This window comes from Streptomyces sp. NBC_01003, from assembly GCF_045162695.1.
Lineage (GTDB): Bacteria > Actinomycetota > Actinomycetes > Streptomycetales > Streptomycetaceae > Streptomyces.
In genome coordinates, this window is the sequence record NZ_CP108707.1 from 5,350,534 (window position 1) to 5,464,026 (window position 113,493).

General features: G+C 71.1%; 99 protein-coding genes, 13 tRNA genes, 1 other RNA gene and 1 pseudogene. 56 read left to right on the forward strand and 58 right to left on the reverse strand.

The features are described from left to right. Positions 1–134: 134 nt before the first annotated feature. The 7 genes from pheA to OG698_RS24545 form a co-directional block, all read right to left on the reverse strand. Positions 135–1,070 (reverse strand): prephenate dehydratase, encoded by a 936-nt coding sequence (gene pheA / locus OG698_RS24515; protein ID WP_406105440.1) that lies wholly within the window; start codon positions 1,068–1,070, stop codon positions 135–137. 10 nt (positions 1,071–1,080) lie between these two features. After that, positions 1,081–2,334, reverse strand: a complete 1,254-nt coding sequence (gene efeB, locus OG698_RS24520; protein ID WP_406105442.1) for an iron uptake transporter deferrochelatase/peroxidase subunit — start codon at positions 2,332–2,334, stop codon at positions 1,081–1,083. 8 nt (positions 2,335–2,342) lie between these two features. After that, positions 2,343–4,352 carry a copper resistance CopC/CopD family protein gene (locus OG698_RS24525; protein WP_406105444.1) on the reverse strand — a complete coding sequence of 670 codons (2,010 nt, stop codon included), beginning with the start codon at positions 4,350–4,352 and terminating at the stop codon, positions 2,343–2,345. Between the two features lie 14 nt (positions 4,353–4,366). After that, a complete protein-coding gene (locus tag OG698_RS24530; protein WP_406105446.1) occupies positions 4,367–4,954 on the reverse strand; it encodes a copper chaperone PCu(A)C in 588 nt (195 codons plus the stop codon). Then, positions 4,951–5,649 carry an SCO family protein gene (locus OG698_RS24535; protein WP_406105448.1) on the reverse strand — a complete coding sequence of 233 codons (699 nt, stop codon included), beginning with the start codon at positions 5,647–5,649 and terminating at the stop codon, positions 4,951–4,953. The genes OG698_RS24530 and OG698_RS24535 overlap by 4 nt, the downstream gene beginning before the upstream one ends. Positions 5,650–5,753: 104 nt before the next feature. Further along, positions 5,754–6,512, reverse strand: coding sequence for a YcnI family protein (locus OG698_RS24540; RefSeq protein WP_406105449.1), 759 nt, complete (start codon positions 6,510–6,512; stop codon positions 5,754–5,756). 147 nt (positions 6,513–6,659) lie between these two features. Then, the gene (locus tag OG698_RS24545) at positions 6,660–7,466 is read right to left on the reverse strand and encodes a hypothetical protein (protein ID WP_406105451.1); all 807 of its coding nucleotides are present in this window, start codon (positions 7,464–7,466) and stop codon (positions 6,660–6,662) included. 238 nt (positions 7,467–7,704) lie between these two features. Between OG698_RS24545 and OG698_RS24550 the strand changes: the two genes are divergently transcribed. Further along, complete coding sequence (locus OG698_RS24550) at positions 7,705–8,166, forward strand: ATP-binding protein (protein WP_329572283.1); 462 nt, start codon at positions 7,705–7,707, stop codon at positions 8,164–8,166. A 103-nt stretch (positions 8,167–8,269) separates the two neighbouring features. Here OG698_RS24550 and OG698_RS24555 read toward each other — a convergent pair whose 3' ends face one another. Further along, positions 8,270–9,739, reverse strand: coding sequence for an aminopeptidase P family protein (locus OG698_RS24555; protein WP_406105453.1), 1,470 nt, complete (start codon positions 9,737–9,739; stop codon positions 8,270–8,272). A 152-nt stretch (positions 9,740–9,891) separates the two neighbouring features. Next, positions 9,892–11,415 carry a PP2C family protein-serine/threonine phosphatase gene (locus OG698_RS24560; protein ID WP_406105455.1) on the reverse strand — a complete coding sequence of 508 codons (1,524 nt, stop codon included), beginning with the start codon at positions 11,413–11,415 and terminating at the stop codon, positions 9,892–9,894. Positions 11,416–11,873: 458 nt separating this feature from the next. Between OG698_RS24560 and OG698_RS24565 the strand changes: the two genes are divergently transcribed. Beyond that, complete coding sequence (locus OG698_RS24565; RefSeq protein WP_406105457.1) at positions 11,874–12,569, forward strand: bifunctional DNA primase/polymerase; 696 nt, start codon at positions 11,874–11,876, stop codon at positions 12,567–12,569. 55 nt (positions 12,570–12,624) lie between these two features. Further along, positions 12,625–13,308: a hypothetical protein gene (locus OG698_RS24570; RefSeq protein WP_406105459.1), complete on the forward strand. Its 684-nt coding sequence runs from the start codon at positions 12,625–12,627 to the stop codon at positions 13,306–13,308. A 229-nt stretch (positions 13,309–13,537) separates the two neighbouring features. Here the strand turns inward: OG698_RS24570 and OG698_RS24575 are convergent, their stop codons facing one another. From OG698_RS24575 to OG698_RS24585, 3 genes are all read right to left on the reverse strand, one after another. After that, positions 13,538–14,500 (reverse strand): DUF5926 family protein, encoded by a 963-nt coding sequence (locus OG698_RS24575; protein ID WP_406105460.1) that lies wholly within the window; start codon positions 14,498–14,500, stop codon positions 13,538–13,540. Positions 14,501–14,604: 104 nt separating this feature from the next. Next, entirely contained in the window at positions 14,605–15,156 is a 552-nt protein-coding gene (locus OG698_RS24580; protein WP_406105461.1) for an ATP-binding protein, read from the reverse strand. Between the two features lie 149 nt (positions 15,157–15,305). Next, positions 15,306–16,121: a glycerophosphodiester phosphodiesterase gene (locus OG698_RS24585; RefSeq protein WP_406105463.1), complete on the reverse strand. Its 816-nt coding sequence runs from the start codon at positions 16,119–16,121 to the stop codon at positions 15,306–15,308. Positions 16,122–16,311: 190 nt separating this feature from the next. Here OG698_RS24585 and OG698_RS24590 point away from each other — a divergent pair, with 190 nt between their 5' ends. Next, positions 16,312–17,799, forward strand: coding sequence for a S1C family serine protease (locus OG698_RS24590; RefSeq protein ID WP_406105464.1), 1,488 nt, complete (start codon positions 16,312–16,314; stop codon positions 17,797–17,799). 61 nt (positions 17,800–17,860) lie between these two features. After that, positions 17,861–17,945, forward strand: a tRNA-Ser gene (locus OG698_RS24595). Between the two features lie 93 nt (positions 17,946–18,038). Here OG698_RS24595 and OG698_RS24600 read toward each other — a convergent pair. Beyond that, positions 18,039–18,923 carry a bifunctional DNA primase/polymerase gene (locus OG698_RS24600; RefSeq protein WP_406105466.1) on the reverse strand — a complete coding sequence of 295 codons (885 nt, stop codon included), beginning with the start codon at positions 18,921–18,923 and terminating at the stop codon, positions 18,039–18,041. Between the two features lie 331 nt (positions 18,924–19,254). On the opposite strand from OG698_RS24600, the gene OG698_RS24605 reads away from it, so the two are divergent. From OG698_RS24605 to OG698_RS24630, 6 genes are all read left to right on the forward strand, one after another. Next, the gene (locus OG698_RS24605) at positions 19,255–19,566 is read left to right on the forward strand and encodes a hypothetical protein (RefSeq protein WP_406105467.1); all 312 of its coding nucleotides are present in this window, start codon (positions 19,255–19,257) and stop codon (positions 19,564–19,566) included. Positions 19,567–19,812: 246 nt separating this feature from the next. After that, entirely contained in the window at positions 19,813–21,051 is a 1,239-nt protein-coding gene (locus OG698_RS24610; protein WP_406105468.1) for an acyl-CoA dehydrogenase family protein, read from the forward strand. Between the two features lie 8 nt (positions 21,052–21,059). Beyond that, positions 21,060–21,995, forward strand: coding sequence for a bifunctional MaoC family dehydratase N-terminal/OB-fold nucleic acid binding domain-containing protein (locus OG698_RS24615; RefSeq protein WP_406111256.1), 936 nt, complete (start codon positions 21,060–21,062; stop codon positions 21,993–21,995). Between the two features lies 1 nt (position 21,996). After that, a complete protein-coding gene (locus OG698_RS24620; RefSeq protein ID WP_406105469.1) occupies positions 21,997–23,112 on the forward strand; it encodes an acyl-CoA dehydrogenase family protein in 1,116 nt (371 codons plus the stop codon). 17 nt (positions 23,113–23,129) lie between these two features. Further along, a complete protein-coding gene (locus OG698_RS24625) occupies positions 23,130–23,654 on the forward strand; it encodes a MaoC family dehydratase (RefSeq protein ID WP_406111258.1) in 525 nt (174 codons plus the stop codon). After that, positions 23,651–24,817, forward strand: a complete 1,167-nt coding sequence (locus OG698_RS24630) for a lipid-transfer protein (protein WP_406105471.1) — start codon at positions 23,651–23,653, stop codon at positions 24,815–24,817. Before OG698_RS24625 ends, OG698_RS24630 begins: the two co-directional genes overlap by 4 nt. A 50-nt stretch (positions 24,818–24,867) precedes the next feature. Here the strand turns inward: OG698_RS24630 and OG698_RS24635 are convergent, their stop codons facing one another. Continuing rightward, positions 24,868–25,053, reverse strand: a complete 186-nt coding sequence (locus tag OG698_RS24635) for a hypothetical protein (protein ID WP_406105472.1) — start codon at positions 25,051–25,053, stop codon at positions 24,868–24,870. 311 nt (positions 25,054–25,364) lie between these two features. On the opposite strand from OG698_RS24635, the gene OG698_RS24640 reads away from it, so the two are divergent. Both OG698_RS24640 and OG698_RS24645 read left to right on the forward strand, forming a co-directional pair. Continuing rightward, positions 25,365–25,934, forward strand: coding sequence for a SigE family RNA polymerase sigma factor (locus OG698_RS24640; RefSeq protein WP_406105474.1), 570 nt, complete (start codon positions 25,365–25,367; stop codon positions 25,932–25,934). A gap of 109 nt (positions 25,935–26,043) precedes the next feature. Continuing rightward, positions 26,044–27,693 (forward strand): long-chain fatty acid--CoA ligase, encoded by a 1,650-nt coding sequence (locus OG698_RS24645; RefSeq protein ID WP_406105476.1) that lies wholly within the window; start codon positions 26,044–26,046, stop codon positions 27,691–27,693. Between the two features lie 107 nt (positions 27,694–27,800). Here OG698_RS24645 and OG698_RS24650 read toward each other — a convergent pair whose 3' ends face one another. Then, positions 27,801–32,015 carry a PAS domain-containing protein gene (locus tag OG698_RS24650; RefSeq protein ID WP_406105477.1) on the reverse strand — a complete coding sequence of 1,405 codons (4,215 nt, stop codon included), beginning with the start codon at positions 32,013–32,015 and terminating at the stop codon, positions 27,801–27,803. Between the two features lie 287 nt (positions 32,016–32,302). After that, complete coding sequence (locus OG698_RS24655; protein ID WP_406111260.1) at positions 32,303–32,752, reverse strand: SSI family serine proteinase inhibitor; 450 nt, start codon at positions 32,750–32,752, stop codon at positions 32,303–32,305. 242 nt (positions 32,753–32,994) lie between these two features. On the opposite strand from OG698_RS24655, the gene OG698_RS24660 reads away from it, so the two are divergent. Next, positions 32,995–33,085: transfer RNA gene (locus OG698_RS24660), tRNA-Ser, on the forward strand. Between the two features lie 186 nt (positions 33,086–33,271). After that, positions 33,272–33,344: transfer RNA gene (locus tag OG698_RS24665), tRNA-Arg, on the forward strand. 42 nt (positions 33,345–33,386) lie between these two features. On the opposite strand, the gene OG698_RS24670 is transcribed toward OG698_RS24665, so the two are convergent. After that, on the reverse strand, positions 33,387–34,259 hold the full coding sequence (locus OG698_RS24670; protein ID WP_406105479.1) for a GNAT family N-acetyltransferase: 873 nt from the start codon (positions 34,257–34,259) through the stop codon (positions 33,387–33,389). Positions 34,260–34,564: 305 nt separating this feature from the next. On the opposite strand from OG698_RS24670, the gene OG698_RS24675 reads away from it, so the two are divergent. The 7 genes from OG698_RS24675 to OG698_RS24705 all read left to right on the forward strand — a co-directional run bounded on the left by OG698_RS24675 (position 34,565) and on the right by OG698_RS24705 (position 42,940). After that, a complete protein-coding gene (locus OG698_RS24675; RefSeq protein ID WP_406105481.1) occupies positions 34,565–35,542 on the forward strand; it encodes a DUF2797 domain-containing protein in 978 nt (325 codons plus the stop codon). A 199-nt stretch (positions 35,543–35,741) separates the two neighbouring features. Then, on the forward strand, positions 35,742–36,065 hold the full coding sequence (locus OG698_RS24680) for an antibiotic biosynthesis monooxygenase family protein (RefSeq protein ID WP_406105483.1): 324 nt from the start codon (positions 35,742–35,744) through the stop codon (positions 36,063–36,065). 28 nt (positions 36,066–36,093) lie between these two features. After that, a complete protein-coding gene (locus tag OG698_RS24685) occupies positions 36,094–37,008 on the forward strand; it encodes an amidohydrolase family protein (RefSeq protein ID WP_406111262.1) in 915 nt (304 codons plus the stop codon). Positions 37,009–37,126: 118 nt separating this feature from the next. Beyond that, a complete protein-coding gene (locus tag OG698_RS24690) occupies positions 37,127–37,876 on the forward strand; it encodes a response regulator transcription factor (RefSeq protein WP_382623538.1) in 750 nt (249 codons plus the stop codon). Further along, positions 37,873–39,354, forward strand: a complete 1,482-nt coding sequence (locus OG698_RS24695) for a sensor histidine kinase (protein WP_406105485.1) — start codon at positions 37,873–37,875, stop codon at positions 39,352–39,354. The genes OG698_RS24690 and OG698_RS24695 overlap by 4 nt, the downstream gene beginning before the upstream one ends. Positions 39,355–39,380: 26 nt before the next feature. Continuing rightward, positions 39,381–40,721, forward strand: a complete 1,341-nt coding sequence (locus OG698_RS24700) for a bifunctional glycosyltransferase family 2/GtrA family protein (protein WP_116512167.1) — start codon at positions 39,381–39,383, stop codon at positions 40,719–40,721. After that, positions 40,718–42,940: an ArnT family glycosyltransferase gene (locus tag OG698_RS24705; RefSeq protein ID WP_406105487.1), complete on the forward strand. Its 2,223-nt coding sequence runs from the start codon at positions 40,718–40,720 to the stop codon at positions 42,938–42,940. The genes OG698_RS24700 and OG698_RS24705 overlap by 4 nt, the downstream gene beginning before the upstream one ends. A gap of 8 nt (positions 42,941–42,948) precedes the next feature. Here the strand turns inward: OG698_RS24705 and OG698_RS24710 are convergent, their stop codons facing one another. Further along, positions 42,949–43,809 (reverse strand): endonuclease/exonuclease/phosphatase family protein, encoded by an 861-nt coding sequence (locus tag OG698_RS24710; RefSeq protein ID WP_399969285.1) that lies wholly within the window; start codon positions 43,807–43,809, stop codon positions 42,949–42,951. Between the two features lie 138 nt (positions 43,810–43,947). Between OG698_RS24710 and OG698_RS24715 the strand changes: the two genes are divergently transcribed. Beyond that, on the forward strand, positions 43,948–45,495 hold the full coding sequence (locus OG698_RS24715; RefSeq protein WP_406105488.1) for an MFS transporter: 1,548 nt from the start codon (positions 43,948–43,950) through the stop codon (positions 45,493–45,495). 87 nt (positions 45,496–45,582) lie between these two features. Further along, complete coding sequence (locus tag OG698_RS24720) at positions 45,583–46,368, forward strand: TetR/AcrR family transcriptional regulator (protein ID WP_399969288.1); 786 nt, start codon at positions 45,583–45,585, stop codon at positions 46,366–46,368. 4 nt (positions 46,369–46,372) lie between these two features. On the opposite strand, the pseudogene OG698_RS24725 reads toward OG698_RS24720, so the two are convergent. The 5 genes and pseudogenes from OG698_RS24725 to OG698_RS24745 all read right to left on the reverse strand — a co-directional run. Then, positions 46,373–46,471: pseudogene (locus OG698_RS24725) on the reverse strand (PPOX class F420-dependent oxidoreductase); the annotation flags it as partial. Positions 46,472–46,544: 73 nt separating this feature from the next. After that, a complete protein-coding gene (locus OG698_RS24730) occupies positions 46,545–47,015 on the reverse strand; it encodes a PPOX class F420-dependent oxidoreductase (protein WP_406105489.1) in 471 nt (156 codons plus the stop codon). 37 nt (positions 47,016–47,052) lie between these two features. Further along, positions 47,053–47,871, reverse strand: a complete 819-nt coding sequence (locus OG698_RS24735) for a YceI family protein (protein WP_399969292.1) — start codon at positions 47,869–47,871, stop codon at positions 47,053–47,055. A gap of 234 nt (positions 47,872–48,105) precedes the next feature. Further along, positions 48,106–50,643 carry an MFS transporter gene (locus tag OG698_RS24740; RefSeq protein ID WP_406105492.1) on the reverse strand — a complete coding sequence of 846 codons (2,538 nt, stop codon included), beginning with the start codon at positions 50,641–50,643 and terminating at the stop codon, positions 48,106–48,108. A 13-nt stretch (positions 50,644–50,656) separates the two neighbouring features. Beyond that, the gene (locus OG698_RS24745; RefSeq protein ID WP_366120696.1) at positions 50,657–51,151 is read right to left on the reverse strand and encodes a MarR family transcriptional regulator; all 495 of its coding nucleotides are present in this window, start codon (positions 51,149–51,151) and stop codon (positions 50,657–50,659) included. 174 nt (positions 51,152–51,325) lie between these two features. On the opposite strand from OG698_RS24745, the gene OG698_RS24750 reads away from it, so the two are divergent. Beyond that, positions 51,326–51,535: a hypothetical protein gene (locus OG698_RS24750; protein WP_100599127.1), complete on the forward strand. Its 210-nt coding sequence runs from the start codon at positions 51,326–51,328 to the stop codon at positions 51,533–51,535. 28 nt (positions 51,536–51,563) lie between these two features. On the opposite strand, the gene OG698_RS24755 is transcribed toward OG698_RS24750, so the two are convergent. The 8 genes from OG698_RS24755 to OG698_RS24790 form a co-directional block, all read right to left on the reverse strand. Then, on the reverse strand, positions 51,564–52,367 hold the full coding sequence (locus OG698_RS24755) for a hypothetical protein (RefSeq protein ID WP_406105493.1): 804 nt from the start codon (positions 52,365–52,367) through the stop codon (positions 51,564–51,566). Between the two features lie 69 nt (positions 52,368–52,436). Beyond that, entirely contained in the window at positions 52,437–53,297 is an 861-nt protein-coding gene (locus tag OG698_RS24760; RefSeq protein ID WP_100599125.1) for an RNA polymerase sigma factor SigF, read from the reverse strand. Between the two features lie 246 nt (positions 53,298–53,543). Then, complete coding sequence (locus OG698_RS24765; RefSeq protein WP_356277391.1) at positions 53,544–54,359, reverse strand: RNA polymerase sigma factor SigF; 816 nt, start codon at positions 54,357–54,359, stop codon at positions 53,544–53,546. A gap of 176 nt (positions 54,360–54,535) precedes the next feature. Further along, positions 54,536–54,829 carry a Dabb family protein gene (locus OG698_RS24770; protein WP_406105495.1) on the reverse strand — a complete coding sequence of 98 codons (294 nt, stop codon included), beginning with the start codon at positions 54,827–54,829 and terminating at the stop codon, positions 54,536–54,538. A 31-nt stretch (positions 54,830–54,860) separates the two neighbouring features. Further along, positions 54,861–55,037: a hypothetical protein gene (locus OG698_RS24775; protein WP_100599122.1), complete on the reverse strand. Its 177-nt coding sequence runs from the start codon at positions 55,035–55,037 to the stop codon at positions 54,861–54,863. Positions 55,038–55,248: 211 nt separating this feature from the next. Further along, a tRNA-Ser gene (locus OG698_RS24780) sits at positions 55,249–55,333 on the reverse strand. A gap of 83 nt (positions 55,334–55,416) precedes the next feature. Then, the gene (gene tadA, locus OG698_RS24785; RefSeq protein WP_406105496.1) at positions 55,417–55,938 is read right to left on the reverse strand and encodes a tRNA adenosine(34) deaminase TadA; all 522 of its coding nucleotides are present in this window, start codon (positions 55,936–55,938) and stop codon (positions 55,417–55,419) included. A 38-nt stretch (positions 55,939–55,976) separates the two neighbouring features. Then, positions 55,977–56,528 (reverse strand): hypothetical protein, encoded by a 552-nt coding sequence (locus tag OG698_RS24790; RefSeq protein ID WP_100599120.1) that lies wholly within the window; start codon positions 56,526–56,528, stop codon positions 55,977–55,979. Between the two features lie 444 nt (positions 56,529–56,972). On the opposite strand from OG698_RS24790, the gene upp reads away from it, so the two are divergent. After that, positions 56,973–57,608: a uracil phosphoribosyltransferase gene (gene upp / locus OG698_RS24795; protein ID WP_100599118.1), complete on the forward strand. Its 636-nt coding sequence runs from the start codon at positions 56,973–56,975 to the stop codon at positions 57,606–57,608. Positions 57,609–57,643: 35 nt separating this feature from the next. Here upp and OG698_RS24800 read toward each other — a convergent pair whose 3' ends face one another. Both OG698_RS24800 and OG698_RS24805 read right to left on the reverse strand, forming a co-directional pair. Then, positions 57,644–58,288, reverse strand: coding sequence for a LytR C-terminal domain-containing protein (locus OG698_RS24800; protein ID WP_406105498.1), 645 nt, complete (start codon positions 58,286–58,288; stop codon positions 57,644–57,646). A gap of 101 nt (positions 58,289–58,389) precedes the next feature. Next, positions 58,390–58,686: a type II toxin-antitoxin system VapB family antitoxin gene (locus OG698_RS24805; RefSeq protein ID WP_003955420.1), complete on the reverse strand. Its 297-nt coding sequence runs from the start codon at positions 58,684–58,686 to the stop codon at positions 58,390–58,392. Positions 58,687–58,807: 121 nt separating this feature from the next. On the opposite strand from OG698_RS24805, the gene OG698_RS24810 reads away from it, so the two are divergent. Further along, complete coding sequence (locus tag OG698_RS24810; RefSeq protein ID WP_406105500.1) at positions 58,808–60,553, forward strand: helicase HerA-like domain-containing protein; 1,746 nt, start codon at positions 58,808–58,810, stop codon at positions 60,551–60,553. Between the two features lie 62 nt (positions 60,554–60,615). Here the strand turns inward: OG698_RS24810 and OG698_RS24815 are convergent, their stop codons facing one another. From OG698_RS24815 to OG698_RS24825, 3 genes are all read right to left on the reverse strand, one after another. After that, a complete protein-coding gene (locus tag OG698_RS24815) occupies positions 60,616–60,768 on the reverse strand; it encodes a hypothetical protein (RefSeq protein WP_383088789.1) in 153 nt (50 codons plus the stop codon). A gap of 69 nt (positions 60,769–60,837) precedes the next feature. Further along, positions 60,838–61,194, reverse strand: a complete 357-nt coding sequence (locus tag OG698_RS24820) for a hypothetical protein (protein WP_406105502.1) — start codon at positions 61,192–61,194, stop codon at positions 60,838–60,840. A 101-nt stretch (positions 61,195–61,295) separates the two neighbouring features. Next, positions 61,296–61,901 (reverse strand): HhH-GPD-type base excision DNA repair protein, encoded by a 606-nt coding sequence (locus OG698_RS24825; RefSeq protein ID WP_406105503.1) that lies wholly within the window; start codon positions 61,899–61,901, stop codon positions 61,296–61,298. A 99-nt stretch (positions 61,902–62,000) separates the two neighbouring features. On the opposite strand from OG698_RS24825, the gene OG698_RS24830 reads away from it, so the two are divergent. Continuing rightward, positions 62,001–64,625: a GNAT family N-acetyltransferase gene (locus OG698_RS24830; protein ID WP_406105505.1), complete on the forward strand. Its 2,625-nt coding sequence runs from the start codon at positions 62,001–62,003 to the stop codon at positions 64,623–64,625. A 12-nt stretch (positions 64,626–64,637) separates the two neighbouring features. Here the strand turns inward: OG698_RS24830 and OG698_RS24835 are convergent, their stop codons facing one another. After that, complete coding sequence (locus OG698_RS24835; protein WP_406105507.1) at positions 64,638–65,399, reverse strand: sulfite exporter TauE/SafE family protein; 762 nt, start codon at positions 65,397–65,399, stop codon at positions 64,638–64,640. 102 nt (positions 65,400–65,501) lie between these two features. Here OG698_RS24835 and OG698_RS24840 point away from each other — a divergent pair, with 102 nt between their 5' ends. The 6 genes from OG698_RS24840 (at position 65,502) to OG698_RS24865 (ending at position 69,733) form a co-directional block, all read left to right on the forward strand. Next, positions 65,502–66,398 carry a LysR family transcriptional regulator gene (locus OG698_RS24840; protein WP_406105509.1) on the forward strand — a complete coding sequence of 299 codons (897 nt, stop codon included), beginning with the start codon at positions 65,502–65,504 and terminating at the stop codon, positions 66,396–66,398. Positions 66,399–66,484: 86 nt separating this feature from the next. Then, positions 66,485–66,811: a cupin gene (locus tag OG698_RS24845; RefSeq protein WP_406105511.1), complete on the forward strand. Its 327-nt coding sequence runs from the start codon at positions 66,485–66,487 to the stop codon at positions 66,809–66,811. 65 nt (positions 66,812–66,876) lie between these two features. Then, complete coding sequence (locus tag OG698_RS24850; RefSeq protein ID WP_406105513.1) at positions 66,877–67,032, forward strand: hypothetical protein; 156 nt, start codon at positions 66,877–66,879, stop codon at positions 67,030–67,032. After that, the gene (locus OG698_RS24855; protein WP_406105515.1) at positions 67,029–67,853 is read left to right on the forward strand and encodes an isocitrate lyase/phosphoenolpyruvate mutase family protein; all 825 of its coding nucleotides are present in this window, start codon (positions 67,029–67,031) and stop codon (positions 67,851–67,853) included. Before OG698_RS24850 ends, OG698_RS24855 begins: the two co-directional genes overlap by 4 nt. Positions 67,854–67,886: 33 nt before the next feature. Then, a complete protein-coding gene (locus OG698_RS24860; RefSeq protein ID WP_406105516.1) occupies positions 67,887–68,720 on the forward strand; it encodes a PP2C family protein-serine/threonine phosphatase in 834 nt (277 codons plus the stop codon). 62 nt (positions 68,721–68,782) lie between these two features. Continuing rightward, positions 68,783–69,733, forward strand: a complete 951-nt coding sequence (locus OG698_RS24865; RefSeq protein WP_406105518.1) for an MASE1 domain-containing protein — start codon at positions 68,783–68,785, stop codon at positions 69,731–69,733. A 19-nt stretch (positions 69,734–69,752) separates the two neighbouring features. On the opposite strand, the gene OG698_RS24870 is transcribed toward OG698_RS24865, so the two are convergent. Further along, entirely contained in the window at positions 69,753–69,953 is a 201-nt protein-coding gene (locus tag OG698_RS24870; protein ID WP_406105520.1) for a hypothetical protein, read from the reverse strand. Positions 69,954–70,149: 196 nt separating this feature from the next. Here OG698_RS24870 and OG698_RS24875 point away from each other — a divergent pair, with 196 nt between their 5' ends. Further along, the gene (locus tag OG698_RS24875) at positions 70,150–70,623 is read left to right on the forward strand and encodes a DUF5994 family protein (RefSeq protein WP_406105521.1); all 474 of its coding nucleotides are present in this window, start codon (positions 70,150–70,152) and stop codon (positions 70,621–70,623) included. 26 nt (positions 70,624–70,649) lie between these two features. Here the strand turns inward: OG698_RS24875 and OG698_RS24880 are convergent, their stop codons facing one another. Next, on the reverse strand, positions 70,650–71,036 hold the full coding sequence (locus OG698_RS24880; RefSeq protein ID WP_406105522.1) for a VOC family protein: 387 nt from the start codon (positions 71,034–71,036) through the stop codon (positions 70,650–70,652). 102 nt (positions 71,037–71,138) lie between these two features. Then, a tRNA-Ser gene (locus OG698_RS24885) sits at positions 71,139–71,226 on the reverse strand. A 109-nt stretch (positions 71,227–71,335) separates the two neighbouring features. On the opposite strand from OG698_RS24885, the gene ffs reads away from it, so the two are divergent. From ffs to OG698_RS24915, 6 genes are all read left to right on the forward strand, one after another. Continuing rightward, an RNA gene (ffs, locus tag OG698_RS24890) (signal recognition particle sRNA small type) lies at positions 71,336–71,430 on the forward strand. 120 nt (positions 71,431–71,550) lie between these two features. Next, positions 71,551–73,821 (forward strand): DNA polymerase III subunit gamma and tau, encoded by a 2,271-nt coding sequence (locus OG698_RS24895; RefSeq protein ID WP_406105524.1) that lies wholly within the window; start codon positions 71,551–71,553, stop codon positions 73,819–73,821. 194 nt (positions 73,822–74,015) lie between these two features. Continuing rightward, entirely contained in the window at positions 74,016–75,269 is a 1,254-nt protein-coding gene (gene purD / locus OG698_RS24900; protein WP_329572401.1) for a phosphoribosylamine--glycine ligase, read from the forward strand. Between the two features lie 274 nt (positions 75,270–75,543). Beyond that, the gene (locus OG698_RS24905; RefSeq protein WP_406111264.1) at positions 75,544–77,418 is read left to right on the forward strand and encodes a hypothetical protein; all 1,875 of its coding nucleotides are present in this window, start codon (positions 75,544–75,546) and stop codon (positions 77,416–77,418) included. A gap of 202 nt (positions 77,419–77,620) precedes the next feature. After that, positions 77,621–79,162, forward strand: coding sequence for a N,N-dimethylformamidase beta subunit family domain-containing protein (locus OG698_RS24910; RefSeq protein ID WP_406105525.1), 1,542 nt, complete (start codon positions 77,621–77,623; stop codon positions 79,160–79,162). A gap of 113 nt (positions 79,163–79,275) precedes the next feature. Beyond that, positions 79,276–80,172, forward strand: a complete 897-nt coding sequence (locus OG698_RS24915; protein ID WP_406105527.1) for a phosphoribosylaminoimidazolesuccinocarboxamide synthase — start codon at positions 79,276–79,278, stop codon at positions 80,170–80,172. Positions 80,173–80,229: 57 nt separating this feature from the next. Here OG698_RS24915 and OG698_RS24920 read toward each other — a convergent pair. The 8 genes from OG698_RS24920 to OG698_RS24955 all read right to left on the reverse strand — a co-directional run bounded on the left by OG698_RS24920 (position 80,230) and on the right by OG698_RS24955 (position 84,823). Then, positions 80,230–80,305, reverse strand: a tRNA-Gly gene (locus OG698_RS24920). A gap of 23 nt (positions 80,306–80,328) precedes the next feature. Beyond that, positions 80,329–80,937 (reverse strand): response regulator, encoded by a 609-nt coding sequence (locus tag OG698_RS24925; RefSeq protein ID WP_406105528.1) that lies wholly within the window; start codon positions 80,935–80,937, stop codon positions 80,329–80,331. Continuing rightward, a complete protein-coding gene (locus OG698_RS24930; protein WP_406105529.1) occupies positions 80,934–82,193 on the reverse strand; it encodes a sensor histidine kinase in 1,260 nt (419 codons plus the stop codon). Before OG698_RS24930 ends, OG698_RS24925 begins: the two co-directional genes overlap by 4 nt. 17 nt (positions 82,194–82,210) lie before the next feature. Further along, positions 82,211–83,020, reverse strand: a complete 810-nt coding sequence (locus tag OG698_RS24935; RefSeq protein WP_406105531.1) for an ABC transporter permease — start codon at positions 83,018–83,020, stop codon at positions 82,211–82,213. After that, the gene (locus OG698_RS24940) at positions 83,017–83,988 is read right to left on the reverse strand and encodes an ABC transporter ATP-binding protein (RefSeq protein WP_329572411.1); all 972 of its coding nucleotides are present in this window, start codon (positions 83,986–83,988) and stop codon (positions 83,017–83,019) included. Before OG698_RS24940 ends, OG698_RS24935 begins: the two co-directional genes overlap by 4 nt. A 155-nt stretch (positions 83,989–84,143) precedes the next feature. Further along, positions 84,144–84,219 (reverse strand) — tRNA-Gly (locus tag OG698_RS24945). Between the two features lie 79 nt (positions 84,220–84,298). Continuing rightward, positions 84,299–84,370: transfer RNA gene (locus OG698_RS24950), tRNA-Gly, on the reverse strand. A gap of 111 nt (positions 84,371–84,481) precedes the next feature. After that, positions 84,482–84,823, reverse strand: a complete 342-nt coding sequence (locus OG698_RS24955) for an Lsr2 family protein (RefSeq protein WP_326775047.1) — start codon at positions 84,821–84,823, stop codon at positions 84,482–84,484. Between the two features lie 328 nt (positions 84,824–85,151). Here OG698_RS24955 and purS point away from each other — a divergent pair, with 328 nt between their 5' ends. From purS to purM, 7 genes are all read left to right on the forward strand, one after another. Further along, entirely contained in the window at positions 85,152–85,418 is a 267-nt protein-coding gene (gene purS, locus OG698_RS24960) for a phosphoribosylformylglycinamidine synthase subunit PurS (RefSeq protein WP_100598945.1), read from the forward strand. Further along, positions 85,415–86,098: a phosphoribosylformylglycinamidine synthase subunit PurQ gene (gene purQ / locus OG698_RS24965; RefSeq protein ID WP_116512202.1), complete on the forward strand. Its 684-nt coding sequence runs from the start codon at positions 85,415–85,417 to the stop codon at positions 86,096–86,098. The genes purS and purQ overlap by 4 nt, the downstream gene beginning before the upstream one ends. Continuing rightward, entirely contained in the window at positions 86,095–88,344 is a 2,250-nt protein-coding gene (gene purL, locus OG698_RS24970; RefSeq protein ID WP_406105533.1) for a phosphoribosylformylglycinamidine synthase subunit PurL, read from the forward strand. Before purQ ends, purL begins: the two co-directional genes overlap by 4 nt. Positions 88,345–88,747: 403 nt before the next feature. Beyond that, positions 88,748–89,542 (forward strand): sterol carrier family protein, encoded by a 795-nt coding sequence (locus OG698_RS24975; protein WP_406105534.1) that lies wholly within the window; start codon positions 88,748–88,750, stop codon positions 89,540–89,542. A 53-nt stretch (positions 89,543–89,595) separates the two neighbouring features. Then, a complete protein-coding gene (locus OG698_RS24980) occupies positions 89,596–90,396 on the forward strand; it encodes an META domain-containing protein (RefSeq protein WP_406105535.1) in 801 nt (266 codons plus the stop codon). A gap of 340 nt (positions 90,397–90,736) precedes the next feature. After that, positions 90,737–92,263, forward strand: coding sequence for an amidophosphoribosyltransferase (gene purF / locus OG698_RS24985; RefSeq protein ID WP_406105536.1), 1,527 nt, complete (start codon positions 90,737–90,739; stop codon positions 92,261–92,263). Positions 92,264–92,297: 34 nt separating this feature from the next. Beyond that, complete coding sequence (gene purM / locus OG698_RS24990) at positions 92,298–93,371, forward strand: phosphoribosylformylglycinamidine cyclo-ligase (RefSeq protein ID WP_326775053.1); 1,074 nt, start codon at positions 92,298–92,300, stop codon at positions 93,369–93,371. Positions 93,372–93,497: 126 nt separating this feature from the next. Here the strand turns inward: purM and OG698_RS24995 are convergent, their stop codons facing one another. Together OG698_RS24995 and OG698_RS25000 are read right to left on the reverse strand one after the other, a co-directional pair. Then, on the reverse strand, positions 93,498–93,755 hold the full coding sequence (locus OG698_RS24995) for a DUF3073 domain-containing protein (RefSeq protein ID WP_116512208.1): 258 nt from the start codon (positions 93,753–93,755) through the stop codon (positions 93,498–93,500). Positions 93,756–94,044: 289 nt separating this feature from the next. Then, the gene (locus OG698_RS25000) at positions 94,045–95,136 is read right to left on the reverse strand and encodes a Leu/Phe/Val dehydrogenase (protein WP_399969343.1); all 1,092 of its coding nucleotides are present in this window, start codon (positions 95,134–95,136) and stop codon (positions 94,045–94,047) included. A 220-nt stretch (positions 95,137–95,356) separates the two neighbouring features. Here OG698_RS25000 and OG698_RS25005 point away from each other — a divergent pair, with 220 nt between their 5' ends. Together OG698_RS25005 and bldC are read left to right on the forward strand one after the other, a co-directional pair. Continuing rightward, on the forward strand, positions 95,357–96,202 hold the full coding sequence (locus OG698_RS25005; RefSeq protein ID WP_406105539.1) for a hypothetical protein: 846 nt from the start codon (positions 95,357–95,359) through the stop codon (positions 96,200–96,202). Between the two features lie 468 nt (positions 96,203–96,670). Next, positions 96,671–96,877, forward strand: coding sequence for a developmental transcriptional regulator BldC (gene bldC / locus OG698_RS25010; RefSeq protein WP_003949541.1), 207 nt, complete (start codon positions 96,671–96,673; stop codon positions 96,875–96,877). Between the two features lie 557 nt (positions 96,878–97,434). Here the strand turns inward: bldC and OG698_RS25015 are convergent. The 3 genes from OG698_RS25015 to hrpA all read right to left on the reverse strand — a co-directional run bounded on the left by OG698_RS25015 (position 97,435) and on the right by hrpA (position 101,963). Beyond that, complete coding sequence (locus tag OG698_RS25015; protein ID WP_406105540.1) at positions 97,435–97,635, reverse strand: DUF6274 family protein; 201 nt, start codon at positions 97,633–97,635, stop codon at positions 97,435–97,437. A 175-nt stretch (positions 97,636–97,810) separates the two neighbouring features. Then, positions 97,811–97,885, reverse strand: a tRNA-Asp gene (locus OG698_RS25020). 94 nt (positions 97,886–97,979) lie between these two features. Then, positions 97,980–101,963, reverse strand: coding sequence for an ATP-dependent RNA helicase HrpA (gene hrpA / locus OG698_RS25025; RefSeq protein ID WP_406105542.1), 3,984 nt, complete (start codon positions 101,961–101,963; stop codon positions 97,980–97,982). Between the two features lie 121 nt (positions 101,964–102,084). Here hrpA and OG698_RS25030 point away from each other — a divergent pair, with 121 nt between their 5' ends. Continuing rightward, entirely contained in the window at positions 102,085–103,185 is a 1,101-nt protein-coding gene (locus OG698_RS25030) for an ABC transporter permease (protein WP_406105544.1), read from the forward strand. Positions 103,186–103,314: 129 nt separating this feature from the next. On the opposite strand, the gene OG698_RS25035 is transcribed toward OG698_RS25030, so the two are convergent. The 4 genes from OG698_RS25035 to OG698_RS25050 all read right to left on the reverse strand — a co-directional run bounded on the left by OG698_RS25035 (position 103,315) and on the right by OG698_RS25050 (position 105,354). Further along, a tRNA-Phe gene (locus OG698_RS25035) sits at positions 103,315–103,388 on the reverse strand. A 24-nt stretch (positions 103,389–103,412) separates the two neighbouring features. After that, positions 103,413–103,487 (reverse strand) — tRNA-Asp (locus tag OG698_RS25040). A 39-nt stretch (positions 103,488–103,526) separates the two neighbouring features. Further along, positions 103,527–103,599 (reverse strand) — tRNA-Glu (locus OG698_RS25045). A gap of 177 nt (positions 103,600–103,776) precedes the next feature. Beyond that, positions 103,777–105,354 (reverse strand): metallophosphoesterase, encoded by a 1,578-nt coding sequence (locus OG698_RS25050; protein WP_406105545.1) that lies wholly within the window; start codon positions 105,352–105,354, stop codon positions 103,777–103,779. A gap of 81 nt (positions 105,355–105,435) precedes the next feature. Between OG698_RS25050 and OG698_RS25055 the strand changes: the two genes are divergently transcribed. The 5 genes from OG698_RS25055 to OG698_RS25075 all read left to right on the forward strand — a co-directional run bounded on the left by OG698_RS25055 (position 105,436) and on the right by OG698_RS25075 (position 110,844). Continuing rightward, positions 105,436–105,786, forward strand: coding sequence for a metallopeptidase family protein (locus OG698_RS25055; protein WP_406105547.1), 351 nt, complete (start codon positions 105,436–105,438; stop codon positions 105,784–105,786). A 126-nt stretch (positions 105,787–105,912) separates the two neighbouring features. Further along, positions 105,913–106,431: a hypothetical protein gene (locus OG698_RS25060; protein WP_406105549.1), complete on the forward strand. Its 519-nt coding sequence runs from the start codon at positions 105,913–105,915 to the stop codon at positions 106,429–106,431. Between the two features lie 233 nt (positions 106,432–106,664). Next, positions 106,665–108,935: a DEAD/DEAH box helicase gene (locus tag OG698_RS25065; protein ID WP_406105550.1), complete on the forward strand. Its 2,271-nt coding sequence runs from the start codon at positions 106,665–106,667 to the stop codon at positions 108,933–108,935. Positions 108,936–109,105: 170 nt separating this feature from the next. Further along, on the forward strand, positions 109,106–110,650 hold the full coding sequence (locus OG698_RS25070) for an amino acid permease (protein ID WP_406105551.1): 1,545 nt from the start codon (positions 109,106–109,108) through the stop codon (positions 110,648–110,650). Between the two features lie 121 nt (positions 110,651–110,771). Next, positions 110,772–110,844: transfer RNA gene (locus OG698_RS25075), tRNA-Lys, on the forward strand. Positions 110,845–110,916: 72 nt separating this feature from the next. Here OG698_RS25075 and mgtA read toward each other — a convergent pair. Beyond that, the gene (mgtA, locus tag OG698_RS25080; RefSeq protein WP_406105553.1) at positions 110,917–113,475 is read right to left on the reverse strand and encodes a magnesium-translocating P-type ATPase; all 2,559 of its coding nucleotides are present in this window, start codon (positions 113,473–113,475) and stop codon (positions 110,917–110,919) included. Between the last annotated feature and the right edge of the window lie 18 nt (positions 113,476–113,493).

Genomic DNA, 113,493 nt, shown 5'->3' on the forward strand with positions numbered 1-113,493 from the left:
AAAATCTGCAGGTAGGACTGGTTCTGAGGACGTCGAAATCCGGCGCTCGAAGACGCCGGAAACCCGTCACCCGTATGCCCGAAGGCGCCGGAATCCGTATCTCCGAAGGCGCCGCCGACTGGAACGCAAAGGCGTCAGAAACGGCCGTCCTGGCAGCGCGCGAGCCAGTCGGACGCCGCCATGAAGTCGCTGTCGGACGTTCCCGTCCGCGGAGTGCGGACGTCCGCCACGGTGACCCCGGCCCTCGGATACGAGCCCAGGAAGCGCACCTGCGGGCAGACCCGCTTGAGCCCCATCAGCGCCTCGCCCACGCGGCGGTCCGAGATATGGCCCTCCGCGTCGATGGCGAAGCAGTAGTTCCCGATGCCCTCACCGGTCGGCCGGGACTGCAGCAGCATCAGGTTGACCCCGCGCACCGCGAACTCCTGGAGCAGTTCGAGCAGCGCGCCCGGGTGGTCGTCGCGCTGCCAGATGACCACGGAGGTCTTGTCCGCGCCGGTGGGCGCGGCGGGGCGGGCCGGCTTGCCGACGAGGACGAAGCGCGTCTGCGCGTTCTCCGCGTCATGGATCTCGGTGACCAGTGGCACCAGGCCGTAGCGCTCCGCGGCGAACTCGCCCGCGAACGCCGCGTCGTAGCGACCCTCCTGGACCAGGCGCGCACCGTCCGCGTTCGACGCCGCGGACTCCCACATCACGTCCTCGGCGAGATTCGCTTTCATCCAGTTGCGGACCTGCGGCTGAGCCGCGGGGTGGGCCGTCACCGTCTTGATGTCCGACACCTGCGTACCGGGCCTGACCAGCAGCGCGAAGGTGATGGAGAGCAGCACCTCGCGGTAGATCATCAGCGGCTCGCCGGCCACCAGCTCGTCGAGCGTGGTCGTGATGCCGCCCTCGACGGAGTTCTCGATCGGCACGAACGCGGCCTCGGCCTCACCGTTGCGTACGGCGTCGAGTGCGGCGGGCACGGACACCATCGGAACGAGTTCCCGGGTGGCGGTCTCCGGGAGCGTGCGCAGAGCAACCTCGGTGAAGGTGCCCTGAGGGCCGAGATACGCGTAGCTGGCTGACATATTGGTCACCCTAGTGGGCCTCCAGCAACGCCTGCCCCACGTACTCGCCCTTTGCTGCCCCGCCGGGCACCGCGAACAGCCCGCTCGACTCGTGACGGATGAAGTCCGACAGGGCGTCTCCCCGGTCGAGCTTGCGCTGCACCGGCACGAAGCCGCGCAGAGGGTCCGCCTGCCAGCAGATGAAGAGCAGCCCGGCGTCCGGCACCCCGTCGTGGCCGATGCCGTCGTGGTACGAGAACGGGCGGCGGACCATCGCGGCGCCGCCGTTCTGGTCGGGCCGGGTGATGCGCGCGTGGGCGTTGATGGGTATGACGAGCTTGCCGTCGGCGCCGGTCTTCTCCAGGTCCGGCTTCGTGGTCTCCGTGCCGCCGGTCAGGGGCGCGCCGTCGGACTTCTTGCGCCCGATGACGTCCTCCTGCGCCTTCCCCGACAGCTTCTCCCAGTCGTCGAGGAGCATGCGGATGCGCCGTACGACAGCGTACGAGCCGTCGGCCATCCAGGCGGGGTCGCCCGACGAGGGCACGAAGATCCGCTTGTCGAAGTCGGCGTCGGTCGGCTTCGGGTTGTTGGTTCCGTCGATCTGGCCCATGAGATTGCGGGCGGTCATGGGGTGGGAGGTGGCGCCGGGCGAGCGGTTGAAGCCGTTCATCTGCCAGCGCACCCTGGCCGCTTGCCCCGTGTCCCGCTGGACCGCGCGGAGGGCGTGGAAAGCGACCAGCGCGTCGTTCGCGCCGATCTGCACCCACAGGTCGCCGTTGCTCCGGGCCTTGTCGAGGTGGTCGGAGAAGAAGTCGGGCAGCGGGTCGAGGGCCGCCGGGCGCTGCTTCTCCAGCCCCGTACGGGAGAAGAAGCTGTGGCCGAAGCCGAAGGTGAGCGTCAGCGATGAAGGACCGGCGTCACCGGCAACGTCGGTGTCGGAGTCGTCGACGGCTTCCCCGGCCATCAGACGCTGGGCGGTGGCCGACCAGCGTCGCATCAGGGCAGCAGCTTCCTTGCGTCCGGCGCCCGGTGCGAGATCGAAGGCGATCAGATGCCCGCGGGACTGCGTCGGGGTCGTGATGCCGGGCTGATGTTTCCCGTGAAACATCACGCGGTCCGCGCCGAGGGAGGTCAACGACGCGGCGGCGTCGGGGGAGTTCGACGACGCGGTCGCGTACCCCGCGGCGCCGCCCACGGAGCCCAGGGCGAGGCCCGTCGCGCCCGCGGTGCCGAGCAGCCGCCGTCGGGAGATGCCGGAGTCGGTCCGGTTCTCGGAGTCAGCCATGGTGGGGGTCAGCCGATCTTCGCGTTCTTGTTGACGGTCACTTGGTCGATGTCGGATGTGCGCACGGTGATCGCGATCTTCCAGTCGCCCGCCACGGGGATCTGTACGCCGCTCGCGCTCCAGTGTCCGGTGGTGATGTGGTCGGGAACGACCGGCAGGGGGCCGAGCTTCTTCGCGGCGAGGGTGAAGGAGACCTTCACCTCGGGGACGTCGAACGCCTTGCCGTTGGGGCGCTCCACATAGATGTGCATGTCGTTGCTGCCGGTGCGCCCGGGATCCATGTCCAGGAGAATCGTGCCCTTGCCGTCCTGGCCGCCCGTGTCGAACGGCAGCTTCAGGGAGAGCGGCCCCGACCGCTGGGAGGCCGCCGCGGTGACGGCCTTGGCCTCCTCCTCGGTGCGGCCCGGCTCGGTGGAGGTGAGCACGGTGGTGACGACGAGCAGGACGACGGCGACGCCGGCCTCGGTGAGTACGGAGCGACGCAGTCCGGAGCGGCCCGGGTCGGCGTCCCGTATGCGCTTCTCGCGAGCGGTCGCGAGCGCGGCGCGCTGGCGGGCGAGCTGGGCGGACCGCTCGTCGTCGACATCGGAGCCGGAACCCTTATCGCTACCAGCACCGGAGCCGGTATCGCCACCGGAACCGGAGCCCGTATCGCCACCGGAGCCGGAACCCACTTCGCCACTGCCCCCTTCCCCGGACGACGACCCCTTCGAAGCGCCGCCAGTAGGTACCGTCACCGCCTCCTCAGACCGCGTGCGCTCCTCGATCAGACTTGTTGCGGCGGCCTCCGGGGCGAGGCCCTCCGACAGGCGTCCCGTCCACTTCCGCGAGATCCAGGCGACGCCGACCAGGACGGCGACGAGCCCGATCTTGAGCAGCAGCAGTTGCCCGTAACGGGTGCCGGTGAGCGCCGACCAGGAGCCGACCTGGCGCCACGACTGGTAGAGCCCGGTCGCGGCCAGAGTGGAGACCGCGCAGAACGCCACCCGGGAGAACCGCCGGACGGCGGTGGCCTCGATCGACGGCGCCCGGTACAGGGCGACGAGCAGGGTGGCGAGCCCGCCGAGCCAGGCCGCCACCGCGAGCAGGTGCAGGACGTCGACGGGCATGGCGAGTCCGGCCTGGATGCCGGTGGAGGCGTGCTCGGCCATCGCCCAGGTGGCGGCGAGACCGGCGGCGACGACCGCGCCGCCGATCGCGAGCCCGAAGGTGAGGTCCTTCTTCTCCTTGGGGTCGGTCCGCTTCTCGTACGCGCCGAAGAGCACGGCGATGAAGAGGGCGGCGGCGGCGAGGAGCAGGAGCCGTGACACCAGTGCCGCGCCCGACTTGGTCTGCAGGACCTGCCCGAGGAGGGTCAGGTCGAAGATGTCGCCGACCGCGCCGGACCCTGTGTAGGAGCCGCGCATCAGGAGCATGGCGAGGGTCGCGCCGGTGAGGGTGATCCAGCCGCCCACCACGACCCGCTGCACGGGGCGTACGCCCGCTCCGCGCGGCCAGCAGGCGAGGACGAAGGCCGCGCCGCCGACGGTGAGGATGAACCCCCCGTAGGAGAGGTACCGCGCGATGCCGTAGAGCCCGCCGACGACGCCGCCGCCCGCGGTCTGGTCGGGCAGTGGCGCGGTGGTCTTGGAGGGGGCGCCGATGGAGAAGGTGAACGCCCCGGAGACGGGGTGGCTGTCGGCCGAGACGACCTGGTAGGCGACGGTGAATGTGCCGTCGGGCAGCCCGGAGTGGAGGGGGACGCCGTAAGTCGTGCCGCCGAGGTCGGTCGTCTTGCCGGTGTCGACGCGCTTTCCGGCCGGGTCGAGGACCCGTACGGAGCCGGCGGACATGGCGACCTCCTCGGAGAAGGTCAGGGACACCCGCGTGGGGGCCTGCTCGACCACCGCGCCCTGCTTCGGGTCGCTCCCGGTCAGCGCGGCGTGCGCGGAGACGGGCGCGGCGCCGGCGAGGAGGGCGCCGGTGACGGCGAGGAGCAGCAGCAACAGGTGCCGGAAGCGGGGAGCGATGGTCTTCACGAACGGTCAGCCCCTCAGTGCGACGTGTGCGACGTGTGCGACGTGTGCGACTTGTGCGATGCCATCGACGACATCGACGACATCGACGACATCGACGACACCGACGACCTTGATGACATCGACGAGTGCGCCGACTTGGCCGTCGGGTTGTAGGTGGCGGCCTTCACCGGGAAGGTCACCGTGACGGTGCCGGACTTGGCGAAGTGCAGCTTCACGGACACCTTGTCGCCCTCCTTCGGCGTCTGCTTGAGGTTTTCGAACATGAGGTGGTTGCCACCGCGTTCGAAGTCGAGCTCGCCGTCGGCCGGGACGGGGAAGGACTTCTGCTCCCTCATCACCCCGCCCTTGGTGGAGTGGAGGGTCACCTGCTGGGCGATGGAGCTGGTCACCGAGGTGAGCGTGTCGGCGCCGCCGCTGTTGTGCACGATGAAGAAGCCGGCCGCCATGTCGCCGCCCGCAGGCGCCGGTATGAACGCTCCGCCGACCTTTACCGCGGGCTTGCCGGAGGACGCCGAGGCCGACGAGTCGCCCGAGCCGCAGGCCGTGAGGGCGAGCCCGGCCGCCAACGCCGTGGCGCCGAGGGCGAGCGGTGCACGCCTCACGGCTGCTCCCCCTTGATGATCTTGGGGAGGTCCTTGGTGTAGTCGTCGACGGTGGCGTCCTCGCCGTACAGGACGTACCCGGCGTCGGTCTTCGGCGAGAAGGCGATGACCTGGGTGCCGTGCATCGAGACGAGCTTGCCGTTCTTGTCCGTCTCCGTCGGCTCGATGGAGATGCCGAGGGTGCGGGCGCTGCCCTGGATCGTGGCGAAGTCGCCGGTCAGGCCGATGAAGTCGGGGTCCTGCGCCTTGAGCCACTTGCCGAGGACGGGCGCGGTGTCGCGGTCCGGGTCGGTGGTGACGAAGACGACCTGGAGCTTGTCCTGTTCGGCCTTCGGCAGCGCCTTCTTGGCGACGGCGATGTTGCTCATCGTCAGGGGGCACACGTCGGGGCAGTGGGTGTAGCCGAAGTAGATCAGCGTGGGCTTGCCCTTGGTCTGTTCGCGCAGGTCGAACTTCTTGCCGTGGGTGTCCGTGAGGACGAGGTCCGGCTTCTTGAAGGGCGAGTCGAGAACGGTCGCGGCCTTGTTCGAGCCGGTCTCGGCGGAGACCTCGGCCACGGGGTTGTCGCTGTCGTCGCCACTGCCGCAGGCGGAGAGGGTGAGCGAGGCCGCGGCGATGAGCCCGGCGGCGAGCAGCGTCTTCTTGCGGAGGGCCTGGCGAGGACCTGTGTGCGGGGTCTTACGGGGAGAGCGCATAGAAAAATGTCCCAGATGTGAGGCGGGCCGGTGTGCACCGGGGTCGGCCGGCGGCCACGGGGGGCCGACGTCTGCGCCGGCCCCGGTGCACACCCGCGGCTGGTTCAGCTGTTGGTACGACGGCGTCCCGCGAGCACCCCGAAGGCCACGCCGGCGGCGCCGACGACGATGCCGGCGATGCCGAGGGCGCGTGCGGTGGTGTCGCTGTCGGAGGAGCCGTCGGAGGAGCTGTCCGACGAGGCGGCCGTGGCCGCCTTGTCGTCATCCGACTTGGCGCTGTCGTCGGCCGCGGCGCCGCCGTGGTGGTCCTCGGTCGCGGCCGAGAGCTCCAGGGTGGGCGCCGGGTTCTCCGGCTCCTCCTGGCCCTTGGCCTGCGGCTCGATCCAGCGCACGACATCCTTGTTGTCGTAGGTCTGGATCGCCTTGAAGACGAGCTCGTCCGTGTCCTCGGGCAGCTGCCCGATGGAGAGCGGGAACTTCTGGAAGAAGCCGGGCTGGATGCCCTTGTCCTTGCCCGAGCCCTCGGCGGTCCAGGTGACCTGGGAGACGGCCTGGTCGATCTTCTCGCCGTGCATCTCCAGCGGCTTGTCGAGCTTGGACTTGGTGACCTTGGCGGTCCAGCCGGGGATGGGCTCGGGCATGACCGAGGCCAGCGGGTGGTCGGTCGGGAAGTTGACCTCGACCTTGGTGGTCGCGGCGTCGTCGCGCTCGTTCGGCACCTTGAAGTTCACGACGGCGTAGCCGCCCTTGGCGGCGACGCCCTCAGGCTGCACGCTCACGTGTGCGAAGGCGGGGACGGAGAGCACCAGGACGGCGGACGCGGCGGTGGCACCGACTGCGGCGACGCGGGAAATCTTCTTCATGGCAGAAACCACTCCACTCGGATTCAGCGAGATCAGGCGAACGGTGAGTGCGCGCACCGGGAACGGGGCACGCGCGCGTGCCGCACGACACTCCTCCGCGCTGTGCGGGAGCCCGTGCAGGGCCCCGCGTGGAGTACGTGTGTCGTGTCAGGCAGCGAGACGGAACGCGTCTCCCGCGGGCGGGCCGCGCCTGATCACCGAGTGCTGAAGTGCCGTCGTGCGCAGGGGCAGTGGCGCGAGGAGGTCGATGGGCACCACATGGGGCGCCGCTTCCGTGGCCCCGGGCAGACCGGCCCTGAGGGCGCGTACGAGAGCGAGAGCGGCGCGCAGGGAACGGACGAGCGCCCCCTGGGCGACTCCATGCGCCGAGTTCGCCGAGAGGCGGACGAGCCGGCCGAGCGCGAGGTCTCCATGGCGCAGCAGCCAGCCCGCGACGACTGCGGCGAGCAGGTGCCCGAGCAGCATCGGCAGGGACGGCAGCAGCGGCATGGAGGTGACCGCTCCGGTCGCGGTGTGGTGGTGCATGCCCGTTCCGGAACCGGGTTCGACGCCGGCGTCGGACAGGATCTTCTGCGCCTGCGCGGGGCTGATCGCGGCCATGCCGGAGCCGCACATGAGCCGGGCCGCGCGCTCCACGACCGAGGGTTCCTGTGCGGTCTGCGCCATCGTCATGGTGCCGTGCTGGCCCACTCCGAAGAGGGTGTGCAGACCGGTCTGGCCGACCGCGAGAGCGGCGGCGATGCCCGGCAGCGAGCGCTCGCGCCCGGCGAGCGGCGCCGCCACGGCGAACACCGCGAGGAACCCGACGCCCAACGTCCACAGCGGGACGGTGGCGCACGAGGCGAGCACATGTCCGGCCGCGGACAACGCGACGCAGACCGCGGTGAACACCGCGGCCCTCAGCAGCCGGACATCCGTTCCGGTGCGCGCCTCGCGCTGGTGGGGGGCAGACATGGCGGGCTCATCATCGCACTGGGCTTACCCGCCTCATACGGCAGGTCCACAAGGTCCGGAATCTTCCGCCCCGCCCCCTTGAAGCCGACTCCGGACACCGCTGAAGCCGACTCCGTACACCGCCGCCACCGGTCCGCGCGTCCGCCGTATGGGCGGTATCACGCGAAACGCGCGATTGCACAGGGGTCGTTGCGGCAATACGTATCGGTATGTCGAGCCGCGGCCTGGAGGCTGGAGCATGAGCATCTGGTGGTCTCTGCACTTGCGCCGCGAGGCCGCGAGCGTTCCGCTCGCCCGACGCCTGCTGATCGACACCATGGAGACCGCGGGCGTGGACCCCGACATCTCGTACGACCTGTCCGTCGCGCTCACCGAGGCCTGTGCCAACGCCGTCGAGCACGGCGGCGATCCGGACCCCGACGATCCGGCGGGCGCGTACCGGGTCACGGCCTACCTGGAGGGCGAGACCTGTCGCATCGAGGTCGCCGACTCCGGTCCCGGCTTCCCTGCCCTGCGCGGCCGCGGCACGACGCTGCTCAAGCCCGCCCCCGACCACGCCGAGCACGGCCGCGGACTCTGTCTCATCCAGGAGCTCGCGGACCACGTCCACTTCGTCAACAGACCGGGCAGGGGCGGCGCGGTGGTCAGCTTCGACAAGGTGCTCAAGTGGCGCGAGGACGCGCCCCTGGTCTCGGCCTGACCCGTCCGGGCACGAAAGCCTGACCCGTCCGGGCACGACAGTGGCCGGGCACCGTCACGCCGTGCCCGGCCACTTCGCAAACGCGTCTCTACGCGCGCGTGGTTCAGCCCTTGAGCTGAGCCATCCACGCCTCGACCTCGTCCGAGCGGCGCGGCAGGCCGGCGGAGAGGTTCCGGTTGCCGTCCTCGGTCACGAGGATGTCGTCCTCGATCCGGACGCCGATGCCGCGGTACTCCTGCGGCACGGTCAGGTCGTCGGCCTGGAAGTACAGACCGGGCTCGACGGTCAGGCACATGCCGGGCTCCAGCGTGCCGTCCACGTACGTCTCGGTGCGCGCGACGGCGCAGTCGTGGACGTCGAGTCCGAGCATGTGGCCGGTGCCGTGCAGCGTCCAGCGGCGCTGGAGGCCGAGCTCGAGGACGCGCTCGACCGGGCCCTCGACGAGACCCCACTCGACGAGCTTCTCGGCGAGCACACGCTGCGCGGCGTCGTGGAAGTCGCGGTACTTGGCACCGGGCTTGACGGCCGCGATACCGGCCTCCTGGGCCTCGTACACGGCGTCGTAGATCTTCTTCTGGAGCTCGGTGTAGCGGCCGTTGACCGGCAGCGTGCGCGTCACGTCGGCGGTGTAGAGGCTGTGCGTCTCGACGCCCGCGTCCAGGAGGAGCAGGTCGCCGGAGCGGACCGGGCCGTCGTTGCGGACCCAGTGGAGGGTGCAGGCGTGCGGGCCGGAGGCGCAGATCGAGCCGTAGCCGATGTCGTTGCCCTCGACGCGTGCGCGCAGGAAGAACGTGCCCTCGATGTAGCGCTCGCTGGTGGCCTCGGCCTTGTCGAGGATCTTCACGACGTCCTCGAAGCCGCGGACGGTGGAGTCGACGGCCTTCTGCAGCTCGCCGATCTCGAACGCGTCCTTCACGAGGCGGGCCTCGGAGAGGAAGACGCGCAGCTCGTCGTCGTGCTCGCGGGTGACCTTGTCGGTCAGGGCGGCCTCGATGCCGGCGTCGTGTCCGCGCACCACGCGGACCGGGCCGCTCGCCTCGGCCAGGTGTCCGGCGAGCTCGCGCACGTCGGAGGCGGGGATGCCGTAGACCTGCTCGGCCTCGGCGAGGGAGTGGCGGCGGCCGACCCACAGCTCGCCCTGGCCGTCCAGCCAGAACTCGCCGTTCTCGCGGTCGGAGCGCGGCAGCAGGTAGATCGTCGCGTCGTGCCCGGAGACCGTCGGCTCAAGGACGAGGACGCCGTCCTCCGTCTGGTTGCCGGTCAGGTACGTGTACTCGACGGAGGCGCGGAAGGCGTACTCGGTGTCGTTCGAACGGGTCTTGAGGTTGCCCGCGGGGACGACGATGCGCTCACCGGGGAAGCGCGCGGAGAGGGCGGCACGGCGGGCGGCCGTCTCGGACGCCTGCGCGATCGGCTCGAGGCCGTGCAGCTCCGTGTCGGCCCAGCCGGACTTCATGCTCTCGGCGAGCTCATCGGACACGCCCGGGTACAGGCCGTTCTTGCGCTGCTTGATCGGCTCGTCGCTCTCGGTCTGAGCGATCTCCGGGTTCTCCGGGGTGAGCTCCTCCGACACGTCTTCCTCCTAGATACGGCCCTGGGATCGGCCTGGGTGCGGCCTGGGTACAACGATGGACCCCCTCCATCGTACGGTCGTACGGAAGGGGGCCCAGGGCCGGAAGACCTGTTACATCAAGGGCTACGGGCTGTACCGCCCCGGTCACCGGATCACTCGAAGCGCGCGGCGAGCAGCACGACGTCCTCGTCGCTGTCGGCGGCGTCGAGCCCGTCCGGCAGGACGGTGTGCAGGACGTGGTCGGCGATCGCACCGGGGTCGTCGCGGATCGTGCGCGGCACGCCGGCCGCCGCCGCGTGCAGACGGGCGAAGGCGCGGTCCATCGGGTCACCGGTGCGGTGCAGCAGTCCGTCCGTGTACAGCAGCACGGTCTCGCCGGGCTCCGGGCTGAACTCGACGCTCGGCGCCTCCCAGCAGGCCAGCATCCCGAGCGGCGCGGACAACGACGTCTCCACGAACTCGGTGCGTCTCTCGCCGATGATCAGCGGCGGGCTGTGCCCGGCCCCGGCCATGACGATCTTGCGCAGGGCGGGCTCGCAGTACGCGAAGAGGGCGGTGGCGCTGCGCGCGGGCTCGGTCAGCCGGAGCAGCAGCTCCAGATCGGACAGGACGGCGACGGGGTCCTCGCCCTCCATCACCGCGTACGCCCGCAGGCTGGCCCTGAGCCGGCCCATCGCGGCGACGGCGCTGGCCCCGGAGCCGGTGACGGAGCCGACGGCCAGGCCGAGCGCGCCCTCGGGCAGCGGCAGCGCGTCGTACCAGTCGCCGCCGCCGCGCGGGCCCGTGCGGCGGCGGGCGGCGAGCTGGACGCCCGCGACCCGCGGGAGCCGCGGCGGCAGCAACTCCTCCGCGATGGTGCGGGACTTGGTGCGCGCCCGCTCCAGTTCGAGTAGGCGCGCGAGGTGTTCGGTGGCGTAGCGCGTGTACAGACCGACCAGATGGCGCTGGCGTTCGACGGGCTCGGCGGGCTCGTCGTAGAGCCACACCGCGGCGCCGAGCCGGCCCGCCGCCTCGGTCGCGAGGGGCAGTGCGAAGCTCGCGGCGTAGCCGAGCCGGGCGGCGACCTCGCGGTGGCGCGGGTCGAGCCCGTCCTCGGACAGCAGATCCGCGTGCACCTCGGGCTCGCCGGTCGCGTCCGGGCGGTCGAGGATCCTCCCGTACGAGGTCGCGCCGCGCGGCACCGTCTCGATGTGGCCGAGGTCGGCGCGGGCGAGGCCGAGTCCGAGGGTGGTGTCGGGGCCCAGGCCGTCGGCCGGTTCCAGGACGACGAGTCCGCGGCGCGCGCCGACGAGGGCGGCACCGGCGCGGAGCACCTCGTGCAGGGCGTCGTCCATGACGGCCGTCCTGGCCAGGCGCTCGGTGAGTTCGTGCAGCGTGGTGAGGTCGGAGACCCAGCCGGCGAGCCGGTCCTGGATCAGCGCTCCGGGGGCGCCGGGGGCTCCGGGCGCTCCGGCGGAGGAAGGGGGCGCGGGTGCGGGTGACGCGGGCGCGACAGTGTGTGCCGGTGGGGGAACCGTTGAATCGATTCCAGCCACTTTCGGAAAGTGCGGGGCTGTCATGGCGTCCGGCTTTCCGACCGGTGCGTATTGCTCAATAGCATCGCAAACCCCCATGTGATTCTGCGCCGCCAGCAGTGTCTCCACATCTACACGCACCGATGAGGGGATGTCCAGCATTGTCCTGCTGGGATTCCTGGTGTCCAGGAGGCCCGTGCGGCATTAGTGATCTCTGATCGAACTTGGCTGAAAACTGCCTCGGGTAAGGGCATATTGCGGTCGACTGGCATTGTTCGACAGAGCGTCACAGCGGTCGTGATGGGTACGTACTCGGAGAAGGCCAGGGCAGTTGGGATCGACCCGGAACCTGGCGACGGACCCGGGCGTCCTAACCACCGACGACCGTGCCCCATCCTCCCGTGGCGGAGACGGCGAGTAACACGCGCGACGGCAAACGCCAGGCGCCGCCACCCCACGCCAGGCTTTTCAAGTACGCGGCCGGCGCTCGGACTATAGGGGTTCCCCTGCTCAAGGCTGGGGTGCGGCGCTCCCAGTACGTACGCTCAGTGAAGTGTTCGACACACAGTGCGATGTGGCCCACAGCGTTCTCTTCGGTCTACGGAAAGGAACGAGCGCTCATGCGCGAGATCCTCGGAAGGCGACGCAGGCTCCTGTCCAGGCGAAACAACGGGAAGTCTGATCAGTTCAGCGCGGCCCTGACCTTCGCGACCGCATGGCAGTGGCCCGTGCTCCCGGGCGTGGGGCTCGTGGGGGCGGGGCGCCGTGACGGCGTCAGCTGCGCCTGCCCCGACCCGGAGTGCACGGTGCCCGGCGCGCACCCCTTCGACCCCGGGCTGCTCGCCGCGACCACGGACGAGCGCATGATCCGCTGGTGGTGGACCAACCGTCCGACGGCGCCGATCGTGCTGGCCACGGGGGCCGGTGCGGGCGCGAGCGGCGGCCGCGCACCCTGCGCGGTGAGCCTCCCCTCGGTCGCCGGAGCCCGCGCCCTCAAGGCGCTCGACCGTACGGACATCAGGCTCGGCCCGGTCGTCGCCACCAGGGACCGTTTCTTCATCCTCGTGGCGCCCTACTCCATGGAGCAGCTGGGCGAGCTGCTCTACGCCCAGGACTGGGTGCCGGGGTCCCTGCGCTTTCACGGCGAGGGCGGCTATCTGGCACTGCCTCCGTCCGACACCGGCCTCGGCCAGGTCCGCTGGGAGCGCGCACCGCTGCCCGGCTCCGCGGCGCCCTGGGTACCCGATGTGGAGGCCGTGGTGGACGCGGTGGTGGATGCCCTCACTCGTACGGGTGTGAGCGCGCCCGAGTTGTAGGGGAATTGGGCGCGCGGCGAGGGGTGCGAAGGGGCGGCGCCGATATCTTCGGCGCATGCCCTCCCCCTTCCCCAAGCTCTCGACCGGCCTCGAGCAGGGGAGACCCCATTCGCGCCTTCGTCTGCTCGGTCTTCTCGCGGTCGTGGTCGTGGCCGTTCTCCTCCCGCTGGCGGGCGCGTCCGCGGGCCCCGTCGGCGACACGGCCGCGGAGGACAGCCTCAACTCCGGCGCACTGCCCACGGGTAACGCCGACAGCGCCGACAAGGTCGACGACAAGCCGGGCGCGGGCGAGAGCGACACGGCGGACACCGCGGCGACGGACGCGGCGGGCAAAGCGCGCCGGTCCCACGGGCGGCCGCCGGGTACTTCCCACATCGCCGGTCTCGGCATCACCACGACGGCACGGTGCGGACCTGAACTCGCCTCTCCCGACGGCATCGAGGCGCAGACCTGCGTACTGACCCAGGAGCGGGACACGTGGGCGAGGACCTACTACAGGAACGCGACAGGCGGGCCGCTGAGTTCCGTCCTGACGCTGATGGCTCCGGGGGGCCGCACCGTACAGATGCACTGCGCGGTGGGTGCCCAGGACGAACCGGGGGCGTGTGACACGCCTCGGGAGCGCACTTCGGGTGAGGCGAGCGCCTACTCGGCGGTGGCGGAGTTCGCGGGAGCCGGGGACGCTGGGCCGCTGCTGCTCAGGTCGGGAAGCAACGCGCCGACGCCGGCCGGACGCTGAGCGAACGGGACGATTTCCCGGGCACAGGCCCACGGGTAAGTCCCGGAAAAACAAGGACCCGGTTGCTGGCGACGGGGGATGCACCAGCAACCGGGCTACTCGAACGGTAACAAGAGATCGGCCGTTAGCAAATTCGATCTCGGCTATTCGTATGCGGATTTACCTGCCGCTACGGGGAGTTGTGACCGGAGTCACCCGTTCTGAGGGCTTCCTGTGGCTGACCGGTCGGTCAGCTGAGCGTCACCTGTCGATTGGTGAGGCCGCCGCGTGCCCGGCGCTCTTCGACGGTCAGCGGCGCCTCGGAGGCGAGGGCCGCGGCGAGCCGCTCGGCGAACTCGGCGGCCGGCTTCTCGACATCCTCGGCGCTCACCCCGGTGGGCAGGTCCCAGACCGGAACGGTCAGGCCGTGCGCCCGGAACGAGCCGACCAGGCGCGTGCCCTCGCCGAGCGAGGACGTGCCGGCCGCGTGCAGCCGGGCGAGCGCGTCGAGCAACTGCTCCTCGGGGTGCGGCATGACCCAGCGCAGGTGGTTCTTGTCGGGCGTCTCGCACCAGTAGGCGCCTTCGACACCGGACAGCTTCACGGTCGGGATGGCGGCCGCGTTGGCCCGCTCCAGGGAGGCGGAGACCTCCGGGTTCGCGTTCTCCGAGTCGGGCACCCAGAACTCGAATCCCGTGTGCACGACCGGCTCGAAGGCGGCCTCGGGGTCGAGCAGGTCCTGCAGACGCGGGCCGTCGGCGGGTGCGCGGCGCGCCTGCACCGGCGTACCGGGCTCGGCGGTGAGCGCGCGCTGAAGGGTGTCGGCGAGGTCGCGGCTCAGGTCGCCGGACGAGGTGTCGTTCTGCAGGCCGATCATGACCGAGCCGTCGTCGCGGCGCAGTGCGGGCCACGCCATCGGAAGCACCGTCGCGAGCGTCACGGAGGGAACGCCGTCCGGCAGGCTCTCCTTGAGGGTGAGCGGCACCGTCGCTGCGGGCACCAGCTCGCGCAGCGCGATCCAGTCACCCTCTCCCGCGAGACCGTCGAACGGGCGCTGCACCAGCTCGGTCACCGCGTGCGCGGCGGCGCGGCCGTGGCAGGCCTTGTAGCGGCGGCCACTCCCGCAGGGGCAGGGCTCACGGGCGCCGACGACCGGGATCTCCCCGCTGCTGACGTGCGACTTGCCCTTGGTCTGGGGGCGCTTCTTGGCCATCTTGGGTGTCTCCCGGTTACGGCTCTCGTACGTACGGGCGCGAGCCTAGCCCCTCGTACGGCCGGGGGCGGGGATCAGGCCGGGGCGTCGGGCCGGAGCGGGATTCAGCCCAAGTCGTCGAAGGCGTCCGCGAAATCGAGGTCGGGCATGCTCGCGGGCGTGCGGCTCGCCACGCGCGTAGCGAAAGTGCCCTGCCTCTGTGCTTCGCCTTCGGAGCGCACGTCCTTGTGCACGACCACCCAGACAGTGACTTCACCGGGGGCGTCGTCACGTACGCCCCAGTCGTCGGCGAGGGCCGAGATGATGTTGAGCCCGCGGCCGCCGTGCGCGGTGACCGAGGGCGTGGCCGGAACCGGGCGGGTCGGACCACCACCGTCCGTCACCTCGACGGTGAGACAGCCCCGCGTGTCGACCCTCCAAGCGGCCCGGACGTCGCCGTCCCCGGCCATGTCGTCGCCCAGCGGCCTGCCGTGCCGGCAGGCGTTGCTCAGCAGTTCGGACAGGATCAGTACGGCATCGTCGATGACCGCTTCCGAGACCCCGCCGACGCGCAGCTGATCACGCATCCGGTGTCTTGCTTCGCCCACGCCCGCAGGGCCATGGGGTACGGCCATGCTCGACGACGTGGGCACCTCCTGTGCCACCACCAACGCCACCCCCGAGACCTCCTTTGCCCCACGCCACGGTGTGAATGCCCCAATGGACTGGACCGGAAACCGGCCAATCCACGCTCAGTGACGCACTCGTAACGATCGAATACGGAGCGAACGCGCCGGAGCACTCCCCGTGAGGGAAGTGGCCGGATTTAGCCCCTTCCGAGCTGGCGCAGGACCGCGCGAGGCCGGTTGGTGATGATCGCGTCGACGCCGAGGCCGACACACAGGTCGACATCCTCCGGCTCGTTGACCGTCCACACGTGCACCCGGTGGCCCGCCCGCTTGAGTTTCTCCACGTACCCGGGGTGGCTGCGCACGATCCGGATGCCCGGGCCCGCGATCGATACCCCCTCGGGGAGGCGGCCGTCGCGGTGGCGGGGCGAGACGAACTGCATCAGGTAGACCGTCGGCAGGTGGGGGGACGCGGCCTGGACGCGGTGCAGGGAGCGGGCCGAGAAGCTCATGACGCGCACCGGGGACGGCGCGTCCGGCGCTCCGGTGGGGGCGTCGAGGCCGAACCGCTTGAGGAGCATCAGCAGGCGTTCCTCGACCTGGCCGGCCCAGCGGGTGGGGTGTTTGGTCTCGATGGCGAGCTCCACGCGGCGGCCCGCGTCGGCGACCAGTTCGAGCAGCCGCTCCAGGGTCAGGACGGACGTGTCCTCCCAGTCGGGGCCCTCCGTGCTCGTCCGGCCGGCCTCGCTGTTCTTCCAGGAGCCGAAGTCGAGGGCGGCGAGATCCGCCAGTTCCAGGGCCGATACCGCACCGCGTCCATTCGACGTACGGTTGATGCGGCGGTCGTGCACGCAGACGAGATGGCCGTCCGCGGTGAGCCGTACATCGCACTCGAGGGCGTCGGCACCGTCCTGGATGGCCCTTCTGTACGCGGCCAGCGTGTGCTCGGGAGCGTCGTCGGAGGCTCCGCGGTGGGCGACGACCTGGATCTGCTGCTGTCGTGCGAGGGTCACCGCGTCATGGTGCCATCGCGAGGCGCAGGGCCGCCCAGCGGATGCATCCGTTTCGCCCGGCGTAAAGGATGGCACCGGACACACAGGAACGCCTTATGGTGCCCTGACGTCCCGTGGGAAAAGCTGACCGCATAGAAACAGCAATGCCGATGGAATCAGCTGGTACAGCCGTGGATCGAGGAGAAGAGCTGTGAGCACCGAGAACGAGGGCACTTCGGTACCCCCGGCCCCGTCCGCACCTCCCGTGCCGGTGGAATCTCCCGCTACTCCCGCACCGGCCCCCGCTCCCGCCGGTTCCGCACCACCTCCGGAGCCCGCCGACGCGCCCACTGCGGTGATCCCGCCGGTCGAGGGTGCGGCACCGGGGGCGCACGAGGGTCCCGGCGCGGCCTCGGGGGCTGCACCGGGACCCGGCGGGCAGGACGAGGGCGCACACGCGGCCTCGGGTGGCTGGCCGCCTCCGCCGCCCGCCGTTCCGTCGTACGCGGACGGCGGCGGCGGAGGGCACCACCCCTGGGGCGCCTCCTACCAGGCTCCGGAGCCCACGCCGGGCCGCCGGCGTGGCGGTCTGCTGGCCGCGGTGGTCGCGGCGGCCCTGATCGCGGGCGGTGTCGGCGGTGGCATCGGCTACTGGGCGGCCGAGCGCAACGACGACGGTGGCGCGGGTTCGACGACGGTCTCCGCCTCGGACAACCCGGCGGACTTCAAGCGTGACCCGACCTCGGTCGCCGGCCTTGCGGCGAACGCGCTGCCGAGCACCGTCACCATCGAGGCCGAGGGCAGCGACGGCGAGGGCGGCACCGGCAGCGGCTTCGTCTACGACACGCAGGGCCACATACTCACCAACAACCACGTGGTGGCCTCCGCCGCCGACGGAGGAAAGCTTTCGGCCACGTTCTCGAACGGCAAGAAGTACGACGCCGAGGTGATCGGCCGCGCCCAGGGCTACGACGTCGCGGTCATCAAGCTGAAGAACGCCCCGTCGAACCTGAAGCCGCTGCAGCTCGCCAACTCGGACAAGGTCGCCGTCGGTGACTCGACCATCGCGATCGGCGCGCCCTTCGGCCTGTCGAACACGGTGACCACGGGCATCGTCTCGGCGAAGAACCGCCCGGTGGCGTCCAGCGACAGCTCGGGCAGCAGCAAGGCGTCGTACATGAACGCGCTGCAGACCGATGCCTCGATCAACCCGGGCAACTCCGGCGGTCCGCTGCTCGACGCGCGGGGCGCGGTCATCGGCATCAACTCGGCGATCCAGCCCGCGAGCAGCGGCGGTATCGGAGGCTCCGGTCAGTCGGGCTCCGTCGGCCTCGGCTTCGCCATCCCGATCAACCAGGCGCGGAATGTCGCCAAGCAGCTCATCAAGACGGGCGAGCCGGTCTATCCGGTGATCGGCGCCTCGGTCGCGCTGGACGAGCAGGGTGACGGCGCGAAGATCACCGAGCAGGGCGCGGGCGGTTCGTCCGCGGTCACGCCGAACGGTCCGGCGGACAAGGCCGGACTGAAGCCCGGCGATGTCATCACCAAGCTCGACGACTCGGTGATCGACAGCGGTCCGACCCTGATCGGCCAGATCTGGACGCACAAGCCGGGCGACACGGTCAAGATCACGTACAAGCGCGGCGGCGCGGAACACACGGTCGACGTGGTCCTCGGTGAGCGCAAGGGCGACAGCTGACCGAACTCCCGGCCGAACCCGCTACCCTGGTCCTCGCTCCGCCGGTCGCCGGCGGGGCGAGGGTGGGTTGCCCGAGCGGCCTAAGGGAACGGTCTTGAAAACCGTCGTGGCGCGAGTCACCGTGGGTTCAAATCCCACACCCACCGCTTGCAGGTAGGTGTTTGTAAGGGGCGTTCGCTATGGCGGGCGCCCCTTACGCGTGCCCTGGGGAAGCGGGTTCGCGTGTGGGGCGTCCTGGCCTAGGCCTCCGTGTCGTTGCTCTGGGTCATCCGGGCCGCCGAGGCGATCGTGGAGCGGGCCTCGTGTTCCGTCAGGCCCGTGCGGGTCGCGGCCTTCACCAGGGCGTTCGTGAGGCTGTCACCGAGACCGCTCTCGTAGGCGCGGCAAGCGGCCCAGAACAGGCGGGTGTTGCGCTGGCCCTCATGTGCCGCGAGCACGAACTGGACCAGGCCCTGGCCGTGTCGGCCCGCATATGCCGGTGACGGGTGGTGCACGCGTGGTGGGGGTGTGAGCAGCCGCAGGAGCGCGGACGGGCAGGGCGCGACGGGCAGGTGGGCGGTTCCTGGGACTGCGCTGTAGACGCCCTGGGCCGAGCGGGAGCCGGGACCCACGAGATAGCCGCCCGCGCCACGGATGTCGATGCCCGGCGCGAGGCGTCCCGCCGAGTTGGGGACCACGACGTCCGGCGGTCCGGAGAGCCACACATGACGGCCGCCGCTGGGTGTGGCCACGACGACGGTGTCCGGGATCGTGAAGAGGTGGCGCAGCGCCAGTTCGCGCAGTGCTGCCGAGGAGTCCGTACCGGACTTGGTATCGAGGTCGACGCCGATGAGGTGGTGTGGCGGCAGCCCGCACGCGATGCCGTAGCCGGTGGCGCGGGGCGCCGCCGCGAAGAGGTCACGGATGCGGCCCGGGTCGGTCGTGGCGTCGTACACGCCGTGGCCGGGGCGGCCGCACTCGCCGTGGCACGGGGCCGGGTCGGGTTCGTCGCGGTGCGGGGAGCGCAGGGCGGGGAGCTTCGTGCGGGAGAGCGGGATCACGGCCAGTCCGCGCTCGGCGGCGGAGAGGGCGTGCGCGAGGGCCAGGGTCGCAAGGGGCACTGCATGCCGGTCGGTGGTGGCCATGCCTCCATGTTCGTACGAATGTTCGAGTAAAGGAAGAGGGGCTCGCCCGGGTGGAGCGTATTTGCCAAAAATGTGCCGAAACGCTTCAGCCCCTGCGGCGGCTGACCTGTCCTGTGTCGGTGGGGCGCAATCCGGGCTGAGCTGGGGCTTTAAGGGTGCGAAGCATGTTTATCGACATGTCCTCACGCTTGCGGGGGAATAGCGCCTTCCGGCCTGGTTCGACGGGGATTCGGTGGGCAATTCTGATCTCGCGACGTCGTGAGAAACGACCGAGGCGGTCGGCCAACTGCCTTGGAACAAACAGCAGTTACTGCTTCTCGGAGGAATTGACATGGCACACATCCGTACCGCCCGCGCCCTCGCCGCCCTCGCCGCCCTGCCCCTCGCGGCAGCCCTCTTCTCGGGGGTGGCGGCGGCCGACAACGGGGCCTTCGCGAACGACGGATCGAACGCGGGTGTGGCGACCGTGAGCGGCAGTGGTGTCGGTGGCAACAACCACGGCAACTCGTCCACCAGCCAGCAGCAGGCGGTGGGCTCCGGCGCCTCGAACCAGAACAACACGGCCCAGGTGAACGGCTCCGCGTTCACGGCCATCGACCAGTCGAACGAGAACATCGCGGTGAACTTCACCAAGCTCTGGTAGCTCGCCGGCTCCTGTCGGCGGGGGCCATTTCCAGGGGTGCGTAACATCTGTGCGGCGGTGCTTCGGCATCGCCGCACAGGCGTTTTCGCGCACCGAGCAGCCCTTCACGCGCGCGTGCTGATCCCTTGACACCCGTACCGAACCTGACGGACAGTCGTACCGAATCTGACGGTCAGTCAGAAAGCTTCCATCGGAAGCAGACGGTCAGAGACCCTTGTTCGTACGAGGTCCGGGAGGGCCGCCGCCGTGCACCTCGCCCCCACCGAGCGCCAGCATGAACTCCGCGCCGAACTGCGCGCCTACTTCCGGGAACTGATGCCGGACGGGCCGCCCGCCCACGATGATCGAACGGCCCAGCGGCGCCTGCTGCGCCGCATCGGCGCCGACGGCCTCCTCGGGCTCGGCTGGCCCGTCGAGTACGGCGGCCAAGGCCGGGGCCCCGACGAGCAGTTCGTCTTCTTCGACGAGGCGTACCGCGCGGGCGCGCCGGTCTCCATGGTGACCCTGAACACCGTCGGACCGACCCTGATCAAGTACGGGACCGAGGAGCAGAAGGCGTACTTCCTGCCGCGGATCCTCAAGGGGGAGCTGGTCTTCGCGATCGGGTACAGCGAGCCGTCGGCGGGGACCGATCTCGCCTCGCTGCGGACACGGGCCGTCCGGGACGGCGGCGACTGGATCATCGACGGGCAGAAGGTCTTCACGTCGAACGCACAGAACGCCGACTGGATCTGGCTGGCCTGCCGCACGGACCCCGAAGCCGCCAAGCACCAGGGCATCTCGATCATTCTTGTGCCGACGGCCGCCGCCGGCTTCAGCTGGACGCCCATCGAGACCGTCGGCGGGCTGACCACCACCGCCACGTACTACGACGGGATCCGCGTTCCCGCCTCGAATCTCGTCGGGGACGAGAACGGCGGCTGGGGTCTCATCACCAATCAGCTCAACCACGAGCGGGTCGCGCTCGCCGCGATCGGGATGCAGGCGGAGGACTTCTACGCGGCGGTCCTCGAAGCGGTTCGTTCACCCGATCCGGTGACGGGGGAACGCCGGATCGACCTGCCGTGGGTGCGGTCGCGGCTGGCCGAGGTGCATGCCCGTCTGGCGGCAACGCGCCTGCTCAACTGGCGTTTGGTGGGAGACGTCGGAGCGGGGCGGCTCGCGCCGGGCGACGCGAGCGGCGTGAAATTCATGGGAACCGAATCGGCGGTCGAGGTGTACCGAATGTGTCAGGAGATCGCGGGCGAAGCGGCGCTGGTTCGAGCCGGGTCGCCGGGGGCGTTCGGGGGCGGGGCCGGTGGTGATGCGGGTGCCGGCTCCGGTGGTGGTGGGTCGGGCGGTGGTGCTTGGGGCGGGACGGCGGAGGGGGAGCTGGAGCGGATGAACAGGGCGGCTCAGATCAACACGTTCGGGGGCGGCGTGAGCGAGGTGCAGCGGGAGATCGTCGCGACGATGCGGCTCGGGATGAGGAGGGGGCGGCGGTGACCGGCGAGATGACGTACGAGGCGCTGAAGGCCTTCGAAGGGCTGCCCGCGGCCACCGCGGGGGTCGGCAATGACCTGGTCAACGCATCGATGATCAGGCACTGGTGCGAGGCGATGGGTGACACCAATCCCGCGTACGAGGGGCCCGACGCCATAGCGCCGCCGACCATGCTCCAGGCCTGGACGATGGGCGGGCTCTCCGGGCACCAGGGGCGCAGCGGCGCTTACGACGAGTTGTTCGCGCTGCTGGACGGCGCGGGGTACACCTCGGTCGTCGCCACCGACTGCGAGCAGGAGTATCTGCGTCCGCTGCGGCCCGGTGACACGATCACTTTCGACGCGGTCATCGAGTCGGTGTCCGAGCGCAAGACGACGAAGCTGGGCACGGGGCACTTCGTCACGACGCGCATGGATGTCAGGGCGGACGGCGAGCTCGCCGGGACGCATCGCTTCCGGATCCTCAAGTACGCTCCCGCGGCGCGGGCAGGGCGTGCGGTGGGGGGAGCGAGGGAGCAGCAGGCCCTGCGGCCCCGTCCGGTGGTGAACCGGGACAACGCGGGGTTCTGGGAAGGGGTCCGTGAGCACCGCCTCCTCATCCAGCGCTGCGAGGGGTGCGGGACGCTGCGCTTTCCCTGGCTGCCGGGGTGCGGCGCGTGCGCCTCGCAGGACTGGAGCGCGGTCGAGGCGAGCGGCGAGGGGACCGTCTTCTCGTACGTGGTGATGCACCACCCGCCTTTCCCGGCCTTCGACCCGCCGTACGCGGTGGGTCTGGTCGAGCTGGCCGAAGGCGTCCGGATCATCGGCAATGTGGTCGGAGTGCCGTACGACAAGGTCCGCATAGGGATGCCGGTACGGCTCGAATTCCTGCGGGTGGACGAGGAGTTGGAGCTGCCGGTCTTCCGGGCCGGTGACGGTTCGGGTGTCGTTGCGGGAGGGGAGGGCTGACGTGGACTTCACACCTAGGCAGGACCAGGCGGCCGCCGCCGGTCTGGCCGCGCGGATCTTCGGTGACCTGTCGACCCCCGAGCGTCTCGCGGCGGCCGGCACCGGCACGGACCCCGAGCTGTGGAAGGCGCTCGGCTCCGCCGGTCTGCCGGGGGCGGTGGAGGAGACCGGGCTGCTCGGACTCGTGCTGATGCTGGAGGAGCAGGGCCGGACGACGGCGCAGGTGCCGTTCGCCGCCAGTTGCGTGTACGGGCTGCTCGCGGTGGCGGGGCATGGCACCTCCGAGCAGCGGGACCGGCTGCTGCCGGGTCTGCGGGACGGGACGGAGGTGGCCACGGGGGCATTCCCGGCGCAGGCCGGAGTGCGGGTCGACGGTGCGGAGGAAGGAGAGGCAAGGGAAGCAGGGGAAACAGGTACCGGTGGAGGCGCGGGGCGGCTCACGGGGGTGGTGCCCTGGGTTCCGTGGCTTCGGGACGCGTCCTGGGTTCTGGTGGCGACGGCCGACCGGGGTCTGTGGAGAGTGAGTACGGCCGATGCCGGCTGCGATGCGGTCGAGCTCAGCGCGCCCTGGTCGGCGGGCCGGCTCGTTCTCGACGGGGCGCCGGCGGAGAGGCTCGGCGGGGCCGGTGCGTACGACGATGTGCTGGCGATGGCGCGGACCGCGTTCGCGGGGCTCCAGGCCGGGGTCTGCGCGGGGTCGCTGGCGCGGGCCGTGGAGTACACGAACGAGCGGGAGCAGTTCGGGAGACCACTCGCCGCTAAGCAGGGGGTCCAACTCCGGGCAGCTGACGCCTATATGGATACGGAGGCCATCCGTGTCACCGCGTACGAGGCGGCATGGCGACGGGACGAGGAGTTGCCGTACGCGGGCCATGCGCTGACCGCGGCCTGGTGGGCATCGGAGGCGGGCAGACGGGTCGTGCACGCCGGGCAGCATCTGCACGGCGGCATGGGCGCCGACCTGGAGCATCCCGTGCACCGGCATTTCCTGTGGGGAAGACAGCTCGACGCCTATCTGGGATGCGGGGGTGAACTGCTCGCGGAGCTGGGCGACTTGATCGCCGGAGGTGACGGGAGCGGTGCGGAGGGGGCGGGGATGACGTGGGCGCGGAAGTGAAGGCGGAGGGGGAGGGAATGGATCAGGAGGAGGGGGAAGCCGCTGTGGCGGAGGTAGCTGTGGGGGTCGGCACGGAGCCGGCGCCGCTGGAGATTCCGGTCACCCGGACGCTGATCGTCTCCGGGGCCATCGCGTCCCGTGACTACCAGGACGTGCACCACGACGCGGAGCTCGCCAAGGAGAAGGGCTCCCCCGACATCTTCATGAACATCTTGACGACGAACGGGCTCGTCGGCCGCTACGTCACCGATCACTTCGGCCCCGCAGCGGTTCTGCGCAAGGTCGCGATACGGCTGGGCGCACCCAACTACCCGGGAGACACGATGGTGTTGACGGGAACAGTGACTGAGGTCGAAGGCGAGGTCGGGAGCGGGAGCGAGTCCGACGGCGGGGGTGCCACGGTGGTGGTGCGGATCGTCGGGGCCAACGGGCTGGGCAAGCACGTCACCGGGACGGTGACAGTCACCCTCCCGAGCCTCCCGAGCCCCCCACGCTCCACGAGCACGCCGTCCCGTCCCTCGGTGTCGGGGAGGCCGGCATGAGTGTGCGGGCGAAGGACAGTCTTGGCGGGCGCGCGGCGATCGTCGGGATCGGGGCGACCGAGTTCTCCAAGGACTCCGGGCGCAGTGAGCTGAAGCTGGCGGTGGAGGCGGTGGGGGCGGCGCTGGACGACGCCGGGCTCTCCCCCGCCGATGTCGACGGCATGGTCACGTTCACCATGGACACCAGCCCGGAGATCACCGTCGCGCAGGCGGCCGGGATAGGGGATCTCTCCTTCTTCTCCCGGGTCCACTACGGCGGTGGTGCAGCCTGCGCCACAGTGCACCAGGCCGCGCTCGCCGTGGCGACCGGGGTGGCCGAAGTGGTCGTCTGCTACCGGGCGTTCAATGAGCGCTCCGGCAGGAGGTTCGGCTCCGGGGTGCAGCATCGGGAGCCGTCGGCGGAGGGGGTGGCGCTCGGCTGGGCACTGCCGTTCGGGCTGCTCACGCCGGCGTCGTGGGTGGCGATGACGGCGCAGCGCTATCTCCACGCGTACGGCCTGGGCCCGGAGGCGTTCGGCCATGTCGCCGTCATGGACCGCGCGTACGCGGCCACCAATCCGGCGGCGTACTTCCACGGGAAGCCGATCACGCTGGAGGACCATGCGGCGTCGCGGTGGATCGTGGAGCCGTTGCGGCTGCTCGACTGCTGTCAGGAGACCGACGGCGGGCAGGCGATCGTCGTCACCAGCGTCGAGCGGGCCCGCGACCTGCCGCACCGGCCCGCCGTGATCACGGCGGCGGCCCAGGGGGCGGGGCGCGGCCAGGAGCAGATGACGAGTTTCTACCGGGACGACATGACGGGCCTGCCCGAAATGGGCGTAGTGGCACGGCAGTTGTGGCGGTCGGCGGGGCTGGCGCCGGGCGAGATAGACGTCGGGATCCTCTACGACCACTTCACGCCGTTCGTGCTGATGCAGCTGGAGGAGTTCGGCTTCTGCGGGCCGGGTGAGGCGGCGGACTTCGTGGCGGAGCGACGGCTCCCGCTCAACACGCACGGCGGGCAGCTCGGCGAGGCGTACCTGCACGGGATGAACGGCATAGCGGAGGCCGTCAGGCAGGTGCGGGGCACGGCGGTGAACCAGATAGCCGGCGCTGCCACGGCGCTGGTGACCGCGGGGACCGGCGTCCCCACATCGGGTCTCATTCTGGGAGCGGACGGCTGAACGCGGGGTGCGTCCCGGGGCCGGTCCGCACCCCGGCCCCTTCACTCGCCCTATGCGCCGCACTTGCCCCTGCCGTCGGCGATCTGGTTCGCGCAGTCGCCCTCGGTGCGCCGGCACACGCGGCCCCGGCTGTCCCGGGAGCCCGTGCTGTGGCGGTCCGTCTGGAGCCGGCAGCGCAGGATCCACCAGTAAGCGGGGAACGTGAAGGAGCGGCACGGCGGGCGGACCCTCGTCATCGACCGGAATCTGGTGCACGCGCCGGTGGCCCGTATCCGATGAGCCGTCCCGGTCCGCGGGAGTGGCAGAGTGGAACGAAGCCCATGGATCGGCTCTCAGGGATGAACCCTCAGGGGTGCGTACCGCGTCCTCCACCTTCAGGAGGTGGGGATACCACCACTCCTACAACCTGAGGCGGACACCGCTTCGGGACCTGCGGCCGATCCGCGAGGGTAGGGGGCGCTCCTAGCGTGGAGCCATGACCGCAACCATGGCGCCTGTCTGCTCCAGTGCATCGGATGCCGCGACGCGCAGCGCGCCGCGAGCCGCGATGACGCCTCACTCTTCCCACCCGGCTCCGTACACGCCGGCCGCCCACTCGACGCCGTACGGGCCGCACAAGTCGTACCCGTCGTTCGCGTCGTACGTGCGGGCGCGGCAGCCCGTGCTGCTGCGGACCGCCCGGTCGCTGACGGCGAACCCGTGCGATGCCGAGGACCTGCTCCAGACCGCGCTCACCAAGACGTATGTGGCGTGGGACCGTATCGAGGACCACCGCGCGCTCGACGGTTATGTGCGCCGGGCCCTGCTGAACACGCGTACGTCGCAGTGGCGTAAGCGGAAGGTCGACGAGTTCGCCTGCGACGAGCTGCCCGAGCCGGAGACCGTGGCGGCGGCCGACCCCGCCGAGCACCAGGCCCTGCACGACGCGATGTGGCGCGCAATCATGAAACTGCCGGCCCGTCAGCGCGCGATGGTCGTCCTGCGGTACTACGAGGACCTGAGCGAGGTTCAGACGGCCGAGGTGCTCGGGGTGTCCGTCGGCACGGTCAAGAGCGCGGTGTCGCGGGCCCTCGGCAAGCTCCGCGAGGACCCGGAACTGTGCCCGGCCCAGGGCTGAGCAGGACGACGCTCTGATCGATCATTCCCGGGGCTAGTGACATACCGACTGGTATGCGGTGAGAATCGGCGGAACATTACTGCGCCGTAGCGCCCACCGGGAGGACGCCGTGCTGAGCACGATGCAGGACGTACCACTGCTGATCTCGAGGATCCTGACCCATGGGTCGACGATCCACGGCACGTCCCAGGTGACCACCTGGACCGGTGAGAGCGGGCCGCGGCGCCGGAGCTTCGCCGAGATCGGCGACCGCAGCGCCCAGCTCGCGCACGCTCTGCGTGACGACCTCGGCATCGTGGACGACGACCGCGTGGCGACCCTGATGTGGAACAACGCGGACCACGTCGAGGCCTACTTCGCGATCCCCTCCATGGGCGCCGTACTGCACACCCTGAACCTGCGGCTTCCCGCCGAGCAGTTGGTGTGGATCGTCAACCACGCCGCCGACCGCGTGATCATCGTCAACGGTTCCCTGCTGCCGCTGCTCGCGCCGCTCCTGCCGTCCCTCACGGGCGTGGAGCACATCGTCGTCTCCGGTCCCGGCGACCGTTCGCTCCTCGATGGAGCGCGCCCCCAGGTCCACGAGTACGAGGAGCTCATCGCCGGAAAGCCGGTCACGTACGACTGGCCGCAGCTCGACGAGCTCCAGGCCGCCGCGCTCTGCTACACCTCCGGCACCACCGGCGACCCCAAGGGTGTTGTCTACTCGCACCGTTCGATCTACCTGCACTCCATGCAGGTCAACATGACGCAGTCCATGGGCCTGACCGACGAGGACACCTCGCTCGTCGTGGTGCCGCAGTTCCATGTGAACGCGTGGGGCCTGCCGCACGCGACGTTCATGACCGGCGTGCACATGCTGATGCCGGACCGCTTCCTCCAGCCCGCGCCGCTCGCCGAGATGATCGAGAGCGAGCGCCCCACGCACGCGGCGGCCGTCCCCACCATCTGGCAGGGCCTGCTCGCGGAGCTCACCGCGAAGCCTCGCGACGTGAGTTCGCTCGGGCAGGTCACCATCGGCGGCTCGGCCTGTCCGCCCTCGCTCATGAAGGCCTTCGACGAGCTCGGCATGCGGGTCTGCCACGCCTGGGGCATGACGGAGACGTCTCCCCTCGGCACGGTCGCCCGGCCGCCGGCCGCGGCGGTCGGCACCGACGAGGAGTTCGCGTACCGCCTCACCCAGGGCCGGTTCCCGGCCGGCGTCGAGGCGCGGCTCTCGGGCCCCGACGGCGAGCTGCTGGCCTGGGACGGCGAGTCGGCCGGTGAGCTGGAGGTCCGCGGGCCGTGGATAGCGGGTGCGTACTACTCGGGCCCCGACAGCGAACCGCTGCGTCCCGCCGACAAGTTCAGCGACGACGGCTGGCTCAAGACCGGCGACGTCGGCACGATCAGCCCCGACGGCTTCCTCACCCTTACCGACCGTGCCAAGGACGTCATCAAGTCCGGTGGTGAGTGGATCAGCAGCGTCGACCTCGAGAACGCCCTGATGTCCCACCCGGACATCGCCGAGGCGGCCGTTGTGGCCGTACCCGACGAGAAGTGGGGCGAGCGCCCGCTCGCCACCGTTGTCCTGAAGGACGGCGCGAGCGCCGACTTCGAGACCCTGCGCGCGTTCCTCGGCGAGAAGGTCGCCAAGTGGCAGCTCCCGGAGCGCTGGACGGTGATCGCCGCGGTGCCCAAGACGAGCGTCGGCAAGTTCGACAAGAAGGTGCTGCGCAAGCAGTACGCCGAAGGGGAGCTGGACGTCACGCGGCTCTGAGCCCACAGCTCAGCGACGGTTTCACGTGAAACAGGGGCGGCCTGAACGGGCCGCCCCTGTTTGTCAGTTGTGGGTATGCCAGTTGTGGGTGTGTCAGTCGAGGGTGCTCAGTTGGTGCCGATCTTCGCGAGCAGGTCCACGATCCGGCCCTGTACCTCGTCGCTCGTCGAACGCTCCGCCAGGAACAGGACGGTCTCGCCCGCGGCCAGGCGCGGCAGCTCGGCCTCCTCGACAGCGGCGGTGTAGACGACGAGGGGCGTGCGGTTCAACTGACCGTTCGCGCGCAGCCAGTCGACGATCCCTGCGCGCCTGCGACGCACCTGGAGCAGGTCCATCACCACCAGGTTCGGCCGCATCTGCGCGGCCAGCGTCACCGCGTCCGCGTCGGAACCCGCCCGCGCGACCTGCATCCCGCGCCGCTCAAGCGTCGCGGTGAGCGCGAGCGCGATCTCCTCGCGCTCCTCGATGAGCAACACACGCGAGGGGTGCTGCTCACTGTCCCGAGGCGCGAGGGCCTTCAGCAGGACGGCGGGATCGGCCCCGTACGCGGCCTCGCGCGTCGCCTGTCCGAGCCCGGCCGTCACCAGGACGGGAACCTCGGCGGCGACGGCGGCCTGGCGCAGCGACTGGAGCGCGGTGCGCGTGATCGGTCCGGTCAGCGGGTCGACGAAGAGCGCGGCGGGGAAGGCCGCGATCTGCGCGTCGACCTCCTCACGGGAGTGCACGGTCACCGGGCGGTAGCCGCGGTCGCTCAGGGCCTGCTGCGTGGTGGCGTCGGGCGCGGGCCAGACCAGGAGTCGGCGCGGGTTGTCGAGCGGCTCCGGGGGCAGCTCGTCGTCCATCGGCTGCGGCTGGGGCCGGATCGCCAGCTCGACGGCGCCACCGGGCCCGTCCAGCGGCTCGGGTCCCTCATCGGCGTCCTGGTCGGGGGCGCCGATCGCGTACGAACGTCCGCGGCCCTCCGATGACGACGACAGCAGTGACTGCGGCTGACCGGGCTGGGACTGGCCGGACGGCGTCTGGGGCTGAGCCTTCGGCTGCGCCGGCGACGACTGTGACGGGGCCTGCGGGTGCGGGCGGGCCGCGGTCTCCGGCTGGGTGCCGGCGGGATCGGGCCGGGTGGACAGCCTGCGCCGGCGACCGGAGCCGCCGAGCGTGTGCTGCGTCTGCTCCTGCGGGGCCGCCGCGGGCTGCGGGACCTGGGGAGGCAGCGGGACCTGGAGCGACGGGTTGCCGCCGGCCGACTGAACGGGCTGCTGCCCGGACTTCGGGCCGGGCGGACCGCCCTGGGCGCCGCTCTGCGTGCCGGACGCCTGCTTCGCCTGCGGACCGGGCTGCTTGCCCGTCGCCGGGTTGGCCGGGTTCGCCTGGCTGGGCTGGTTCGCGCGGTTCGGCTGTGCGGCCGCCGGTGAATCGGGCTGTGGGCTCGGCAGCGGCTGGGCCGTGCCGGGGGCCGCCGGCTGGGGCCGCGGCGGGCGCTGCTGCTCGGCGATCTGACGTCCGAAGGGAACGCCCTGCCCCAGCGTTCGTACGCTTATGGCGCGGCCCTGAGTCGAGTTGGGGTCTGCCGACGGGGCCTCGGCGGGGAGGGGCTGCGCGGCGCGGGGCCTGGCACCGTTCTCCGGCGGCAGCGCGGCGCGCGCCGCAGGAACCGTCTGGACAGGGTGCGGCTGCGGCGGAGTGTGGTCGTTGGAGGGGTGACCCTGCGCGGCGTCGTGCCGCTCGCCGTCAGCACCTCTACCGGTGGCCGTAGCCGCATCGGCGTCGGCGGCCGTAGCGGCATCCGGCTCGGGCGTCGTCCGGTCGGCCTCAGCGGGCGGGAGCGCGAATACGGTGCGCGCGGTGCTGCTCTGCTCGGCTTCCCGCTCCGGGGCACTGCCGAGAGCGCGGCGTGCGCGACGCCCGGCGGGGACGTTCTGCCCGGCCTGAGACGCATCGGAAGCCCCGGCCTGACCCGAACCACCGGCAGGCAGCGCGGCCGGCTCCGAGTTGCGCCGGGCCCGCCGGCCCGAGGACGCTCCGACCGGCACACCTTGCGGCGGCACGGTCTCGCCCAGAGCCGGGGCTCCGGCGGCGTGTTCGGCAGCGGTCATCACGGAACCCTCAGCGGCACCGGGACCAGCGGCTCCCTCAGGAACGGCGACCTCGGCCGGATTGGGCCGCCCACGCCGACGCCCCGTGCCGGTCCCGGCCCCCGAGTCACCCGCAGGCGTCCCGCCGGCCGGAGTCTGCGTGGCCTGCGCCGGCAGCTGCCCCTGAGCGCTCCCGGGAGTTCGCGCGGTCGCGCCCTCCTCGGCCCGCCGCCTGCGTCGCCCGGTCGGAGCGGCAGCCTCCGAGGCACCGCCACCCTGCCCGGCCTCGTCGGCGTCCGGCACGGCCCCCGCGGCACCGCTCTCCAAGAATGAGTCCACCGACGCGCCCGAAGCCCGCCGGGCCCGCCGCCGCCCACCGCGCGCACCCGAAGCCTGCTCGGGCAGCCCCGCTCCGGCCACGGCACCGGCGGGACCGGCCTGCGACGCGACCTCGACAGCCGTACCGGGAACAGCCGCCCCGACAACACCCGAAGGAGCAGCCACCGGAACAGCCCCGGCCCCGCCCCCGATCGGCACCTCGAGGACATACGCGCTGCCGCTCATCCCGGGCACCTCGTGCGTCTGGAGCACGCCGCCGTGCGCCCGCACGATGCCGCGCACGATGGGCTCGTGCACCGGGTCGCCGCCCGTGTAGGGCCCGCGCACCTCGATACGGACGCTCTCGCCGCGCAGCGCCGCCGCCACGACGATCGTCGAGTCCACGTATCCGCCGACGCCGCTGGTCGGTACGACGCCCACGCGCGCGTTGCCGGTGGCGTCGATGCCTGCGACGTCCGCGACGAGGTGGGCCAGCGCGGTGGCCAGGCGCGCGGCGTCGACCTCGGCCTCGATGGGCGGGGCGTGCACGGCGAACTGTGCGCGCCCGGGCCCGATCAGCTCGACCGCCCCGTCGACGCCCGCGGCGACGACCGCGTCGAGCATCACCTTCGTACGGGTCAGCTGTGCGTCGCCGGAGTCGAGGAGCTGGTAGCCGAGCACGTTGTCGACGAGCGTGGTCATGCGGCTGTAGCCGGCCGCGAGGTGGTGCAGGATCTGGTTGGCCTCGGGCCACAGCTGGCCCGCGTCGTCCACGGCCAGAGTGGTGAGCTGGCCGCGCAGTTCGTCGAGAGGGCCGCGCAGCGACTGGCCGAGGACGGCGAGGAGCTGCTCGTGCCGGGCCGCGAGTGCCTCGTAACGGTCCTTCTCGCGCTCGGCGAGAGCGGCGATCCGGTCCTTCTCGGCGGAGAGTTCCTCGGTGTGCTGCTCGGTGATCGTGGCGAGCTCGGCGGCGTGCTCCTCTTCGGCACGCGCGGTCTGCGCCTCATGCTCCTCGACGGTGCGCGCGAGCGTCTCCGCGTGCTCCTTGGCGGCGCGCTCCGTCTCCTTGTCGCGCCGGTCGATCTCCTCCGTGTGCGCCACGACGAGCTCGTCGTAGGGCCGCCGGTCGGTGAACGTCATCACGGCGCCGACCAGTTGGTCACCGTCGCGGACGGGCGCCGTCGTCATGTCGACGGGCACCTGCGTGCCGCTCTTCGACCACAGGACCTGCCCGCGCACCCGGTGCTTGCGCCCGGAGCGCAGGGTGTCGGCGAGCGGGGACTCCTCGTACGGGAACGGCTCGCCGTCGGCGCGGGAGTGGAGGACGAGAGCGTGCAGCTCCTGCCCGCCCAGGTCGCTGGCGCGGAACCCGAGGATCTGCGCGGCGGCCGGGTTGACGAGCACGATCCGGCCGTCGGTGTCGGTGCCGACGACGCCCTCGGCGGCGGCGCGCAGGATCATCTCGGTCTGGCGCTGCGAACGCGCGAGTTCGGCCTCGGTGTCGACGGTCCCCGACAGGTCGCGCACGACGAGCATCAGCAGCTCGGCCGCGCCGCCGTAGGACCCGTACGAGCTGTTGCCGTAGCCGTCGACGGCGTCGCGGCCGTCGGCGAGATTGGCGCTCGTGACCTCGACGGGGAACTCGCTGCCGTCGGTGCGGCGGGCCATCATCCGGGTCGGCTTGGTGCGCCCGCGCTCGTCCGTGGTGTCGGGCCTGCGCATCGATCCGGGGATGAGCCGCGAGTCGAACTCGGGCAGCAGATCGAGCAGTCCGCGCCCCACGAGGGCGGTGCCCGGGGCCTCGAAGGCCTCCAGGGCGATGGTGTTCGCGTTGACGACAGTCCCGTTGGCGTTGACCAGCACCAGCGCGTCCGGGAGCGCGTCGAGTATGGCTGCGAGGCGAGCAGCGCCTCGGGATGGCCTGCTGCTCACGACGACGCTTCCTCCCTGATTACCGCACCTTGCCGACCGCGCGAGCCATCTTCCTACGTGGCTCGCGGCATGTCACGGGAGGGAGTCTACGGGCAGAGGTTGTGCTCGCGGCGCCGGATGAGAGGGAGGTCGCACGCGGAAGATGTGCCCTTGGAATGAAGATGCGTGAGGGCGAGGCCCTCCCCGGCCGTGCGACGGCGGGGCATGCGTGGGCATATGCCTGGTCACAGGGTGTCCGGCGCCGCGCCGCACCTTGGCACGCTCCCCACACAATGGACCGCGCTCGTTCACGGACCGGTCGCGGGCAGTACGGGAACGAGCCCCTGCCACCGCGAGATCTCACAGCCGTCGGTCCTCTTGTACGTCGCATCGACGGGCCGGCCGTGCCACGTTCCGGTGATGCGGGCGGTCGCGGGGCCTCCGTACTGCATCGTGCACCGGGAGTCCGGCGAGCTCGGCGCGAACGGGTCGCGGCCGTTTGCGGACAGCTCGTCGAGCCGCGCGCACGCGTTCGCGGGTTCCGGATGGGTACCGCCCGAGGGCCCGCACTCCAGCTGGTACGTCCCGTCCCTTCCGTCACCCGTGCCGGTGACGGCGACCCGTAGCTGGTCCTGGACGGCGGGCTCGGCGAACAACTGAGGGAGGCCGAGCGGACCCGTGTCGGCGTGGGCGGCGGCGGGGACCGCGGAGAGCGCGGCGGCGGAGGCGGCGGCGGTGAGGGCGATGCGGCGCAGCAACATGAGGGCTCCACGAATGAGTGAGAAGAGAAGACCGAGGAACCGCACCGTCCCGAGCGGCTCCACCGCGTCTAACGCCGGGCGGCCCGCGATGTTGCGGTGGGCCCCGGGACACGAGGGCGAACAGAAGGGCTTTGCTCTCCGGCCTGGACGCCTAGTACCGTGGGGGCCAATTGGTGACACGGCGCGATGCTGTGTCATCATCTGGACGCACCACTCGCGCTCGCGCGGGGGGTCGTGCTGGAGGCGTCGCCTAGTCCGGTCTATGGCGCCGCACTGCTAATGCGGTTTGGGCCTTAAAGCCCATCGAGGGTTCAAATCCCTCCGCCTCCGCTCCAAGATCCGAAGCCCCGGTCCTGATGGACCGGGGCTTCGGCGTTTCGGACCCTCAAGACGGTGTTTGCCCAGCTCACAAGGGGTGCGGCAAACGGATTTCACATGACGGCGGCAGTCATGTAATGTTCTTCCTGTCGCCGGGAACGGGCCGAAGGGGCCGGGACCGAGACAAAAACAGAACAAGCACTCGTAGCTTAACGGATAGAGCATCTGACTACGGATCAGAAGGTTGCAGGTTCGAATCCTGCCGAGTGCACACAGGTGAGAGGCCCCCGGAGAGATCCGGGGGCCTCTTGCGTTATGCCCGTACGGCGGCGAAGTCGTACACGGCCCATTCGGTCAGTGGGACGTACCCGATTCGCTGGTAGAGGGCGTTGCTGGTGGCGTTGGCCGGGTTTGCGTACAGGGCGACCTCCTTGGCGCCTGCGGCCAGAGCGGCTCGGGTCACCTCGACCGTCACAGCGCCTGCGTAGCCGCGACCGCGCAGGTGAGCCGGGGTGTAGACGGGGTCCACCCGGACCATGCCGCCGACCGGCGAGGTCATGCCCGCCATGGAGACCGGGGTGCCGTCGGGGGTCTCCCAGAACGTGTAGTGCTTGTCGCCGAAGCGGGTGCCGGCCCAGGTGTCGGCGTCGATGGTGACGTCTTCCCCGACGTCGGCGGCGAACTCGCGGTGCCAGCGGAAGAGTTGCTCGCGGTCCTGCTCGCCCACGCGTCGGCCCCGGCCCGCCGGGACCGGCTCCGGTGGGGTGAGAGTGCCGAGGCGGTACAGACGGATCCGCGTGGTGAGTGTCGGCGTCGCGCCTGTGTGCCGCTGCCAGGCCTCGGCGAAAGCGGTGGAGGTGTCGTGGGCCGCGCTCACGGTGGGGAGTACGTGGCCGAGGCCCGACAGGCGCTCCGCGAGGGCTTCGGCGTCCTCGGGGGCGAGAGGGGTGAGGCTCAGGGGGCCGTGCCGGGTGAAGCGGTAGAAGACGGCACGGACCTCGCCCGCCCGCTCCAAGGTGCCGAAGACCGGGGCATGCGCACGGTATGCCTCTGTGCCGAGTGCGCGCAGTTTCTCGGTCGATGTCAGCGGCGTGGTGTGCAGGGCGGCGCGTGAGCGCAGGAAGTCTCCGGCCCGGACGAGAAAGTCGTCGACGTCTTCGGTGAGGTGCCAGTCGTACGGTCGCATGCCTCATGGTTTCCGATGTGCTCCCGCTCCGGCTAGAGCGTCAGGAACCGGACGATGATCCCGATCGGTATGAGTGCGCAGGTCAGGCCGGTGGTCAGGAGTACGGCGGCCAAGGCCTTGAAACACCCTCCGGCGCTGGGCCCGGCAGGCGGCGAAGCCCGTGAAGGCGGCGATCGCGAGGCACGGCAACGCGATGAAGAAGAAGCCCGGCGCCGCCACGGTCCCCGCCCCTGATCACGTCCCCGAACAGCAGGAACGTACCGCAGCTCCTGGCGATGTCAGTGCCCGGGAGTAGCGTCCTGAGCATGACGTGGTGGTGCACCGGGGTGCGGTGGCGGGTCGGGGGCGGGCCGGCGCTGGGGTGGTACGGGGAGGGGAAGGGGGAGCGCGAGAGCCCCCTCGCCTTCGGGGACGTGCTGGCTTTCCGGGCCGTGGGTGGGCGCGGATGTCTCGGGGTGTGGCGGGGCGGCTGGCGTACGCCGTGTCCGGCGGCGGCGGTGCTGTCCGGGCGGGGGACGCGCGCGCAGTGTGCCGAGTGCGCCGGGATCGACCGGGCGCACTCCGTTGCCGCGGACACCATGGCGGACGACCCGAGGCCGTACCACGTGTATCTCGCCTGGTTCGGGAGCGGGATGGTGAAGGTGGGGATCACCGGGGTCGGGCGGGGGTCCGCCCGGCTGCTCGAACAAGGGGCCGTCGCGTTCACGTGGTTGGGGCGCGGGCCGCTGATGGCGGCGCGGCGGGCGGAGGAACTGCTGCGCAGCGCGCTCGGCGTTCCGGACCGGATTCCGTACGCGCAGAAGCGGGCCGTACGGGCGGCGCTGCCCCCGGCCGGTGAGCGGGCGGGGGAGCTGGCCAGGGCGCATGCCACGGCCGTCGCGCTCGCAGGGTGGCCCGAGTCGCTGGAGCGGCTGCCGTGCGAGGTGGTCGATCACGCGGAGGTCTTCGGGATCGAGGGCGGAGTGGACGGCGCGGCAGGCGGTGGGCGGCTCGGGGGCGTGGGGGCCGTCGTGAGCGAGTTGGTCGAGGGCGGGGTGGTCGTGGGGACGCTGGTAGCCGCCGCGGGGCCGGATCTGCATCTCGTGGAGCGAATGGGGTCTCCCCTGCTCGAGCGAGGCCGAGAGGTTGGGGAAGGGCGGCGGCTCGTGGTCGACACCCGGCTGCTCGCCGGGTGGCAGCTGGAGGCGTTGGGGAAGTCGGAGGGGGAGGCGGCGGACGTGGTGTCCTCCGTGCCGGTGAAACCGGTGAAAGAGGTGCCCGCGGTGCAGGGTGGGTTGTTCTAGGGCTGTTCTGAGGCTGCTCCAGGAGGAGGCGCGAGGAGGCGCCGGGCTTCGTCGACCGGATGGTCAAGTCTCGCTTCCCGTAGGGCGATGGGGGTGGACACCGTCCGTCGCCGCACCGCATCGTGAGGACATGAGTGATCACGGAGTAGCACCTGTCGGGTCGGAGGGCAGTTCCGGTCCCGCCGGTACCGTCCGGCCCGTGCCCGTCTTCGAACCGCCTTACTACGCCGCCGTGTTCACCTCGGTGCGCACGCCCGGAGACAACGGGTACGGGGCGACCGCCGAGCGGATGTCGGAGTTGGTCAGGGAGATACCGGGGTTTCTGGGGGAGGATTCCGCGGTCTCGGAAGGCGGGCTGCGGATCACCGTCGCCTACTTCCGGCACGAGGAAGGGCTCAGGGAGTGGGCCGGGAACGGGGAGCACCGGGAGGCCCAGCGGCGCGGGCGCGCCGAGTGGTACGAGAGCTACTCCCTCCATGTCGCCAAGGTCGAGCGGAGTCACGGATTTGAGCGCGGAGAGTAACGCGGAGGGCGGTGCGGCGAACAGCGCGGTGGGCGGTGCGGACACCGGCACGGCGGGCGTCGGTGAGGCTGATCGGGTCGCCCGGTTCCGGGAGCGGCACGGCCTGGCCGGACTCGTCGACGTGCACACGCACTTCATGCCCGAGCGGGTCCTGAAGAAGGTGTGGGAGTACTTCGACGCGGCGGGGCCGCTGACCGGGATGGCCTGGCCCATCGCGTACCGGGAGGAAGAGGCGCAACGGATCGCGCGGCTGCGGGAGTTCGGGGTCGAGTCCTTCACCTCCATGCTCTATCCGCACAAGGCGGGCATGGCCGAGTGGCTCAACGGATGGGCGGTCGACTTCGCGCGCCGGACGCCCGGCTGTCTGCACACGTCGACGTTCTTCCCCGAGCCGGGCGTGGACCGGTACGTGCGCGAGGCCATCGAGGCGGGCACGCGCGTCTTCAAGGCGCATGTGCAGGTCGGGGCGTACGACCCGAACGACGAACTGCTCGACCCCGTGTGGGGGATGCTCGCCGAGGCCCGTATCCCCGTGGTCATGCACTGCGGCTCCGGGCCCGCCCCCGGCAAGCACACCGGGCCCGAGCCCGTCGCCCGGCTGCTCGCCCGGCATCCGCGGCTGCCGGTGATCGTGGCCCACATGGGGATGCCCGAGTACCCGGACTTCCTTGACCTGGCCGAGCGGTACGGGGAGGTGCGCCTCGACACGACGATGGCGTTCACCGATTTCAGTGAGCGTTTTTCCCCGTTCCCGCGCGCAGAGCTCGCCCGGCTCGCCGATCTCGGGGACCGGATCCTGCTGGGCACCGACTTCCCCAACATTCCGTACCCCTATGTCCACCAGCTGGAGGCCCTGGAGCGGCTCGGTCTCGGGGAGGAGTGGCTGCGGGCCGTGTGCCACGGGAACGGGGCACGGCTGTTCGGCCTTGACTCCTTGGCGTAACCCTTTGGCTTGGCGTAACCCCTCGGACTGACGCTCCTGAGACACCGCTGTGCGTTTCTCAGGGAATTCACAGGTTGTCGAAAGCCGGTTCTCAGAGCGGGCGCGCAGGGTGTGCATCATGACCGCGACCTCGCCCCAGGGGCGTACCGAACTGCTGAGGCCGGACGGGACCCCCGTCCGGGTCCTCGTCGTGGACGACGAACAGTCGATCACCGAGCTGCTCTCCATGGCCCTGCGTTACGAGGGCTGGCAGATCCGCAGTGCCGGGGACGGGATGGGCGCGGTGCAGACCGCGCGCGAGTTCCGGCCCGACGCCATCGTGCTCGACATGATGCTGCCCGACATGGACGGCCTGTCCGTGCTCGGCCGGCTGCGGCGCGAGCACCAGGACGTGCCGGTGCTGTTCCTGACCGCGAAGGACGCCGTCGAGGACCGGATCGCCGGGCTCACGGCCGGCGGTGACGACTATGTGACCAAGCCGTTCAGCCTGGAGGAGGTCGTCGCCCGGCTGCGCGGCCTCATCCGCCGCTCGGGCGCCGCCGACCGGCGCAGCGAGTCCGTGCTCGTCGTGGGTGACCTGACGCTCGACGAGGACAGCCACGAGGTGTCCCGCGGCGGGGACGGCATCCATCTGACCGCCACCGAGTTCGAGCTGCTCCGCTATCTGATGCGCAACCCGCGCCGGGTGCTGAGCAAGGCGCAGATACTGGACCGCGTCTGGAGCTACGACTTCGGCGGCCAGGCCAACGTCGTGGAGCTGTACATCTCGTACCTGCGCCGGAAGATCGATGCCGGGCGCGAGCCGATGATCCACACGCGGCGCGGCGCCGGGTACCTCATCAAGCCCGCCGTTCCCGTCGCGTCATGAGCAGGCCGCGGCAGCCGCGCAGCCTGCGCAAGCGGCTCGTCATCACGGCTGTCGCCCTGATCGCCCTGGTGTGCGCGGTCATCGGAACGGTGACCACCATCGCGTTGCACACCTATCTGTACGACCAGCTCGACAAGCAGGTGCGTGGCGCCGCCGTCCTGTCCACGGGCGGGCCCGGTCCGGAGCGCCAGGCGCAGAACCTGAACTTTCTCGCCGGTCCGAGCAGGCCGGGCACCATCGGCGCCCTCGTCGACTCCGACGGAGGCGTCACCGAGGCCGCGAAGAGCGTCGCCGACCGTGACAACCCGATCGTCCCGCTGACGGACGCGCAGATCACTGCGCTGGAGAGCGTCCCGCAGGACGGCGGGACGCACAGCGTCAGCGTGCCCGGGCTCGGCGACTACCGGGTCTCCTCGAAGCCGGGCGGAAACACCTTGGTCGGCCTGTCCGAGACCGAGGTGCAGGACACCCTGAACACCCTCGTCGTCGTGGAGGTCAGCGTCACTGCCGCCGGTCTCGTCGCCGCGTCCCTCGCCGGCGCGGCCATGGTCGGCGTCGCCCTGCGGCCCCTGCGCCGCGTCGCGTCCACCGCGACCCGCGTCTCCGAACTCCCCCTGCACAGCGGCGAAGTGGCCCTCCACGAGCGGGTCCCCGACACCGAGGCCGACCCGCGCACGGAGGTCGGCCAGGTCGGCGCCGCTCTCAACCGCATGCTCGATCACGTGAACGGAGCGCTGGAGGCGCGCCAGCAGAGCGAGACGCGCGTGCGGCAGTTCGTCGCCGACGCCAGTCATGAGCTGCGTACGCCGCTCGCCTCGATCCGCGGATACGCCGAGCTCACCCGGCGCGGCCGTGAGGAGACCGGTCCCGACACCCGGCACGCGCTGGGCCGTATCGAGTCCGAGGCCCACCGCATGACCGGACTCGTCGAGGATCTGCTGCTGCTCGCGCGGCTCGACTCCGGCCGCCCCCTGTCGTACGAGGCGACCGACCTGTCACCGCTGGTCGTGGACGCGTTGAGCGATGCCCGCGCGGCCGGCCAGGACCACGCCTGGCGGCTCGAACTTCCGGACGACCCCGCCCTCGTGCTCGCCGACGGGCCGCGCATCCATCAGGTGCTGGTGAACCTCCTGGCCAACGCCCGTACGCACACGCCGCCGGGCACCACCGTGACCGCGCGCGTGCACCGGCACGGTCCCTGGGTCTGCCTGGATGTCCAGGACAACGGTCCCGGCATACCGCCTGAGCTGCTCCCGCACGTCTTCGAGCGGTTCGCGCGCGGCGACACCTCACGCTCCCGGGCCCACGGCTCGACCGGCCTCGGCCTCGCCATCGTGCAGGCCGTCGCGGCCGCGCACGGCGGCGCCGTGACCGTCGACAGCGTGCCCGGCCGGACCGTTTTCACCGTCCATCTGCCGGCCTGTGCCGAACCCGTCACGCACTCACAGGTGGGCCACAGTCTCACCACACTGACCTGACAGGGCAGTTGGCGAATGTCGGTGTCATGCGAACCGACTCTTCTCCGGGCACCGACCCCTCCCTGGGGGTGCTGCCGGCACGGGAGCACCTCCCGGCCGGCGTGGGCGATGCACCGGTTCTGGACGTAGTGATCCCGGTCTACAACGAGGAGCGGGACCTCGGTCCCTGCGTACGCAGGCTGCACCGGCACCTCGTCGGAACCTTCCCCTACCGCTTCCGCATCACGATCGCGGACAACGCGTCCACCGACGCGACCCCGGACGTCGCCGCCTCCCTGGCGGCCGCGCTCCCCGAGGTCCGGCACGCCCGCCTGGAGCAGAAGGGCCGCGGGCGAGCCCTGCGCACCGTCTGGTCCGCGTCCGACGCGCCCGTCCTCGCCTACATGGACGTCGACCTGTCCACCGACCTCAACGCGCTGCTCCCGCTGGTAGCGCCCCTGATCTCGGGCCACTCGGACCTGGCGATCGGCTCACGCCTCGCGCGCAGTTCACGCGTCGTGCGCGGGCCGAAGCGCGAGTTCATCTCGCGCGCCTACAACCTGATTCTGCGCGGCTCCCTCCAGGCCCGCTTCTCCGACGCCCAGTGCGGCTTCAAGGCGATCCGGCGCGATGTGGCGCGGGTCCTGCTGCCGCTCGTCGAGGACACCGGCTGGTTCTTCGACACCGAGATGCTCGTCCTCGCCGAGCGGGCCGGGCTACGGATCCACGAGGTGCCGGTCGACTGGGTCGACGACCCGGACTCGACGGTGCACATCGTGAAGACGGCCACCGACGACCTCAAGGGCGTGTGGCGCGTGGGCCGGGCGCTCGCGGTCGGCGCGCTCCCCCTGGACCGGCTCGCCCGCCCCTTCGGCGACGACCCGCGCGACCGCCAGGTCCCGGGCGTGCCCCGGGGACTGGCCCGCCAGCTGGTCGGCTTCTGCGTCGTGGGCGCCCTGTCGACCCTCGTCTATCTGCTCCTCTACTCCGGATTCCGTACGTTCACGGGGTCGCAGGTCGCCAACGCGCTGGCCCTCCTCGTCTCGGCCGTCGCCAACACGGCCGCCAACCGGCGCCTCACCTTCGGCGTCCGCGGCCGCGACCGGGCCGTCCGCCACCAGGCGCAGGGCCTCGTCGTGTTCGCGATCGGGCTCGCCCTGACCAGCGGCTCGCTCGCCGCGCTCGGCGCCGCCTCCGCGGACCCGGCGCACTCCACGGAACTCGCGGTGCTCGTCGCCGCCAACCTCGCGGCGACGGTGCTGCGCTTCCTGCTCTTCCGGGCCTGGGTGTTCCCCGAGCCGCCCGCGCCCGTGGCGCCGCCCGTACCCCCTGCGCCGGACGCCGCCTCCCGAACTACGTACGACCACGAACTGAGGACCGGACGATGACCCTGCCCCACCTCCCCGCCGACGCACCCGCGCTGCCACCGCCCACGGCCGCACCGGCCGTGCAGGGCCGGGGCCACGGCCGCACCGAGCAGCCCCCGCTCAGCCGGGTCTGGCGCGGCCGGGCCGAGGACCCGCGCTGGGCGCGCCCCGCGTTCCTCGGCCTGCTGCTCGTCGTGGCGCTCGCGTACCTGTGGAACCTGAGCGCCTCCGGTTACGCCAACTCCTTCTACTCCGCGGCCGTGCAGGCCGGGAGCCAGAGCTGGAAGGCGATGTTCTTCGGCTCGCTCGACTCGGCCAACGCCATCACCGTCGACAAGCCCCCGGCGTCGCTGTGGCCGATGGCGCTCTCGGTGCGGATCTTCGGCCTCAGCTCCTGGGCGATCCTCGTCCCGCAGGTCCTGATGGGCGTGGCGACGGCGGGCGTCCTGTACGCGGCCGTGCGGCGTCGGTTCAGCGCGGCGGCCGGGCTGCTCACCGTGGTGGCGTTCGCGCTCACGCCCGTCGCCGCCCTGATGTTCCGCTTCAACAACCCGGACGCCCTGCTGGCGCTCCTGATGACCGTCACGGTCTACTGCGTCCTGCGCGGCATGGAGAACGGCCGGACGAAGTGGCTGGTGTGGGCGGGCGTCGCCGTCGGCCTCGCGTTCCTCGCGAAGACCCTCCAGGCGTTCCTGATCCTGCCGCCGCTGGCCGTCCTGTACGCGGTGTTCGCGCCGGGCAGGCCGCTCAAGCGGATCGGACAGCTGCTGCTCTCCGGGCTCGCGATGGTCGTCGCGGGCGGCTGGTGGGTCGCGGTCGTAGAGCTGTGGCCCGCGTCCTCGCGCCCGTACATCGGCGGCTCCCAGAACAACTCCTTCCTTGAACTGACCTTCGGCTACAACGGGCTCGGCCGGATCAACGGCGAGGAGACCGGCAGCGTCGGCGGTGGCGGCATGGGCGGCGGCAGCAGCATGTGGGGCGAGACCGGCATCGACCGGATGTTCAACTCCGAGATCGGCAGCCAGATCTCCTGGCTCCTGCCGGCCGCGCTGCTGCTGCTCATCGCCGGGGTCGTCGTCACGTGGAAGGCGCGGCGGACCGACACGGCACGCGCCGCGTTCCTCGCGTGGGGCGGCTCGCTGGTGATGACCATGGTCGTCTTCAGCTTCATGGCCGGGATCTTCCACCAGTACTACACGGTGGCCCTCGCCCCCTACGCGGCCGCGCTCGTCGGCATGGGCGCGAGCGTGCTGTGGGAGGAGCGGGCCAGGTTCACGGCGTCGGCCGCGCTCGGCGTCACGGTGGCGGTGACGGCCGTGTGGTCGTACGTCCTGCTGAACCGGACGCCCGACTATGTGCCGTGGCTGCGCTGGGTGATCCTCGTCGGCGGCGTCGCGGCGGGCCTCGGCCTGGCCGTCGCGGGCCGGCTGAACCGGCAACTGGCGCTCGGCGCCGCCGGTGTGGGCCTCGTGGCCGCACTGGCCGGGCCGACCGCGTACACCGTCAGCACGCTCGGCACCGGGCACAGCGGGTCGATCGTGACGGCCGGTCCTGCGGGGGCGAGCATGATGGGCGGCCGGGGCGGCTTCCCCGGTGGCCCCGGCGGCGAAGGCGGCATGCGCGGCGGCGGAATGCAGCCGCCCGGCCAGGGCCGGCAGAACGGCCAGGGTCAGCCGGGCCAGCTGCCCGGTCAGGGCGGGCAGGGCCAGCAGGGTGGCGGCATGGGCCAGCCCCCGACCGGCGGCATGCCCGGCCAGGGCAATGGCCAGGGCCAGAACCAGGGCACGGGCAACGGCAAGCAGCAGGGCGGCACCGGCACCATGCCCGGCGGCGCCGGCATGGGTGAACGCGGCGGCGCGGCCGGCGGCGGAATGGGCGGTCTCCTCAACGGCGCCCAGGTCAGCGCCAAGGCCAAGGCCCTCGTCGAGAAGAACGCGGACGACTACACCTGGGCCGCCGCGGCCATCGGCTCGCAGAACGCGGCGAGCTACCAGCTGTCCACCGGGAAGCCCGTCATGGCGATCGGCGGCTTCAACGGAAGCGACCCGTCCCCGACGCTCGCCCAGTTCAAGAGCTACGTCGAGGACGGGAAGATCCACTACTTCATCGGTGGCGGCATGGGCGGGATGGGCGGCGGCAGCGGCTCCGCCTCGAAGATCCAGTCCTGGGTCGAGAAGAACTACACGAAGGTCACCGTGGGCAGCGCGACCTTCTACGACCTGACGAAGCCCAAGAGCTGACCGGAGAGCTACCGGCTCTTACGCGTCAGCGCCAGATCGGCGACAACCGGGCGGTGGTCCGAGGCGAGAGTCTCGGCCACCGCCGCGTCGCGTACCCGGACCCCCTCGCCCACGGCGACGTAGTCGATCCGCTTGACCGGATCGGCCGCCGGGAAGGTGTTCGCCCCCGGGTCGGCGGGCGTCAGTTCCTTCCACAGCGGGGCGAGTTCGGGCGCGTCCGGTTCCGCGTTGAAGTCGCCGAGCAGGATCTGGCGGTCCCTGGGCGACGTACGTTCCGCGGCCATGATCCTGCGCGTGTCGGCGACCTGCGCGGCCCGTACCGACGGGTCGGGCCGGTAGTCGAGGTGCGTCACGAACACCTGGACCGGCACCCCGCGCACCTTCAGCTCGACCTCCCCGAAGCCGGGGGCGGGCGCCGGGACCGGGTTCGGGTCCTGCGTCGACAGGCGGGTGATCTCGTGGTTGACGGCGCTGCGGACCGGATACCGGGACAGGACCGCGACCCCGTACTCGCGGCGCGGCCCGCCTTCCTCGACCGGGTCGAGGCTGTAGATCGGCGCGAACGACACATGCATCCCGAGCCGGTCCGCCAACTCCTCGGCCAGATCCCGGTTCTGGCTGCGCGCGTCCCAGTGGACGTCGACCTCCTGGAGCCCGATCACATCGGCGTGCAGGGCGCGCAGCGCCGCCTCCTGCCGGTCGAGATCGAAGACGTTGTCCATGCCGGAACCGGCATGGATGTTGTACGTGGCGATGCGCAGCGGGACGGGTGGCGGTCCCCCGGCGGCCTGCGCGGGCGGCGCGGCGGCGAGTCCCCCCAACAGCCCGGCGGCGAGCAGAACGTGCGGTGTGCGGCGGTGCTTGGACATCCGACCCCTCACTCATCAGGTTTCAGGCGGGAGAACGCTAGCGGGTGTCCGGCGCCGAAAAGTGACTTGGCCGCCTCGCGGGGACGGCTATACGGTGTACGACGTCACTCGACATACACCGTATAGGGGAATCTGAACATGACGGCGACGACCGCCGAGAACTCAACGGCCGCCACCGGCGGCGGCCACCCTCCCCCAAGCTCTCAGCTTCGTTCGACCAGGGGGGACCCCCATCGCTGGCTGATCCTCGGCGTCATCTGCCTCGCCCAGCTCACCGTGCTGCTCGACAACACCGTCCTGAACGTGGCGATCCCCTCCCTCACCCGGGAGCTGGACGCCTCGACCTCCGACATCCAGTGGATGATCAACGCGTACTCGCTGGTCCAGTCGGGTCTGTTGCTCACCGCGGGCAGCTCCGCCGACCGCTACGGGCGCAAGAAGATGCTCGCGGTGGGGCTCGTCCTGTTCGGCGCCGGATCGCTGGTCGCCGGACTCGCCCAGTCCACCGGGCAGTTGATCGCCGCGCGCGCCGGCATGGGCGTCGGCGGCGCGCTCCTGATGACCACCACGCTCGCCGTCGTCGTGCAGATCTTCGACGACAAGGAACGGGTCAGGGCGATCGGCCTGTGGGCCACCGTGAACTCCCTCGGCTTCGCCGCGGGCCCGCTCATCGGCGGCGTCATGCTCGACCACTTCTGGTGGGGCGCGATCTTCCTGATCAACATCCCGGTCGCGGTGATCGGCCTGATCGCGGTCATCGCGCTCGTCCCCGAGTCCAAGAACCCGCTCGGCGACCGCCCCGACCTGGTCGGCGCGCTCCTGTCCACGGTCGGTATGACGGGCGTGGTCTACGCGATCATCTCGGGCCCGCAGCACGGCTGGACGTCCGCACACGTCGGCATCTCCGCGCTGGTCGGCCTCGTGGTCCTGGCCGCGTTCGTCGTGTGGGAGCTGCGCATCCCGTATCCGATGCTCGACATGCACTTCTTCCGCAACCAGCAGTTCACCGGCGCCGTCGCCGGCGCGATCCTGGTCGCCTTCGGCATGGGCGGCTCGCTCTTCCTGCTCACCCAGCACCTCCAGTTCGTGCTCGGTTACGGGGCCCTGGAGGCCGGTCTGCGCACGGCGCCGATGGCCCTGACGGTCGTCGTCCTCAACCTCACCGGCGTCGGTGCGCGCATCCTGCCGAAGCTCGGCACCCCCGCGACCATCGCCACCGGCATGTCGTGCCTCGCGGCCGGTCTCGCCGCGATCGCCCTGCTCGGCGGGGACTCGTACGGGGGCATGCTGCTCGGCCTCGTCGTGATGGGCGCGGGCATCTCCATCGCCATGCCCGCCATGGCGAACGCCATCATGAGCGCGATCCCGCCGGAGAAGGCGGGCGTCGGCGCCGGAGTCAACGGCACGCTCGCCGAGTTCGGCAACGGTCTCGGCGTGGCCGTTCTCGGCGCCGTGCTGAACTCCCGGTTCGCCGCGCTCGTATCCGTCTCCGCGGCCTCGCTCCCGGCCGCGCTCGCCGCGGCGAAGTCGGGGGCGGAGCGGGAGCGGATCGCCGACGCGTTCTCCTCGGGTCTGGAGACCAGCCAGCTGGTCGGCGCGGTCGCCGTACTCGCGGGCGGCCTGCTGGCCGCGGCGTTGCTCAGGAGGGCGGAGCGGGCAGGCTCAGCGGTGAAGGCCGCGGCGTAGCTGCACTTAGCATCGGTGGTGGCGGACCGGGCCGTTCCGGTCCGCTGCCGGAACCGGGCCGGTACGAGGACTTTGGGAAGGTGCGCCATGGCGAAGGCAGCCGACCGCGCGGGGCGTCCGGCGCGGACGAGCGTCTGGCTGGAGGGCAAGACGCCGCGTACCCGCAGGAGCGAGGCGCCCAGCACGCTCGACCGGGAGCGGATCACCGCGGCCACGGTGAGACTCCTCGACGCGGAGGGCCTCGCCAAGTTCTCGATGCGGCGCCTCGCGGCCGAGCTCGGCGTGACCGCGATGTCCGTCTACTGGTACGTCGACACCAAGGACGACCTCCTGGAGCTGGCCCTCGACCGCGTCTTCGGCGAGATGGAACTGCCCGAGCCCGCGGCGCCCGACGGCGACTGGCGCACCCCGCTGAGGCAGCTCGCCGGGGTGTACCGCGCGAGCCTGGTGCGCCACCCCTGGACCTCCCCGCTGACGGGTCACTTCCTCAACATCGGCCCGCACTCGCTGGCGTTCTCGCGCCAGGTGCAGCGCATCATCGAGGACACCGGCCTCACCCTGCAGGGCCAGCGGGGCGCGATCGCCGCCGTCTTCCAGTTCGTGTACGGGTACGGGACCATCGAGGGCCACTTCGTGCAGCGCTGCGCGGACGCCGGGATGACCCAGGACGAGTACTACCACCACGCGATGGGCGCCTTCGGCGAACTGGCCCCGGAAATGGCCGAGGACTACGAGAACGCGCGGGCGCTGATGGCGGGCACCGAGGGGCACAAGGTGGAGGACATCCGCGAGGCCGACTTCCAGATCGCGCTCGACCTGCTGGTGGCCGGCATCGACACGATGGTCGCGGCCCAGCGGAACGCCTCCGGCTAGAACGTCACGCGAGATGCGCCGGGAATCCGCCGGTCGCGACGGGTCCCCATCGCTCCGGTGTGATCCGGATGATGGACTTGCCCTGCTTGAGCATTGCGGCGCGGGCCTCTTTTTTTGCGTCCCTTGCACTGCTTCGCAGGCTTCGGGGCGCTGCGTCGGGCTCCGCCCGTCGGCCTTTAGTCGCTCGGGGCGAGATGCGCCGGGAATCCGCCGGTCGCGACGGGTCCCCATCGCTCCGGTGTGATCCGGATGATGGACTTGCCCTGCTTGAGCATCGCGGCGCGGTACTCGTCCCAGTCCGGGTGTTCGCCCGAGATGTTGCGGAAGTACTCGACCAGCGGTTCCACCGACTCGGGCGAGTCGATGACCTCCGCGGTGCCGTCGATCTGGACCCACGGGCCGTTCCAGTCGTCGCTCAGGACGACCACGCTCACCTGCGGATTCCGCTTGGCGTTACGGGTCTTGGCGCGTTCGGGATAGGTGGAGACGACGATCCGCCCGGAGTCGTCGACCCCGCAGGTCAGGGGGGAGGCCTGCGGGGTTCCGTCGGCGCGGGCGGTCAGCAGGAGCGCGCGGTGGCGCGGGCGGACGAAGTCGAGCAACTCGTCCAGGGGGACACGGGTGTTGGTCGCGATGCTGGGTGCCATGTCCAGCACCCTACGACTTGAACCGTGCTCGAACCGCTCATGCCTGCGGCAGCGCGTCTCCCTGCACGGCCTGGATGTCCAGCTCCACCTTCAGGGTCGTGCCGATCGCGGAGATGCCCGCCTGGACGACCTGGTTGTAGTTCATCGCGAAGTCCTCGCGCTTCAGCTCGGTCGTCGCCCGGAACGCCGCCCGGGTGCCGCCCCACGGGTCCGCGCCCGTGCCGAGGTAGCTGAGGTTCAGGTCCACGGGCCGTACGACGCCGTGCAGCGTCAGCTCGCCGTGCACCGTCCAGCGGTCGGACCCGGCCGGCTCCAGGCCGGTCGAGCGGAACGTGATCTCCGGAAACGTCTCGACGTCCAGGAAGTCGGGCGTCTTCAGGTGCCCGTCCCGCATGCCGTTGCCCGTGTCGATGGAGGACGCCTTGATGACCGCCTCCACCCGCGACTTCTCCACGTCCTGGGCGATCTCGATGCGCCCGCCGAACTCCGTGAACCGGCCGTGCACGCTCGAAATGCCGAGGTGCTGCGCGACCGCGCCCACCGAGGAGTGCGCCGGGTCGATCGTCCACGGCCCGGGCGGCGGCAGTTCGGCGCCGCCCTGCCGGGCGAGGACCACCGTGCCGACGTCGGCACGGCCGCTCGCCGTCACCATCGCCGTGGACGCCGTCGGCGCGTAACCGACCGCCGTCACGATCACCACGTACGGGCCCGGGGTCAGGGTCACCGCGTCGTGCACGGCCCCCTCGTCGTCGGCCTCGGCCCGCAGCACCTGCGCACCCGTCATGTCGGTCACCGTCACGACGGCGTGCGGCAGAGCCCATCCGTCCCTGGTACGGATCCGCGCGCTCAGTCCCATGCTTCTCCCTTGCGCCGGAAAACCGGCGCCGCTCTCGCGGGCGTGGTCGCCCGCCGCTGGGGTCCTCGACTTGATGGCTGAGGCCCCCTTGGTCGATGGCCCGTAAACGGGCCGGACCCCGGTCCGGTGGCGGCCGGCCGTCCCCTGCCGTAGTGCCGCCACCGGTTCCGGGGTCCTTTTCCCACTACCGGGCCGGGGCGCGTCTCCGCTCGAAGCGCGCCCCGCCCGGGGTCGTCACTCGCCGGGGTGGGCGAGTTCGATGTCGTGGCCCTCGGCGCCGCCGCCGTTGACCGTCAGACCGGTGGCCACCGGCGGGTAGCCGGTCGCGATGACCGTGTACTCGCCGCTGTCCAGGTCGGTGAAGGCGTACGCGCCGTCGTGACCGGTCGTCGCCGTGGCGACCACGTTGCCCGCCGCGTCGACGAGCGTGACCCGCGCGTCGTTCAGCGCACCGCCCGCGGCCCGGACCACACCGGCGACCTGCGCACCGGAGTGCAGCTCGATCTCGACCCGGGTGACCCCGGTGCCGCCGACCTCGACGGGCAGCGCGAGCGGACGGTGGCCCGCCGCGTTGACCGCCACGGTCACGGCGCCCGGGACCAGCTCGGCGAAGGTGAACTCGCCCTGCTCGCCGGAGAGTCCGGTGGCCAGGACGTCACCGCGGACGTCGGTCACGATGACCATGGCGCCGGGGACCGGCAGCTTGCTGTCCACGGACTTCACGACGCCGCTCAGGCCGCTGGTGCCGCTGAGCAGGATGTCGTACGCGACCGGCTCCTCGCCGACGACGACCGTGGAGGCCTGCGGCTGGTAGCCGTCGGCCGAGGCGATCAGGACGTACGAACCAGCGCCGGGGGCATCGAGGCCGTAGGCGCCGTCGCCCTGGGAGACCGCGCGGCCCAGCTGGCGTCCGCCGAGCGAGATCAGCGTGATCGCCGCCTGCGGGACCGGGGCGCTCTCGGAGCCGCGGACGAAGCCGCGGACCGGGGTGCCGCCACCGGTGGACGCCGTCGCCGGGACACTGCCCGCCGTCGTGGCGACCGCCTGGAGACGCTGGGTCGAGCCGTCCGAGGAAGGCGCGGAGACCGCGGCCGCCATGGCCGGAACGAGCTCCTCCGTCTCGGGAGCACCGGCGGCCGCGGCCACCGGCGCTTCAGACTCGGACTCGGCGGCCGGAACGGCCTGGGAGTTCGAGGTACGCAGGGGAATCTCCTTGATGAACAGCGTGGCGATGAGCGCGAGCAGCGCGATCGGAGCGGCGATCAGGAACACGTCCGCGATGCCGTGCCCGTACGAGCTCTCCATGATCGTGCGCAGCGGCGCGGGGAGCTTGTCGAGGTCGGGGATGGCGCCGCCGCCGGTGCCGCCGTGGCCCAGGGCGGCACCCTTGGGGCCGAGGTCGGCGAGGCCGTCCTTGACGTAGTGCGTGATGCGCGTGGCCATGATCGAACCGAGCGCCGAGACGCCCATCGCGCCACCGAGGGAGCGGAAGAAGGTGACCGTGGAGCTGGCCGAACCGATGTCCTGAGGGGCGACCTGGTTCTGGGTGCAGAGCACGAGGTTCTGCATCATCATGCCGATGCCGAGACCCATGAGCGCCATGAAGATCGCGACGTGCCAGTACTCGGTGTCGTAGCGGATCGTGCCGAGCAGTCCGAGGCCCGCCGTGATGAGCACGCCGCCGGAGACCAGCCACGCCTTCCACTTGCCGGTCTTGGTGATGACCTGGCCCGCGACGGTCGACGAGATGAACAGGCCGCCGATCATCGGGATCGTCATGACACCGGACATCGTCGGCGACTTGCCGCGCGCCAGCTGGAAGTACTGGGAGAAGAACACGGTGCCCGTGAACATCGCGACACCCACGAAGAGCGAGGCGATCGAGGCGAGCGTGATGGTGCGGTTGCGGAAGAGCCGCAGCGGGATGATCGGCTCCGCGGCCTTGGTCTCCACGAAGATGAAGATCAGCGCGAGGACGACGGCGCCGCCCACCATCGCGCCGGTCTGCCACGACAGCCAGTCGTACTTGTCGTCGGCGAAGGTCACCCACAGGAGCAGGGTGCAGACCGCGGCGGTGATGAAGAAGGCACCGGCCCAGTCGACCTTGACGTTGTCCCGCTTGACCACGGGGAGCTTCAGCGTCTTCTGCAGAACGATGAGCGCGATGATCGCGAACGGCACACCGACGTAGAAGCACCAGCGCCAGCCGAGCCACGAGGTGTCGGTGATGACGCCGCCGAGCAGCGGGCCGCCGACGGTGGCGACGGCGAAGGTCGCACCGAGGTAGCCGGAGTAGCGGCCCCGCTCACGCGGGGAGATCATCGCGGCCATGACGATCTGCGCGAGGGCGGACAGACCGCCGACGCCGACGCCCTGCACCACGCGGCAGGCGATCAGCATGGACGGGCTCTGCGAGAGGCCGGCCACGACCGAGCCGCCCACGTAGATGATCAGGGCTATCTGTACGAGCGCCTTCTTGCTGAAGATGTCGGCGAGCTTGCCCCACAGGGGCGTCGTCGCGGTCATCGCGAGCAGCGAGGCGGTGACGACCCAGGTGTAGGCGGACTGGCCGCCGCCCAGGTCACCGACGATCTCGGGAAGCGCGTTGGTGACGATCGTCGACGACAGGATCGCGACGAACATGCCGAGCAGCAGCCCGGACAGCGCCTCCATGATCTGCTTGTGCGTCATCGGAGCGCCGCTGCCGGGGGCGGCTGCGCCTCCATGCTTGGCGTGGCTGCCCCGCACACCTGCTGGTGTGGTTGTTGCCATGGGGGTCCTTTACTTACGCGGGTGTACGGGTGGTCTCTTCGGTGGCATCCGGAAGTGCCTGCGCGAGTCGCGGCGTGTATCGGCAGTCGCCGAAGCTGTCGCGGAGCCGGCTCATCATCGCGATCAGCTGCCCGACCTCGTCGTCGGACCAGTCGCTCAACCGGTAGGCGAGCAGTTCGGTCGAACGCTCGGAGAGCAGCTCGATCTGCTTCACGCCCTGGTCGGTGAGGCTGAGGATGCGGGAGCGCTTGTCGGCGGGGTCGGGCGACCGGTCGATCCAGCCGCGATCGGCGACGTGCGCCACGTGGCGGCTGGTCACGGACATGTCTACGGCGAGCAGTTCCGCCAGGCGGCTCATCCGCATCTCGCCGTACCGGCCGAGGAGCATGAGAACCGCGGCCGAACCGGCCGGACAGTCGTGCGGCAGGGACCGCTGGAGGTCTCGTTTGACGGCACCGAAGGCACTGAACTGTCGGGCGAGCTCTTCGTACTGACTCTGCTCGGCCACGGCACCTCCTACGTTCGTTGCTTAGGGCAACCATAGAGACAGTTGGTTGCCGCAGGCAAACGAAAAGGGGTGTACGAGCCTAAAAACCCGGTAAAGGGGAGGGGTTGCACATGTAAAGTCGCAGCTCAGGATGGGTGTGGCGTCCCCCGCACGTATTCGCTAGGGTCCTTCCCCATGGCACACAACCCCCAGGGCCCGGCCCCCGAAGGCAACTACGACCCCGCGGGGAGCACCCAGATGTTCCGCGCCTTCGTCGACGAACCTGCCTCGCCGTCGCGCCAGCAGGCCGCCCCGGCGAAGTCGGGACCCGGCGCCGGTCTGATTCTCGGCATCGTGCTCGCCGTCGTCATCGTGGCCGGCGTGGCCTGGCTGGCCCTCAAGTAGGTCATCGCGGCTCTCGCGCGAGAGCCGTTCACTTCCATTCGACGGAGACGTCGCGCGTCTCCACGTGCATGCCGAGCGGCACCCGCCAGGCGTCGACGCACACGGTCCAGGTCTTCTTCTTCCGCTTCCCCGCGTCGATCGGCGCGGGGAGGTCCTGGGTGGACTCGACGGTGGCCCAGTCGATGCCGAGGGCGCCGATGATGTGCGTCCCGAACGTCACCGTGCCCGAACGCACCGCGGTACCACCGGTGTTGACCATGTCCAGGGTCACGTCCTCGCACCACCGCTTGTCCGCGGCCTTGCGCTCCGGGTCCTCGACCTTCAGGGCGGCGGGCCCGCTCGGGGTGCCGGTGTCCGGGGCGGACGGCGTGGTCGTCGCCCCACCGCCGGAACTGCCGCCGCCGGAGCCGCCCGCGCCGGAGCCGCCGGTGGACGGCGACCCGGACCCGTCGGGCCCAGACGCGTCGGAGCCACCGTCGGTAGGCGCATCCGCTCCGGCCCTGTCGCCCGTATCCCCTGAACTGCCGCTGCCACCGGGGGACTTGTCGCCGCCGGCGCCGCCTTCGGCGCTGCCCGTCCCGCCCTCCGACGGACCCGACGTACCCGGCGGATCCGAGTCGGCCCCGTCCAACGGCACCAGCTCCACATCGCCGGTCGGCGCCACCGTGCGCCCCGGCGTCCGCTCGGGCGTGGCACCGGCCGCGCCGACCGCCACATAACCGTCACCGCCGCCGGAACTCCCGCACGCCGCAAGGAGACCGCCCAGGCAGACCACGGCCGCCGTCGCACCCGTCAGGGCGCCTCGGCGGCCGCGTATCGATGCTCGTCGCATCGCGCCAGTGTGTCTGACGGTCCGTCAATTCGGAACCCCGTCAACGGCACCGGCGGCGCGCGCGGTGCGTCAGTCGGCGATCAGGCCTTCCCTGAGCTGCGACAGCGTCCGCGTGAGCAGGCGCGACACGTGCATCTGCGAGATGCCGACCTCCTCGCCGATCTGCGACTGCGTCATGTTCGCGAAGAAGCGCAGCATGATGATGCGGCGCTCGCGCGGCTGGAGCTTGGCGAGCAGCGGCTTGAGCGACTCGCGGTACTCCACGCCCTCCAGGGCGGTGTCCTCGTAGCCGAGGCGGTCCGCGAGCGACCCCTCGCCGCCGTCGTCCTCGGGCGCCGGGGAGTCGAGGGAGGAGGCGGTGTAGGCGTTGCCCACCGCGAGCCCGTCGACCACGTCGTCCTCGGAGACGCCGAGCACCGCGGCCAGCTCGGGCACGGTCGGCGAGCGGTCCAGCTTCTGGGCCAGCTCGTCGCTCGCCTTGGTCAGCGCGAGCCGCAGCTCCTGGAGCCGGCGCGGCACGCGCACCGACCAGGACGTGTCACGGAAGAAGCGCTTGATCTCGCCGACGACGGTCGGCATCGCGAACGTCGGGAATTCCACGCCGCGTTCGCAGTCGAAGCGGTCGATCGCCTTGATCAGGCCGATCGTGCCGACCTGGACGATGTCCTCCATCGGTTCGTTCCGGCTGCGGAAGCGGGCCGCGGCGTACCGGACCAGTGGGAGGTTCAGCTCGATGAGGGTGTCCCGTACGTAGCCACGCTCGGGGCTGTTCTCGTCGAGTGCGGCGAGCCGCAGGAAGAGGGAGCGGGACAGGGTGCGGGTGTCGATGGCTTCGGAAGCCCCGGATACAGGCGGGCTGTGAAGCACGTCGGGCGCTGACGCGCTCTTGCTGAGCGTGAGCACCTTCGAGCTGCCCTGGACTGCGGACATGCCACCCCCTTGAGGTCGCGGACGGTCGCGGCGGGCGCTCCCGTCTGGAAGGAACGCAGCCTCCACCTGAATACCGGAGGCGGGGCTGCGGCAAACGCGGTTCCAGCAGAATGTCACATGTCGGCAACACGCTGTAGTGACATGTCGACATGGATGGGGTGAATCGGTGCAGGAAAAGGGGGGTGTGGCGGGGAACTGACGTATTTCGGCGGGGAAGTGCCGAGAAAGGCACTCCACTCGTTCTGGTTACGCTTCGATCCTGTTTGCGGATCGGAGCCGCGCGAAGCTTCTGGCCAGCAGTCTTGACACATGCATCTGGGAAACGCCCAATTCCGCGCTGATCTGTGACTGCGTCAGATTGCTGTAATAGCGCAGCAGCAGGATCCGCTGCTCACGCTCGGGCAGCTGAACGAGCAGATGCCGTACGAGATCGCGGTGTTCGACGCCGTCGAGCTCCGGGTCCTCGTAGCCGAGCCGGTCGAGCAGGCCGGGCATCCCGTCGCCCTCCTGGGCCGCCTCCAGCGAGGTCGCGTGGTACGAGCGCCCCGCCTCGATGCAGGCGAGCACCTCGTCCTCGCCGATGCGCAGGCGCTCGGCGATCTCGGCGGTGGTGGGGGTGCGCCCGAACGCCGTGGTGAGGTCCTCGGTCGCGCCGGTCACCTGCACCCACAACTCGTGGAGCCGGCGCGGCACGTGGACCGTGCGGACGTTGTCGCGGAAGTAGCGCTTGATCTCGCCGACGACGGTCGGCATCGCGAACGTCGGGAACTGCACGCCGCGCTCGGGGTCGAAGCGGTCGATCGCGTTGATGAGCCCGATCGTGCCGACCTGGACGACGTCCTCCATCGGCTCGTTGCGGCTGCGGAAGCGGGCCGCCGCGTACCGCACGAGCGGGATGTTGGCCTCGATGAGGGCGGCGCGCACCCTGGTGTGCTCGGGGGTCCCCGGCAACAGGTCCTTGAGCTGGGCGAAGAGGACCTGGGTCAGCGCACGGGTGTCGGCGCCCCGGCTCTTCGCGGGCGGTGCTTGAGGCGCTGTACTGGCCGGCACGGTCAACGCCACCTCTGTCTCCGTCAGCTCGTCCGTCAACTCATCCGTCAAAAGCGGTCATAGCATCACAAGACAGGTGCACTGTGTGCAAGCACCGCATAACTACGTGTTGAAGGGCAAGTTGGGGCATATGGCGCAGAAAGGCCCTTCACCGTTCCGGTGAAGGGCCGCTTGGCCGTGCGATTCGCTCAGAACTCGTAGTCCGCGATCACCCACGTGGCGAACTCGCGCCACTGCGCGACACCCGCCTGGTGGGCCGGGTGCTCGATGTACCGCTGGAGCGCATCGGTGTCCTCGACCGCGGAGTTGATGGCGAAGTCGTAGGCAATGGGGCGGTCGGTGATGTTCCAGTCGCACTCCCAGAACGTCAGCTCCGGGATCTGCTCACCGAGTGCGCGGAAGGCCTTGACGCCCTCGACGACGCGAGGCTCGTCGCGCTGGACGCCCTCATTGAGCTTGAAGAGGACCAGATGGCGGATCACGGGCACTCCTTGCAGACGCTGACGAGGTCGCTCAGTTCCCGCCGCCGTTGACGACCCAGGTCATGAAGTCGCCGATGCTCTGAGCGGCGGACGAGACGCCCTCGAAGCCTATCTGGACGTAGTCCGCGGCCTTGGCCGGGTCGGTGATGATCACGTAGAGGACGAACACGACGACGACGAAGAGACCTATCTTTTTCGTCTGCACCACGCTCTGGCCTCCCCATTGCCCGTATCCCGTGTGACCCCTGTGCCGGGCGTGAGTGTATCCCGGACGTCTGTTCAGCCGGTTATCCGGTTTTCGGCGCCAACGGCCCGGTGGGCGGGGCGTTTTGCCCGATCGGTCTGCGTGCGGCCGGACATGGCGGGACATGCAGAACGCCCCTCTTCTCCGGTGACCCGGGGAAGAGGGGCGTTGTCAGCGGTAGCGGTGGGATTTGAACCCACGGTGACTTGCGCCACACTCGCTTTCGAGGCGAGCTCCTTCGGCCGCTCGGACACGCTACCGAGAGAGATCCTAGCCCAAGTTGGGCCGTGGTCTGAAATCCGTATCCGGGAGGCCCGTCCGGAGCGTTTTCCAGGGGCCCTGGCTAGCGGTCCCGGAAGAAGGAGGTGAGCTGCTGCGCGCACTCGTCGGCGAGTACGCCCGCGATCACTTCGGGGCGGTGGTTGAGGCGCCGGTCGCGGACGACGTCCCACAGGGACCCGGCCGCCCCGGCCTTCTCGTCGCGCGCCCCGTAGACGACCCGGTCGACCCGGGACTGCACGAGGGCGCCCGCGCACATCGTGCACGGCTCCAGGGTCACGACGAGCGTGCACCCCGTGAGCCGCCACTCCCCGAGCGCCGCGGCCGCCCGCCGGATCGCGAGCACCTCCGCGTGCGCGGTCGGGTCGCCGGTCGCCTCGCGCTCGTTGTGCCCCGAGGCGAGCACGGTCGTGCCGTCCGGGGCGAGCACGACGGCCCCGACGGGCACGTCACCGCCCTCGGCGGCGAGCCGCGCCTCCCGGACGGCGAGGCGCATGGCCTGCCGCCAGGGATCGCGTACGGGGTCCGGTGCCTGGTCTGCGGTGCTCACGGGCGGAATGTAGCCGACCGCGGCCGGCACCGGCATCGTCGTGGAGAAATGGGCAAATGGTGGACGGGCGGGACCTATCGGACCGTTTCGAGGACCTCCGCCGCTCCCAGGACCTCGGCGATCTCGCTGAGGGCGTCGTTGGTGTCGAGGGCGAGGAGCTCCTTCTCGGAGACTCCGAGGTCGGCGAGGATCAGCCGGTCCCCGATCGGGCCCGGGGGCACGGCCTCGGCGGCGGGATCCGCCGCGTCGTCGTCCCCGGCCTCGTCCTCGTCGGCCGGGTCGGGCTCGCCGTCCTCGGTCCCGTCGAGATCCAGGGCGTCCAGCTCGTCCTGGTCGGGATCCTTTCCGAGCAGTTCGTCGGTGAGCAGGATCTCGCCGTACGAACTCCGGGCGGCCGCGGCCGCGTCGGAGACGTAGATGCGAGGGTCCTCCTCACCGTCCACACGGACGACGCCGAACCAGGCGTCCTCCTGTTCGATGAAGACGAGCACTGTGTCGTCCTCGGCACCGGCCGAGGCTTCACGGGCCAGGTCGGTCAGATCCGACAGGGCCTCCACGTCGTCGAGCTCTGTATCGCTCGCTTCCCACCCGTCTTCGGTGCGCGCGAGCAGTGCGGCGAAGTACACCGTGACTCTCCCACTGGTCTCAGGTGTGCCGGTTGGGGTTCCCCCCGGCGGACTCGGGAGGCGGGGTGTGCAGTTCCGAGCCCCGCCCAATCGGAATCGTGGCAGAAACCATCGCTTCAGGAGAGGTCTTCCGCCCGCTGTGTTCGCGCGGCGTCACCAGCGGAACGTGCGCATGCGCCTCTGCTGCCGCCTTCGTGCCGCCCCGGCACGGCGTGGCCGGACCCGGTCGCGCAGCCCGCGCGCCCCCGCGAGTTCCCGCAGGAAACTGGGCTCGGAGCCGTCTGCGCCCGTCCTCGGCGTCCTCCGGCTCCGGGTCCTGTCCCCGGTCGTGCCGGCCCTGATCCGGCGTAGGCGCACCGCTCCGGTCGGTCCTTCCGGCTTTCCCTCCGATGGCGGGTTTGATGCCAGCACGAGGGCGCCCCGGACCCGGTTACTGTTGAGGACATGCGGATCCACGTCGTCGACCACCCGCTGGTGGCGCACAAACTCACCACGCTGCGCGACAAGCGCACCGACTCCCCGACCTTCCGGCGCCTCGCCGACGAGCTGGTCACCCTGCTCGCGTACGAGGCCACCAGGGATGTGCGCACCGAGCTGGTCGACATCGAGACCCCCGTCTCGGGCACGACCGGCGTGAAGCTCTCCTACCCGCGGCCCCTGGTCGTGCCGATCCTGCGGGCCGGTCTCGGCATGCTCGACGGCATGGTGCGGCTGCTGCCGACCGCCGAGGTGGGCTTCCTCGGCATGGTGCGCGACGAGGAGACGCTCCAGGCGTCCACGTACGCGACGCGCATGCCCGACGATCTCTCCGGGCGGCAGGTCTACGTCCTCGACCCGATGCTGGCCACCGGCGGCACGCTCGTCGCGGCGATCCAGGAGCTGATCAAGCGCGGCGCGGACGACGTGACGGCCGTGGTGCTGCTCGCCGCCCCCGAGGGCGTGGAGATCATGGAGCGCGAGCTCGCCGGTACGCCGGTGACGGTCGTGACGGCCTCGGTCGACGAGCGGCTCAACGAGAACGGTTACATCGTCCCGGGCCTCGGCGACGCGGGCGACCGGATGTACGGGGCGGCCGAGTAGCCACCCCGTAAGGGCTCTCGTTACTTCAGTTCAGTTCAGCAGTGCTTCTTCGACGTGGCGGACGTCGGTGAGGGCTTGGCCAGCGCGGCCAGGGCCTTGTCGGCGTCCGCCTTCGTCGTGAGCTGCTTGAACGCGGTGCCGATGATCAGGTCGACCTCGGCCGGCTTGGCGCGGGTGTCGGTCTTCAGCTCGGCGCCGGCGAGCTGCGTGCCGAGGACCGGCAGCGCCGCGTCGGTGGCGGCCCTGGCGCCGAGCAGCAGCCCGGGGCCCTTGACCTTCTTGTCGTACGCCTTCGTCGCGTTGCCCACGTCGCCGATGGCGAAGCCACGCTTCTTCAGCTCGTCCGCCGTCTGCTTGGCGAGGCCGCTGCGGGGCGTGGCGTTGAAGACGTTGACCGTGACCTGGCCGGGCTTCGGCAGGATCTTCGGGCTCGCCGAGGGCGACGCCGAGGTCTTCTTCCGGCAGTCGCCGGTGGCTCCCGCGGCCGAGGCCTTGTCACCGCCGCCGGTGAAGACGTCGATCAGCTGCAGAGTGCCCCAGCCGATCAGGCCGACCGCCACGACGGAGGCGACGACGGCGAGCACGATCCTGCTGCGCCCGCGGCTCCGGCGCATACGCGGATATTTGTCTCCCGTGATGCGGTACTTGCCGCCCATGCCGGGGGGAGTGAGCATGCTCATGGGCGCAGCGTAGTGCGCCCCGGCGGTGATTCCTACTAAATGATCATTGGCCCACGCCGGGGACTACCCGAAAGGGTCAACGCGGGCCCGCGGCCCGCGGCTCAGCCCAGCTCGAGGACGCGGGCGTGCAGCACCTGACGCTGCTGGAGCGCGGCGCGCACGGCGCGGTGCAGACCGTCCTCGAGGTACAGGTCGCCCTGCCACTTCACGACGTGCGCGAAGAGGTCGCCGTAGAACGTCGAGTCCTCGGCGAGGAGCGTCTCGAGGTCGAGCTGGCCCTTGGTCGTCACGAGCTGATCGAGGCGGACCGGGCGCGGCGCGACGTCCGCCCACTGCCGGGTGCTTTCCCGGCCGTGGTCGGGGTACGGCCGGCCGTTTCCGATGCGCTTGAAGATCACACGGAAAGCCTACCGGGCCCGGCTCTCCGGGCGCAGCCATGGAGACGGAGTGCGACGCTGGGAAATGACGCCCTAAACATGGGCAAACCGGGAACACTCAATCCGGGGACAGGGGCCAGAAATGAGTGACAGTGAGCCGATCCCGGCTGGGCCGGCGAATGCGAAGCCTTCATCAGGGGTAGACGCGGGCGCCGGGTTGACGCCCGGAACCGCCGCTTCCTCAGCCCCGGGCGGGACAGGTGACGCTTTCCCCACCGGGACCACCGCCCCCGAGCCCGTCACCACGGCCCCCGCTCTCCCCGCCCCCGCCCTGGAGATCGCCGCCGGGTACGCCTTCGCCGGGCCCGCCCTCGATCTCGGCGCGCTCGTGTGGGACGGCCAGTGCCTGCCGGACGCGCAGATCCGGATTCCGCTGGGGATGCTCAACCGGCACGGCCTCGTCGCGGGCGCCACCGGCACCGGCAAGACCAAGACGCTCCAGCTCATCGCCGAGCAGCTGGCCGCGCAGGGCGTCCCTGTCTTCCTCGCCGACATCAAGGGCGACGTCTCCGGCATCTCGGCCGCGGGCGAGCCGAGTCACAGGGTGTCGCAGCGGTCGGCCGAGGTCGGTCAGGAGTGGCGGGCGACCGGCTGTCCGAGCGAGTTCTACGCGCTCGGCGGCATCGGCCCCGGCATCCCCCTGCGGGCCACCATCACCGGCTTCGGCCCGGTCCTGCTCTCCAAGTGCCTCCAGCTCAACCAGACGCAGGAGCAGTCGCTCGGCCTGATCTTCCATTACGCGGACCAGAAGGGCCTCGAACTCGTCGACCTCAAGGACCTGCGCGCGGTCGTCACGTTCCTCACCTCCGACGAGGGCAAGCAGGAGCTGAAGACCATCGGCGGGCTCTCCACCACGACGGCGGGGGTGATCCTGCGCGCCCTGACCGCGTTCGAGCAGCAGGGCATGGGCGACTTCTTCGGCGAGCCCGAGTTCGACAGCAGCGAGCTGCTGCGCACGGCCCCGGACGGCCGCGGCCTGGTCTCCGTACTCGAACTGCCCGCCGTGCAGGACAAGCCGCATCTCTTCTCGACGTTCCTGATGTGGCTGCTCGCCGATCTTTTCCAGGACCTTCCCGAGGTCGGCGATGTGGAGAAGCCGAAGCTGGTCTTCTTCTTCGACGAGGCGCATCTGCTCTTCAGCGGCGCGTCGAAGGCGTTCCTGGAGGCGATCACGCAGACCGTGCGGCTGATCCGGTCCAAGGGCGTGGGCGTGTTCTTCGTGACTCAGACGCCGAAAGACGTGCCGTCCGACGTCCTCGCCCAGCTGGGCAACCGGGTCCAGCACGCGCTGCGCGCCTTCACGCCCGACGACCAGAAGGCGCTGAAGTCGACCGTCAGGACGTTCCCCCACTCCGCGTACGACCTCGAGGAGTTGCTGACCTCGCTCGGTACGGGTGAGGCCGTGGTCACGGTGCTGAGCGAGAAGGGTGCGCCGACGCCGGTCGCCGCGACCCGGCTGCGGGCGCCCGAGTCGCTGATGGGGCCCATCGACGCGGCCGCGCTCGACAAGGCCGTGAAGGCGTCGGTCCTGTACTCGCGCTACGCGAACGCCGTCGACCGTGAGTCCGCGTACGAGAAGCTGACGGCCCAGGAGGCCGAGACGCAGGCGCGCAAGGACGCCGAGGCGCAGGCCGCGGAGGCGGAGAAGGCGGCGAAGGCGGAGAAGGCGGCGGCGCGGGGTTCTGGGGGGCGTGGGAAGCCCAAGGAGGACGCGTCGGTCGTGGAACAGGTGGTGGGCAGCGGGATCTTCAAGTCGCTCGCCCGGTCGGTCGGTACGCAGTTGGGGCGGGAGATCTCGCGGTCGCTGTTCGGGACGCGGCGGAGGTAACGGTCTCGGTGGTGGTCCCGGTCCCGCGGGTGCGGGGCCGGGACCTTTGTTGTGCGGGCGGCTCAGGTGCGGTCCCGCGGGTCCGTGTCCTGTGCCTTGTCGTCGGTCGGGGGCGTGGGCTTCGGGGTCTCGCGTGCGGGGCGTACGGCGTGACCGTCGCGTACCGCTTCGGCGCGCAGGAGGGCGCGCAGGACCGCGTAAGGGTCGATGGGCATGAGGGTGTCGTCCTTGTCGTGCGTGGGGGGTGTGCAGGCTCGGTCCGCCGGGAGGGCGGAGCCGGACTGTCAGCAGCGCAGGACGACGCAGCGCAGGACGTTCAGGGAGTTGAGGGTGGCGCGGGGCGCACGGGGGCGCGCGGGTGGCGCGGAAGGGCGCGCGGGGAGCACGTGGGTGGCGCGTTCGGCGGGGAGGCGAGTGGCGTGCCCCGTCGGCAGGCGCAGCGCGGTGTCGGGGGCGTCCTGGTGGAGCTCGCCGGGTTCGGTGGAGGAGGACGCGGCGTGCGTGGGCGCGGCCTCGGCGCACGGGACCGTGGACGCGAACGCCGTGCCGAGCAGGGTGAGGAGGACGAGCAACGTCCGGGCCCACGCGGGCCGTCGCGCGGTGCGGCGGCCCGCGCCCGATGGGGAGGCGCGCGTGCTCATGGACGTAAATGTCCCCCGATGGCGCCCCGAAGACGATCAACGCAGACGAGATCCGCCCTCATGGGCTACGGGACGCGGCGTGTGCTGACGCGCGGCGGGTCCTACTTCGGGTCCTGCTTCCCCGCGGCCTTGGCCGCCTTCGCCGCCGCCTTCATCTCCTGCTTGTGCGCCCGTACCTTCGTGAGCGACTCGGGTCCCGTGATGTCGGCGACCGAACGGAAGGACTTCGCCTCGCCGTACGCACCCGCGGCCTCGCGCCAGCCCTTGGGGCGCACCCCGAGCTGCTTGCCGAGCAGGGCCAGGAAGATCTGGGCCTTCTGCGTGCCGAAGCCGGGCAGGTCGTTGAGGCGCTTGAGCAGTTCCCTGCCGTCCTTGACGCCTTCCCAGACGGCGCTCGCGTCCCCGTCGTAGTGCTCGACGAGGTACTGGCACAGCTGCTGGATCCGCTTGGCCATCGAGCCGGGGTAGCGGTGCACGGCCGGCTTGGCGGACAGGAGCTCGGCAAAGGCCTCGGGGTTGTACGAGGCGATCTCGTGCGCGTCGAGATCGTCGGCGCCCAGGCGCTGGGCGATCGTGTGCGGGCCCGCGAACGCCCACTCCATCGGTACCTGCTGGTCGAGCAGCATGCCGACGAGCGCGGCCAGGGGGCTGCGGCCGAGGAGAGCGTCGGCGTCCGGCTCCTGGGCGAGGTGAAGAGTGACGTCCATGTGTCGATGATCGCGCGGCGTGGGCCGGGACGCACCCCTTTCTGGCTTAGGTTAGGCTTCCCTAATCTGTAAGGCGGGTGAGGGCGGGGCGGGGAAAGCGTGAGCGTCGAGGTCTACCGGGACGAGTGGGGCATACCCCACCTCCGTGCCGACAGCGCGCGGGAACTGGCCCACGCCCAGGGGCGCAACGCCGCCGCCGACCGGGCCTGGCAGGTCGAGGTCGAGCGGCACCGCTCGCAGGGCACCTCGGCCGCCTTCCTCGGCCAGGAGGCGGCCGGCTGGGACCGGTTCGCCCGGCAGGCCCGTATCGACGACACGGCCCGGCGCTGCTACCGCGCGCTCGACGAGGAGACGCGCGGCTGGCTCGACGCGTACGTCGCCGGGGTCGACGCCGGACTGCGAGAACTCGGGGGCGCCGCACCGGAGTTCGCCCGCGCCGGCCTCGAACCGGGCCGCTGGCAGCCCTGGACCCCCCTCGGCGTCTGGCTGTCCACGCACATCCTGTTCACCGGCTTGCCCGGCAAGCTCTGGCGCGACGAGGTCGTACGCCGCATCGGGCCCGGAGCCGTCGGCCTCTTCGCCACGGACGGCCCCGGCACCTCCGGCAGCAACGGCTGGCTCGTCACCGGCGACCGCACCGCCACCGGCGGCCCCCTGATCGCCGGCGACCCGCACCGCTACATCGAGGACCCGGGCGTCTACCAGCAGATACGGCTCGCCTGCCCGGATTACGACGTCGTGGGCCTCGCCGTCCCCGGCGTGCCCGGCATCGGCCACTTCGGTCACACCGGCACCGTCGCCTGGGCGATCACCAACGCGATGGCGGACTACCAGGACCTGTACCGCGAGCGGCTGCGGCGGCTCCCGGACGGCGGCGTGGAGGCGTTCGGGCCCGACGGGTGGCGGCCTGCGTTTCGCAGCGTGGAGACCTTCGAGGTGGCGGGCGAGCGGCCGCGGGAGGTCGAGGTGGTCGAGACCGAACGCGGGACGGTCGTCATCGGCGGACCCGACGAGGGTGAGGGCATTGCACTGCGCCAGCCACCGCGCGTACGCGAGGACTTGGGCTTCGCCGCGCTGCCCGCCCTGCTCCGCGCCCGCACCGTCGCCGACGTGGACCGGGCCTTCGACCGCTGGGCCGAGCCCGTCAACGTCGTCCAGGCCGCCGACACCGAGGGCGGTCTCCTGCACCGCGTCGCGGGCGCCGTGCCCGAGCGCGACCCCGAGAACCTGCTCCGCGTCGTCCCCGCCCACGAGCCCCGGCACGGCTGGCGCGGCCTGCGCGAGCTGCCCCGCGAGCCGGTCGGCACCGTCGCGGTCATGGCGAACCAGCGGGGCCTGGCCGCGCCCCTCGGCATCGAGTTCGCGCCACCGCACCGGGCCGACCGCATACGGGAGTTGCTCGACGCGCGGGAGGTGTGGACGGCGCCCGGCATGGCCACCGTCCACACCGACACCCGCCTCGCCTCCGCCCGCCCGCTGCTCGACCTGGTGGCCCGCCTCGGCGGCCTCGGCCCCGAAGCGGCGGCACTGAGGAGGCGGCTGCTCGCCTGGGACCGGCACATGGACGCGGACAGCGCGGACGCCGCCGCGTACGCGCGGGTGCGGGCGGCGGTCGTACGGAAGCTGGCCGCGCACCCCGCGTTCGCGCCGCTCACGGGGATGGGGGAGGCGTACCCGGAGGTCTTCCGGCCGTGGCTGGCCCTCGCGCCGCGCATCGCGTACGCGCTGGAGACGCTGCTGACGACCAGTCAATTCCCTGATGTGGACCGGGAGCTGGTCGTCCGCGAGGCGGTCGAGGAAGCCGCCGGGGACACGGCGACCGGGGAGACCTGGGGCGACCGGCACCGGCTCGCCGCCTGGCGGGCACTGCCTGACGGCGATGAGACCGGTCCGGGCCTGCCCGGCGACCACGACTGTGTCCTGTCCACGTCGAGCGTCCCCGGCGTCACCGACCTCAGCGCCCGCGGCCCGGCCGCCCGCTACGTGTGGGACGTCGCCGACCGCGCGAACAGCCTGTGGGTGGTTCCGCTCGGCGCCTGCGGAATCCCCGGCTCGCCGCACCGCCGCGACCAGCTCCCCCTGTGGCTGCGGGGGGAACTGGTCCCCGTGGTCACGGACTGGACCCGCCTCACCAGAGAAGACCACCCTCATCAGAAGGAGCACCGCGTGTACGAGCAGACCGTCGAAGGGTTCGGCACCGTCCGCGTCAGCCCGGTCGACCCCGCCGCCGACCTCGACGTGCTCCACGGCTGGGTACGCGAGGAGCGCGCCCGGTTCTGGGGCATGGAGGGCGCGAGCCGCGAGCAGGTGCGCGAGACGTACGAGCACCTCGACTCGCTCACCACGCACCACGCCCACCTCGTCCGCCTCAACGGCGAACCCGTCGCGCTCTTCCAGACGTACGAGCCCGAGGCCGACCGGGTCAGCGAGTGCTACGAGGTCGAGGACGGCGACATCGGTGTGCACTTCCTGATCGCCCCGGCCACGGACGGCGCCGTCAGCGGCTTCACCGGAGCGCTCATGACCGTCCTCATCACGTACGCGCTCGAAGGGCACGGCAAGCGGCGGATCGTGGTCGAGCCCGACGCGCGCAACGCGAAGGCGGTCGCGCTCCTGGAGCGCGCGGGCTTCGAACTCGGCCCCGAGATCGTGCTCCCGGAGATCGACCTGCCGGAGGTGTTCCTCCCTCAGAAGCGCGCCCGGATCGCGTTCCTCAAGCGCTGACGGCCCGCGGGCTCAGCCTCGTACGAGCATGATCACCGAGGCGGTCACGCCGACCACGACGATCACCGCGCGAAGGACCGCCGGGGGCAGTCTGCGGCCGAACTTCGCGCCGGTCAGGCCGCCCAGCGTGGAGCCGACGGCGATCACCGCGGCCGCCGCCCAGTCGACGTCGGCGACGGCGATGAAGATGACCGCCGCGACCCCGTTCACGATCGAGGCCAGGACGTTCTTCGCCGCGTTGAGGCGCTGGAGGTCGTCGTGGATGAAGCTGCCGAACATGCCCATGAGCAGCACGCCCTGCGCGGCGCCGAAGTAGCCGCCGTAGACACCCGTCCCGAGCACCCCGAACCACATCGGGACGCCGCCGTCGGTGTGCTCCGCCGTGGCCTGGCGCTCCTTCGACCAGCGGCTGAGCCGGGGCTGGAGCACGACGAGGACGCAGGCGGCCAGGATGAGCACGGGCACCACCGCCGTGAACGCGTCGGCGGGCAGCTTCAGCAGGAGCAGCGCGCCCGTGAGCCCGCCGATCAGCGAGGCCGTGCCGAAGCGGAGCAGCCGCTTCTTCTGCCCCTTCAGCTCGCGCCGGTAGCCGTATGCGGCGCTGAGCACGCCCGGCACGAGGCCGATGTTGTTCGACACGTTGGCGAGCACCGGCGGATAGCCGAACGCGAGGAGCGTAGGGAAGGTGATGAGCGTTCCGGAGCCGACCACCGCGTTGATCGCGCCGGCGGCGACACCGGCCGCTCCGACGGCCACTGCTTCAATTGCATCCACGTCCGAGATCGTTTCGGAGCCCGACACCCAAGTCAATCCTCACAATTTCTTGGGAAGTTCCAAGGTCTGGCTTGGGGGCGACCGAATGGCTACGTTGGCGCCGTGACCCTCGACGATCTCCGTGTCTACGTCGCCGTGTGCGCGGCGGGCAGCCTCAGCGCCGTCGCCCGCGACCTCTCCTGCACGCAGTCGGCGGTGAGCCAGCACATCCGGCGCCTCGAACGGGAGGTGGGCGTCAGCCTCCTCGAACGGCACGCGCGCGGTGTCCTGCCGACCGCCGCGGGGCGCATCCTGCAGACCGCGGCCGCCGAGGGCATCGGCGGCATCGACATCGCGCTGCGCCGCCTGCGCGACCTGGCCCGCGGCGAGAGCGGCGCGGTGCGCGTCACCACGGGCGCGACGACCGTGCGCCACTTCATGTCCGAGGCCATCGTCGGCTTCCGGCGCCGCCACCCCCAGGCAAGCCTGGAATTCCAGACGGTCAGCTCCAGCCACAGTGCCTACGAGGCGCTCGCCGCGCACGACCTCGACCTCGCGTGGGTCACCATCGGCGCGCCGGAACGCGGCGTCGAGCAGCGCCCCGTCGTCGAACTCCCCTGGGTCCTCGCGGTGCGCCCCGACGACCCGCTGGCCGGCCGGACCCGGATCGGCCCCGGCGACCTGGCCGCCGCCCACCTCATCAGGCCGCCCGAACAGTCCACGTCGCGCTCCCACCTCGACCGGCACTTCACCGGGCTCGGGATCGTCAGGCCGGCCGGGTCGGACGCGGGCGTCGCCGACTGGGCCACCGCCGTGCACCTCGCCGAACTGGGCCTCGGCCACGCGCTCGTCCCCGAACTGCCCGGCTGGCGCGACCCCGACCGCGCGGGCGGCCCGGTCCTCGTCCCCGTACCGGACCTGCCGCCGCTCGCGGTCGGCTGGGCGGTCCGGCGCTGGTCCACGCTGACCCCACTGGCGAGGGCCTTCGCGGACCTGGTGGCGGAGCACTGCGGGAGGTAGGGGCTTCGCGTGGTGGTGGGGGTCCGGGACGGCGGAGATGTCTCGTGCCTGTGGCGGGGGCCGGTTCCCCGGGGGACGCTGGAAGCATGACCACGACGTACGACCTGAACGCTCTCGCCGACAAGCACGTCGCCGCCGCGCGGGCCTCCGCCCACGGCCGCAGCGCGCACCTCCTGCTCCGCGAGGAGACCCTCCGGCAAAGCGTGATCGCCCTGACGGCGGGCGAGGTCCTGGAGGAGCACAACGCGCCGCCCGCCGCGACGCTCCAGGTGCTGCGGGGCGAGGTCGTACTGACGGCGGCCTCGGGCGACGTGACGCTCACGGAGGGCCGGCTGCACGCGCTCCCGCAGGAACGGCACGGGCTGCGCGCGGTCACGGACGCGGCGGTGCTCCTCACGGCGGTCAACGACTGAGGGGCGCCCGCCGCTCCCGGACGCTTCGGCCGGCGCCGAACGGTTCCGCGCCTAGCGTGCGCTGCATGACACAGCGATGCCGGTTCGACCGGTACGAGGACATGCGCCAGGCGCCGGCGGGCCCCTGCCCCGTTGCGGTCCCGGTCCCGGCCGTCGCGCCCACGGCGCCCGCCGGAGGCATGGCCCTCGCGGCCGGCCGCCTCGAAGGGACCCCCCGATGAACCAGCCCGCCTGCGAAGCCTTCAAAGCCCTGCACCACGACCCCGGCGGCCCCCTCCTCCTCCCCAACGCCTGGGACCACGCCTCCGCCGCCGCGCTCGCCGGGCAGGGGTTCACCGCGATCGGTACGACGAGCCTTGGCGTGGCCGCCGCGGCCGGGCTGCCCGACGGCGCCGCGGCCACCCGCGAGGAGACCCTGCGCCTGGCCCGCCGCCTGGGCGGGGGCGCGTTCCTGCTGTCCGTGGACGCGGAGGGCGGGTTCGGCGACGACCCGGCCGAGGTCGCCGGCCTCGCCCGTGAGCTGGCGCAGGCGGGCGCGGTGGGGATCAATCTGGAGGACGGCAGGGCCGACGGCACCCTCACCCCGGCCCCCGTCCACGCGGCGAAGATCGCCGCGGTCAAGGCCGCCGTACCGGACCTGTTCGTCAACGCCCGCACGGACACGTACTGGCTCCCGGACCCGCGGACCGCGCCGGAGCCGGAGACCCGCCGCCGGCTCGACGCCTACCGGCAGGCGGGCGCCGACGGAGTCTTCGTACCCGGCCTGACCGACCCGGCCGGGATCACCGCACTGGTGGCGCACCTGCGCCCGTCCGGCATCCCTCTCAACATCCTCTACTCCCCCACGGGCCCCACCGTCCCCGAGCTCGCCGCCCTGGGCGTCCGCCGCGTCAGCCTCGGCTCGCTCCTGTTCCGCGCGGCCCTGGGTGCCGCGGTCACGGCGGCGCTCGACGTACGGGCGGGCCGGGACGTGGCTCCCGCGGCACCGGCGTACGGCGAGGTCCAGGAGCTGAGCGGCGGTGGAGACGCCACGCAAATATGATGAAGCCGGGGTTTTCTGTATCCGGAGCGGTCCATGACGCAGCGTCGTCCCAGCCAGCCCGAGAGCGCCGACGACCTGCTGACCAGGCTCGGCCGCCTTGCCGCACAGGCACGCGCCGGGGCGGAACTCCAGCACGCCCGGGTCGAACTGGCGGAAGCCCTCCAGCGCGAAATGCTCCCCGTCTCGCTGCCCGCCCTGCCGGGACTGCGGACCGCCGCTTGCTACTCGCCGGCCCGCCACGGCCTGGACATCGGCGGGGACTGGTACGACGGGTTCGCCACCCCTGACGGCGCCCTCGGGTTCTCCATCGGGGACGTCCAGGGCCACGACGTCGAGGCCGCCGCCTTCATGGGGCAGATCCGCATCGCCCTGCGCGCCGTGGCCGCCTTCGCCCCGGACCCGGGCGAGGCACTCGCCCAGGCCAACGACCTGCTGCTGTCGATGCGCCACGAACTCTTCGCCACCTGCAGCTTCATCCGCTTCGACCCGACGACCTGGGTCCTTGAGTCCGCCCGCGCGGGCCACGTCCCCGCCATCTGGGCCACGGTCGACGGCCGGTACGGCGTCTCGGAGGACGAGGGCGGGCTGCCGCTCGGCATGCTGCCCGGGTCCAGGTACCCGGTCACCCGGCACCGCCTCTCGACGGCGGGGGCGTACGTCCTGGTCACCGACGGCGTGGTCGAAGGGCCCTCGTTCCCGATCGAGGCGGGCCTGGAGCGCGTGGCCCGGGTCGTCGCGGCCGGGGCAGGCTCCGACGCCGCGGAACTTGCGGCCGCGGTGATGGAGGTCGCCGACTGCACCGGCCACCAGGACGACTCCGCGGTACTCGTCCTGTGCCACGACCCGCCACCCGTCCTGCCCGGGTGACAGCGGGCCCCCGGCAGCGCGTGTCACGCTCCGCCACGGGACGGGAGTGATTATGTGATCCAGTGGTGCGCACCGAGGAACTCCGACGCCTCTCCGAGGCCCTGCTGAGGATCCTCGCCGTCGCCGCCGCCTACTACGCGACCGGACGGCTCGGCCTGTGGCAGCAGATCGCCCTCGAAGGCGCGGTCGTCACCCCGCTCTGGCTCCCGACGGGCGTCGCCGTCACCTGCCTGCTCTGGATGGGCCTGCGGATCTGGCCGGGCATCGCGCTCGGCGCCTTCTTACTCATCGACTCGATCAACCCGTTCCGCCCCTCCGACCTCGCGATCGTCGCCGCGAACACCCTCGCCCCGATGTGCGCCTACGTGCTGCTGCGCAAGGCGGGCTTCCGCCTCGAGCTGGACCGGCTGCGGGACGGGGTCGCCCTGGTCTTCCTGGGCGGACTGCTGCCGATACTGCTGAGCGCCACCGTGGGCACATGCGTGCTGGTGCTCAGTGGCAGTCTGGAGTGGAGCGCGTTCTGGACGGTGTGGGCGGCGTGGTGGGCCGGCGACGCCATGGGAGTACTCGTCGGCACCCCGCTGCTGATCGCGCTGAGCAGGGCCCGGCCCCCCTGGAACACCCGCCGGTGGCCGGAGGCAGCGGCCCTGCTGGTCACCGCGGCCGTCATCACACCCCTGGCCACGAGAAGCCCGCTCGCCCTGCTCTTCCTCGTCTTCCCGCTGCTCACGTGGGCGGCGCTGCGCTTCCAGCTCGCGGGGGCGGCGCCGTGCGTGCTGTTCGTGTCCGTACTGGGGATCTCCGCGGCCACCGACCACGTCGGCCCGTTCGCCGACCACACCCTCTTCGAGGTCATGGTCAATCTCCAGGCACTCAACGGCTCGGCCGCGCTCACCGGCCTCCTGCTCGCGGCGATCGTCACCGAACAGAAGAGCGTCCGCCAGAAGATCGAACAGGCGGTCAGAGACCTGACGGAAGTGGTGGGACACCTGGCGCCACGGCGGGACGAATGACGGACGTGCGTCGTCCCTGTCAGCTGCGGTCGACCGGGCCGGACGCGTCTTCGGGGATCCGCCGGTGGTTCTTGCGGCTCCGTCTGCCGACACCCGGCATGGGATCGCTGAAGGTGTGCGAGGCGATGCGTGCGTCGTGCCGGGTGTTGATCCGGTGGATCAGGCGCATTCCCATGAGGGTCACGAGGACGATGGCGCCGATGAGGATGATCGCCTCCATGGCCGTCACCTCCCGTATTCCACTGCTTTAACCGTAACTCCGGCCGCGGCAGGCCGCGGCCCGCCGCGGCGAGCGTGGGCGCGGTCCCCGGGGTTACCGTAAAGCTACGACGGCATCGCGCAGGTTGACGCACGCCCTGACATGGGCACGGCCGGTCGGTGGGCGTCGGCCGTACGACCGAGGCGGGCGAACCACCATGGCTGAATCCGACACCCCCCACCAGCCCCCGGTGCGTCTGCCGGACGCCCCCCATCAGGAGGCGGAACCCGGAACAGCCCCGGTGAGGCTGAAGACCACCCAGTCCCGCGAAGGGCTCCTGGACGGCGCGTGGTGGCCCCGTTCCCATGACATCACGGCCGAACTGCCCGCCCTGGTCGTGGAGCTGACCTCGCACCTCGGCCCCATCACGCGCGTCGGCCTCGACTCCGCCGCCTGGGAAGAGCTGCCGACCCGCCTGGTCATCGACGACCAGGTCGTGCATCTCGACGCCCACGAGGTCGGCGACGGCACCGCCCTCGTCACCCGCGGCGACGAGGACCTCTTCGTCCTCCTGGTCGTGCCTCCCGAATCGGAGCCCGAAGCGGCCCGCGCCGCGATGGCCCGCGCCGTACGCCCCGACAACCTCACCGAGACCGCACAACTCATCGTCGCCAACCCCGACGAACCCTGAGCCGGGAAACGACGCGCGCGCTCCGGTCAGGGGCGGCGGCCCGCAAGGACGCAGAACTCGTTCCCCTCCGGGTCGGCAAGTGTGATCCAGCTCACATCATCCTGGCCGACATCGACGTGCCGGGCACCCAGGTCGAGCAGGCGACGGACCTCCTCGTCCTGCTCCCTGTCGGTCGGGTTGACGTCGATGTGGAGCCTGTTCTTGACGGCCTTGCCCTCGGGCACGCGCGCGAAGGTGAGCGCCGGTGGCACCGGGCCGAGGCGGTCCTTGCCCTCGGGCACCTCGGGGGAGCCGATGGTGACCAGCCCGTCCTCCCGGTCGTGCACCTCGTAGCCGAGGACGGAACACCAGAACCGGGCGAGAGCGTCGGGATCGGCACAGTCGATCGCAAGCTCTGTGAACTTACTGGTCATGTGAGGACCTCCCAGTCGAGTAGCCGACCACGCAACCACAGAACGTCGAAGGGCCCCACCGCAAGCGGTGGGGCCCTTCGACGTATTGCCCGGTGAGAGCAATGGCGGAGGATACGAGATTCGAACTCGTGAGGGGTTGCCCCCAACACGCTTTCCAAGCGTGCGCCCTAGGCCACTAGGCGAATCCTCCGCCGCAAACAATACAAGACGTTGGGGGGTGCTCGCGAACATGATCCGGGGCGGGGATCGGGCCGGGGACCGGGCTCGTGATTCAGGCCGGGCATCCGCTACTGTGGAGCTCAGCCCCTCACGTGGCGCTATCTGACTGAACTCCCCCAGGGCCGGAAGGCAGCAAGGGTAGGTCGGCTCTGGCGGGTGCGTGAGGGGCGTCTTGCGTTCCGGGGCGGCTCGCCCCCGGCGGCCGCGGTCTTCAGCGGCGGTCATGGTTGTCAGCGGCGGTCATGGTTGTCAGCGGCGGCCATGGTTGTCAGTGGGCGCCTATAACCTCGTATACGTGTCGTCTCTCGCGCTCTACCGCCGCTATCGCCCGGAGTCGTTCGCCGAGGTCATCGGGCAGGAACATGTGACCGACCCGCTGCAGCAGGCGCTGCGGAACAACCGGGTCAATCACGCGTACCTGTTCAGTGGCCCGCGCGGCTGCGGCAAGACGACGAGCGCGCGCATCCTCGCGCGGTGTCTGAACTGCGAGCAGGGGCCCACACCGACGCCGTGCGGCGAGTGCCAGTCCTGCCGCGACCTGGCGAGGAACGGGCCGGGTTCGATCGACGTCATCGAGATCGACGCCGCTTCGCACGGTGGTGTCGACGACGCCCGTGACCTGCGGGAAAAGGCCTTCTTCGGGCCCGCGAGCAGCCGCTACAAGATCTACATCATCGACGAGGCCCACATGGTCACGTCGGCGGGGTTCAACGCCCTTCTGAAGGTCGTCGAGGAGCCCCCGGAGCACCTCAAGTTCATCTTCGCCACCACGGAGCCCGAGAAGGTCATCGGGACCATCCGGTCGCGTACGCACCACTACCCCTTCCGCCTCGTGCCGCCCGGGACGCTCCGGGACTACCTCGGAGAGGTCTGCGGCAAGGAGGACATCCCCGTCGCGGAGGGTGTCCTGCCGCTGGTCGTGCGGGCCGGCGCCGGTTCCGTGCGTGACTCCATGTCTGTCATGGACCAGCTGCTCGCCGCCGCGGCCGAGGACGGTGTGACGTATGCCATGGCGACGTCTCTCCTCGGGTACACGGACGGTTCGCTGCTCGACTCCGTCGTCGAGGCCTTCGCCTCGGGTGACGGCGCCGCCGCCTTCGAGGTCGTCGACCGCGTCATCGAGGGGGGCAACGACCCGCGCCGGTTCGTCGCCGACCTCCTGGAGCGGCTGCGGGACCTGGTGATCCTGGCCGCCGTCCCGGACGCGGCCGAGAAGGGCCTCATCGACGCTCCTGTCGACGTCGTCGAGCGGATGCAGGCCCAGGCCGGAGTCTTCGGCGGCGCCGAGCTCAGCCGCGCCGCCGACCTGGTCAACGAGGGGCTCACGGAGATGCGGGGCGCCACCTCACCCCGCCTCCAGCTCGAGCTGATCTGCGCGCGCGTGCTGCTGCCCGCCGCGTACGACGACGCCCGCTCCGTGATGGCCAGGCTCGACCGCCTGGAGCGCGGCGGCCACTTCGTACCCGCCGGACAGGGCTCCGGCCCGGCCATGGGATACGTGCCGTCGCCCGACGCCCACCCCGGTGCGGCCGCGCAGGTCCCCGCGGGGGGCGGTCCTGCCGCTGCCCGGGCCGCGGTGCGGGGGCCGGGACCGGGCGGGGAAGCGGCGCCTGCGCCTATTGCTCCAGCGCCCACTGCTGCCCCGGCACCTACTGCTGCTCCTGCTCCTGCTCCGGCATCGGCTCCTGCTCCGGCACCGGCTCCTCAGGTATCCGCGCCGCCGGCCGTTGCTCCGGCAGAACCCGCGCCCGCGGCGCCGCCCGCCGGGGCCGCACCCGGCGCGTGGCCCACGGCCGCCCCCGCCGGTGGCGGCAGGCGCCCCGGCGGGTGGCCCACGGCCGCGCCCACCGGCGGAGGCACCGGTGGGGGCCAGCCCTCCGCCGCAGCGCCCACGCCGCCCCCCGCCCAGCCGCAGGCCCCCGCTCAGCCCCCCGCCGCGGCGCCGCCCGCCGCCGGTGGGCTCGACCCGCGCAGTCTGTGGCCGAACATCCTCGAAGTGGTCAAGAACAAGCGCCGCTTCACCTGGATCCTGCTCAGCCAGAACGCGCAGGTGACCGGCTTCGACGGCACGACCCTCCAGCTCGGCTTCCTGAACGCCGGAGCGCGGGACAACTTCGCGAGCAGCGGCAGCGAAGAGGTCCTGCGGACGGCGCTGGCCGAGCAGTTCGGCGTCCACTGGAAGGTCGAGGCGGTCGTCGACCCCTCGGGTGGCGGCGGTGGCGGCCAGGCTCCGCCCCCCGCTCCGGGCGGCTACCCGGGCCAGGGCGGTGGCTACGCGGGCCAGAGCGGCGGTGGTGCCCCCGCGGCACCCACTCCGTCACACCCGCCGGCCCCGCAGGCGCAGGCCCCGGCCGCGCCGCGCCCCCCGGACCGGTCCGCTCCGCAGGCATCCGCCCCCGCCCCCGCGCCGAGACCGGCGGCCCCGGAGCCGCCCCCGGTCTCCATCGAGGACGACATCCCGGCCGACGACGACGCCGACCTCGACGAGTCGGGGGTCCTCTCCGGCCACGACCTGATCGTCCGCGAGCTCGGGGCGACGGTCGTCGAGGAATTCACGAACGAGTAGGCGGCCTCGTAGCGGGGACCGGACAGCACGGGCCATGCGGCACAGCCACTGCCCACGCGGCTCAGCCCCCCCCCGTAAAGCCCTCGGACCGGCCCCCGGCGCCCCGTCCCATGGAGAAACGCACGAACCCCCGCCGCCCCCGCTCTCGGCGGCCCGTACAAGAGCACACCGGCCCGCCGCCTATGCTGGCTGGCGTGAAGGTCCTCGTCATCGGTAGCGGCGCCCGCGAACACGCCCTGTGCCGCTCACTGTCCCTCGACCCCGACGTCACCGCGCTGCACTGCGCGCCCGGCAACGCAGGAATCGCCGAGGTCGCCGAGCTGCTCCCGGTCGACGCCCTCGACGGCGCTGCCGTGGCCCGGCTGGCCGGTGAGCTGGCCGCGGACCTCGTCGTGGTCGGCCCGGAGGCACCCCTTGTCGCAGGGGTCGCCGACGCCGTACGCGCCGCGGGCATCCCCTGCTTCGGTCCCTCCGGGGAAGCCGCACAACTGGAGGGCTCGAAGGCGTTCGCCAAGGACGTGATGGCGGGGGCCGGCGTGCCGACCGCCCGCTCGTACGTCTGCACCACCCCGGCCGAGGTCGACGAGGCGCTCGATGCCTTCGGCGCCCCGTACGTCGTCAAGGACGACGGGCTCGCGGCCGGCAAGGGCGTCGTCGTGACGGACGACCTCGAGGCCGCCCGCGCGCATGCCAACGCCTGCGACCGCGTCGTCATCGAGGAGTTCCTCGACGGCCCCGAGGTCTCGCTCTTCGCGATCACCGACGGCGTGACCGTCGTCCCGCTCCAGCCCGCGCAGGACTTCAAGCGCGCGCTCGACGGCGACGCGGGCCCCAACACCGGCGGCATGGGAGCCTATTCGCCGCTCCCGTGGGCCGACCCGAAGCTCGTCGACGAGGTCATGGAGACGGTCCTCCAGCCGACGGTCGACGAACTGCGCCGCCGCGGCACGGCCTTCTCCGGCCTGCTGTACGCGGGGCTCGCGATCACCTCGCGCGGGGTGCGGGTCATCGAGTTCAACGCCCGGTTCGGCGACCCGGAGACCCAGGTCGTCCTGGCCCGCCTGAAGACCCCGCTCGCCGGCGTCCTCCTCGCCTCGGCCAACGGCACGCTCGCGGACCTGCCGCCCCTGCGCTGGAGCGACGAGGCGGCCGTGACCGTCGTCGTGGCCTCCCACAACTACCCGGAAACGCCGCGCACCGGCGACCCCATCACCGGGCTCGCCGACGTGGCCGCGCAGGACGCGCCCCACGCGTACGTCCTGCACGCCGGGACGAAGCGGGACGGGGACGCCGTCGTCAGCGCCGGTGGCCGTGTGCTCTCCGTGACCGCGACGGGCTCGGACCTCACACAGGCCCGCGAGCGCGCGTACGCGGCGGTCTCGCGGATCGGCCTCGACGGCTCGCAGCACCGCACCGACATCGCGGCGAAGGCGGCCGCGGAGGCCTGACCGTAAGCCTCACCTGCGTGAACCTCAGGCCCTTGATCCGAAGCGGATCAGGGGCCTGAATGTCATCCACCTCTACCCAAAGCCATTCCATCGAGTGACCGCTCGCCCATCCGGCTGACGATGCCTTGAGCCCCAACTAGGGTGCGGCGGAAGCGTTCGGGCACTTGGCCCACCGGCATTGCGATGTCAGTGACGGGTGCCACAGTGGGGGAGTGGACAACGCCATGGGTGCAGGAATCATAGGCAGCAGGGGGTGACATCGGTCGTGTCCGGTATGGGTGCGGAGATGGGCGCGCAGGCCGCGCGCTCCCGGGCTCTCGCGGTGCTGCGCATCCGCGGCAGAGCGCTGGCCGTCGCCCTGCTGCCCGCGGCCTTCGCGGTCGTGCTGGCCGCGGGCGCCGCCACCGGGCACATGGTCGGCGACGGCTGGCGGACGGCGCGGTGGATCGTGACGGTCCTCGCCCTGGTCGTCCTGGCGTGCGCGGCGGGCATCGCCCTCGTGGTGGCCCGCGCCCGCCCGGCCGTCAGCCCGACGGTGCCGATCGCCGAGGAGCGGGCCCCCGATCTCTACCGCCTGGTGCGCGATCTCGCCGATCGGCTCGACGTCCCGGCCCCCTCCGCCATAGCGCTCACCCCGGACTGCGACAGCTGGCTGGAGGACCGTACGCATCCCGCGCACGGACCGCCCAGACCCAAGGACGACGAGGGCCGGATCCCGCGTGACGCCGACGACCCGGGCATCCGGGGCGGCGGCGCCGGCAGAGGCCGGGTGCCGGCCGCGCCCGTCCTGGTCATCGGCTCCCCCTTCCTGTGGTGGATGCGCGTGGGCGAGCTGCGCGCCGTACTCGCCCCGGTCGTCGCCGGTACGGGGCCGTCGGCGCACCCGGACATAGCGGCCGCGCGCCGCTTCGTGCGGGGCCTGGACGCGGCGGTCGCCGACGCTGCGGCGCCCGGTCGCGGACCGCTGGGGCGGCTGGTACTCGGCGGCGTCGGCTGGGTCGCGCGCCTGCTCCTTCGCAGCTGCCGGGGCCACGCGGGCGAGATGGAGCGCGGGGTCGCCGCGGCCGCCGCCGAGCGTGCACAGACGGTGGACTACGGCGTGCGGATCGTCGCCCAGGAGCAGGTCGGCCTGGCCTACGCGGGCTGGGACCGGCTCCTCACCCGGGTCGCGCTGCCCGCCTGGCGCATGGGGCGCTGGCCCTCCCGCCTGGACGTGGGCGTCGTCGCCGCGCTCACCGAGCTGTCCCGGCGCGACCGCCTCGCCGAGGGCTTCGCCTCCCGGCTCGGGGAGCGGCCCGCCTGCGATCTGCTGGAGGAGCCGGGCACGGTGGACGAGGCGGCGTCGCTGCTCGCGGCCCGGCTGTTCCACGGAGGCCCCGCCGAGCCGGGCCCCGACTGGGCGCCGGTCGACTGGCAGGAGTATCCGGACGAGGTCGTGGACCGGAAGTGGCGCATGGACGCGGCGCGTCTGCACCGCGTTCTCGACGCGCTGGGCGTACGCAGCTGCGCGGACCCCACGTCCCCCGACCCGGAGGGCCCGACACTCGCCCGGGTGATGGACCACCTCGCAACGGCGACGCGAGCCGGGGACTCCGTAGCCCCCGCAGACTCCGTAGCCCCCGCAGACCCGGAAGCTCCCACCGTCCCCGCCGAGGACCTCACGGACGCCGCCGACACCGACCCCGGCGTCGCCCCCGACGAAGACTCCACCGCCCCCGAGGACCTCGAAGACGCCGAGGACCGCGAGGACACCCCCACCGCTCTGCTCGCCGCCGGCCTGAGTGCCGAGTCGGCCCGCGAGGAGAGCGAGCGCCCGGCCCCGCCCGTGCCCGCCGCCGGACAGGGGCCCGACGGCGTGCTGTGGGACGAGGGCATGCTCCCGCTCTTCCCGCTCCAACCACCCCGTACGGGACGCGAGTTGGTGGCCGACCACGTCACGGCGATGGTGTGCTGCGCCGCCGTGGACACGGCCGGAGCCGCCCCCGGCCTCGACTGGCTGGACGGTCCCTCGCTCCTGGTCGACGGCGAGCGCGCCAAGGATCTGACCCCGCGGGTCCTGAGCCTCGTGGAAGAGGGAGACCCGGAGCCTCTGCGCGCCTGGCTCACCCGCCTCGGCATCCGCCCCGAGAAGCCGGTCCGACTGGTGTAGGCCGCGACGGCAATCGCGGCACACCCGCACCCCGCGCCTCTCACATCCGCACCGCCCAACCCCCAACCTCCGGAGGCCCACGTTCCGTTCACGTCAATTCGCGACGAACGGTGACGGAGTGCGTGCGTAATGTGATGTGCTGGGGTCGGTCGCTGACAGACGGAGCGCACGAGGGCTCGGGGAGCGAGGGAGGGAAGCGGGCATGGGGCCGGAACGGGAGGGGCAGAAGCCCGGGTGGCCGGAACAGGCGCGGTCACCCCGCACCATCCGCCGCTGGGAGTCCGGCGCGCTCGCCCACGCCGTGAGCGACCCCTTCGGCCAGGGCCCCCTGCCGTGGCTGCGCGGCAGCGAGCACTACTTCGACGACACGGGCCAGGTCGTCCCCTGGTACGTCGACCACGCCCCCCAGCCCGGCGCGAGCAACATCGCGACCAGCATCCCGAGCCCTCGCACCGGCGGCCCCCGCACGGCCGACGACGTGCACCGCCAGATCAAGGGCTTCACGTCGACCGGAGCGGCCGCGCCCGGCGAGGCGATCGACTTCCACATCACGGTGGACCCGCCCCAGCAGTTCAGCGTCGACATCTACCGCATCGGTCACTACGGCGGCGACGGCGCCAGCAAGATCATCACCAGTCCGCGGCTCTCCGGCATCGTCCAGCCGGCCCCGCTCACCGCGGACCGTACGGTCTCCTGCCACCACTGGTGGCTGTCCTGGCGCCTGCAGATCCCGTCGTTCTGGAACGTGGGCGCGTACGTGGCCGTCCTCACCACCGTCGACGGCTACCGCTCGCACGTCCCCTTCACGGTCCGCGACAGCCGGCCCGCCGATCTCCTCCTGCTCCTGCCGGACGTGACCTGGCAGGCGTACAACCTCTATCCGGAGGACGGGCACACGGGCGCGAGCCTGTACCACGCGTGGGACGAGGAGGGGCGGCTGCTCGGCGAGGGCGACGCCGCGACGACGGTCTCCTTCGACCGCCCGTACGCCGGCGCGGGCCTTCCCCTGCACGTCGGTCACGCCTACGACTTCATCCGCTGGGCCGAGCGGTACGGCTACGACCTCGCGTACGCCGACGCCCGCGACCTGCACGCGGGCCGCATCGACCCGACCCGCTACCGGGGCCTCGTCTTCCCCGGCCACGACGAGTACTGGTCGACGCCGATGCGCCGGACCACCGAAGCGGCCCGCGAGCACGGCACGTCACTCGTCTTCCTCTCCGCCAACACCATGTACTGGCAGGTGGAGTTGGGCCCGTCCCCGTCCGGCGTGCCGGACCGGCTGCTCACCTGCCACAAGCGCAGAGCGCCCGGGAAGTCCGCCCTGTGGCGCGAGATCGACCGCCCCGAGCAGCAGCTCATGGGCATCCAGTACGCGGGCCGAGTCCCGGAGCCGCACCCCCTCGTCGTGCGGAACGCGGACCACTGGCTGTGGGAGGCCACCGGGGCGCACGAGGGAGACGAGATCGACGGCCTGGTCGCGGGCGAGGCCGACCGCTACTTCCCGCGCACCGCGCTGCCCCAGCACGAGGACCGCATCCTGCTCGCCCACTCGCCCTACCGCGACAGCGAGCGGGCGCCGCGCCACCAGGAGACGTCCCTGTACCGGGCGCCGTCCGGATCGCTGGTCTTCGCGTCCGGCACGTTCGCCTGGTCCCCGGCCCTCGACCGCCCCGGCCATGTCGACCCACGGATCCAGCGCGCGACGGCCAACCTCCTCGACCGGATCTGCAAACGCGACTGACCAGCCGCGCCCCGACCCGTCCCCGCCGCTGCCGCCCGCCGGACCCGTGGCCAAAACTCGTCCCCGTATGAGCGAGAATCAGGTGCACTCGTACATATCCACGGGGAGGAACCGTGTCCGGATTCGTCGAAAAGCCCGAACCCCAGCAGGTGCCGGGCCTGGTACACCTCCACACCGGCAAGGTGCGGGACCTGTACCGGAACGAGGCGGGCGACCTCGTGATGGTCGCCTCAGACCGCATGTCCGCCTACGACTGGGTGCTGCCCACCCCCATCCCCGACAAGGGCCGCGTGCTCACGCAGCTGTCGCTGTGGTGGTTCGACCAGCTCGCCGACCTGGTCCCCAACCACGTCCTGTCGACCGAGCTGCCGCCCGGCGCCCCCGCCGACTGGCAGGGCCGCACCCTCATCTGCAAGTCGCTGCGCATGGTCCCCGTCGAGTGCGTGGCCCGCGGCTATCTGACGGGCTCCGGCCTCGTCGAGTACAACGCCTCGCGCACGGTCTGCGGCCTCGCGCTGCCCGAGGGCCTGACCGACGGCTCCGAGCTGCCCGCCCCGATCTTCACGCCCGCCACGAAGGCCGAGGTCGGCGAGCACGACGAGAACGTGTCGTACGAGGAGGTGGCCCGCCAGGTCGGCGCGGAGACCGCCGCCGAGCTGCGGCAGATGACGCTCGCCGTCTACGGCCGGGCCCGGGACATCGCGCGGGAGCGCGGTGTGATCCTCGCGGACACCAAGTTCGAGTTCGGCTTCGACGGCGAGGCGCTGATCCTCGGCGACGAGGTCCTCACCCCGGACTCGTCCCGCTTCTGGCCCGCCGCCGAGTGGGAGCCGGGTCACGCGCAGCCGTCGTTCGACAAGCAGTACGTGCGGAACTGGCTGACGGGCCCCGAGTCGGGCTGGGACCGGAGGAGCGAGCAGCCGCCGCCGGCGCTTCCGCAGCAGGTCGTGGACGCGACGCGCGCCAAGTACATCGAGGCGTACGAGCGCCTGACCGGCGTCAGCTGGTAACCACGGCGCCGCAGATACGCGAAAGCCCCCGGCACCTGAGGTGCCGGGGGCTTTCCGTGGAGCGAACGACGAGGTTCGAACTCGCGACCTCAACCTTGGCAAGGTTGCGCTCTACCAACTGAGCTACGTTCGCACTGCGCCGTGGCGCGAGAGCAACTATACCCAACCCCGCTCCCGCGCGAGCCGCACCGCCGAGTGTCGGTTCTCGGCCCCGAGCTTCGAGACGGCGGACGACAGATAGTTCCGTACGGTCCCCTGCGAGAGCGCGGCGCGCTCCGCGATCTCCGCCACAGGCGCCCCGTCGGCGGCGAATTCGAGCACCTCGGCCTCGCGTGCGGTCAGCGGGGAGTCGCCCGCGGCGATCGCGTCGGCCGCCAACTCCGGGTCCACATAACGGTTTCCCGCGTGCACGGTCCTGATGATCTCGGCGAGCCGCTGGGCGCTCACGGTCTTCGGCACGAAGGCGCGCACCCCGGCGGACAGGGCCCGTTTCAGATGCCCGGGGCGCCCGTGACTGGTCACGATCATGACCCGGCACGCGGGCAGTTCACCGCGCAGCGCTGTGGCGACCTTCACACCGTCGGCGCCCGGCATCTCCAGATCGAGCACGGCAACATCGGGCCGGTGCGCCCGGGCCATGGCGAGTGCCTCGGGCCCGGTGGCGGCCTCGGCGACGACGACCAGATCGTCCTCGAGCCCGAGCAGCGCGGCGAGCGCCCCGCGGATGAGGTGCTCGTCATCGGCGAGCAGCACGCGCACGGTCACCCGGCGCTCCTTTCGTACGCGGCGTCGCGCCGCTGTTCCACGGTGGGCCCGGCGAGCGGCACCTCGGCCACCACCCGGAACATCCCGTCCGCATCCGGCACCACACCGGCCTCAAGCGTCCCGGCGACCTCGGCAAGGCGCTCCCGCAGCCCCGCGAGCCCCGACCCGCCGCTCAGGGCCCCAGGCGTTCCGGCCCCGTCGTTCTCCACGCTCAGGACCACCGCGTCCGGACCCACCCGTACGCCGATGTCGCAGTGCCGGGCGTCCCCGTGCCGCAGCACGTTCGTCGTGGCCTCGCGGACGACCCAGCCGAGGGCGGACTGCACGGGGCCGGGCAGCTCGGCGGCCGGACGCGTCACCTCGCAGGAGATCCCCGCGGCGGTCAGCACGCCCTGCGCGCCCGCCAGTTCGGCCGACAGGTCGGCTTCGCGATAGCCGCGTACGACCTCCCGTACCTCCTTCTGTGACTCCCGGGCGATGCGCTGCACCTCGGTCATCTGGTCCACGGCCTCGGGCCGCCCGCGCAGGGTGAGCTGGACCGCGAGTTCGCTCTTGAGCGCGATCACGGCGAGGTTGCGGCCCATCACGTCATGGAGATCGCGCCCGAACCGCAGCCGCTCCTCGGCGACGGCGAGCCGCGCCCTGGTCTCGCGGGCCTCGTCGAGTTCGTGGACGGCGTTCAGCAGCCAGACGGAGAATCCGGCGGTCAGGGCGAAGACCGCGGTGGTGAACAGCACGGTGGCCGCCGTGATGAGGGCGGCGGGCGCGGGCAGCCCGGACGGCACGGACGCCGCCCCGGCACCGAGGGACGCGCCGAGCGCCGCGCCGATCACCCGCCTGCGGGTGCGCAGCCCGGGCGTGGCACAGCCCGCGCCGACCATGAGGATGCCGACGAAGAGGACGAGCGCCGTGCGGGTGCCCGCCTCCTCGTCCGCGGGTACCCGCAGCATCACGCCGAGCGTCCCGACGGAGATCACAGCGGTGGTGACCCCGTACGCGGCGACCAGGCGGACCGGCTGCTCGCGCCGGCCGCGCGTCCAGTCGAGCGCCCTGGACGTGGTCACCGCGCCGAGCACGGCGTGCGCGCAGAGCGCGAGGAACAGGGACCAGGCGAGCGCGGCCGGCACCTCACCGAAGGCGAGCGGGCCGAGCCAGAAGATCTCGACGAGCCCGAAGGACTGCAGAGACCACCGTGTGTACGTCTCCACTTTCGCCGGGGTGCTCTTCCCCCGCCACCACGCGCCAGGCCGCCTCATGTCCCCGCTCCGTCGGATCAACGCCGTGGTTCCCAGCGGAACCACCGTCGTACAGCAAACACGGCGAGGACGGTCCAGGCCACAGCGGTGGCGGCGGCGCCCAGGGCGTCGTACGCGGAGAGGTCCCCGGTCCAGCCGCCCCGTACGAGGGTGATCACCGGCGTGAGGGGCAGCAGTTCGCACACCGACGCGAGACGGTCCGGCATGACTTCGAGCGGTACGACGGTGCCGGAGCCGAGCAGCGAGAGGAGCAGCAGCGGCATGGCCGCGACCTGCGCGCTCTCGACGCTCTTGCTGAAACTCGCGGTGACGGCGGCGAGCGCGGGCCACATCACGAGCCCCAGCAGCAGCCCCAGGACGGCGTAGTACGGCGCCTGAGGAGCTCCCACGTCGAGGAACGCCGTGCAGGCGGCGACGAGGACGAGGCTCTGCGCGAGGCCGATGGCGACGGAGGGCACCGCGGCGCCCGCGAGGATCTCCCCGTCCCGCAGCTCACCGGTACGCAGCCGCTTGAGGACGAGTTCCTCGCGCCGCGCCGCGTACACGCCGACCAGCGCGCTGTAGACGGCGAAGAGGAGGGAGAAGCCGATCGCGGACGGCAGCAGCACCGAGCCGACAGTGAGCCCCGCACCCTTCAGGTCCATGCTGTCGATCGACGAGCGCACGCTGAACGGCAGCACCAGCGGCACGAACACCGCGGTGAAGAGCGTGCCCTTGCTGCGCCCGATCAGCGTCAGCTCCGCGCGGGCGAGCGCCCGCATCCGCCCTGCGGCCGTCGTGCCACCCGTGACCGCGGGCATCGCCTTGTCCGTCACGACCGCGCTCATCGCGCCGCCACCTCGTCCCTGTTCTCCGTGCCGGCCATGGTTTCCGTACGCGCGTCCTGCGCGATCCGCAGGAACGCCTCTTCGAGGGACGCGCTGCGCACGTCGAGCCCCCGCAGCTCGACCCGGGCGTCCCTGGCCCACAACAGGAGCCCGGTGGCGGCCCGTTGGAGCTCGCCGGTCCGCAGCCGGATGGTGCGGCCGTCCGTCTCGTGGCCGCTGACGCCGAGCTCGGCGAGCGGCGGGAGGTCGCCGGGGAAGTAGCCGTCGGGAAGTTCGAAGGAGATGTGCGAGGGCTGGGCGGCGACGACCTCGTCGACGCGGCCCTCGGCGGCGATCCGCCCCTCGTGCAGGATGGCGAGCCGGTCGGCGAGCTCCTCGGCCTCTTCGAGGTAGTGGGTGGTCAGCAGCACGGTGGTGCCCTCGGCGCGCAGCTCGCGCACCAGGTTCCAGGTGGCGCGCCGCCCCTCGGCGTCGAGGCCGGTGGTCGGTTCGTCGAGAAAGAGGACCTCGGGCCGGCCGAGCAGCGCGAGCGCCAGGTCCAGGCGCCGCTTCTCGCCGCCGGACAGCTGCTTCACGCGGACCCGGGACCGCCGTTCGAGCCCGACGAGCTCAAGGGCCTCACCGGCGGGCCGGGCACCGCTCGTGCAACCGCCCCACATCCGGACGGCCTCGGCGACGGTCAGCTCGGAAGGAAAGCCGCCTTCCTGGAGCATGACCCCGACGCGCGGCCTGACCAGGTCGCGTTCCGTGTACGGGTCGTGCCCGAGGACCCGTACACGGCCGCCGGCCGGGACGGCGAGTCCTTCGAGGAGTTCGACGGTGGAGGTCTTGCCCGCGCCGTTGGTGCCGAGGAGGGCGAAGAGTTCTCCGCGGGCGACGGAGAAGGTCACTCCGCGCACCGCCTCGTACGAGCCCCCGTACACGCGTCGCAGATCGGTGACGTCGATCACGCGCTCGTTCGTTTCCATGCTCCGAGCCTTTCCCGGCGCCGGGGCGAGGAGCAGTGCGCGCTGTCACCGAACCGCATGACAAATGTCAGAGCGGGTCGCGGACATGCGCCAGGGGAGATGAGAGAGGGGCGGACATGCAGAAGGCCCCGGTCCGACGGACCGGGGCCTTCAACTGGAGCGAACGACGAGGTTCGAACTCGCGACCTCAACCTTGGCAAGGTTGCGCTCTACCAACTGAGCTACGTTCGCACTGCCTCCGATCGACTCTCATCGATCGGCGCGAGCACCAGCCTACCGCACTCCGAAGAGTGGTCGGTACGCCATGCAGAGCGGGTGACAGGAATTGCACACTGCGCCTTCCCCCTGGAAGGGGGATGTTCTACTACTGAACTACACCCGCAAGACTCCGTGAGGTCCGGCCTTTCGGCCTCGCCCCTCGGCGTGCTCCAGACTTTAGCTGATCAACAGGGGTGCAGCGCAAGTCGGCTGCTCTGCGGGCTGCCGGAGGGGGTCAGTTGGCCGCCTCGAACGCTTCGTAGACCCGCTTGGGGATGCGGCCGCGCGGCGGGACGTCCATCTTGTGCGAGCGCGCCCAGGCGCGGACGGCCGCCGGGTCGGCGGACACCGCGGTGTGCTTGAAGCTCCTGACGGTCTTCCCCGACGCCGCACGTCCCGAGCCGGTCTGCTTGCGGCCAGCCTGGAGGAAGGGGGCCAGGGCCTTGCGCAGTTTCTTGGCATTGGCTGGATTCAGGTCGATCTCGTACGACTTGCCGTCGAGACCGAACACGACCGTTTCTGCGGCTTCTCCGCCGTCGATGTCGTCGGAGAGAGTGACCACGACACGCTGCGCCACGAATATCGGTCCCTTCGTGCGACATCTGCACCTTGACGTGCGCCGATGTCGACTGTCCGGCTGTTATGGGGCAAAGCAGAGGCGAACTGCCCGCTTTCGCCATTTCCTTTTTACCCTGCATGGCATTGCATTGTGAAGACCGACTAAATCCCCCCGCGTGTCCGGAGGCAATGGGTCTCCGAAATCTTTCCCCGGATTTTCCACGGGGTCACCGGGGCTGTTGCAGTAACGTGATCCGGCTCTCGTAGCTTCCTACGGTCTACGCGAGTAGAAATTTTGTCCGGGTAGTCTGAAGGGACCTGCTCAGCACCACACACCGGGAGTGCCAGTGGCACGCGTCGTAGTCGACGTCATGCTCAAGCCGGAGATCCTCGACCCCCAGGGCCAGGCGGTGCAGCGTGCACTGCCGCGCCTCGGTTTCGAGGGCATCTCCGACGTACGTCAGGGAAAGCGATTCGAACTCGAGGTTGACGGGCCCGTTGACGATGCCGTCCTCGCCCGTATCCATGAGTTGGCCGACACGTTCCTCGCCAACACCGTGATCGAGAACTTCACCGTGAAGGTGGAAGAACCCGCGGTGGGGGCAGAAAAGTGACCGCTCGTATTGGAGTCGTCACCTTTCCCGGATCCCTCGACGACCGGGACACGCAGCGCGCGATCCGACTCGCCGGCGCGGAACCCGTAGCCCTCTGGCACAAGGACAAGGATCTGAAGCAGGTCGACGCTGTCGTCCTGCCCGGTGGATTCTCCTACGGCGACTATCTGCGGGCGGGTGCCATCTCCCGGTTCTCGCCGGTGATGGAGAGTGTCGTCGACCAGGCCAAGGCGGGTCTTCCCGTTCTCGGTATCTGCAATGGCTTCCAGGTCCTCACCGAGGCGCACCTGCTCCCCGGCGCGATGCTCGGCAACGACCATCTGCACTTCATCTGCCGTGACCAGAAGCTGCGCGTGGAGAACACGGACACCGCCTGGACCGCCGACTACACGGCCGGCCAGGAGATCCACATCCCGCTGAAGAACATGGACGGCCGCTACGTCGCCGACGAGCACACGCTGGACATGCTGGAGGCGGAAGGCCGCGTCGCCTTCCGTTACGTCGGCTTCAACCCGAACGGTTCGCTCCGCGACATCGCCGGCATCACGAACGAGGCGGGCAACGTCGTCGGTCTGATGCCGCACCCGGAGCACGCCGTCGAGCCGCTCGTCGGCTCCGGTCGCACCGACGGCCTCCCCTTCTTCACCTCGATCCTCAAGAAGCTGGTCGCCGCCTCATGAGCCTCGACACCGTTGAGAACGCCGCAAAGACCCCCGACGTCGAGCTCCCCTGGGCCGAACTCGGTCTGAAGAAGGACGAGTACGAGCGCGTCGTGGAGATCCTCGGCCGCCGCCCGACCGGCGCCGAGCTCGCCATGTACTCCGTGATGTGGTCCGAGCACTGCTCGTACAAGTCGTCCAAGATCCACCTGCGCCAGTTCGGTGAGAAGGCGCCGCAGTCCGACGCGCTGCTCGTCGGTATCGGTGAGAACGCCGGTGTCGTGGACGTCGGCCAGGGCTACGCCGTCACCTTCAAGGTCGAGTCGCACAACCACCCGTCGTACGTCGAGCCCTATCAGGGCGCGGCCACCGGCGTCGGCGGCATCGTGCGCGACATCATCGCGATGGGCGCGCGCCCGGTCGCCGTTGTGGACCCGCTGCGCTTCGGCGCCGCCGACCACCCCGACACCAAGCGTGTCCTGCCCGGTGTCGTCGCCGGCATCGGCGGCTACGGCAACTGCCTCGGCCTGCCGAACATCGGCGGCGAGGTCGTCTTCGACGCCTGCTACCAGGGCAACCCGCTGGTCAACGCGGGCGCCATCGGCGTCATGCGGCACGAGGACATCCACCTCGCGAAGGCGTCCGGCCCGGGCAACAAGGTCATCATGTACGGGGCCCGGACGGGCGGTGACGGCATCGGTGGCGCCTCGATCCTGGCCTCCGAGACCTTCGACGACGCGAAGCCCTCGAAGCGTCCCGCCGTGCAGGTCGGTGACCCCTTCCAGGAGAAGCTCCTCATCGAGTGCACCCTGGAGGCGTTCGCCGAGAAGCTCGTCGTCGGCATCCAGGACCTCGGAGCCGCCGGAATCTCCTGCGCCACCAGCGAGCTGGCGTCGAACGGCTCCGGCGGCATGCGCGTCGAGCTGGACGACGTACCGCTGCGCGACTCCACGCTCTCGCCCGAGGAAATCCTCATGAGCGAGTCGCAGGAGCGCATGTGCGCGGTCGTCGAGCCGGAGAAGGTCGCCCGCTTCCTCGAGATCTGCGAGAAGTGGGACGTCATCGCGACCGTCATCGGTGAGGTCACCGACGGCGACCGCCTGGAGATCTTCTGGCACGGCGAGAAGATCGTCGACGTCGACCCGCGCACGGTCGCCCACGAGGGTCCGACCTACGAGCGCCCGTACGCCCGCCCCGAGTGGCAGGACGCGCTCCAGGCCGACGACGCGAACAGGCTGCCGCGGCCCGCCTCCAAGGAGGAGCTGAAGGACCAGGTCCTGAAGCTGGTCGCGTCGCCCAACCAGGCGTCGAAGAAGTGGATCACCTCGCAGTACGACCACTTCGTGCAGGGCAACACCGTCCTCGCGCAGCCCGAGGACTCGGGCATGATCCGCATCGACGAGGAGTCGGGGCTCGGCGTCGCCATCGCGACCGACGGCAACGGCCGGTACGCGAAGCTCGACCCGTACCACGGTGCGCAGCTCGCCCTCGCCGAGGCGTACCGGAACGTCGCGACGACCGGCGCCAAGCCGCTCGCGATCTCCGACTGCCTGAACTTCGGTTCGCCCGAGGACCCGGACGTCATGTGGCAGTTCGTCGAGGCCATCCGCGGTCTCGCCGACGCCTGCCAGATCCTCGGCACCCCGGTGACCGGCGGAAACGTCTCGCTGTACAACCAGACGGGCGAGGCGGCGATCCACCCGACGCCCGTCGTGGCCGTGCTCGGTGTCATCGACGATGTCGCCCGCCGCACGCCGGTCGCCTTCAGGGAAGAGGGCCAGCTCCTCTACCTGCTCGGCGACACCCGCGAGGAGTTCGGCGGCTCGGCCTGGTCGCAGGTCGTCCACGACCACCTCGGCGGTCTGCCCCCGCAGGTCGACCTGGAGCGGGAGCGGCTGCTCGCCGACATCCTGATCTCGGCGTCCCGCGACGGCATGATCGACGCCGCGCACGACCTGTCCGACGGAGGTCTGATCCAGGCCGTGGTCGAGTCGGCGATGCTCGGCGACAAGGGCGCGCGGCTCATCGTGCCCGACGGCCTGGACGCGTTCACGTTCCTGTTCTCCGAGTCGGCGGGCCGCGCGGTCGTCGCCGTCCCGCGGAGCGAGGAGCTGCGCTTCACCGACATGTGCGGCGCACGCGGCCTCCCGGCCACCCGCATCGGCGTGGTCGACGGCGACACGGTCGACGTCCAGGGCGAGTTCGCCCTCTCCCTCACGGAACTCCGCGAGGCCCACGAGGCGACGATCCCGGCGCTGCTGGCCTGACGATCGTCCCCGTACGAACGCGAAGGCCCCACCGGGCTGTGAACTTGCCGGGTGGGGCCTTCGCGTTGAGCGCCCCACGGATGACCCCCACCCTCGAGAAGGTCTTCCGGGTCTACGTCACCTACATCACCTACATCACCTACGTCACCGAGCGCCGCGACTTGTCCGACCCTGATCCGCCGGACACCCCCTGGGGCCTCTCGTTTGGATCACGCCGGGCTCGCGGGGTCTGGTGCCGCACCTCGCGGCGTTGCCGTCAGTCGCCGACTCCCCCAAACTCTCGGCTCCGCTCGAGCAGGGGGGACCCCATGACCCCGCTGCCTGATCCGGCCTGATCCGAACGAAAGATCCCAGGCCCCACGTTCGCGAAGAACGCATGCCGGTCGCCGCATAGGCTCTCCACATGTCTCCGGCCAAGAAGCGTGCGCGCTCCTATGATTCCGCCAAGATCCGGGCGGCCGTCCTCGCGCAGTTCGGTCAGGTGCGGGATGCGGTGCTCGCGCTCACGCCCGAGCAGCTCAGCGCCCCGACCCGGCTCGATGACTGGACCGTTCGGGAGCTGGCGGCGCACTTCACGATGGCGGTCGGCGCGGTGGCCAGGGGGCTGGAGATGCCCGAGCCGGCCAAGCATGAACTCCCGCTCCTGGACTGGCCGTCGGGGACCGCTACCGAGTCCGCCGCCATCGCCGACGGCACCCGGGAACTCGCCGCGAGCGCCACACCCGAGGAACTCTTCGCGCGCACTACGGCCCGTGTTGAGACGGCCCTCGCCGAGGCCCCCGACACCCGCCTCGTCCCCACGCGGTTCGGCGCCATGACCCTCGCCGACTTCCTCGTCACCCGTACCGTCGAACTCGTCGTCCACACCGGCGACCTGAACGACGCGCTGCCCGGGCTCGATGTCCCCTACGACCGTCAGGCGCTCGCCGCCTGTACGAGGTTGCTCGCCGACGCCCTCGCCGTGAAGGCCCCCGGTGCGTCGACCGAGGTGCGGATCCCGCCGTTCGCCGTCGTCCAGTGCGTCGAGGGCCCCCGCCACACCCGCGGCACCCCGCCGAACGTCGTCGAGACGGACCCGCTCACCTGGATCCGCCTCGCCACCGGACGCGTCGAGTGGCGCGCCGCCCTGGACGACGCGAAGGTCAGCGCGAGCGGCGAGCGGGCCGATCTCAGCAAGCTGCTGCCCCTCATGAGCTGACCCCGATGGCGGATCGGGGGAACCGATCCGACCGCCCCGCCCGTCCAACCGCCATGCACAGGCAATCCCGGAACCTCACCGTCCTGGCCGCGCTCCTGCCCCTCGCGGCCGTCGCAGCGTGCGGATCACAGACCGTGTCCGTCGCGGGTACGCCCGTCACCGGGGTCCGCTGGAACGTCGAGAGCGTCACCGTCGACGGCGCCACGACACAGGCCCCCGGGAGCACCTACGCGGAGTTCCCCTCGGCGGACCGGGCGCGCGGCAACAACGGCTGCAACAGCTTCGACGCGGAGGCCGAGATCGACGGCGACACGATCCGTATCGGCAAGACCGCCGTGACGATGATGATGTGCACCGACAAGAAGCAGCGGGACTTCGAGAAGACGTTCAGCCGCGCCATCGGCGGCAGCAACAGGGCCAGGACCGACGGTGACCACCTCACCCTCACCACCGACGACGGCGACACGATCGCCCTGGTCAAGGACCGTCCGGCCCCGCTGACCGGCACCGAGTGGACCGTCACGAGCCTGCTCTCCGACGACGTCGCGACCTCGCTGCCCAAGGAGGTCGCGGGCCGCGCCACGATGACCTTCGAGAAGGACGGCCAGGAGGGCACCGCCACCGGAAACCTCGGCTGCAACCGCTTCCGCGCGAAGGCCGAGTTCCGCGACGGCCACCTCACGCTCGGCAGCCCCGTCACCACCCGCATGCTCTGCCAGGGCCCGCGCACGGACACCGAACGCGCCCTCCTGAAGCTCTTCGCCCAGAAGCTGTCGTACGAGGTCCAGGGCCGCACCCTCACGCTGACGGCCCCCGACGGAACCGGCGCCGCGGCGGGAGCGGGCCGGGACTGACCGGACAGCGCCCGCACCCCGCACGCCCCGCCTCCGCCTCCGCAGCGAATTCCGTCACACTCGCCACCGCCCACGCGCCCGGCGCCGCCCCCACCGGCGCCCACCGTCCTGCACCCGCCGCCGGCGCCGCACCCGAGCCCGTCCGGCAATGCTCGTAGCACACGAAGAACCAGGTCAGCATCATGATCGCGCCGAAGGGCCGGGACGGGTGGAAGGAGGTGAGCGGAGGCCGGCGCACCCCCGGACAGAGACTTCACGGGTGGGCGCCACCGGCCCGACCAGGCGCGGGATCACGTTCGCCAATTCGGACCAGTGGTCGATCTCGCCTACACTCGGAGGCGTGCCACGTGGTGACGGTCGACTCAATCATGATCTGCTCCCCGGCGAGAAAGGCCCCCAGGACGCTTGCGGCGTCTTCGGTGTCTGGGCTCCCGGTGAAGAGGTCGCCAAGCTGTCTTACTTCGGGCTCTACGCCCTCCAGCATCGAGGTCAAGAATCCGCGGGAATCGCGGTGAGCAACGGCTCCCAGATTCTCGTCTTCAAGGACATGGGCCTCGTGTCCCAGGTCTTCGACGAGACCTCTCTCAGCTCTCTCCAAGGTCATATCGCGGTCGGTCACGCCCGCTACTCGACCACCGGTGCCTCCGTGTGGGAGAACGCCCAGCCGACGTTCCGTGCCACCGCGCACGGCTCGATCGCGCTCGGCCACAACGGCAACCTGGTCAACACGGCGCAGCTCGCCGAGATGGTCGCGGCCCTCCCCAAGGAGAACGGCCGAAACACCCAGCTCGCGGCGACCAATGACACCGACCTCGTCACCGCGCTCCTCGCGGGCCAGGTCGACGACGACGGCAAGCCGCTGACCATTGAAGACGCCGCCGCCAAGATCCTTCCGGATGTTCAGGGCGCCTTCTCCCTCGTCTTCATGGACGAGCACACCCTCTACGCGGCCCGCGACCCGCAGGGCATCCGCCCGCTGGTCCTCGGCCGGCTCGAGCGCGGCTGGGTCGTCGCCTCCGAGTCCGCCGCCCTCGACATCTGCGGCGCCAGCTACGTGCGCGAGATCGAGCCGGGCGAGTTCGTCGCCATCGACGAGAACGGCCTGCGCACCTCTCGATTCGCAGAAGCGAAGCCCAAGGGCTGTGTCTTCGAGTACGTGTACCTGGCCCGCCCCGACACCGACATCGCCGGGCGGAACGTGTACCTCTCCCGCGTGGAGATGGGCCGCAAACTCGCCAAGGAAGCACCGGTCGAGGCCGACCTGGTCATAGCGACGCCGGAATCGGGCACTCCCGCCGCGATCGGTTACGCGGAGGCCTCCGGCATTCCGTTCGGCGCGGGACTGGTCAAGAACGCGTACGTCGGCCGGACTTTCATCCAGCCCTCGCAGACCATCCGGCAGCTCGGTATCCGGCTGAAGCTCAACCCGCTCAAGGAAGTCATCAAGGGCAAGCGCCTGGTCGTCGTCGACGACTCGATCGTGCGCGGCAACACCCAGCGCGCCCTGGTCCGCATGCTCCGCGAAGCGGGCGCGGCCGAGATCCACATCCGGATCTCCTCTCCCCCCGTGAAGTGGCCGTGCTTCTTCGGCATCGACTTCGCGACGCGCGCCGAGCTGATCGCCAACGGCATGTCGATCGACGAGATCGGCAAGTCCCTGGGCGCCGACTCCCTCTCCTACATCTCCATCGACGGCATGATCGAGGCCACGACCATCGACAAGCCGAACCTCTGCCGCGCCTGCTTCGACGGCGAGTACCCGATGGACCTTCCCGACCCCGAGCTGCTCGGCAAGCAGCTCCTGGAGACCGAGCTCGCGGCAGGACCGGCGAACACCGCCGCCACCGACGCCCTCCGTCGCCCGTAAGACCCCCGTCGTACGACACGAAAGTTCTCAAGCCATGTCTGAGACACCTGGTGCCAGCTATGCGTCCGCGGGCGTCGACATCGAAGCGGGCGACCGCGCCGTCGAACTGATGAAGGAGTGGGTGAAGAAGACGCAGCGCCCCGAGGTCGCCGGCCTCGGCGGTCTCGGCGGATTCGCCGGCCTCTTCGACGCCTCCGCCTTCAAGCGTTACGAGCGTCCGCTGCTCGCCTCCGCCACGGACGGAGTCGGCACGAAGGTCGACATCGCCCGCCGCCTCGGCGTGTACGACACCATCGGTCACGACCTCGTCGCGATGGTCATGGACGACATCGTGGTGTGCGGCGCCGAGCCGCTGTTCATGACCGACTACATCTGCGTCGGCAAGGTGCACCCCGAGCGTGTCGCCGCGATCGTGAAGGGCATCGCCGAGGGCTGTGTCCTCGCCGGCTGCTCCCTCGTCGGCGGCGAGACCGCGGAGCACCCGGGCCTGCTCGGCGCGGACGACTTCGATGTCGCGGGCGCCGGCACCGGCGTCGTGGAGGCCGACCGGCTGCTCGGCCCGGATCGTATCCGTACGGGTGACGCGGTGATCGCCATGGCGTCCTCCGGCCTTCACTCGAACGGGTACTCGCTGGTCCGCCACGTCCTCTTCGACCGCGCGAACCTGAAGCTCGACCAGCACATCGAGGAGCTCGGCCGCACGCTCGGCGAGGAGCTTCTGGAGCCCACCAAGATCTACTCGCTGGACTGCCTGGCGCTGACCCGCACCACGGACGTCCACGCGTACAGCCACATCACGGGCGGCGGCCTCGCGGCCAACCTGGCCCGGGTCATCCCGGACGGCCTGCACGCCACCGTGGACCGCTCCACGTGGGCGCCCGGCGCGATCTTCGACCTCGTCGGCAAGGCCGGCGCGGTGGAGCGCCTGGAGCTCGAGAAGACGCTGAACATGGGCGTCGGCATGATGGCGATCGTCCCCCAGGACGCGGTGGACTCGGCGCTCGCGACGCTCGCCGACCGCGGCGTGGACTCGTGGGTCGCCGGTGAGATCACCGAGCGCGGCGAGCACAGCACGGGCGCGGCGCTCACGGGCGACTACAGCAAGTAAGGCCCGCAGGGCAGCACAAAACCCGGTCCGGCGGTGTGACCACCCCGGACCGGGTGAAGTGCAGTTGCTACGAAAACGAGAACTGCGAAGAACTACTGCTGGACTGCAGACTGCAGGACTGCGAGGTCAAGCGCCGCGGCGCTGCGACGAGGGACCGGACTCATCTGAGTCCTCGTCATCCTCGTCGTCGTTATACAGATCCGCGTACTGGGCGTACGGGTCGTCTTCCTCGTCGTCGTCCTCGAACGGCTCGCCATTCGGCGGCTGATTCGAGGTCGAAGCGCCCAGCTCATTGGCCAGACGCGACAGGTCAGTCCCGCCGCTGCTGTACTTCAGCTGGCGGGCGACCTTCGTCTGCTTGGCCTTTGCCCGGCCGCGCCCCATGGCTCGACCCCCTCGGTGACGGGGCTCGACGGCCCCAGAGTCTTGACACGCGTTCATGATCTCGAACGGGCTCTCCGCAGAGAGACCCGTCCTTAGGGCTTCCACGGTACCTGCTCCCGCGGCCATACGGTACGTCGCCCGCAGGACGCGCCTGGGCGCAGGACCAGCAAGGCGCCCTGTCCTCGCTGGTCAACTGCGATTTTAACCTCTTCTTGGCGGGCGACCCGCCGACGGGCGTGAGTCTTGTCTCCCACATCCGCCGCCGGGCCGCTCCCGGGCACCCCGAACGTCAGCGGCGGCGCGCCTCCGCCATGCGCTGCTCGGCGATCCGGTCGGCCGCGGCGGCCGGCGGAATCCCGTCCGCCTTCGCACGAGCGAATATGGCCAGCGTCGTGTCGAAGATCTTCGCCGCCTTGGCCTTGCACCGGTCGAAGTCGAAGCCGTGCAGCTCGTCGGCGACCTGGATCACTCCGCCGGCGTTCACGACGTAGTCGGGCGCGTAGAGGATCCCGCGGTCGGCGAGGTCCTTCTCCACGCCCGGGTGGGCGAGCTGGTTGTTGGCCGCGCCGCAGACGATCTTCGCCGTGAGGACGGGGACGGAGTGGTCGTTGAGCGCGCCTCCCAGGGCGCACGGAGCGTAGATGTCGAGACCCTCGGTACGGATGAGCGCCTCGGTGTCCGCCACGGCCTGGACGGACGGGTGCTTGTCCTGAATCCGCCGTACGGACTCCTCGCGCACGTCCGTGATCACGACTTCGGCGCCGTCCGACAGGAGGTGCTCCACGAGGTGGTGGCCGACCTTGCCGACGCCCGCGATGCCGACCTTGCGGTCGCGCAGCGTCGGGTCGCCCCACAGGTGCTGGGCGGAGGCCCGCATGCCCTGGAAGACGCCGAAGGCGGTGAGCACGGACGAGTCGCCGGCGCCGCCGTTCTCGGGCGAGCGCCCGGTCGTCCAGCGGCACTCGCGCGCGACGACGTCCATGTCGGCGACGTAGGTGCCGACGTCGCACGCCGTCACGTAGCGCCCGCCGAGGGAGGCGACGAAGCGGCCGTAGGCGAGCAGCAGTTCCTCGCTCTTGATCGTCTCGGGGTCACCGATGATCACGGCCTTGCCGCCGCCGTGGTCGAGGCCGGCCATGGCGTTCTTGTACGACATTCCGCGCGAGAGGTTCAGGGCATCGGCGACGGCCTCCGCCTCGCTCGCGTACGGGTAGAAGCGGGTGCCGCCGAGGGCGGGGCCCAGGGCGGTGCTGTGGAGGGCGATGACGGCCTTGAGGCCACTGGCGCGGTCCTGGCAGAGCACGACTTGCTCATGGCCGCCCTGATCCGACCGGAACAGGGTGTGCAGAACATCGGCAGGGGCGCCGGTTACGTCGGTCACTGTGGTGACTCCCGGTCAAGTAGCGGCGGTTGGAGACGGTGCCCGTACGGGTGGCGGGCCCCGTTGAGCAAGAGACTAGAGCCTGCGCCGAGCCGCCAGATGCGCAGTGCCGTGGATCACCCTCTCCCGGAGTACGCGCGTGTCCGGCCAGGTGCGTTCAGCTTCGGCCATGGGACGATTTGCAGTGTTTTCCAGGCGCAGGCCGGGGGAGGGAGCAGCCGTGCCCAAGGTGTCTTCGGTGACCGTGCCCTACGCGTCGTATCTACGCGTGTACGAACCCCTCGCGGCGTTCCCCGAGCCCGAGCGGAGCCACTGGGAGCGCTATGCGCAGCGCCGCGAGCGCCCCTCCTACCAGGACGAACTGCGCCGCTCGCTGGCCGATTTGCTGCCCACGCCGCCGGTGCCCGTGCCGGTCCACGAGAGCGACGACGCGTTCGTCATCGAGACGGACGGTGTGGTGTGCGTGTGTCCCTGGCGCACGCGACTGCGCGGCTGGCAGGCGCTGGACGAGCTGCCGGGGCGCCTGCCGACACCCGTGCTGGACGCGGTGCTCCCGCCGGTGGTCCGCCGGCAGTCCGCCGCGGACTACGAGCACTGGCTGGCCCGCAACCCCGACGCCCGCCCCTGGATCCGCACGTCCACCTGGCAGATCCCGCTGAACTGGTTCGTGCTCGTCACGGACGAGGAGCGCGAGTACGCCAAGGGGGCCGCGGACGGCGAGGCGCCGGTGCTGCGCTACCGCACGCCGATGGTGCAGGCGCGCCGCCGGGTCGCGCGGGGGCTCCGCACGCTGCGGGACACGATGGACGAGGGGCCGCTGATCGACGGCCTGGTGGACGTGGGGCGCTGGCTCGAAGAGTTCCACCCGCGTTCATTCGTCGAACTCGACTACGGCGGCCTGGTGCACGCTTTGTCCGCGGAGGATCTGGATGGTGATCATTCCGCTGCGGACGTGGCGGAGGGGATCGAGGCGCTGCGGCGCGGTGATGGTGACGGTGCCGAAGCGGCGTACGCGCGGCTGATGGAACGTTGGCGTGCGGTGCGGGACCGGCAGTTCGCGAACTGACCGGACAGACGTGCGGGGACGTAGGTCCTGAACCGGTCTTTTGCCTCAAGCGTGATGGACCGCACTTACTTCGCCCTTGCGTCCATCGCCCCCCCTCGTGCCAAAATAGGACAAGGAGTCCGGGGAGGGCTCCATCCGGCTGCTTTCGTCCGCGTTCAGCCGGAATCTCCGCATTGCACGCTATGGGGGGTCTCGTGACTCCTGGCGCCACTGTGACTGATCGTCACAGTGGCGTGACTGTCCGCTATGGCATGGTCCATCGGCTTCCGTCGCTGATGAACACCTGGGAGGGCAATTCCATCGGTTTGGCCGACGCGGCTGGACGGATGGTGTAGTTGTAGTGCCGAGGACAAGCCGTTCGTCCTATAACCGACTCGACTCGCGTCCGCCATTTCGGGCAACGCGGGTCAAGGTGCAGAATTTAGAGGAATGAACCGAGAAGGTTCGGTTCTCCCGAGGAGGCCGCTCATGACCGCTCGCACCCCTGATGCCGAGCCGCTGCTGACCCCGGCTGAGGTCGCCACGATGTTCCGCGTCGACCCGAAGACGGTGACGCGCTGGGCAAAGGCTGGCAAGCTCACGTCGATTCGCACGCTCGGCGGGCACCGCCGCTACCGCGAGGCGGAGGTCCGCGCACTGCTCGCGGGCATCCCGCAGCAGCGCAGCGAGGCCTGAACAACTAAATAAAACGGGCGTTCCGGGCCCCCCAGCCCTTTTCGCGCCCAACCTATAGCTCCACACGACGCGGGTCTGCCCCAACGGGCCCACGCCTGCTCATGCTTCAAGGGTGCGTCGTCGATCGCGCTGGACTCCGCCGGGTCCAGCGCGATTTTTTTATGCGCGGATCCGTGCGGGCCGGGCGGTCTGTGGGGTGCCTGTGCGTGGCTTTGTGAGCGGCCCTGTGGGTCCCTGACGGAGTGTCGGTGACGGTCTGCCGGGGAGCGCCGGCGGGTGCTCGGCGGGTCGCCGAGGAGGGTCGTCGGAGGGGTCGCGGGGTGGGCCTTCGGGGGTGCCCCGGCGGGCCCTGGGGGTGGTGCAATTGCACATATTAAATTGAGGTGTTGTAGGACGGGTGTAAGAAACGCTGTTTCCAAAACTGGTCCCGTGATGCCCGTCACACGCTCGAACACTTGTTGCCGGCGAGGCCCTTGGGTTAGAGGGGATTCGCGTGGGCGTGTCCGCCGTTCTCCCCCAGGCTTCCACCAGTTGGGGCCGCCGTCCGGCGCCTTTGGTCACGCGGTGGGGGGACTTTCGTCCTCCGTGGCCCCCCGGTCCGTCTCACGGCCTCCTGCGGGCTCTCTGGTGGGCTCCAGGGCGAGGCGCAGGAGTTGGTGGCAGATGGGGCAGTGCCGGGTCAGATGGCGGTAGCCGGAGGCGGCGGAGAGGTGGGCGCGCAGCAGAGCGCGCGTCTCGTGCCGGGCGGATGCCGCCATGCGCCACCTCCGGGTCGGGAATCCCTGCTGTCTGAGTACCGGGGGAGCGGGACGCAGTCAAGACGGCCGGGGGCGGGGCACAGGGGCACGGACGCGCGGGGTCGGGCCTCACGGGCGGGCGCGCACACGACTGAGGCCCGCACCCCTTGCGGGATACGGGCCTCAGTCTTATGTGCGGTCCTGACGGGATTTGAACCCGCGGCCTCCACCTTGACAGGGTGGCGAGCACTCCAAACTGCTCCACAGGACCTTGCTCGCGGCACTTGGTGTTGCTCTGTGCTGCGAGATGAGACTGTACAGCAGCGCAGGCCCGGCGGTCGAACTCACTTAACGTGCCCGGTCCGTTACGGCGCCACCGCGTCGATCGCCTTCACGATCCGCTTGTCCGAGACGGGGTACGCGGTGCCGAGGGCGTGGGCGAAGTAGCTGACCCGCAGCTCCTCCAGCATCCAGCGGATGTCCAGGACTTCCTGCGGCACGGGCCGCCCCTGCGGCATCTGTTCGAGCAGCCACGCGTACTCGTCCTGCATCTCGTGGACCTTCTCCATGCGCGACGTGTCCCGCTGGACGTTCGTCGGCATCTGCGTCAGGCGCCGGTCGGCCGCGACCAGGTAGCGCACCAGGTCGGGCAGGCGCCGCAGACCGGTGTCCGTGACGAAGCCGGGGCGGATCAGGGCCGTCAACTGGGTCCGCACGTCCGTGAGGTTGGCGAGCAGCGTCGGGCTCTTCGTGGACTTCAGGCGGCGCTCGCAGGCCTGCCAGGCGGCGAGCACCTGCTGGACCTGGCCCACCGTCCGTACGGTCGTGTCGACGATCTCGGCGCGCACCTTGTCGTAGAGCTTCCGGTACGACTCCTCGTCCCAGGCCGGGCCGCCGAAGTCCGCGATGAGCTTGTCGCAGGAGGCCATGGCGCAGTCGTCGAAGAGCGCCTGGACCGTGCCGTGCGGGTTCGCGGACAGGGCGAGCTTCTGGGGGTTGGTCAGCTTGTCCGAGGCGAACTTGCCCGGGTTGACCGGGATGTTGCGCAGGATCAGCCGGCGCGTGCCCTTCCACATCGCCTGCTGCTGCTCGGCCTCCGTGTCGAAGAGGCGGACGGAGACCGTGTCCCCGTCGTCGACCAACGCCGGGTACGCCTTGACGGGCTGGCCGGCGCGCCGGGTCTCGAAGACCCGGCTGAGCGTGCCGATCGTCCAGTCCGTGAGGCCCGAGCGCTCCACGGACGCGCCGCCCGAGCGCTCGGCCGTGGCCGCTGCCGCCTGCGAGATCGCCTTACGGGCCTTCGGCTTGAGGCGGAGCTTGAGCGCCTCCAGGTCCTTGTCCTCGGCGAGGGTCCTGCGCCGCTCGTCGACGATCCTGAACGTGATCTTCAAGTGGTCGGGTACGCGGGACAGGTCGAAGTCGTCCGGGGTGACGGGGACGCCGACCATGCGCTGGAGCTCGCGGGCGAGCGTGGTGGGCAGGGCCTCCTGGAGGGGGACCGCCCGCTCCAGGAACGCCTTCGCGTAGTTCGGCGCCGGGACGTAGTGCCGGCGGACCGGCTTGGGCAGGGAGCGGATCAGCTCCGTGACCACGTCCTCGCGCAGGCCCGGGATCTGCCAGTCGAAGCCCTCGGGCGTGACCTGGTTGAGCACCTGGAGCGGTACGTGGACGGTCACACCGTCCGCGTCCGCACCCGGCTCGAACTGGTACGTCACCCGGAACTTCAGCGGACCCTGGCGCCACGAGTCCGGATAGTCGTCCTTGGTGATGGCCTCCGCCGACTCGCGGATGAGCATCGAGCGCTCGAAGTCGAGGAGTTCGGGCTCGTCCTGCTTCTTGTGCTTCCACCAGCTGTCGAAGTGGGCGCCCGAGACGACATGGTCCGGGACCCGCTGGTCGTAGAAGTCGAAGAGCGTCTCGTCGTCGACGACGATGTCGCGGCGGCGGGCGCGGTGCTCCAGCTCCTCGACCTCGGTGAGCAGCCTGCGGTTGTCCGAGAAGAACTTGTGGTGCGTGCGCCAGTCCCCCTCGACGAGCGCGTTCCTGATGAACAGCTCGCGGCTCACCTCGGGGTCGATGCGCCCGTAGTTCACCTTGCGCTGGGCGACGAGCGGGACGCCGTACAGCGTCACCTTCTCGTACGCCATCACGGCCGCCTGGTCCTTCTCCCAGTGCGGCTCGCTGTACGTGCGCTTGAGGAGGTGCTCGGCGAGGGGCTCGACCCACTCCGGCTCGATCTTCGCGTTGACGCGGGCCCACAGCCGCGACGTCTCGACGAGCTCGGCGGACATGATGAAGCGCGGGGGCTTCTTGAAGAGCGCGGAGCCGGGGAAGACGGCGAACTTGGCGTTGCGCGCGCCCAGGTACTCGTTCCGCCCGCCGCGTTGCTTGGGGTCCTTGTCCGTGGACTCCTTCACGTCCTTCATCCCGATGTGGGAGAGCAGGCCGGCGAGCAGCGAGATGTGGACCTGCTGGTCGGGGGCGTCATCTTCGTTCAGATGGATCCCGATCTGCTTGGCGACCGTACGCAGCTGCGTATAGATGTCCTGCCACTCGCGGATACGCAGGAAGTTCAGGTACTCCGACTTGCACATGCGGCGGAACGCGGACGAGCCGAGCGTCTTCTGCTGCTCGCGCACATAGCGCCAGAGGTTGAGGAACGCCAGGAAGTCGGACGTCTCGTCCTTGAAGCGGGCGTGCTGCTGGTCCGCCTGCGCCTGCTTCTCGCTGGGGCGCTCGCGCGGGTCCTGGATGGACAGCGCGGCCGCGATCACCATGACCTCGCGCACACAGCCGTTCTTGTCGGCCTCCAGGACCATCCGGGCCAGGCGCGGGTCCACCGGCAGCTGGGCGAGCTTGCGGCCCTGCTCGGTGAGGCGTTTACGGACGTCCTTCTCCGCCGGGTTCAGCGCGCCCAGCTCCTGGAGGAGCTGCACGCCGTCGCGGATGTTGCGGTGGTCCGGCGGGTCGATGAAGGGGAACTTCTCGATGTCGCCGAGCCCGGCCGCGGTCATCTGGAGGATGACGGAGGCGAGATTCGTACGGAGGATCTCCGCGTCCGTGAACTCGGGGCGGGCGACGAAGTCGTCCTCCGAGTACAGGCGGATGCAGATGCCGTCCGACGTACGGCCGCAGCGGCCCTTGCGCTGGTTGGCGCTGGCCTGGCTGATCGCCTCGATGGGCAGGCGCTGCACCTTCGTGCGGTGCGAGTAGCGGGAGATGCGGGCGGTGCCCGGGTCGATCACGTACTTGATGCCGGGGACGGTCAGCGAGGTCTCCGCGACGTTCGTCGCGAGGACGATGCGGCGGAGCGAGCCCGAGGGGCGCTGGAAGACGCGGTGCTGCTCCGCGTGCGACAGGCGCGCGTAGAGCGGCAGGACCTCGGTGAACCGGAACTTCTTCTTCTCCAGCGCGTCCGCCGTGTCGCGGATCTCGCGCTCCCCGGACAGGAAGACGAGGATGTCGCCCTTGCCCTCGCCCTGGAGCTCCTCGACGGCGTCCGTGATCGCGGTGATCTGATCCCGGTCGGCGTCGTCCGAATCCTCTTCGAGCAGGGGTCTGTAGCGCACCTCGACCGGATACGTACGACCGCTGACCTCGACGATCGGGGCGTCACCGAAGTGGCGGGAGAAGCGCTCGGGGTCGATCGTCGCCGACGTGATGACGACCTTCAGGTCCGGGCGCTTGGGCAGCAGCTGCGCCAGATAGCCGAGCAGGAAGTCGATGTTCAGGGACCGCTCGTGGGCCTCGTCGATGATGATCGTGTCGTACGCGCGCAGCTCGCGGTCCGTCTGGATCTCGGCGAGCAGGATGCCGTCCGTCATCAGCTTCACGAACGTGGCGTCCGGGTTGACCTGGTCCGTGAAGCGGACCTTCCAGCCGACGGCCTCGCCCAGCGGGGTGTCCATCTCGTCCGCGATCCGCTCGGCGACCGTGCGGGCTGCGAGCCGGCGGGGCTGGGTGTGCCCGATCATGCCGCGCACGCCGCGGCCGAGCTCGAGACAGATCTTGGGGATCTGGGTCGTCTTGCCGGAGCCGGTCTCGCCCGCGACGATCACGACCTGGTGGTCGCGGATCGCGTCGGCGATCTCGTCCTTCTTCTGGCTGACGGGGAGCTGCTCGGGATACGTGATCTCGAGCGACTCGTACCGGCCGCGGCGCTGCGCCGTCCGGGCCTCGGCCTTCTCGGCCTCCGCCTCGATCTCGGCGAGCACGGCGGCCCGGGCTTCGGGCTTGCGGATGCGGCGCGCGCCTTCAAGCCTGCGGCCGAGCCGGTGCGCATCGCGCAGGGACAGCTCGGACAGGCGCTGGGCGAGGGTGCCGAGGACGGGGGCAGGCTGCGTAGACATACGTCCTCCAGGATCTCACCTCCGGGAAACGGGTGGCGAATGGTTTTGACGTGGGCCGGTATCAGCGGAGACCAGGGCAGTTGGCACTGAAGGTCCGATATGAGTGCTTTAACGTGTCCATATGTCTGAGCCGAGCGACGACGAGCACGATCACGGCGCACACGACCACGGCGCGCACGGGCGTGTGCCGACGCGCGGGGAGCGCTGGGAGGACTTCAAGAAGTCGCCGTTCCTGCCCGCGACCGTCCTCGTGTTCATCATCGCGGCCGCCGCGGGCCTCTTCGCGGGGTCGTACACCTACGCGATGGCGAACCCGACGCCGCACCGGATTCCCACGGCGGTGGTGGGCGCGGCGAACGTGAAGCACGGCGGGGCGGCGTTCCTGGCCGGCATGGAGAAGGCGCTGAACGCGTCCCTCGAAGTGCACCTGTACGACAACGTCGCGGCGGCCGTCGAGGGCGTGGACCAGCAGAAAGTCTTCGCGATCCTCGACGTGCGGAAGGGGGACCGCGTCGCGCTCCAGGTCTCGGGAGCCTCCGGCGCCTCGGTGGCGCAGGTCCTCGCCGAGACCACCCCGCAGGTCGGCGCCGCACTCGGGGTCCCGGTCACCGTGACCGACATCAAACCGCTGCAGAAGGGCGACCCGCGCGGCCTCGCGATCTTCTACATCTCGCTGGCTGCCGTCATCATCGGCTTCGTCGGCGCGATCCAGCTGAGCGTGCAGGCGAGCGCCCTCAATCCGCTGGAGCGCATCGCGTACACCGTGGTGTACGCGATGCTCGGGGGCTTCGTGATCGCGGCGGTCGTGGACTGGTGGCTGGGCGCTCTCGATCTGCCGTTCGCCGAGTCCTGGGCCATCCTCGCGCTGACGATGTTCACGTCGGGGATGGTCTTCACGATGTTCAACACGCTGGTCGGGCGCTGGGCGATGATCCCGACGTGGGGGCTGATGGTGCTCCTCGGCAACCCGTCGTCGGGCGGCGCGGTGTCGTGGCCACTGCTGCCGTCGGCGCTGGGCCGCATCGGGCGGTGGCTGCCGCCGGGCGGCTCTGTGAACGCGCAGCACACGGCCGTGTACTTCGGCGGGCACCAGCACGTGTTCCCGTTCCTGGTCCTCACGGCATGGGCCCTGCTGTCGACCACGATCTTCTGGGTCTGGCGCCACCGCCATCCGGGTGGCCGAACGACGGAACCGGCCCATGCGGGGGTGCCGGGGGCGTGACCCTGTCGGGTGACTGCGCCCGGACACCCCGAAAGCCCGTCGGAGACAGGGCTTTCGGGGTGGCGGCTCGGGCGGTGTTCCGCTGGGAAAACGCAACAGGCCCCGTCCGGGGACGGGGCCTGAATCTTGTGGCTGGGGCCGGGATCGAACCGGCGACCTATCGCTTTTCAGGCGATCGCTCGTACCAACTGAGCTACCCAGCCACGCGGTTCGCGAACGAATCGCAGCGGTCCTGACGGGATTTGAACCCGCGGCCTCCACCTTGACAGGGTGGCGAGCACTCCAAACTGCTCCACAGGACCAAGCTGTTGTGCGACACAAGTGTCGCACAGGATGTTGCGTGCCCCCAACGGGATTCGAACCCGTGCTACCGCCTTGAAAGGGCGGCGTCCTGGGCCACTAGACGATGAGGGCAAAACTACTGGCCTTGCTGCTTCTGCGTCTATCGCCCAGAAGAGGACGTGAGAAGCATGTGACTCCGCTTCCCCCCAAGAGGTTCCGCTTCTTCCTCGACCTCTGGAGGTCCTGGAACGGTCAAGCCCTGACCGGCGCCCTTGGGCACGTCGCAGACTGTACTACGGCGTTTCGGTGTCAGCCAAACCGAATAGGCGAGGGTGCGGGCGAGCCCGTGGGCGGCGTCGGCGAGGGGGTCGCGCCCGGCTGGTTCTCCTTGGGCAGATGGCGGCTGACCTGTGCCGTCGTCAGGCCGAGGCCGCCCAGTTCGATCTCGTCCCAGGCCTGCAGACGGCGCGTGTCGCGGTCCAGATAGAGGACCGACGCCTGCACCGGGTCGGGGGAGCCGTCGTCGACGGCGCGCAGGCCGCTGCCGCCGGTCGAGCCCTCGATACGCAGCCGCGTGCCCAGCTTCATCACCTCGGTCGCTTCGTGGTGGATGTGGCCCGCGAGGACCAGCGGGACCGTGCCGTCCGTCTCGCGGGCGGCCACCGGGTTGTGGGCGATCGCGATGTCCACCGGCGTGCCCGCCTCCCGCTGGTCGCGCAGCGCGGAGGCGAGCCGGATGCCCGCCATGCGCTCGGCCGGGTCGCCCTGCGCCTTGACCGCGCGGTCCGGCGTGTACTGGGGGTCCCCGGTGCCGGCGAAGCGCAGCCCGGCGACGGTGACCGCCTTGCCGTCGTCGAGGACGCGGACGTTCCTGATGTGTGAGAGGTAGCGCTGGGTGGTCGCCGAGTCGTGGTTGCCGCGGACCCAGACGTACGGGGCGCCGAGGTCCTTGATCGGGTCGAGGAACGGGTTCTCGGCCGCCGAGCCGTGGTCCATCGTGTCGCCGGAGTCGACGATCACCGAGATGTCGTACTGCTCGACGAGCGAGGAGATGATCTTCCAGCTGGCCGGGTTCAGATGGATGTCCGAGACGTGCAGGACGCGGATCGTGGACGGGTCCGGCCGGTACGCGGGGAGCGTCGACGTCACGTCGTAGAGCTTGGTCACATTGGTCACCAGTCGCGCCAACTCCTTTTGGTAGACGTCGAATTCGGTGACGATCGAGCGCGCGTTGCCGACGACCGAGGGGGCCGAGGAGAGCAGGCCCGAGAACTTCGGCTCCAGGACCGACTTGGGGTTCCAGGTCGCGTACGCCGCCCCGCCCGAGGCCGCCAGGAGGGCGAGCGCGAGGCCGCCGGCGCCGAGCGCGCGGCGGGGACGGCGGTAGACGGCGAGGCCGAGCGCGGTGGCGCCGGAGACGACGGCGACGCAGGAGCGCAGGGCGAGGTCGAGGGTGCCGTGCTCGACGTCGCGGGTGACCTCGTCCTGGAGGCCCGAGAGGCGCTCGGGGTGGTCGACCAGGGCCTGGGAGCGGACCGGGTCGAGGCGGTCGACGTCCACGTCGAGGCGGATGGGGGCCGTGTGCGACTTGAGTTCCAGGGAGCCGAGCGGCGAGACGTTGATCTTCGTGCCGCCGGTCAGGGACGGGCGCAGCGTCATCCGGGTGTCCATCGGGCCCACGGGGACGCGGACGTTCCCCACGACGAGCAGGCCGAGCCACGCGCCCATGAGGACGACGGCCGCGAGGCCCAGGGCGCGGAGGTACGGGCGGGGCTGGAGGGTGAGATCGCCGGTGGGGCGGGGGCGGCGGGCGCGATGGTGGCGGCCTACCGCGGAGGGGATGTTCCGCAGGGCGGACAGGGCGGCGACAGCGGGGACGCGGGCCATTGGTCCCGTATGCCCATACGGATGGTCCCGTATGCCCGGACGGACAGGTGGATCTGGGGGCGAGTGGCCGACAATGGCCGTGTGCTGGAGATGACGCGCGAGGAGTTCGAGGAACTGGTCGCCGAAGCCCTGGACCGGATTCCGCCGGAGCTGACGCGGCTCATGGACAACGTGGCGGTGTTCGTCGAGGACGAGCCCGCCGCCGGGGAACCTGAGCTGCTCGGCCTCTACGAAGGGACGCCGCTGACCGACCGGGGTGAGTGGTACGCGGGCGTGCTGCCCGACCGCATCACCATCTACCGGGGACCCGCGCTGCGGATGTGCGAGTCCCGCGAAGACGTCGTCGTGGAGACGGAGATCACCGTGGTCCACGAGATCGCCCACCACTTCGGGATCGACGACGCGCGGCTGCACGCCCTCGGATACGGGTGACGGCCGGGCAGTGAGCGGGCGTGTCCTCTTGCGGGGGGCGGGAGTTGGGCACGGTGACGCCGGTCTTTTCGGCGGTTCCCGTATCGCTTCAGCTCCAGCTTTTCAGCGCCCCGGAGGTGCTCGCCCGTGCGCCAGCTGTCCGTACCCCCTCGTCTGGTCCGACTGGCCGCGGCGGTGGTGGCCGTCACGGCGGCGACCACCGGCTGCATGAGCGTCGCCCACGAGGGGGGCGGGCCCGCGCCGTCGCACTCGGCGGGGCGGCACGGCGGGCGGGCGGCGCCGGACGGCGGCGCGGTGGTCCCCGGGGGCGGCGAGGAGCAGGCCGGGGGCCGGGAAGGCGCGAAGGGGGCGCCGTCGCCGAGCGGCACCGCGTCCGACGCGGCCTCGCACGCCGCCTCGCCCTCCGCGAGCCCCTCCAAGGGCGCAACGGGTCCGGCGAAGCCCTCGGCGAGCGGGCGGACCACGCCACCGTCCCGGCCGACCCCGACGCGCACCGCGCCGGACACGCCGACGCCGCCCCCGGACACCCCCACGCCGACGCCCGACCCGACCACCGCGGAGCCCTCGTCGTCGGCGCACGAGCAGGCGTCGGCCCGGGTGCGGGTCGACCGGGAGCCGGCGCCGCGGGCGGGGGCGCCTGCGTAGGACTTGCCCAGGGGGCAGGTGTGAGCGGGGTCTCAGGGGGATTGGTTTGCGCTGGAGGGTGGTGGGTGACTATGGTGGTAGATCGTTTGATCCCATTTGCCCGGCGCCGTTAAGAGAGCGCCGCGTGGCGCGTTCTCTCCCCAGCCGTGGCTGGACCGCATTGAGGCGGTCGATTGCGAAATTCACGGAGTTGACGGGCGCGTGCCGAGACTCCGGAAGGTTTCGCATTTCGCATGTCCATTTCCAGTTCTGACCACACCGTCATGCCCGAGAACGACGAGGCCGTGCAGGTTCTCGCCGTCGACGAGGACGTGACTGCCGTTGCCGTCGGAGAGGCCGCTGACAGCGCCTCCGCCGAGGCCGACACCGACACCCCCGCCGAGCCCACCCTGACCTTCGGCGACCTCGGTCTGCCCGAGGGCATCGTCCGCAAGCTCGCGCAGAACGGCGTGACCGCGCCGTTCCCGATCCAGGCCGCGACCATCCCGGACGCCCTGGCCGGCAAGGACATCCTCGGCCGTGGCCGCACCGGCTCCGGCAAGACCCTCTCGTTCGGTCTGCCGACCCTGGCGCGTCTCGCCGGCGGTCACACCGAGAAGAAGAAGCCCCGCGCGGTCATCCTCACCCCGACCCGCGAGCTGGCGATGCAGGTCGCCGACGCCCTCCAGCCCTACGGCGACGTCCTCGGCCTGAAGATGAAGGTCGTCTGCGGCGGTACGTCCATGGGCAACCAGATCTACGCCCTCGAGCGCGGCGTCGACGTCCTCGTCGCCACCCCGGGCCGTCTGCGCGACATCATCAACCGCGGCGCCTGCTCGCTCGAGAACGTCGAGATCGCCGTTCTCGACGAGGCCGACCAGATGTCCGACCTGGGCTTCCTGCCCGAGGTCACCGAGCTGCTCGACCAGGTCCCGGCCGACGGCCAGCGCATGCTGTTCTCGGCCACGATGGAGAACGAGATCTCCACGCTGGTCAAGCGCTACCTGACCAACCCGGTCACGCACGAGGTCGACGCCGCCCAGGGCGCCGTCACGACCATGACCCACCACATCCTGATCGTGAAGCCCAAGGACAAGGCGCCGGTCACCGCCGCGATCGCCTCCCGCAAGGGCCGCACGATCATCTTCGTCCGCACCCAGCTGGGCGCCGACCGCATCGCCGAGCAGCTCCAGGACGCCGGCGTGAAGGCCGACGCGCTGCACGGCGGCATGACGCAGGGCTCTCGTACCCGCGTCCTCGCCGACTTCAAGGACGGCTACGTCAACACGCTCGTCGCCACCGACGTCGCCGCCCGCGGTATCCACGTCGACGGCATCGACCTGGTCCTGAACGTGGACCCGGCCGGTGACCACAAGGACTACCTGCACCGCTCGGGCCGTACCGCCCGTGCCGGCAAGTCCGGTGTCGTCGTCTCCCTGTCGCTGCCGCACCAGCGCCGCCAGATCTTCCGCCTCATGGAGGACGCGGGCGTCGACGCCTCGCGCCACATCATCCAGGGCGGTGCTGCCTTCGACCCGGAGGTCGCCGAGATCACCGGTGCCCGGTCCATGACCGAGGTCCAGGCCGAGTCCGCGGGCAACGCCGCGCAGCAGGCCGAGCGTGAGGTCACCTCCCTCACCAAGGAGCTGGAGCGGGCCACGCGTCGCGCCGGCGAGCTGCGCGAGGAGGCCGACCGCCTCACCGCGCGTGCCGCCCGTGAGCGCGGCGAGGACGCCGAGGGTGTCGCCGCCGCCGTCGCCGCCGCTGCCGAGAAGGCCGCCGAGGCGTCCGTCCCGGAGCAGGCCGCCGCGCCGGTCGAGCGCCAGGAGCGTTCGTCCTCGTACGAGCAGCGCCCGCAGCGCCGTGACGAGCGGGGCAACTACGAGAAGCGCGACCGTCGCGACGACCGTCCGTCGGGCGGCTTCAACCGTGACCGTCGTGACAACGACCGTCCGTCCGGTGGCTTCCGTCGTGACAACGACCGTCCGTCGGGTGGCTTCAACCGTGACCGTCGTGACAACGACCGTCCGTCCGGTGGCTTCCGTCGTGACAACGACCGTCCGTCCGGCGGCTTCAACCGTGACCGTCGCGACGACCGTCCCTCCGGTGGTGGCTTCCGTCGTGACAACGACCGTCCGTCGGGTGGCTTCAACCGTGACCGTCGTGACAACGACCGTCCGTCCGGTGGCTTCCGTCGTGACAACGACCGTCCGTCCGGCGGCTTCAACCGTGACCGTCGCGACGACCGTCCCTCCGGTGGCGGCTTCAACCGCGACCGTCGTGACGAGCGCCCCTCGGGCGGCGGCTTCCGCCGTGACGACCGCCCCTCCGGCGGCCACCGCGGCAGCGACCGTCCGTTCAACCGTGACCGTCGTGACGACCGTCCCGCCGGCGGCGGCTTCCGCTCCGGTGGCCACGACCGTCCGTACGGCCGCCGTGACGACCACCGCGGTGCGGGCTCCGGCTCGACCGGTGGTTCCTCGTTCCGCCGCGACGAGAAGCCGCGCTGGAAGCGCAACGGCTGAAACGGCTGAAGGCCGCAGGGCCTGACGGCCTGACCTGAGAAGGGCCCGGGAGACGATCATGTCTCCCGGGCCCTTCTTTCTTTCGCGTGCCTGTACCGCCGTTCACCCGCGGGCATTTTTTGGCCAAAGCCCGCGCATGCCCCGCCCCCGGTACGGGAATCGCTGGGGGCATGACAAGTGAGCCAGCGGCGCAGCAACCGCCGCCATCGACCGACGAGGAACGTCTCGCCCAGCTCGGCTACACGCAGGTCCTCGCCCGCAGGATGTCGGCGTTCTCCAACTACGCCGTCTCCTTCACGATCATCTCGGTGCTCTCCGGGTGCCTGACGATGTATCTGTTCGGGATGAACACCGGCGGCCCCGCCCTGATCACCTGGGGGTGGGTCGGGGTCGGCCTCATGACGCTGTTCGTCGGGCTCGCGATGGCGGAGATCTGTTCCGCGTACCCGACCTCCGCCGGCCTCTACTTCTGGGCGCACCGGCTCGCACCCGCGCGGACGGCCGCCGCTTGGGCGTGGTTCACGGGCTGGTTCAACGTCCTCGGTCAGGTCGCGGTGACCGCAGGAATCGACTTCGGCGCCGCGTCCTTCCTCGGCGCGTATCTGAACCTCCAGTTCGACTTCGAGGTGACGCCGGGGCGGACGATCCTGCTGTTCGCGGCGATCCTCGTGCTGCACGGACTCCTCAACACCTTCGGCGTGCGCATCGTCGGGCTGCTCAACAGCGTCAGCGTCTGGTGGCACGTCGTCGGCGTCGCCGTCATCGTCGGCGCCCTCGCCTTCGCGCCGGACAGCCACCAGTCCGCGTCCTTCGTCTTCACGAAGTTCGTCAACAACACCGGCTGGGGCAGCGGGTTCTACGTCGTCCTGATCGGACTGCTGATGGCCCAGTACACCTTCACCGGCTACGACGCCTCCGCGCACATGACCGAGGAGACCCACGACGCGTCCACCGCGGGGCCGAAGGGCATCGTGCGGTCCATCTGGACGTCCTGGATCGCCGGGTTCGTGCTGCTCCTGGGCTTCACCTTCGCCATCCAGTCGTACCAGGGCGCCCTCGGCTCGGCCACGGGCGCGCCGCCCGCGCAGATCCTGCTCGACGCGCTCGGGGCGACCGCCGGAAAGCTGCTGCTGCTCGTCGTCATCGGCGCGCAGCTCTTCTGCGGCATGGCCTCCGTCACCGCCAACAGCCGTATGATCTACGCCTTTTCGCGTGACGGCGCGCTGCCGTTCTCGCATGTCTGGCACACCGTCAGCCCGCGCACCCGTACCCCCGTCGCCGCGGTGTGGCTGGCGGCGCTCGGCGCGCTCGTGCTCGGACTGCCGTACCTCATCAACGTCACGGCGTACGCGGCCGTGACCTCGATCGCCGTCATCGGTCTCTACATCGCCTACGTCGTCCCGACCCTGCTGCGGCTGCGCAAGGGCGACGACTTCGAGCGCGGGCCCTGGCACCTGGGCGGGTGGTCGCGGCCGATCGGGATCGTGGCGGTGGTGTGGGTCGCCGTCATCACGGTCCTCTTCATGCTGCCGCAGGTCTCGCCGGTCACATGGGAGACGTTCAACTACGCCCCGATCGCGGTCCTTGTGGTCCTCGGGTTCGCGGGCGTGTGGTGGCTGGTGTCGGCCCGGCACTGGTTTCTCAACCCGGAGCACGCGCGGACCGTCGCGCGTGAGGCGGGGCGCGTGGGAGCGCCGGAACCGGTCGATCCGTGAGCGGCGGGCGCGCCGCCCGGCCGCCCGTGTGACATCCGACAGGCCGCGGAGGCCGATACCCGATCGGCCTCCCGGCCCCGGCGGGCTATGCTCGGGGATGCGTCGGCGCGGGTCGGCGCGTGGACCCTTAGCTCAATTGGCAGAGCAGTGGACTTTTAATCCATTGGTTGTGGGTTCGAGTCCCACAGGGTCTACCGCGTGAACAGCGGCCCGGACGGCTTCGGCCGGCCGGGCCGCTGTGTTGTTCCCGTGAACTCCGTTGCCCCTCACGCCTCCCGTAGGTACCGCCTCTTCACCGCCGTCAGCGCGACCGCGTACAGGGCGAGGACCGCCGCGAGGAGCGCGTAGTACACGGGCGGCAGGGGAGTCATGCCGAGCGGGCGGGCGGCGGGGGTCAGGGGCAGCAGGATGCCGACGGCGGTCAGGGAGGCGACCGCCCAGCGGACAGGGCCCGGGGTGCGCGGGGCGCGGCCGGTGCGCAGGAGCAGCATCACCAGAGCCTGCGTCAGGAGGTTCTCGGTGAACCAGCCCGAGTGGAACGCCGCCTCGTCGGCCGCGCCCGCCGTGGAGTGCAGGGCGAGCGCGAGGACGCCGAAGGTCGCGAGGTCGACCGCGGCGTTGAGGACGCCGAACCCGGTGATGAAGCGCAGGAAGTCGCGCGGGCGCAGCGTCGTGGGCCGGCGCAGGGCGTCGGGTGCCGGGCGGTCGAAGGCGAACGAGAGCTGGGCCCCGTCGAAGCACAGGTTCTGCGCGAGCACCTGCGCCGGGAGCATCGGCAGGAACGGCAGCAGGAGGCCCGCCGAGAGCATCGCGATCACGTTGCCGAGGTTCGAGGAGAGCGTGACGCGCAGATACGCGGCGATGTTGCCGCTGCTGTGACGGCCCGCGGTGATCGCGTGGCCGATCGCGGTGAGGTCCTTGCCGGGCCGGTGCGCGGGCTGCGCGAGCACGATGTCCGCCGCGTCGCGCGCCACCGGGACCGCGTCGCGCGGGCAGATCCCGACGTCGGCGGCGCGCAGCGCGGGCAGGTCGTTCACGCCGTCGCCCAGGAAGCCGACGGTCGTCTCCCCGCCGGCACGCAGGGCGGTGACGATGCGCGCCTTGTGGGCGGGGGTGCAGCGGGCGAAGACGGTGGTGCGGTGGGCGAGGCGGGCCAGTTCCTCGTCCGTGAGCGCGTCGAGGACGTCCGCGGTCCGTACGTCGCCGGGGGCGAGCCGCAGATCGCGCAGGGCGCGAGCGGCGGTGCCGGGGTGGTCGCCGGTGAGCACCTTGACCGTGACGCCGCGCTCTCCGAGATCGCGCAGGGCCTGCTCGGCGGTCGGCACGAGGGCGTCGGTGAAGGCGACGAAGCCGGTGAAGGTGAGGCCGCGTTCGTCGGCGGTGCGGTACGGGCGGTGCCGGGCGGGGCGTTCGGCGGTCGCCACGGCGAGGAGCCGGAGCCCGTCGCCGGACAGCGCCGCGGCCCGGGCGAGCAGGCTCGCGCGCTCGGTGTCGTCGAGGGCGCACCGGTCGAGGACGTTCTCCACGGAGCCTTTGACGGCGAGCGTGACCGTGCCGAGGCCGCCGGGCCGCCGGACGACGGCGGTGGCTAGGCGGCGTACGGGGTCGAAGGGCAGTGCGGTGATCCCGTCGTACGTGTCCGTGATGGCCGGGTCTGCCGCGAGGCCCTGCGTGATGACCGCCTCGTCGAGCGCGTCCGGGGTCGGCAGGTCTGCGAGCTGGAGCGTCCACCAGGCGGAGACGGCCGCCCAGTGCAGGGCGTCGGGGTCGGTGCGGGCGAGGTCGACGGCCGGGCGGTCCTGGGTGAGGGTGCCTGTCTTGTCGACGCAGAGGATGTCGACGGCGCCGATGTCGTGCAGCGCGGGGAGCCGTTTGACGATGACGCCGTGGGTGCGGGCGAGCAGCGCGGAGCCGCGGGCGAGCGCCGTCGTGACGATGACCGGCAGCATTTCCGGGGTGAGCCCGACGGCCACCGCGACGGCGAACGGCAGGGTCTCCAGGCCCCGGCCGCGCAGCGCGGCGCCCGCCATCAGGACCAGCGGCGGCGTCAGCAGCATGAAGCGGATCAGGGTCCAGGAGATGCCGTGCACGGAGCGCTCGAACGCGCTCGCCCCGCGCGGTGCGCCGACCGTGCGGTGGGAGGCGGCGAAGCGGGTGCCGGCGCCCGTCGCGAGTACCACGGCGCTCGCGCTTCCGGAGGCCACGCTGCCGCCCTGGAAACACAGATGCGCCGACTCGCCGTCCGCGGGCAGGTCCACGGGCCGCTTGTCGACGGGCACCGACTCCCCGGTGAACGCGGCCTGTTGCACGGTCAGGCCCTGCGCCCGCAGGAGGCGTACGTCGGCGGGGACCAGGTCGCCGGGGCCGAGCCGCACCACGTCGCCGGGCACCAACTGGCTTACGGGGAGCTCGTGTTCGGCCGGTGGGGCGCTCTCGTCGTCGCCGGGGCGGCGCAGCACGGTCGCCGTCGTCGCGACCAGGTCGCGCAGGCCCGCCATGGCGCTGTCCGCGCGGCGCTCGCCGGCGGAGCGCAGGCCGCAGCTGACGGCGACCAGGACGAGGATCACGCAGGCGGTGCCCCAGGCCGCGACGGCCGCCGAGACGAGGCCGAGGCAGAGCAGGACGCCGGTGAACGGGTCGCGCAGGCTGCGGGCGGCCAGGCGGGGCCAGGACAGGGGACGTGTACCCGGCAGGACGTTCTCGCCGTGGCGGGCGAGGCGCCGTTCGGCCTCCGCCTCGGTGAGGCCGCGCGGGCCGCTGTCGAGGGAGCGCAGGAGCTGGAGGGTCGTACGGCCCGGATCCGTCTGCGGGGCTGTATCGGTCACTATCGGGCGCCGTCAGGG

Excerpts from the sequence above, each read along its gene's own strand:
- OG698_RS24880 (WP_406105522.1), bottom strand. The coding sequence starts at position 71,036 with ATGACCAGTAAGTTCACAGAGCTTGCGATCGACTGTGCCGATCCCGAC.
- OG698_RS24615 (WP_406111256.1), top strand. The coding sequence starts at position 21,060 with ATGACGTACGAGGCGCTGAAGGCCTTCGAAGGGCTGCCCGCGGCCACC.
- OG698_RS24565 (WP_406105457.1), top strand. The coding sequence starts at position 11,874 with ATGCGCGAGATCCTCGGAAGGCGACGCAGGCTCCTGTCCAGGCGAAAC.
- OG698_RS25030 (WP_406105544.1), top strand. The coding sequence starts at position 102,085 with ATGTCTGAGCCGAGCGACGACGAGCACGATCACGGCGCACACGACCAC.
- OG698_RS24600 (WP_406105466.1), bottom strand. The coding sequence starts at position 18,923 with ATGGCCACCACCGACCGGCATGCAGTGCCCCTTGCGACCCTGGCCCTC.
- OG698_RS24905 (WP_406111264.1), top strand. The coding sequence starts at position 75,544 with ATGGGTGCGGAGATGGGCGCGCAGGCCGCGCGCTCCCGGGCTCTCGCG.
- OG698_RS24740 (WP_406105492.1), bottom strand. The coding sequence starts at position 50,643 with ATGGCAACAACCACACCAGCAGGTGTGCGGGGCAGCCACGCCAAGCAT.
- OG698_RS24560 (WP_406105455.1), bottom strand. The coding sequence starts at position 11,415 with ATGCTGGACATCCCCTCATCGGTGCGTGTAGATGTGGAGACACTGCTG.
- pheA (WP_406105440.1), bottom strand. The coding sequence starts at position 1,070 with ATGTCAGCCAGCTACGCGTATCTCGGCCCTCAGGGCACCTTCACCGAG.
- OG698_RS25015 (WP_406105540.1), bottom strand. The coding sequence starts at position 97,635 with ATGGCGGCATCCGCCCGGCACGAGACGCGCGCTCTGCTGCGCGCCCAC.
- OG698_RS24860 (WP_406105516.1), top strand. The coding sequence starts at position 67,887 with ATGACGCAGCGTCGTCCCAGCCAGCCCGAGAGCGCCGACGACCTGCTG.
- OG698_RS24690 (WP_382623538.1), top strand. The coding sequence starts at position 37,127 with ATGACCGCGACCTCGCCCCAGGGGCGTACCGAACTGCTGAGGCCGGAC.
- OG698_RS24850 (WP_406105513.1), top strand. The coding sequence starts at position 66,877 with ATGACACAGCGATGCCGGTTCGACCGGTACGAGGACATGCGCCAGGCG.
- OG698_RS24855 (WP_406105515.1), top strand. The coding sequence starts at position 67,029 with ATGAACCAGCCCGCCTGCGAAGCCTTCAAAGCCCTGCACCACGACCCC.
- bldC (WP_003949541.1), top strand. The coding sequence starts at position 96,671 with ATGACCGCTCGCACCCCTGATGCCGAGCCGCTGCTGACCCCGGCTGAG.
- OG698_RS24625 (WP_406111258.1), top strand. The coding sequence starts at position 23,130 with ATGGATCAGGAGGAGGGGGAAGCCGCTGTGGCGGAGGTAGCTGTGGGG.
- OG698_RS24760 (WP_100599125.1), bottom strand. The coding sequence starts at position 53,297 with ATGTCCGCAGTCCAGGGCAGCTCGAAGGTGCTCACGCTCAGCAAGAGC.
- OG698_RS24940 (WP_329572411.1), bottom strand. The coding sequence starts at position 83,988 with ATGGAAACGAACGAGCGCGTGATCGACGTCACCGATCTGCGACGCGTG.
- OG698_RS24695 (WP_406105485.1), top strand. The coding sequence starts at position 37,873 with ATGAGCAGGCCGCGGCAGCCGCGCAGCCTGCGCAAGCGGCTCGTCATC.
- OG698_RS24710 (WP_399969285.1), bottom strand. The coding sequence starts at position 43,809 with ATGTCCAAGCACCGCCGCACACCGCACGTTCTGCTCGCCGCCGGGCTG.
- OG698_RS24875 (WP_406105521.1), top strand. The coding sequence starts at position 70,150 with ATGGCTGAATCCGACACCCCCCACCAGCCCCCGGTGCGTCTGCCGGAC.
- OG698_RS24635 (WP_406105472.1), bottom strand. The coding sequence starts at position 25,053 with ATGACGAGGGTCCGCCCGCCGTGCCGCTCCTTCACGTTCCCCGCTTAC.
- tadA (WP_406105496.1), bottom strand. The coding sequence starts at position 55,938 with ATGCCGGTGCCGGCCGCGGTCGGCTACATTCCGCCCGTGAGCACCGCA.
- OG698_RS24720 (WP_399969288.1), top strand. The coding sequence starts at position 45,583 with ATGGCGAAGGCAGCCGACCGCGCGGGGCGTCCGGCGCGGACGAGCGTC.
- efeB (WP_406105442.1), bottom strand. The coding sequence starts at position 2,334 with ATGGCTGACTCCGAGAACCGGACCGACTCCGGCATCTCCCGACGGCGG.
- OG698_RS24800 (WP_406105498.1), bottom strand. The coding sequence starts at position 58,288 with ATGAGCATGCTCACTCCCCCCGGCATGGGCGGCAAGTACCGCATCACG.
- OG698_RS24755 (WP_406105493.1), bottom strand. The coding sequence starts at position 52,367 with ATGCGACGAGCATCGATACGCGGCCGCCGAGGCGCCCTGACGGGTGCG.
- OG698_RS24535 (WP_406105448.1), bottom strand. The coding sequence starts at position 5,649 with ATGCGCTCTCCCCGTAAGACCCCGCACACAGGTCCTCGCCAGGCCCTC.
- OG698_RS24980 (WP_406105535.1), top strand. The coding sequence starts at position 89,596 with ATGCACAGGCAATCCCGGAACCTCACCGTCCTGGCCGCGCTCCTGCCC.
- OG698_RS24575 (WP_406105460.1), bottom strand. The coding sequence starts at position 14,500 with ATGGCCAAGAAGCGCCCCCAGACCAAGGGCAAGTCGCACGTCAGCAGC.
- OG698_RS24630 (WP_406105471.1), top strand. The coding sequence starts at position 23,651 with ATGAGTGTGCGGGCGAAGGACAGTCTTGGCGGGCGCGCGGCGATCGTC.
- OG698_RS24820 (WP_406105502.1), bottom strand. The coding sequence starts at position 61,194 with ATGAGCACGCGCGCCTCCCCATCGGGCGCGGGCCGCCGCACCGCGCGA.
- OG698_RS24675 (WP_406105481.1), top strand. The coding sequence starts at position 34,565 with ATGACGTGGTGGTGCACCGGGGTGCGGTGGCGGGTCGGGGGCGGGCCG.
- OG698_RS24730 (WP_406105489.1), bottom strand. The coding sequence starts at position 47,015 with ATGGCACCCAGCATCGCGACCAACACCCGTGTCCCCCTGGACGAGTTG.
- OG698_RS24700 (WP_116512167.1), top strand. The coding sequence starts at position 39,381 with ATGCGAACCGACTCTTCTCCGGGCACCGACCCCTCCCTGGGGGTGCTG.
- OG698_RS24975 (WP_406105534.1), top strand. The coding sequence starts at position 88,748 with ATGTCTCCGGCCAAGAAGCGTGCGCGCTCCTATGATTCCGCCAAGATC.
- OG698_RS24995 (WP_116512208.1), bottom strand. The coding sequence starts at position 93,755 with ATGGGGCGCGGCCGGGCAAAGGCCAAGCAGACGAAGGTCGCCCGCCAG.
- OG698_RS25065 (WP_406105550.1), top strand. The coding sequence starts at position 106,665 with ATGTCCATTTCCAGTTCTGACCACACCGTCATGCCCGAGAACGACGAG.
- upp (WP_100599118.1), top strand. The coding sequence starts at position 56,973 with ATGCGGATCCACGTCGTCGACCACCCGCTGGTGGCGCACAAACTCACC.
- OG698_RS24735 (WP_399969292.1), bottom strand. The coding sequence starts at position 47,871 with ATGGGACTGAGCGCGCGGATCCGTACCAGGGACGGATGGGCTCTGCCG.
- OG698_RS24605 (WP_406105467.1), top strand. The coding sequence starts at position 19,255 with ATGGCACACATCCGTACCGCCCGCGCCCTCGCCGCCCTCGCCGCCCTG.
- OG698_RS25050 (WP_406105545.1), bottom strand. The coding sequence starts at position 105,354 with ATGGCCCGCGTCCCCGCTGTCGCCGCCCTGTCCGCCCTGCGGAACATC.
- OG698_RS24670 (WP_406105479.1), bottom strand. The coding sequence starts at position 34,259 with ATGCGACCGTACGACTGGCACCTCACCGAAGACGTCGACGACTTTCTC.
- OG698_RS24810 (WP_406105500.1), top strand. The coding sequence starts at position 58,808 with ATGAGTGACAGTGAGCCGATCCCGGCTGGGCCGGCGAATGCGAAGCCT.
- OG698_RS24570 (WP_406105459.1), top strand. The coding sequence starts at position 12,625 with ATGCCCTCCCCCTTCCCCAAGCTCTCGACCGGCCTCGAGCAGGGGAGA.
- OG698_RS24910 (WP_406105525.1), top strand. The coding sequence starts at position 77,621 with ATGGGGCCGGAACGGGAGGGGCAGAAGCCCGGGTGGCCGGAACAGGCG.
- OG698_RS24545 (WP_406105451.1), bottom strand. The coding sequence starts at position 7,466 with ATGTCTGCCCCCCACCAGCGCGAGGCGCGCACCGGAACGGATGTCCGG.
- OG698_RS24640 (WP_406105474.1), top strand. The coding sequence starts at position 25,365 with ATGACGCCTCACTCTTCCCACCCGGCTCCGTACACGCCGGCCGCCCAC.
- hrpA (WP_406105542.1), bottom strand. The coding sequence starts at position 101,963 with ATGTCTACGCAGCCTGCCCCCGTCCTCGGCACCCTCGCCCAGCGCCTG.
- OG698_RS24845 (WP_406105511.1), top strand. The coding sequence starts at position 66,485 with ATGACCACGACGTACGACCTGAACGCTCTCGCCGACAAGCACGTCGCC.
- purM (WP_326775053.1), top strand. The coding sequence starts at position 92,298 with ATGTCTGAGACACCTGGTGCCAGCTATGCGTCCGCGGGCGTCGACATC.
- purL (WP_406105533.1), top strand. The coding sequence starts at position 86,095 with ATGAGCCTCGACACCGTTGAGAACGCCGCAAAGACCCCCGACGTCGAG.
- OG698_RS24870 (WP_406105520.1), bottom strand. The coding sequence starts at position 69,953 with ATGGAGGCGATCATCCTCATCGGCGCCATCGTCCTCGTGACCCTCATG.
- OG698_RS24825 (WP_406105503.1), bottom strand. The coding sequence starts at position 61,901 with ATGGACGTCACTCTTCACCTCGCCCAGGAGCCGGACGCCGACGCTCTC.
- OG698_RS24550 (WP_329572283.1), top strand. The coding sequence starts at position 7,705 with ATGAGCATCTGGTGGTCTCTGCACTTGCGCCGCGAGGCCGCGAGCGTT.
- OG698_RS24930 (WP_406105529.1), bottom strand. The coding sequence starts at position 82,193 with ATGAGGCGGCCTGGCGCGTGGTGGCGGGGGAAGAGCACCCCGGCGAAA.
- OG698_RS24540 (WP_406105449.1), bottom strand. The coding sequence starts at position 6,512 with ATGAAGAAGATTTCCCGCGTCGCCGCAGTCGGTGCCACCGCCGCGTCC.
- OG698_RS24935 (WP_406105531.1), bottom strand. The coding sequence starts at position 83,020 with ATGAGCGCGGTCGTGACGGACAAGGCGATGCCCGCGGTCACGGGTGGC.
- OG698_RS24715 (WP_406105488.1), top strand. The coding sequence starts at position 43,948 with ATGACGGCGACGACCGCCGAGAACTCAACGGCCGCCACCGGCGGCGGC.
- OG698_RS24815 (WP_383088789.1), bottom strand. The coding sequence starts at position 60,768 with ATGCCCATCGACCCTTACGCGGTCCTGCGCGCCCTCCTGCGCGCCGAA.
- OG698_RS24750 (WP_100599127.1), top strand. The coding sequence starts at position 51,326 with ATGGCACACAACCCCCAGGGCCCGGCCCCCGAAGGCAACTACGACCCC.
- OG698_RS24705 (WP_406105487.1), top strand. The coding sequence starts at position 40,718 with ATGACCCTGCCCCACCTCCCCGCCGACGCACCCGCGCTGCCACCGCCC.
- OG698_RS25070 (WP_406105551.1), top strand. The coding sequence starts at position 109,106 with ATGACAAGTGAGCCAGCGGCGCAGCAACCGCCGCCATCGACCGACGAG.